The sequence below is a fragment of the Caballeronia catudaia genome, from assembly GCF_001544755.2.
Classification (GTDB): domain Bacteria; phylum Pseudomonadota; class Gammaproteobacteria; order Burkholderiales; family Burkholderiaceae; genus Caballeronia; species Caballeronia catudaia.
In genome coordinates, this window is record NZ_FCOF02000025.1 from 1 (window position 1) to 93,779 (window position 93,779).

Genomic DNA, 93,779 nt, shown 5'->3' on the forward strand with positions numbered 1-93,779 from the left:
GCGCCAGCATGCGCCAGAGGGCTGAAATCGGACATTTCTAATGAGCTCAAATCGGACATTATTAAAAAGCCCTGACACATAAAACTTCGATAATTTATCTTATGTAAAATCAAAAAAATCCAAGAACAGCGACACGCAAACCCTCAACCCATCTCCCCAGCGCGCCTTACCAAAAACTCCCGCTCCCGCGCGTTCTTCGCAAGCGACGCCGCGCGCTCGAACTCCGCACGCGCCTCATCCTTGCGCCCCAGCTTCGCAAGCAGATCCGCGCGCACGCTCGGCAGCCAGTGATAGTTCCTCAGCGAAGCCGCGTCGGCGAGCGCATCGACGATCGGCAGCGCCGCCTCCGCCCCGTACGCCATGCTCACCGCGACCGCGCGATTCAGCTCGACGACCGGCGTCGGCGCAGTCTGCATCAGTGCGTCGTAGAGCGCGACGATCATCGGCCAGTCGGTATCCGCTGCGCGTGCCGCGCGCGCGTGACATGCCGCGAGCGCCGCCTGCAGCGCGTACGTCCCGCGTGCGCCGCCCAGCGCCTCCGAGCGCTTGAGCGCCGCCAGCCCGCGCCGGATCAGCAGCGGGTCCCAGCGACTGCGATCCTGATCCGGCAACAGCACCGGCCGTCCTTCCCGGTCGACGCGCGCCTTCATCCGCGACGCCTGAATTTCCATCAGCGCGACGAGCCCGTGAACCTCGCTTTCATCCGGCGTCAGCTCGGCGAGAATGCGCCCGAGGCGCAGCGCGTCCTCGCACAGCGCCGGACGCATCCAGTCGTCGCCGGCGGTCGCGGAATAGCCTTCGTTGAAAATCAGATAGATCACTTCGAGCACCGAGCCGAGCCGCTCCGTACGGGCATCGGCCTTAGGCACCTCGAACGGCACGCGCGCCGCCGACAGCGTGCGCTTCGCCCGCACGATGCGCTGCGCGATCGTCGGCTCCGGCGCGAGGAACGCGCGCGCGATCTCGTCGGTGGTCAGTCCGCCGATCAGGCGCAGCGTCAGCGCGGCGCGCGCATCGACGGACAGCACCGGATGACACGCCGTGAAGATCAGCCGCAGCAGATCGTCGCCGATATCGTCCTCGCGCGCGGCATCGAGCGCATCGACGAAATCGGGCGTGACATACGCTTCCTGCGCGTCGAGATCGCGACCGTATTCCTCGTGCTTCCTCGCATGCAGCGCGTGCTGCCGCAGCCGGTCGAGCGCCTTGTTCTTCGCTGTCGTCATGAGCCACGCTCCTGGCTTGGTCGGAACGCCCACGCCCGGTTTGCTCCAGTGTTCCAGCGCCGCGACGAACGCGTCCTGCGCCAGTTCCTCGGCGAGCGCGACATCGCGCACGACACGCGCCACGCTCGCGATCACCTTCGCCGACTCGATGCGCCAGACGGCGTCGATGGCCCGCCGCGCGGCATCGTCAGCGTCACGCTGCTTCGATCGCCCGCTCACGCCGCTTCCGGATTCATGTGCACGAGCTCCCAGATATGACCGTCGAGATCTTCGAAACCGTGGCCGTAAATGAAGCCATGATCCTGAGGCTCGCGCGGCGCGCGTCCACCGGCGGCGACGGCCTTCGCGACCAGATCGTCCACTTCCGCCCTGCTCTCGCACGACAGGCACACGAGCGTTTCGGTGCTCGCGTGCGCATCGGCGATCGGCTTTTCCGTGAAGGTCTGGAAGAACCGCTCGACGAGCAGCATCGCGTAGATGTTTTCGCCGACTACGAGGCACGCGGCGTCATCGTTCGTGAACGCGGGGTCGAAGCTCAGGCCGAGTTCCTTGAAGAAAGTCATCGAGCGCTTGAGGTCGCGAACCGGCAGGTTCACGAAAATCTGTTTGTGCATGGCGGTGGTCTCCGATGTTCTCAATACCACGACGAACGACTCACAGAAAAATCGACAATTTCGCGCTCAGGAATAACACGGCCCGACTTTGCGGACTTCGATCGTGCACCACTTCGCCGCCGGGCATTGCGCCGCGATCTCGACCGCTTGCGCACGCGTTTCGCAATCGATGAGAAAAAAGCCGCCGATCATCTCCTTGGCCTCGGCGAAAGGCCCGTCGACGATGCGCGCATCGCCATTGCTGGCCGTGACGCGCGACGCATCCTTCAGCGACGTCAGCGATTCGACCGCGCGCAAGATCCCGCGCGTGTTCAGTCCATCGGCGAATCGCGCCATCTGGTCATACGCCTCGCGCCCCTCTTCCTCCGTGCGCTGGCCACGTTGTTCGACCGGTTCCACGACGAGCAGCAGATAAGCCACGACAAGCCTCCGAACGTTTTTTTCGATGCGTTCAAGTCTATCTCGATATTGACAAACACAGAGGCGCCCATCGATACTGCGACACATGCACGCAGCCATCCTTTTCTCCATCGCCGCGATTAAAAACCGTATGAACGCCATGTGTGGCGGGTCATCGGAAGAGCGTGTGCGCTAGCGAAACAGGCAAACAAATCGATTCCGAAGGCCCCGCCGCAAGACGGGGCCTTCTTGTTTTTGCGTGCCAGGTTTCCGTCTTCGGCTCACATCATGGAGAGCAGAGATGGAAGAGGTATCGCAAGTTTTCGTGCGTCATGGCGTCGGCCACGGCGTCGCATCGGGGCGTCTGAGCACATCGGGCGCGCGCGTCGTGGTCTATGTCGACGTGCATCCGCATCAGATGGTGTCGTGGCGGCTCACGCGCGATGCCGAACTGCGCATCGGCGATGCGTCCGAGGGCTCGCTTTGGCTCACGCGTCATCGCGATTCCTACGACTACTGGATGAAGCCCGGCGATGTCGTGCTTCTCGCGCGCGGCGAACGCGTGTGGCTCACATCGGAAAGCGATGAGGCGATCGAGGTGTCGCTCACTTCTCATCGCGTCGAGCGGCGCGGCGTCATTGCGCGTTGGGTCGCACGGTATTGGCCGCGCATCGCCGACCGGCACGCGAACGCGCTTTAGACATTCAGCGTGTCACGGCTCCACGCAGCGGAAGCTCGCGGCGGCATTGATGCTGCCCTTGCCGACATAGCGCGGATAGTTCGGATAACGGCATATCGGCCGCGTGCGTCCGTTGGTGGCGGGCGCGATGTCGCTGCCGATGAGCGTCTCCGGCGCCATGCCGTTGCTGACCCAGTCGTCGAGCGCGCCGAGCTCGTCCCACGCGGGAATGAACACGCCGTTGCCATGCTGAAAGCCTGGCACCATGTAGAGCCGCATGAACGAATCGACGATGTCCTGCCCGTATCGGTCGATGAGTCCGCGATAGAACGCGATCGTCTGGTTCGGGCTGATGACTTCGTCGGCGAGTCCGTGCATCGCGATGAGCTTGCCGCCGCGCGCGATGAACGCGGAGAAGTCCGGGTTCATCGCGCCGACCGTGTACGCGAGCGTCGTCAGCCGTTGCCTGAAGCGGCCGGGATTGTCGAGATCGAACGTGAGCGCGCTGAAGCCGGGATCGCGCGCAACGAAGTGCCGCATATACGCGTCGCCTTGTGCGAAGAGATAGCCGTTCGCGGCGAAGGTCGGCGGATTCAGGAGCGTCGGCGAGTCGCCGAGACCGAGCGAGCCGGAAAAGTCCACACCCTGGAACACGTTGTAGCCCGGATACGCGTCGACGCCGTAGGCGAGCGCATAGGGCAGGCTCAAGCCGTCGCGCAAGGTCTCGAGCGTGTCGATCTGCGCATCCGACAAACAACTGTCGCGCAAGGAAGGACGCTGGCCGTTCGCACAACGCAACGACGCGATGATCTGCGGCTCCAGCTTCCGGCACGCCTCCACATTGCCGACGATGCCGTCCGCCGCGCCGTCGAGCTTGTCGCACTCGTGCACGACAGTTTCGAACACGCGCCGCTGCTGCGCGATGCCGACGAAGCCGCCCGGCTTCGCATACGACGCCTGCCCGATTTTCACGCCCATCAGCCGGACGCCCGAGAAGTTGATCGCCGGCGCGTTGGCGATCACGCCGTCGTAGTCGTTCGGAAAGCGCTCGATCACCGTGAAGCCTTCGCGCCCCCCCGTCGAGCCGCCCGCGAAATAGGTCTTCTCCGGCGCGCGCCCGTAGCCCATCTGGATCAGCGCGAGCGCGACATCGCGCGTTTTCTTGAGATGCCCGAAGCCGAAGTTGACGATGGCTTCGTCGTTGCCCGCGAAATCCGCGCGCCTCGAATTGCCGACGTGGCCCGAATCCGAGCCGAACGTCGCGTACCCGCGCGCGAGCGGCGTCGAATCGGGCGCGAAAGGCATCGGATCGGTGCCGGAGACGATCGTGCCGTTGTAGCCGCCTCCGCCCATCTGCAGCGCGCGGCCGTTCCAGCGGCTCGGCAGATTCACTTCGAAGCGGATGTCGGGGGTCGAGTCCTGCAGCGCCTTGATGAAGCCGGTGATGCGGCAATACTCGCCGTTTCGGTTGCCGGGCGCAGCCGCTTTCACGACCCACGCGGAGACGATCGTCGCGCCGCGCGTCGGCAGGCCGATGATCGAAGCGGGCACGATCTTGCCTTCGAGGTCGTCGCAGTGCTTCGTCACGTAAGCGGCGGCCTGCGCGTTCGAGCACACCACGAGCGCCATCGCGACGAAAAACGCCGGGAAGCGGAACAGATCGGACGATAGATGGCGGAGGAAACGGAACACGGATTGGAAGTGGCTGCTTCAAACGCCGCACAATATATAAGAACAGTTTTGAGATAGCCATTCCGAACGGCCGGCCGTTGCAGCGGCACAACCGGCTGCCCTGCCCTCGCCCGCGCTCATTCGCCCGTCCATTCCCCGCGCAGGTCGCTATTTTCGAGAAGCTGTAGCAAGGTTTCGGCCGGACGGCTCAGATGTTTCGCGCCGAACGCGATGAACTCGACTTCCGGCAATTCCGGCAAGTCCGCGCGATTCACCGGCGGCGCGAGTCCGCGTGCGGCCAGAAAATGCGAGCGCACCGTCAGCCCGAGCCCGCCGCGCGCCGCGGCGATGCAGCCCGCGTGGCTGCTGCTGGTGCAGACCATTTGCCAGCTTGCGCCCGTCATCGCGAGCGAATCGAGCACGACGGCGCGCGTGACGCTCGGCTCCGACACGAGGATGAGCGGCAGCGGCTCGCCTGTATTTACGACGGTGCCGGGCTTCGCGAGCCATTCGAGCCGGCCGGAAAATAGCCGCGTGCCGCGCGCATCGCCAAGACGCCGTTTGCCGACGGCGAGATCGAGCTCGCCCGCATCGACCATCTGGTAAAGCCTGCCCGTCATGCCGATGGTGATTTCCAGCTCGACGTCCGGATGCGTATCGCGAAACGCGGCGAGCACGCTCGGCAGCGGCCCGAGCGCGATATCGTCCGACGAACCGAGCCGCACGCGCCCGCGCAGACGCGGCGAACTGAACTGCGACTGCGCGTGCGCCATCGCATCGAGAATCACGCGGGCGTGGACGAGCATCGCTTCGCCGTCGGCGGTGAGCGCGAGCGAATGCGTGTCGCGCACGAAAAGCCGCCGCCCGACGCTCTCCTCCAGCCGACGGATATGTTCGGAGACGCTCGACTGCCGCAGCCCGAGCTGCCGACCGGCATCGGTAAAGCTATGCGACGCCGCCACTGTCGCGAAGGTGTTCAGCCAGACTGGATTGAGCATGCGCCATTGTCATCGGAAACTCCGATGACAGTCAATGCGGTTAGCGGTCTTCCCGATGATGCCGCAAGTCATTAACATTTCATGAATCGCGCAATGCGTTTGTTTTCAAACGGCTTTCCTGTCGGCGCGACCACCGGACTCACCGTTTCCACATGACCAAAAGTTCTTCGCACACGGCATTGCTCTGGATCGTCGCCGTGGGCTTTTTCATGCAGGCGCTCGACACGACGATCGTCAACACGGCGCTGCCATCAATTGCGCGCAGCCTGAACGCCGCGCCGCTCGCGATGCAGTCGATCGTCGTCGCGTACACGCTCACGATGGCGCTGTTCACGCCCGCGTCCGGCTGGCTCGCCGACCGCTTCGGCACGCGCCGCGTCTATCTCGTGTCGATCTCGCTCTTCGTGATCGGCTCGCTCGCCTGCGCGGGCGCGCATTCGCTGAACCAGCTGGTGCTCGCACGCGTGCTGCAAGGCATCGGCGGCTCGATGCTGCTGCCGATCGGCCGTCTCGCCGTGCTGCGCGCCGTCTCGGGCGAAGCATACGTCTCCGCGCTCGCGATGATTTCCGTCGCTGGCCAGGTCGGCCCGATTCTCGGCCCCACGCTCGGCGGCTGGTTCGTCGAATCGTTCTCGTGGCACTGGATTTTCCTGATCAACGTGCCGATCGGCGCGGTCGGGCTTTACGCGGTGCAGCGCTTCCTGCCGAACGACACGCTCCACGACGCGCCGCCTTTCGATTTCGTCGGCTGCGGATTGCTGTCGATGTGCATGGTTTCGTTCTCGCTCGCGCTCGATTCGCCGGTCGAGACGCATCGCGGCGCGGTGTCGGCGGCGCTGTTCGCGCTGGCGGCGGTGTCGGCGTTCGCGTATGTCCCGTACGCGCGGCGCAAGCGCAATCCCCTCTTTCATCTCGCACTGTTTAACGAGCCGAACTTCAGTGTCGGGCTCGTCGGCAATCTGCTGTGCCGGATCGGTTCGAGCGCGGTGCCGTTCCTGCTGCCGCTCATGATGCAGCTCGAGCTCGGCTACAGCCCGCTGCATTCGGGGCTGATGATGCTGCCCATCGCCATCGCCGGGACGATCAGCAAGCGCTGGATCGCGCAACTTGTGAAGCGCTACGGCTACGACACGTTCCTGCTCGTGAACACGGCGCTCGTCGGCGCGTCGATCGTCGCGTTCGCGCTGTTTTCGCCGACGCTGCCGCTCGGCATCGAAATCGCGATCCTGGCCGTGTTCGGCGCGAGCAACTCGATGCAGTTCGCCGCGATGAACAGCGTCACGTTGAAAGGCTTGTCGCTCAAGGACGCGGGCAGCGGCAACAGCCTCTTCTCGATGGTGCAGATGCTCGCGATCGGCTTGGGCGTGTCGGTCGGCGGCTCGCTCGTGCAGGTGTTCCAGGGACCGTTTTCGACATCGACGGGCTTCAGGCTGAGCTTCGTCTGCATGGGCGTGGTGACGCTTTTCTCGGGCGCCGTGTTCCGCCGGCTCGATTCCGCACAGGAAAACGCAACGCCTGCCCGCGTCGGCAAGCGCGTCGCTTAACGATTATCCTGTCGGTCCAACCGATTCCTGGAGCGCAACCGTGCAATTCCGCAAATTCGGCAATACCGGTCTCACCGTTTCGCGTCTCACGCTGGGCACGATGACGTTCGGCCTGCAGACCGAGGAATCCGTGTCGCACAGCATCATGGACCGCGCGGCGCATGCGGGCGTGAATTTCATCGATACGGCGAACGTCTACCCGCTCGGCAGCGGGCACGATCTCGCGGGCCGCACGGAAGAAATCGTCGGGCGCTGGCTCAAGGGCCGTCGCGATAACTTCATCCTCGCGACCAAGGCGGCGCATGAAATGGGGCCACTCGCGTGGCACAAGGGCGCATCGCGCAAGCACTTGCTCGACGCGATCGACGCTTCGCTCAAGCGGCTGAACACCGATTACGTCGATCTGTACCAGCTCCACAACGACGACCACGACACCCCGCTCGACGAAACGCTCGAAGCGCTCGACATCATCGTGCGGCACGGCAAGGCGCGTTATATCGGTGTGTCGAATTTTCTGGCGTACCGGCTCGCGCGTGCGCTCGGCCGCGCGGATGTCTTGCGCACCGCGCGCTTCGTCTCGGTGCAGCCGCGCTACAACCTGTTGTTCAGGCAGATCGAGCGTGAACTGCTGCCGCTCGCAACCGAGGAACGGCTAGCGGTCATTCCGTACAACCCGCTCGCGGGCGGGCTTCTGACCGGCAAGCACAAATTCGATGCCGCGCCGGCCGAAGGCCGTTTCACCGGCGCGGTCGGCAAGGCGGGCGCGATGTACACACAACGCTACTGGCACGAGCGCGAGTTTCACACCATCGAGGCGATCAACGGGATCGTCGCGCCGACCGGGCGCTCGCTCGCGAGCACGGCGCTCGCGTGGGTGTTGGCGAATCCGGCGGTGACGTCGGCGATCATCGGCGCGAGCCGGCCCGATCAACTGAACGAGACGCTCGCGGCCGTCGATCAGCCGATCGATCCGGAGATCAAGACGAAGCTCGACGAAGCGACGGTCGAGTATCGCTTCGGCGACGCGTTGCGCTGATCGTCGACATGGCCCGCGCTCAGACGCGGGCCGCCCGCGCCCGGTAGAAACCTTCGAGCGAATAGATGGCGAGCGCCGCCCAGATCGCGCCGTAGCCGATCAGCTGATCGTGGCCGAAGAATTCCTGATAGATGACGACGCCGATCAGCAATTGCAGCGTCGGCGTGATGTACTGGATCAGCCCGAGCATCGAAAGCGGAATACGTCGCGCGCCAGCGGCGAAGAGCAGGAGCGGCACGGCGGTGACGGGTCCGGCTGCCGCGAGCAGCAGCTTCACCCCGACCGACGCGTGCGCGAAGCCACTGCCGCCGTGCGAACTTAGGAAGAAAAGATAAAGCAGCGCGACGGGACAAAGCAGCATGGTTTCGAGCGTGAGCCCTTCGAGCGCGCCGAGCGACGCGGTCTTCCGCAGCAGGCCGTAGCCGCCGAAAGTCAGCGCGAGCGCGAGGCTGATCCACGGCGGCGCGCCGTTCACCCACGTCAGCCAGACGACGCCGAGCGCGGCGATCGTCACCGCGATCCACTGCACGGGCCGCAGCCGTTCGTGCAGGAACGCCATGCCGAACAAGACGTTGACGAGCGGATTGATGAAGTAGCCGAGACTCGCCTGGACGATGCGCCCGTCGTTCACTGCCCAGATGTAAATGCCCCAATTCGCCGACAGCAGCACGGCGCTCGCTGCGAAGCGCGCGAGCAGGCGCCTGTCGCGCAGCACGGGACCGAGCCACTTCCACTGACGGCGCGCGGTCATCACGATCAGCAGGAAGACCATCGACCAGGCCATGCGATGCGCGAGCATCTCGACCGCGCCGATCGAATGCAAGGCCTTGAAGTAAATCGGAAAAAGGCCCCAGATGGCAAAGGCCGAGAATGCGTAGACGACGCCTGGATTCATTGTTCGATGCGTTGAGCGGAAGTGACCGCGCACGAACGATCGACTCGCTCGCCCGCGTTGCCTGGCCGTCCGACGGACAAGCGATCCGCAAGGATTGGAAGCCGGATTTTAGTCGACGTACGGGGTCTGGCTCCAGCGGCGCGCGAACCCTTGGACGAATTCGTGCTCGAACCTGAGCGCGAAAAGCCGTTCGAAGGGCCGTGATAGCATGGCCCGGCCTCGCGCTTGCTATAAGCCCTGTCGCCCGCCCTCTCGTTCGCTCATGAATAACCCCAACGTCCATCAGAATTTCTTCCATATCTTGCTGTTCGTCGTGACGATCGCGCTCGGGTGGGTGTTGCTGCCTTTCTTCGGCGCGATCTTCTGGGGCGCGATTCTCGCGATCCTGTTCCAGCCGATGCAGCGCTATCTCGCCGCGCGCTTCGGCAAGCGCCGCAATCTCGCCGCGCTGACGACGCTGGCCGCCGCGATTCTGATCGTCATCATTCCGCTGGCGGTCGTCGCGGTGACGCTCGTGCAGGAAATCGCCCTCGTCTATTCGCGCATCAAGAGCGGGGAGCTGAATTTCGGGCTGTACTTCCAGCACGTGCTGCATGCGCTGCCCGCGTCGGCGCAGCAACTGCTCGGCCGTTACGGTCTCGACGATATCGTCGGCGTGCAGCGCAAGCTGATGGAAGGCGCCGCGCAGATCAGCCAGTTCGCCGCGACGCAGGCGCTGTCGATCGGGCAGAACACGTTTCAGTTCGTCGTCAGCTTCGGCGTGATGCTCTATCTCGTGTTCTTTTTGCTGCGCGACGGCGGCGAGATCGGCCGGCGCATCCGGCGCGCGATTCCGCTCGATCCGGAGCCGAAACTTCATCTGATCGCGAAGTTCACCACGGTGGTGCGCGCGACGGTCAAGGGGAATATCGCGGTCGCCGCGGTGCAGGGATTGCTCGGCGGGCTGATCTTCTGGATTCTGGGCATCGGCGGGTCGCTCTTGTGGGGCGTGCTGATGGGGTTTCTTTCGCTCTTGCCGGCGGTCGGCGCGGCGATCGTCTGGGTGCCCGCGGCGCTCTACTTCTTCATGACGGGCGCGATCCTCAAGGGCGTGATTCTCGTCGTGTTCTGCGCCGTCGTGATCGGGCTCGTCGATAATGTGCTGCGGCCGATTCTCGTCGGCAAGGACACGAAGATGCCGGACTGGGTGGTGCTCATTTCGACGCTCGGCGGGATGGCGCTATTCGGGATCAACGGATTCGTGATCGGGCCGCTCGTCGCGGCGTTGTTCATGGCTAGCTGGGATCTTTTTTCGCAGGATAGCGAGTGGAATCGACGGGAATGAGCGTTGGCTGGTTTATCAGACAACGCTAATAAAAAACCGGCTCACCAGGAGCCGGCTTTGTGTACCTTCGAAGCAAAACTACCGCGGAGTCGGCGCCGTATACCGGCACTCGAACCGCTTCCTGACCGTCCCATTCTCGTCGACACTCTCGAGATAAACATCGAACTGCCACAAGCGCGCCATGTGCTTGAGCACTTCGTCGCTGTCATTCGAGAGATGGCGGTTATCCGTCATGAAGTGACGCAGCGTCAGACTGCGATCGCCCCGCGTGTTCACCGAATAAACCTGAATGTTCGGCTCGCGATGATGAATATCGTACTGCCGCGACAACGCCTGCCGAACATAGCGATAGCCGCTGTCGTCATGAATCGCCGACACTTCGAGCGCGTCGCGCATGTCGTCGTCGAGAATCGAGAAAAGACGCATATCCCGGATTAGCTGCGGCGACAAATACTGCGCGATGAAACTCTCGTCCTTGAAATTGCGCATCGCGTAATGCAGCGATTCCAGCCAGTCGCTGCCCGCAAGCTCCGGGAACCATTCGCGGTCTTCGTCCGTCGGGTTTTCGCAGATGCGGCGGATATCGCTCATCATCGAAAAACCGAGCGCATACGGATTGATACCGCTGTAATACGGCTTCGTCACCGGCGGCTGATACACGACGTTCGAATGCGAGTGCAGAAATTCCATCATGAAGCCGTCTTCCAGGCGGCCTTCGTTGTAGAGCGTATTGAGCAGCGTGTAATGCCAGAACGTCGCCCAGCCTTCGTTCATGACCTGCGTCTGCCGCTGCGGATAAAAATACTGGCCGATCTTGCGCACGATGCGGATGACTTCCCGCTCCCACGGCTCCAGCAACGGCGCATTCTTCTCCGCGAAATACAGCAGATTTTCCTGCGGTTCCGGCGGATAACGGCTTTCCGTTTCCTCCTGCGAAGGCTCCTTCCCCTTTGGCAGCGTGCGCCACAATTCGTTGACCTGCGATTGCAAATAAGCCTCGCGCTCGCGTCGCATCGCCGCTTCCTTCGCGAGCGACAACTTTTGCGGACGCTTGTACCGGTCGACGCCGTAATTCATCAGCGCGTGGCATGAATCGAGCAATTCCTCGACGCGATCGAGCCCGAAACGCTCCTCGCACTCCGCGATGTAATTCTTCGCGTACACGAGGTAATCAATGATCGCGTGCGCGTCCGTCCACAGACGGAACAGATAGTTGCCCTTGAAGAACGAGTTATGCCCGTACGCCGCATGGGCGATCACGAGCGCCTGCATCGTCATGGTGTTTTCTTCCATGAGATACGCGATGCAGGGATTCGAGTTGATGACGATCTCGTACGCAAGGCCCATCTGCCCGCGCCGATAGCCTTTCTCGGTCGAGAGAAAGTGCTTGCCGAACGACCAGTGCCGATAGTTCACCGGCATGCCGACGGACGCATACGCATCCATCATCTGCTCGGAGCTGATGATTTCGAGTTGAATGGGATAGGTGTCGAGCCCGTAACGGTTCGCGACGCGCGAAATCTCGGCGTCGTATTCCTCGATCAGCTCGACGCTCCAGTCCGACGGGCACGGCAGTGGCCGCTTTCTCTCTGCAACATTCATTCTGCCTTCCTCGTGCGCCTCGGTCGTCTTTACGGACGCATTGCGTTGCTCTGCTTCAGGCCCGAGCTCGGTAGCGACACGATCGGAAACACGATCGTCCGCGCCTTCCAGCTGATACCCGCGCGTCTCGTTGTGCTCATGCCGCGTCGTCATGCGGCCGCCTGTTGCTTTTCGAAAAGTTCGCGGAACACCGGATAGATGTCAGCGGCCGAATCGACTTTTTTCATGGCGAGTTCAGGCGCGCCCATCGCCAGCTGAGCATACTCCAACCAGAGATTTTGCTCCTCTGGCGCAACTTGAATATAGGCAAAATACCGGACCTTCGGCAGGATGTCGTCCGACAGCAGCTTGCGGCACTTCGGCGAATCGTCCGTCCAGTTGTCGCCGTCCGATGCCTGCGCGCCGTAAATGTTCCATTCAGTCGGCGAATAGCGCTCGTCCATGATCTTCTTCATGAGCTCGAGCGCGCTCGACACCACCGTGCCGCCACTTTCGGTCGAATGGAAGAACGTGTCTTCGTCCACTTCCTCGGCGCGCGTATGGTGCCGGATGAACACGACTTCGATCTTCTCGTAGTTCCGCTGCAGGAACAGATACAGGAGGATGAAGAAGCGCTTGGACAAATCCTTGCGCTGCTCGTCCATCGAGCCGGAGACGTCCATCAGGCAGAACATCACGGCCTTGCTCGATGGCGTGGGCTGCTTCACGCGATTGATATAGCGCAGATCGAACGGGTCGATGAACGGAATGCGCGTGATCCGCCCCTGCATGATGACGATATCCGCTTCCAGCCGCGCGATTTCTTCCGCGTCGCCGTTTTCGTCCTTCAGTTGCTCGAGTTGACGTTCCATCTCGCGCAACTGCGACGCGAGCGGCCAGCCGAGCGCGATGCGTCGACCGAGCGCGGAGCGCAGCGATCTCACCACATCGATATTATTCGGCGTGCCTTCCGCCGCCCAGCCCGCACGCACGTTCTTCCATGTCGGCACGGCGAGCAACTGCGTTTTGACGAGGCGCGGCAGTTCGAGATCGTCGAAGAAGTACTGCATGAATTCTTCGCGCGACAGTTCGAAGACAAAATCGTCCTGCCCTTCGCCTTCGTTGCTGGCGCTCTTGCCGCCGCCGCCCGAGCCGCCCGGCGGACGCGGAATCTTGTCGCCGCGAATGTAATCGGCATTGCCCGGATGGACGAACTCGCGCTTGCCGCCCGGCCCGTGGCGGAACGACGGCTCGGAGATGTCCTTCTTCGGAATGGTGATGCTCTGGGTGCTTTGAATGTCTTTGATGCTGCGATCGCGCACCGCGTCGGACACCGCGCGGCGAATGTAACTCTTGACGCGTCGCAGGAAGCGCTCGCGGTTCGCGATGCTCTTGTTCTTGCCGGCTAACCTGCGGTCGATGATTTGGTGCAGCACATCCAGTCTCCCGCGTTATTGGCGAGGAAGCGAGGCGCTGCCTGCGTCGTGCATCTGTCGCAGCGTCCCTCTCTCGCAATTTGCCCACTGTGCCGCTCGAACGCAATCCACGCGCCCGCACGACCAGAGACAGCCACACTCCCGCGCTGCGCGGGGCCGGAACCGCGCGCGCAGCGCCGTTCCGGTCGATCACACCATCACGACGACTTGCGCACGCGCAGATACCAGTCGCACAGGAGCCGCACCTGCTTCGGCGTATAGCCCTTAGCGACCATGCGATTGACGAAGTCCTCGTGCTTGCGTTGCTCTTCCGCCGATCCTTTCGCGTTGAACGAGATTACCGGCAGAAGTTCTTCGGTGTTGGAGAACATCTTCTTCTCGATCACCACGCGCAGCTTTTCATAGCTGATCCACGCCGGATTCTTGCCGCCGTTCGCCGCCCTCGCGCGCAACACGAAGTTCACGATCTCGTTGCGGAAGTCCTTCGGATTACTGATGCCCGCAGGCTTCTCGATCTTTTCCAGCTCGGCGTTGAGCGACGCCCGGTCGAAGCTCTCGCCCGTGTCGTGATCGCGGAACTCCTGATCCTGAATCCAGAAGTCGGCATAGGTCACATAGCGGTCGAAGATGTTTTGTCCATACTCCGAATACGACTCCAGATACGCGGTCTGAATCTCCTTCCCGATGAACTCGGCATAGCGCGAAGCCAGCACGTCCTTGATGAACGACAGGTACTTCTGCTCCGTTTCCGGCGGGAACTGCTCGCGCTCGATCTGCTGTTCGAGCACGTACATGAGATGCACCGGGTTCGCAGCGACCTCGCTCGAATCGAAGTTGAACACGCGCGACAGGATCTTGAACGCAAAGCGCGTGGAGACACCCGTCATGCCTTCGTCGACACCCGCGTAATCGCGATACTCCTGATACGACTTCGCCTTCGGGTCGGTGTCTTTCAGGTTCTCGCCGTCGTAGACCTGCATCTTCGAAAAGAGGCTCGAGTTCTCTGGCTCGTGCAGACGCGTGAGCACCGCCATCTGCGCCATCATCTTGAGCGTACCCGGCGCGCACACCGCTTCCGCGAGCGACGAGTTGCGCAAGAGCTTCTCGTAGATCTTGATCTCTTCGCCGTAGCGCAGGCAGTACGGCACCTTCACGACGAAAATACGATCGAGCAGTGCTTCATTGTTCTTGTTGTTGCGGAACGCCTTCCACTCCGACTCGTTCGAGTGAGCGAGGATGACGCCGTCGAACGGAATCGCGCCGAAGCCTTCCGTGCCCTTGAAATTGCCTTCCTGCGTCGCGGTCAGCAGCGGATGCAGCACCTTGATCGGCGCCTTGAACATTTCGACGAATTCGAGCAAGCCCTGATTGGCGAGGCACAGGCCGCCGGAATAGCTGTACGCGTCGGCGTCGTCCTGCGAATAGGTTTCGAGCTTGCGGATGTCCACCTTGCCGACGAGCGACGAGATGTCCTGATTATTCTCGTCGCCCGGTTCCGTCTTCGCGATACCGATCTGGCGAAGAATGGACGGATACCGGCGCACGACGCGGAACTTGCGGATGTCGCCGTTGTACTCGTGCAGGCGCTTCACGGCCCACGGCGAAAGAATGTTCCTCAGATAGCGGCGCGGAATGCCGTATTGCTCTTCGAGCACCGGACCGTCTTCGTCGTAATCGAAGAGGCCGAGCGGCGATTCGTTGACGGGCGAGCCCTTCAGCGAATAGAACGGAACGCGCTCCATGAGCTGCTTCAGTCGTTCGGCGATTGACGACTTGCCGCCGCCCACCGGACCCAGCAGATACAGGATCTGCTTCTTCTCTTCCAGACCCTGTGCCGCGTGCCGGAAATACGACACGACGTTCTCGATCACTTCCTCCATTCCGTAGAACTCGCGGAATGCGGGATACACCTTGATGACCTTGTTTGCAAACACACGCGAAAGCCGCGGGTCGAGGCGCGTATCGACATGCTCCGGCTCCCCGATGGCCGTCAACATGCGTTCGCCCGCTGTTGCATATGTGGCAGGATCTTCTTTGCAGAGCGCGAGGTACTCTTCGAGCGAGAATTCCTCCTCTCGAGTTTTTTCGAAGCGGGTCGCGAAACTGCTGTAGATATCCATGCTACCTCCTCGCCGAAGTCAGAAAGCTATGCCGTGCGCAACGCGCGTAATCGAAACGACATCGCTTGAAATCATCCTAAACCCTTTCGAATTTTTTTTCACGCACTTGCGTTGTTCATTTGCTTCGCAGAATTCCTAGCTTGGTGCGTTATTTTCGTTCACCTACAATGTGCATCCCGATGTCCTGATGACTGTATCGTCTTGCTCGACCTCGGTCCTGCCTGTTCGTTTCCCCGCGCTCGCCGCTACTTATCCACTGCTCTTGTCCGCCAATGCGGCGTGGCTCACGCTCGCGTGCGTTTCGTGTCCGTTACATTCGATACCGCGATGTCCGTGCAGCGTGATCAATAACCGCTCCCGACGTATGGTGTTTCGTCCTCATACGAGCACCAGTTCGAGCTCACCGATGCGATCGATCGCGCCGTGCAGCATGGCCGGTCCGTCGATGCGAACCGCTCCTGTATAAGAGCCCGTGGTGATCGTCCAGAACGGCTCGACGGTCAAACCCATGCGGGAACAATGGTTGACGAGCCACGGCAGCAACTCGCGCGGATCGCCCGCAGGATTGCCGAGCGCGGCGGGCGCGATCGACTCGCCATCCAAGGTGAATTCGAGGCGCGGCGTGAGGAAGTCGAAGCCCGGCGCGACGACGTCGTAAGGCTCCATGCCCGATACGACGAGCGCGCCGTTGTTCTGCGAATCCGCGAGCTGCGCGAGCGGGTCGAGATTGGGCCATTGCGCGAAACGGCTGTCGACCACTTCGAGCGCGACCGCAATGCCGCCGATCGCGTCGAATACTTCCTCGCGCGTGTAAGGATCGCTGCGCGCGGGCAGCGCATAGGCGAAGCGAAACGCAATCTCCAGTTCCACCAGCACGCGAAAGAAGGACTGAAAAGGCAGGCGCGCGGGCGAAACATAGACGAGCCCGTCGTCGATGGGCGCGCCCGCGGCGAGCGCGTCGGGCGCGCGCGCGCCGATCTTCCACGCGCCGATGCGCCCCTCCGATGCTTTCAGCATCTCGTGCTGGATCGCGTAGGCGGTGGGCGCGTCGGCCGGAATGTCGGCGGGCTCGAGCACTTCGATCAGCTGATGCCGGCGGCGGGCCTCCGCGAGTTTCGCGGCGAGTGTCGATCCGGTCATATCGATATCCTCGTGTGAACGATGACGCACACCTCTCAGTGTACGGGTTACGTGACCGGATCGGCGTGGGCCGCGCGCGCATGATTTCGCGCGCGATCATGCCCCGCTGGCGCTACGCGCCGCCTGTCGTACTCAGAACGTCTCCCAGTCGCCGCCTGCGTCGGCAGTCGCTCTGCTTGCGGGTGCCTTGAGCGCAGCGATCGGAGCGGCGCGTTTCGCCGTCGCGGCAGAAGCCGCTTTCGGTGCGGCACGCATGGCAACCGTTGCACGCGCAGCAATGGTCGTCGCCGTACCGGCCTTGACAGCAGCAAGCGGCGCGCCGTCCGCGACCTGGAACACCGCGACCGCCTGTCGCAGGCGCCCCGCCTGGTCTTCGAGCGACTGCGCCGCCGCCGCCGCTTCCTCGACGAGCGCCGCGTTTTGCTGCGTCACCTCGTCCATCTGCGTGACGGCGCGCGAGACCTGCTCGATGCCGCTCGACTGTTCCTCCGACGCCGCCGCAATCTCGCCCATGATGTCCGTCACGCGCTGCACCGCGCCGATGATGTCGTTCATCGTGCGGCCGGCTTCGTCGACGAGGGTCGTGCCCATCTGCACGCGCGCCACCGAGGTATCGATCAGCTCCTTGATTTCCTTCGCCGCCGCCGACGAGCGCTGCGCCAGGCTGCGCACCTCGCCCGCGACGACCGCGAAGCCGCGCCCCTCTTCGCCCGCACGGGCCGCTTCGACCGCCGCGTTGAGCGCGAGGATATTGGTCTGGAACGCGATGCCCTCGATGATCGTGATAATGTCGGCGATCTTCGACGAACTCTGGTTGATCTCGCCCATCGTCGTCACGACCTGTGTGACGACCGCGCTGCCCTTGCCCGCGATTTCCGACGCGTTGGCCGCGAGCGCGCTCGCCTGCCGCGCGTTGTCGGCGTTCTGCCGGACGGTGCCGGTCAGCTCTTCCATGCTCGACGCGGTTTCCTGCAGCGCCGACGCCTGTTCCTCGGTGCGCGACGACAGATCGGTGTTACCCGCCGCGATCTGCTGCGTCGCCGACGCGATCGATTCGCTGCCCGAGCGCACGGTTCGCACGGTCGTCAGCAGGCTTGCGCGCATGTTGGCGAGACCTTGCAGCAATTGCCCCATTTCGTCGCGCGACGTGACGGCGACTTCGCGGCGCAAGTCGCCCGCGGCGATCGCCTCGAAATGGCCAAGCGCGGCTTCGAGCGGCCGCGCGATTGCGCGCCGGAGCGATCCCCACGCGAACGCGGCCGCCGCCAGCCCGAGCGCGATCGCGCAGAGGCTCAGCGCGCGGAACCACAGGAAGCGGCTTTGCGTCGCCTCGTAGCTCTGCTTCGCCGCTTCGGTCAGGAACTTGCGCAGCGCGTCGTTGGCGTTGGCGAGATCGTTGTACGTGACCTGCATCGCCTTCGCGTTCGCGATGATCGCGTCGTGATCGTTCGCCAGGATCGAAGCGATGCCCTTGTCGACGATGCGCTGCAGCGCGACGCGCTTCTCCTGCGCGGCGTCGGCGAGACGCTTCTCTTCCGGCGATTGCGCCAGCGCCGTGTATTCCTTCCAGTAGCCGTCGGCGCGATCGCGCATCAGGCGCGAACGCTCGACGGTGGCGGCCACTTCCGGCGTGCCGGCGAGCAGCGCCGCGCGGTCGAACACGAGCCGCTCGCGCGCCGCATACATTTCCGCGTTGCCGACCGCGATCGCGGCGGGCATCTGCACCGAATACGTGTTGAGGAACGCGCCGTTCGAGTGGCTCATGCCGGTGAGCCCCAGCGCGCCGATCGCGATGAGCAGCGCACCCAGAAACGCCATCGAGATGCCGAGGCGCGCCTTGATCGTCAAAGCCTTTTTCATGAAGTTTTCCCTGATGCCGCTGTGCAAGCGGGTCTCCCGGCCGGTTGACGGCCAACGCGCCAGGCCGGCGCGCCGATGACGTCCGCGCGGCCGATGCGCGCCGTCCTTTCCGTCGATGCGCGAGCGCGCGATATTTCGCGCGTCCGCTATCGACGTAAACGGCGTGCAAGACTCGACACTTGAGGAAGATATTTCATATGAAGAGAAAACGGCGCGTCGAGACGCGCCGTTTTCAACGAACATTGAAAAGTTATGCGGAAATTTCGCTGCGGTGCGGAATCGACGGCTGCGCGCCTTCCCGTGTCACCGCGATGGCGGCCGCGCGCTGGCCGAATGCGATCGCATCGAGCGCGGCGGCACCGCGCGCCAGTTCAGCCGCAAAACCGCCGATGAACGTGTCGCCGGCGGCGGTCGTATCGACGGCTTCGACTTGCGGCGACGGCACATGCACGCCTTCTTCGTCGGCGCCGTCGAGAAGCGCGAGCACGCCCTGCGCGCCGAGCGTCACGATGACATTGCGCGCGCCCTTCGCCTTCAGCGCCTGCGCGGCGCGGCGCGCGTCGTCGGGCGTCTCGATCGCGACGCCCGACAGCGTCGCGGCTTCGATCTCGTTCGGAATCAGATAGTCGACGAGCGGAAACCAGTCCGGCGGCAGCTTGCGCGCGGCGGGCGCGGGATTCAGGACCGTCGTGCGTTGCAGGCGCCGGCCGGCGGCGAGCGCGGCGCGCACGGTTTCGACCGGCGTTTCGAGCTGGCACACGATGACGTCGGCCTGTTCGAGCAGCGCCTGCTGCTCCTCGATGCGCGCGGGCGTCACTTCGGCGTTGCTGCCCGCGACGATGACGATTGCGTTCTGGCTCGCGTCATCGACGACGATGAGCGCCACGCCGGTCGGCGCGCTCGTGCTCGTTGCGAGTGCGCTGCAGTCGATGCCTTCTGCTTCGAGACTGCCCTTGAGCGTCGCGCCGTTCGAGTCGTTGCCGACGCAGCCGATCATCGCGACCTGCGCGCCCAGGCGCGCCGCGGCGACCGCCTGATTGCCGCCCTTGCCGCCCGGCACCTGCGCGAACGCGTGTCCGGCGAGCGTCTCGCCCGGCCGCGGCAATCGCGGCGCGCGCGCGACCAGATCCATATTGAGGCTGCCGACCACGGTGACGCGGCCGATCGCTGCGTTCTCGTTCATCCTCGTTGGCTTCCTTCTTCGTTGCTTCCTTCTTCTTTAAGCCCGTTCGACGCGACGCGCTTCGTGCACGACCGCGGTCGATTCACGCAGCACGAGGCGCGGCGCGACCACGCGGCGGCGCGTCGTGCCTGTGAGCTTGCCGGTGATGCGGTCGATCAGCGTCTGCGCGGCCATTTCGCCCAGCGCGCGCACCGACTGCCCGACCGTCGACAGCGCCGGATAGGTGTAGCGCGACAGCTCGACATCGTCGAAACCGATGATCGAGCAATCGGTCGGCACGTCGATGTGGCGCTCGGCCGCCGCCCGCAGCGCGCCGATGCCCATCATGTCGTTGCACGCGAAGATCGCGGTCGGTTTCATGTTGTCGAGCAATTGCGAGGCCGCGGCATAACCGCCCGTCGCGGAGAAATCGCTCTGCTGGATCGCGTTCGGCGCAATCTCGACGCCGCGCTCGGCCATCGCGCGGATGAAGCCGTGCAAGCGCATCGCGGAAACCGCCGTGGCGACCGGCCCGGTGATGCAGCCGATCTGCGAATGCCCGAGCTGCAACAGATGCCGCGTCGCGAGATACGCGCCCTTCTCGTGATCGATCTGCACGAGGTCCGATTGCAGCCCCTCGATATTCCGGTCGACGATCATGAGCGGCTCGCGCGCGCCCGCGAGACATTGCGCGAGCACCGAGTCTTCACCCGCCGATGCGATCACGAGCCCGTCGATGCGCTTTTCCTGCAGCACGCGCAGATAGCTGCGCTGCTTCGCGGGATCGTCGTCGGAGTTGCAGAAGAACACGCAATAGCCGTTCTTCGCGCAACCGTCCTCGACGCCGCGCGCGAGCTCCGCGAAATACGGATTCGTCGCGTTCGGCACGAGCAGGCCGATCGTCGCGGTGGAGCGCGCCTTCAGCGAGCGCGCCACCGCCGACGGCACGTAGTCGAGTTCGCGGATCGCCCGCTCGACTTTCGCCCGCACGTCGGCCGATACCGGCCGCGAATTGTTCACTACGTGGGATACCGTCGTAAACGACACCCCGGCAATGGCTGCCACGTCTTTGATCGTCGCCATACATCGTCCTTCGCTATCTTTGGTCCAACTGCTCTTATTGGTCGTAAGGCGTCCGGCGCCCTGCTGCCACGCGCCGTTGTGCTGCTTCCCCGCGCCCTGCTTGCTGCTTTCTCTGCTTCGTTCATCGTCGCCGGACGCGCTTTTGCGCCTTACGACGTCCCTCGATCAGACACGTTTTCTTCTGCTGCGGTATGTATCCAACACCACGGCCACCACGATCACCGCGCCGGTAATGATGCGCTTGGTCGGCTCGTTCGCACCGATCTGCGCCAGTCCCGCCGCCAGCACGGAGATGATCAACACGCCGAAAAACGTGCTGATGACCGAGCCGCGCCCGCCCATCAGGCTTGTGCCGCCGATCACCACGGCCGCGATCACCTGCAGCTCCAGCCCGGCGCCCGCGTTCGGATCGGCCGCTTCCAGACGCGAAATCTGGAACAGCGCGGCAAGCCCGGACAGCGCGCCCATCAGCGCGAAAACGATTACCTTGTAGGGCCGCGGATTCACGCCCGCGAGCCGCACGGCTTCCTCGTTCGTGCCTATTCCTACCAGATATCGGCCGAAAACCGTCCGAGTCAAGACCAGATGCGCAACTATCATCACCGCGACCGCTATCAGGAACGCGGGCGAGATGCCGAACGCGATCGGATTCGACAGGAAATCGAACGCATCGCCGATGTACGCCGTGCGTGACTTCGTCATCTGATACGCGAGCCCGCGCGCGCCTTCCAGCACGCCGAGCGACACGATGAACGACGGAATCCGCCACGCCACCGTCACGAGGCCGGTCACGGTGCCCGTCAGCGCGGCGGCCGCGAGGCCGATCAGCGCGGCGGGAAAAGCCGGCCAGTGCCACTGGAGCGCAGCCACGCTCACCACCGACGCGCCGAGCGCAAGCACCGACCCGACCGACAAATCGATGCTCGCGATGATCAGCACGAACGTCATGCCGACCGACATCACGACGAGATCCGGAATCTGGTTCGCGATCGTGCTGAACGTGTCGTACGTCAGAAAGTGCGAGCTCAAGACGGAAAACAGCGCGATCATCGCGGCGAGCGCGCCCGCGAGACCCAGGTAATTCGAAATGCCGAGGCGCGTGCCGACGCCTTTGGTGCTCTTCGGCGCATCGGCGGGCAGGTTCGCTTCGCTCATTCAATGCTCCACGTTGTCTTCGGGCGTCTCGGTGTCAGGCGCTTTGGCGTCGGGCGCGATCGGCTCGTGCAGGATCGCGTCGCGCTTCGCGTAACCCGAGAACGCCGCCGCGAGCAGCGCATCCTGCGTCCAGCTCGCGCGCTCGAACACGCCGGTCATGCGTCCGGCCGACATCACGCCGATGCGGTCGCAGATCAGCATCAATTCGCGCAGATCGCTCGATACGACGACGAGCGCGCGCCCTTCGCGCGCCAATGCGCCCATCAGCCCGTAAATGTCGAATTTCGCGCCCACGTCGATGCCGCGCGTCGGTTCGTCGAACAGCAGCACGGCGCAGTCGCGCGCGAGCCAGCGGCCGATCACGACCTTTTGCTGATTGCCGCCCGACAGCTCCGACACCGCCTGCGCCGGACCCGACGTGCGGATGCGCATTGCGTCGATCTGGCGTTGCGCGAGCGCGGCTTCGCGGCGCGCGTCGACGACGCCATGCCGCGCCACCGCGTTCAGATTGCCCAGTGAAACGTTCGCGGCGATAGGCAAGCTGAGCAGAAGGCCTTCGCCCTTGCGATCCTCCGTGATGAGCGCGATGCCTTCATCGACGGCATCCGACGGCGATTGCACGTTCACGCGCCGCAGCGCCTCTCCGATACGCGCGACCGACACGCTGCCCGCGTCCGCGCGATCCGCGCCGTAAATGAGCCGCACGAGCTCGGTGCGGCCCGCGCCTATCAGCCCGCTCACGCCGAAAATCTCGCCCGCGCGCACCTCGAACGACACGTCGCGCACGGCGGGCAGCCGCGACATGCCTTCCACCTTCAGCGCGACGCCGCCGATCTTGCGCTCGCCCAGATCGATGCGCTCGCCGATCTCGCGTCCGACCATCAGCGTGACGAGCCGGTCGCTCGTCAGCTCGTCCATCGGGCCGACATGCACGAGGCGTCCGTCGCGCAGCACCGCCGCGCGCTCGGCGATGCGCCGCAACTCCTCGAGCCGGTGCGAGATGTACACGAGCGCGACGCCGCGCGCCTTCAGCCGCTCGACCTGCTCGAACAGCAGGTCGACTTCGCGGGCGGTGAGCATCGCGGTCGGCTCGTCGAGGATCAGCACGCGGCAATCGCCGATCAGATTGCGCGCGATTTCCACCATCTGCTGGTGCCCGATGCCCAGACCGCCGACGAGCGTTTCCGGGTCGATCGCATCCAGGCCGACTTGTGCCATCGCGTGGCGCGCGTCCTGCGCGAGCCGCTTCCGGTCGATCCATCCGAGGCCTTTGCTCGGCAAGCGGTTCAAAAACAGATTCTCCGCCACCGACAAGGTCGGCAGCAGGTTCAACTCCTGCATCACCATGCGCACGCCGAGCGCCTCGGCGTCCGAACGGCTTTTCGGCGCGTAGGGCTGGCCCGCGAGCGTCATCGTTCCCGTGGTCGGGTCCGTGAGCCCGCCGATGATCTTCGACAGCGTGCTCTTGCCCGCGCCGTTCTCGCCGGTCAGCGCGAGCACCTGGCCCGGCGCGAGTTCGAGCGACACGTCCGCCAGCACCGGCTCGACATAGGTCTTGCCGATGCCCGTCACCGTCAGCACGTTCGCTTCGTTCGATCCGGTCATGGGGCGCTTCACGCTTTCGCTGTGCATCCTCGCTCGGTGTCCCCGCAGGTGGTCGCGCATGGCTTCGTCGTGCGGTTTCGAAGCCATCGCGCGAACGTTTTCCCAAGGTCTGTCTTTCGCGCTCGTCAGCATCTTATCGGCACGTCGGAGGCGAACTTGAGGCTTGTCTTTACTTGTCCTGGAGGCGCGAGACGGCTCCGGAAGACGCCGCCCCGCGCCGCGCTTACTTGGTCACGAGATCGACAGGCGTTTCGACCACCTGCGACAGCTCCGACTGCTTCTTGTGGCCCGCGATCGCCTTCAGCGCCACGTCGATGCCGAACACCGCCTGCTTCGCCGCGTACTGGTCGGCGGTTGCGAGCACGCGGCCGTCCTTGAGCATCGGCTTGATCGCGCCGATGTTGTCGAAGCCGACGACCTGCACCTTGCCCTGTTTGCCGGCCGCGCGAATCGCCGACACGGCGCCGATCGCCATGTTGTCGTTGTCGGCGAGGAGCGCCTTCACGTTCGGATTCGCGTTCAGGATCTGCGACGCGACCGCGTTGCCCTTGTCGATTTCCCATTCGCCGGACTGCAGCGCGACGACCTTCATGCCGGCGGCGTCCATCGCTTCCTTGAAGCCCGCGCTGCGCGCCTGCGAGTTCGTGGTGGTCGTCACGCCTTCGATGATCGCGACTTCATCGCCTTTCTTCAGACGCGGCGCGAGATAGTCGCCCACCTTGCGCGCGCCCTTCTTGTTGTCCGGTCCGACGAACGGCACGTTCAGATCCTTGGACTTGAGCACGTCGGTATCGAGCCGGTTGTCGATGTTCACGACGATGATGCCCGCGTCCGCCGCCTTCTTGATCACCGGCACGAGCGCCTTGGAATCCGCCGGCGCGATGATGAGCGCGTCGACCTTCGAGACGATCATCTGCTCGACGATGCGGATCTGCGCGGCCGTATCGGTCTCGTCCTTGATGCCGTTGGTGATCAGGTCGAACTGGCTGGCGTTGTGCGACTGATACTCCTTCGCGCCGTTTTCCATCGTCAGGAAGAACTCGTTGGCAAGCGACTTCATGACGAGCGCGACTTTCGGCTTGGCCGGCGTTTGCGCGAAAGCGGATGACGACGCGAGCGGCAGTGCGGCGCAAGCGGCGAGCGCGACGGCGGCCGAAAGGACGCGTCGGCGAATGGTTCGATTCATGCGGATCTCCGATGCTTTGTTCTGGTTTGTGTGGTCTTGCGAGATGCAGCGAACGCGAGCAACGCGTGTCGATTCGCGCCGGGCGCTCGAGGGAAGCGAAAAGCCCACGCCTGTCACGCCGCACGCCTTCGCCTGGTCACGCGCCATAAGCCTTCGATCGCCCTTTCGGGCGCGATTTGAACGTTTGCCCGCCGTCGATTCTCAATGGAGCGGCGCGCAAGGTCAATCGGGCTAACGTGTACGCCAAATGCCAAATCGCCGCCGGACGGGCATGCGACGGCATCAAGTCATTGGGACGCAGCGCAAAGTGTCTGCCGGAATCAGAGGTCTTCGACCGACTGCCCTTCCACCTTGTTGTCGATGATGTCGCGCGCGTAGTCGATGCCCGCGCGCGTCGCATCGATCGGGCTTTCGAACGGTTCCTGATCGGGCACGCCGAACATGACGGGGCGGCCGCTCTCGCCATGCGCGCTTCTCACGATGGTCACCACGATGTCGAAGTGGCGCGGACCGTCGTCCGGCTCGTCGCGCTCCTTCGCGCGCCGCAATGCCTGCACCCTGATTTCGAAGCCTTTGTAATGGTCGGACAGCGGCGTAGACATGAACCGTCTCCTTTGCGTTGGACCTGCACCGCACGATCATACGTCGGCGGCCTGCATCGTGCGGATCGCCTCGCACGGCGAAATCGCCACGAACACCGGCGATGAAAGCTTGTTGCAAGCAGCATTCCCGCCGCCTCCCGATTTCACCCTACGCCGCACACCGTTCATGTTGGGTTTGCCATAATGCGCGGGCGGCATGCCGCAGCGGACACGCGCCGTCGAAAAAACAACCGCCATTCAAATCAGGGAGCGTCACATGACCATTCGAGCCACCGCCCTCATCGCCGTGCTGAGCCTGTCGCTCGGCGCGAATGCAGCCTTCGCCGCGAACAGCCAGCAAAGCAAGATGACCGACTGCAACAAGCAGGCGGGCGACAAGAAAGGCGACGATCGCAAGGCGTTCATGAAAAGCTGTCTGTCCGCCGCGCCCGCCGCCGCTTCCGCGCCGATGACGCAGCAGCAGAAGATGACCGCGTGCAACCAGCAGGCGACCGACAAGAAAGGCGACGACCGCAAGGCGTTCATGAAGAGCTGTCTCAGCAACAAGGGCTGATTGCTTATCGCACCGGCGCGTTCCAGCCGTCACGCCGCGCCGTCGCGCGCGGCGTTCCTGTCGTAGTGTCCCTGTCGTATTTACGCTGTCTGCCGGTGTTTATTGCACCGCACCCAAGCAATTGATTCGCACCGTCGTCTTTTTCTCATAAGATGGCGCGAAGGCGGCCCCTCATCAATACAAGTCAATTCGCCATCGGCCGCCGTTGTTTCGAGCGAGGCTATACGCCGCGCATGGAGGCAGTGGATGGCATGGAGACATAAAAACCGCTGGTTCAGGCGGTGGCTGATGATCATCACGTTCTGGTTCGTGCCGGTGCTGATCGTTGCAGTGAACGAAGTACGCGAGGAGATGGCATACAACAAGGTCGATCTCCAGAAGTCGCTCTCCACGTGGGACCTGACCGACGGGCAACGCGCGGCCGGCGCCGCCGCGCGCTGCCACGGCGCGCCCGACGAAGCAAGCGCCTCCGGCTGCCCCGCTGATGTCCTCGCGGCCAACGCCACGAAGCATCAGGAAGCGCTCGATGAATACGCCCATCGCAAGGCGACGCTCGCGGATTACCTGTGGCATGCGTTCGTTGGCTACTGGGTCGTGCCCGCCGCATTCCTGCTCGTGCTCGGCATGCTGATCGGCGGCGTCAGGCGCGCGCTGCGGCGCTCGCCGGTCGCGCCGTCCTCCGCGCCGTCCTCCGCGCCGTCGTCTCCTCCCACGAAAGTAAAAACGACGACTCATTCGTGAGCGATGGCCGGGTACGGTCGTTGCTACTTGCAGTTGCGGCTTTTGCGAAACGTTCGACCTCGACGTTACGAAAATTGTGCTTCCCTACCGGTCACGCTTCGGACGAAAACGCCGATTCCGTTCCGGTTTGGCGAAGCTTCGTCTACCCTGATAGGGGAGATGAGGCCTGGGTCGAAAGTTTTGTGTAATTTACCGTCTCACCTCGGGGTGATGGGGCCAGGTTCGGAGTAAGCTAGGACAGACTTTGATCCCACCCGAAATGTTGCAGAGCCTGAAAACTCAAGCGTGACAAGGCTTCGGGCGTCAGGGCGTGGCTCGCGTTTAACGTTGCTGTGCTATAACTTTGCGTGCCTCACCCTCCCGCTCTATGGGGTTTCCTAAATTCCACGATGGAGAACAATGATGCAAAGACGAAACTTCATGCTCAAGTCAACCGCCGTTCTGGCGCTGGGAGGCCTCGCGCTTGCCGGCTGCACGGCAAACAAGAACACCGGCGCCGAAGCAGCCGCCGGCGCGGCCGATGACCGCCGCGCCATCGACGCCGACGTCGACAGCACCATCCAGCGTCTCTACGCCACCGTGGGCGGCTCGCGCGAGCTGGTCGCGAAATCGCGCGGCGTGCTGGTGTTCCCGTCGGTCATCCAGGCAGGTTTCATCGTCGGTGCGCAGTACGGCAAGGGCGCGCTGCGTGTCGGCGGCAGCACCGTCGGCTATTACAGCACCACCTCCGGCTCGTTCGGCCTGCAGGCGGGCGCGCAGTCGAAGTCGCTGATCTTCCTGTTCATGACGCAAGACGCGCTCGACAAATTCCGCAATTCCGACGGCTGGTCGGCAGGCGCCGATGCATCGGTGGCGCTCGTGAAGATGGGCGCGAACGGCGTGATCGACACGACCACGGCGACGAAGCCAGTCGAAGCCATCGTGCTGACCAACGCCGGTCTCATGGCCGACGTCTCGTTGCAAGGCACGAAGGTATCGCGCATCAAGTACTGAGAGCGCGTCCTTCGATTCCGCGGCAACGCGGCGGCAACGCATGACCGCCGTGTGACGCGACCTTCGGGTCGCGTCACACGGCGGTTTTTTTCTGGTTTTTCGCGAGCTCAGGTCGACGTTGCGCGATCGATCACCTTGAAGCGCGCACGCTTTTGCGCGCGCACCACGGCCTGATACGCCTCGAGATACTGGCGCGCCATGCGATGCGACGTGAAGCGCTCCTCGAAGCGCTTCCTCACGCGCTCACGGGGCAGCGTGTGCAGACGATTCACGGCGGCCACCGCGCCGATCTCATCCTCGACGATGAAGCCCGACACGCCCTCATCCACCACTTCCGGCACCGAGCCGCGATTGAATGCGATGACGGGCGTGCCGCACGCCATCGCTTCGATCATCACGAGGCCGAAGGGCTCCGGCCAGTCGATCGGGAAAATGAGCGCATGCGCGCCTGACAGAAACTCGGCCTTCTGGCTGTCGTTGATCTCACCGACATAGTCGACATACGGCAACTCGAGCAACGGCGCGATCTCGCGCTCGAAGTATTCGTGATCGGCGAAATCGACCTTGGCCGCGATCTTGATCGGCAGGCCGCAGCGGCCCGCGATGCGAATCGCCGTATCCACACGTTTTTCCGGCGAGATGCGCCCCAGGAACGCGAGATACTTCGGCTCCACCGGCTGCGGCGTGTAAAGCGTCTCCGGCAGGCCGTGATAGACCGTGCTGACCCACTTCGCCTGCGGCAACGGATGCCGTTGCGAATCCGAAATCGAAACGACGGGCGCGGTGTTGAAGGTATCGAAGACCGGTTGCTGTTCGGGAAGATCGAGGCGTCCGTGCATCGTCGTGATGAACGGCGTGTCCTGGCGCTTGAAGAGCGAGAACGAGTAGTAGTCCATGTGGAAATGCAGGACGTCGAACTCCTCCGCGCGGCGCCGCACGAGCTCCATCAGCAGCATGTGCGGGGCGATGCGGTCGCGGATCGCCGGGTCGAGGCGCAGCGCGCGCGGCCAGACGGCTTCCAGGTTGGCGCTGGTTTGTGAATCGCCGGTCGCGAAGAGCGTGACCTCATGCCCGAGCTCGACGAGCGCTTCGGTGAGGTACGACACGACGCGCTCGGTGCCGCCATAGAGCTTCGGCGGCACCGATTCCGTCAGCGGAGCAATCTGGGCAATTCTCATCGTTCTCGTCTCCTTGCGAATATTGACGTGCGCCGCGGCGCAGCATCCGAGTATGACAGCGGGCCGTAAGGTCGGCCAACGAGGTTTGCCCTTACGCGTTATTCCCTCTCGCGCTCGCCGCCAATGGCTGCCGTGCGCCGCGAAATCGCCGCGAACTCGTCAGCGCGGTGAGCGGATTATCGAGTACCTGCGCAGCCGATCCAGCGGCTTTTTGCACTTCCATCGCTCTGTTACAAAGGCGAAACATTCGTTTCGCGAGACGGTTACGCTTCGGAATCGCCGCGCAGATCGGCGAGAAAGTTGTCGCGCCACACGCCCAGGTCGTGCTTGCGCAGCGCGATCATGTTGGTCTCGTGGCGCTGCTTGCGCTCGGCGAGCGGCATCGCGAGCGCGCGACCGATCGCCTCGCTGGTGCCGACGATATCGTGAGGATTGACCATCACCGCGCCGGTCATTTCGTCGGCGGCGCCCGCGAACTGCGAGAGCACGAGAACACCGGGATCGCCCGGATTCTGCGCGGCGACATATTCCTTCGCGACGAGATTCATGCCGTCGCGCAACGGCGTGACGAGGCCGATCTGCGATTCGCGAAAGAGCGACATCAGCTTCCATCGGTCGTAACGCTGATTGAGATAGCGAATCGGCGTGTAATCCAGCCCCGAGTAGCGCCCGTTGATGCGCCCGGCCTCGTACTCCAGGTTCTGCCGAATCTGCTGATAGGTTTCGACATCCGAACGCGTCGGCGGCGCAATCTGCACGAGCGTGACGTTGCCGCGCCACTCCGGCGACTTCTCCAGAAAATGCTCGAACGCGCGGAAGCGCTCGACGAGCCCCTTCGAATAATCGAGCCGGTCCACGCTCATGATGAGCTTGCGCCCCTCCAGGCTCTGCTTCAGATCCATCACGTCCTGACGCGCTTCGCCGCGCTCGGCCTGCTCGGCGATCTCGTCCGGAAACACGCCGATGCGGTACACGTTGGTCCTGAGCTTTCTGCCGAAGGCTTCGACGTGGCCGTCGGGCGTCGCGGTGCCGTGCGCGTGGCGGATGATGTAATCGTGAAACGCGACGCGGTCGCTTTCCGTCTGAAATCCCACGACGTCGTAGCAGCACAGCGACTTGACCAGTTCCTCGTGCGGCGGAATGTTCAAGAGAATTTGCGGCGACGGAAACGGAATGTGCAGAAAAAACCCGATGCGATTCGTAATGCCCGCGCCACGCAATGCCTCGGCGAACGGAATCATGTGATAGTCGTGCACCCAGATGATGTCGCCGGGTTCGAGCAGCTTGATGAGCTTGTGGGCGAGCCACGCGTTGACGCGCCGGTAGCCGGCGTATTCGTCGCGATCGTAGACGGCGAGATCGTTGCGATAGTGAAAGACCGGCCACAGCATCGCGTTGGAGAAGCCGCGGTAATACTGGTCGTAATCCTTCTTCGGCAGGCCGACGGTCGCGAAGGTCACGGCGCCGTCCTGTTCGAGCTTGGGCCCCTGATTCGCGACGGTCTCGCTGACAACATCCCCGCTCCAGCCGAACCAGACACCGCCGCTGTCCTTCAGCGCGCCGAAGACGCCGACGGCGAGCCCGCCCGCGGAGCCCTTGGTTTCGGTCGGCGTGGCGACCCGGTTGGATACGACGACGAGACGGCTCATGGGGGTTCCTCTTCCTCTTCGAACACTACGCTTTAAGAATAATCCGCAAATTTTCGACCTGAAACCTCCTCGCGGGTTTCACGTTCTTCCGGTCGACGCCGCCGCATGCGCGCGCGGGTCCGGGCCGCCCGGCTCGCCGCGGCTCGCGACGGGATCGGCGGGCGTGTTCGCCGTGCTTCCGGGTTGCGATGTGACCGCGCGTTCGAGCGGCGGCGCGAAATCGACGTGGCTGTCCTTGCCGGTCGACAAATCCGCGCGAGCACGCGGCAGGAAATGCGGATACGCGGCCTGCACGAAATTCACGAGCCCTTCGCGCACACGGCAGCGCAAATCCCAGTTGAGCGCCGAATCGAATGAGCTGACGAGCACTCGAAGCTGCACGGCGCGATCGGTGGCGTCAGTGACTTGCAGCACCTGCACGCGGCCGTCCCATTCAGGCGCGTGCGCGAGAATGCGCTCCAGTTCTTCGCGCAGCGGCGCAACCGGCATGCGGTAATCGACATACAGAAACACCGTGCCGATGATCTGCGAGCTGTTGCGCGTCCAGTTGGTGAACGGATTTTCGATGAACCACTGCAACGGCACGATGAGCCGCCGCTGATCCCAGATGCGGATCGACACATACGTGCCCGTGATTTCCTCGACGCGCCCCCATTCGCCCTGAATGACGACGACATCGTCGAGGCGAATCGGCTGCGACAGCGCGATCTGCAAACCAGCGATCAGATTGCCGAGCACCGGCCGCGCCGCGATACCGGCGACCAGTCCCGCGACGCCCGCCGAAGCCAGCAGGCTCGCGCCGATCTGCCGCACGCTCGGAAATGCCATCAGCGCCCCGCCGAAACCGATGATGACGATCACGACCATCACCGAGCGCGCGAGCACGCGCGCCTGCGTGTGAATGCGGCGCGCGTTGAGATTGTCGTCGGTGTCGAGCGGATGCGACTGAACGATCGCCTCGCCCACCGCGCCCGCCGAGCGCACCGCGAGGAACGTGAGCGCGCCGATCAGCGCGACGGTTTCGACATCGCGCAGCACGCTGATGAACGGGAGCGCATCGGGCGCCTCGAAGATCATGAAGCCGATTCCGAGGATGACGAGCAGGACGAGCGCGGGCGTGTCGATGTACCGCAGCACGACGCTCATCAGCGGATACGGCCGCGCGATGCGCGTCAGGATGCGCGAGCCGATGCGATGCACGCCGAGCGCGACCGCCACCGCGATGATCGCGACGACGAACGCGCCGGGCCAGGTGCCGAGCGGCCGTTCTGCCAGGGCCAGGACATGATCGAGTGAAAGCATGAGCGTCGCGGGATCGGCCTCGTGAAGGAATGCAGCGTCGAGGTGGATACGGCGGTCGCATCGCGCGGATGCGGATGCAGCCAGCGCTGCGGCGATGGCCGTCCGGGCGCGGCAATCGTCATCTTTGTGTCAGCCAGGCGTGACGCCAGGACGCGCGGCGGCGCCCCGAGGCAATGACGCGCTCAGCGCGCGTTCAGCGCTCCGCCTTGCAGGGAAACGCCTTGCCGAGGCCGAGCGAGACCATCGTGGTCGCGTTGAAATCGGCCTTGTCGGGATTATTGGCGATGTACTTGCGCACCGCGTCCGTGAGCTGCTGCGGCTTCACGTCCGCGGGCAGGCAGAAGTACTGGCCGATCTGCGGCCCGGAGGTTCCGCCGATCGCCTCGATCGTATTGTAGATGCCGTCCGCCGCGCCTTCGATATAGGCCGCGCAGGCGGTCCGTGAGTTCGGGTCCGTTTTGGTGCAGAGCTTGTTCAGGTCGTTGCCGGTGAACGCAAACGCGCACAGGGGCGTCGCGAGAGCACAGGCGATGACGAATTCCCGCAGCATGATCTTCCTTTTATGTTGAGCGGCGGCTTAATTTGAGCGCACGCGGGCGGAACGAACAGCGGCCGCGCCTGACCGCCCTCGCCGCGCCTCAAAATCGCGCTGCGCTATTTTGCACCGTTTGAGCCGCTTTGCGGTGCGCTGCCGCCGCTCGGCATCGAATCCAGACGCGCCTGCAGACCTTCGGCGACGTCTCTCGCTTCGTACTTGCGGGCGAAATCCACCGCCGTCATGCCGAGCTGATTCTTCACGCGCAGATCCGCGCCTTCGTCGAGCAGCAGCTTGCAGGTCGAAAGATGGTTGCCGCGCGCGGCCATCATCAGCGGCGTGGTGCCGTTCGGCGAGCCCGCGTCGATGTAGGCCGAATGGTCGACCAGAATCTTCACGATATCGTCATGGCCGTTGGTCGCCGCGTAGTGCAGCGGCGTCCAGCCCTTCTTGTTCACTTCGGCATCCTTCGCGATCAGCAGATTCACGAACGTGGCGTCGCCGTTGAGCGCGGCGAGCATCATCGCGTTTTCGCCGGCGGCATCGGTCTTTTCCAGATCGATCTTCGGATTGTCGGCGAGCAGTTGACCGACCTTGTCGGACTTCTCGCGCGCCGCGATCACGATGATCGGCGTGCCGGTGTTGTCGACGGTATTCGGGTCCGCGCCCTGCGCGAGCTGCTTCTTGACCGCCGATATGTCGTCGAACTTGACGGCCTTGATGAGCGAGTCCACGGACGCCGCCCAGACCGGCTGCGCGATCGCGCACGCCGCGAGCAGCGCGCCGGCGACAAGGCCGCGCACGGCCTTACGTGCAGGACGCGAAGGAAAGACATCGCGCGCATGTGAAACGTTTGGCGCGCTCGCCACGGACAGAGTGGAAACCATCGGGGAATTGTTCATAAGTGACCTTCGGATTGCCTTGAAACAGTTTTCTCGTGAGCGGGCCGACCGCCCGGGACGAACATCACGCCGGCCGCGCGATCTTGAAGAGCCGGAAAAAATTCTCGGTGGTCGCCTCGGCGACAGCTTCTTCCGGCTCTTCGCGCAACTGCGCGATGAAACGTCCGACATAGCTGACGTAAGCAGGTTCATTCGGCTTGCCGCGATACGGCACCGGCGCGAGATAGGGCGAATCGGTTTCGATTAGCAGCCGCTCGATCGGCACGCGGCACGCGACCTCGTGCACATCCTTCGCATTCTTGAACGTGACGATGCCCGACAGCGAGATATGGAAATTCTGAGCGAGCGCCTTCTCCGCGACGTCCCACGGCTCGGTGAAGCAGTGCATCACGCCGCCCGGCACGCCCGCGCGCTCCTCCTCCATGATGCGCAGCGTGTCTTCCGACGACGAGCGCGTGTGGACGATGAGCGGCTTGCCAGCGATATGCGCGGCGCGTATGTGCGTGCGAAAGCGTTCGCGTTGCCATTCCATGTCGGCGATGCTGCGCCCTTCCAGACGATAGTAGTCGAGCCCGGTTTCGCCGATCGCGCACACCTTCGGATGCTTCGCCAGCTCGACGAGTTCCGCGACGCTCGGCTCGCGCATGTCCTCGTGATCCGGATGCACGCCGACTGACGCATACACGTTCTCGTGCTTTTCCGCGATCTGGAGCACCGAGGGCAGCGTTTCCAGGTCGACGGACACGCACAGCGCATGCGTGACCGCGTGCGCGCGCATCTTGTCGAGCACGTCGGGCAAACGGTCGGCGAGCCCTTCGAAGTTGATGTGACAGTGTGAATCGACGAACATCCGGTGCTCCTTAATGCATGTCTTGCGGTACGTCAGGCGGCGCAATAGATCCCGCGGTAGCCGATGAACAGTTCCTCGAACACGAGGCGCGCATTCAGCGGATGGTTTTCCACCGCGCGCTGCCGCGTGACCGCTTTCATGTAGCGCGCGAGCGCCGCGGGGTCCGCGCTCTGCGCGCAACGGGTGAGCGCCTTCGCCGCGCCGGGAAAGTAACGCGGACGGCCCGCCGTGCGCTGCGCGAGCACATCGTAGAGCCAGCGCTGCAGCCAGCCGAGCACGAGCGGCACCGGCAGTTTCTGGAGATTTTCGCCGCACGCGAAGGCGTCGCAGTTCGGCCCGGCGGCGAGTTGCGCGAGCGTGAAATCGCGCAGCGCGCGGTTCTCGTCGTTCGCCAGCGCGAGTGCAGCAAGCGGCGCGCCGCCCGCCTGCGCGAGCAGGCCCGCCGGATCGTCGACACCTTGCGACGCCAGCCACGCGCTCGCGTCTTTCGGCTGCGGCACGCTCATCGGCCATTGACGGCAGCGGCTGATGATCGTCGGCAACAGCCGGTCGACGCGCGCCGACACCAGCAGGAACACGACGCCCGCGGGCGGCTCCTCGAGCGTCTTGAGAAGCGCATTGGCCGCCGCGACGTTGAGCGCCTCCGCCGGATACAGCAGCACGACGCGCATCCCGCCGCGATGCGAGCCGACGCCGCAGAAATCGAGCAGCCCGCGCACCTGCTCGATCTTGATTTCCTTGCTGGGCGCGCGGGTTTTCTTGCCCTCGTCGCCGTCGGCTTTTTCCGAGGATGAGTCGGCGTCAGCGCCAGCGGCGGCGAGGCCGGCGAGCGCTTCGGGCAGCACGGCGCGGTAATCGGGATGATTGCCCTGCGAAAACCACAGGCACGCCGCACAGGCGCCGCACGGCTCGCCATTGGCGGCGGGCGTCTCGCACAGCAGCCCCTGCGCCAGATGCTGCGCGAACTGCAGCTTGCCGATGCCGGCTTCTCCGTGCAGCAACAGCGCATGCGGCCAATGCGCGCGCAATTGCTGGAGACGCTGCCAATCGTCGGTTTGCCAGGAATAGATCATCGATTCGTTTCTATTTGAAATCAGAGGCTTGCGACCAGTTCCGCAAGTTTTTTGCGGATATCGTCGATGGGCCTTGTCGAATCGACGATGAAAAAACGCTGCGGCGATTCCTCGGCGCGGCGCAAATATTCGCTGCGCGTGCGCTCGAAAAACGCTTCCGATTCGCTTTCGAACTTGTCCGGTGCGCGCGCGGCCGAACGGCGTTCGCTCGCGGTGTCGGGCGGCACGTCGAACAGCACGGTGAGATCCGGCTGGAAACCGCCCTGCACCCAGCGCTCCAGCGCTTCCAGCTTATCGCGCGGCAGGCCGCGCCCGCCGCCCTGATACGCGAAAGTCGCGTCCGTGAAACGATCCGACAGCACCCAGTCGCCGCGCGAAAGCGCCGGTTCGATCACCTGCGCCAGATGCTCGCGGCGCGCGGCGAACATCAGCAGCGCTTCGGTTTCGAGATCCATCGGCTGATTCAGCAGGATGCCGCGCAGCGTCTCGCCGAGCGGCGTGCCGCCCGGTTCGCGCGTCGTCACGACATCATGCCCGGCCGGTTCGAGCTTCGCCGCGAGTTGCTGGCGGAACCAGTCCAGATGCGTGGTCTTGCCCGCGCCGTCGATGCCTTCGAACGTGATGAACTTGCCGCGCGCCATTCATTGACCCCGGATGTATTTGTCGACGGCCTTGTTGTGGTCGCCCAGATTGTCGGAAAAGATGCTGCTGCCGTCGCCGCGCGACACGAAATACAGCGCGCTGCTCGCGGCCGGATTGAGCGTGGCGTTCAATGCGGCCACGCCGGGCAGCGCGATCGGCGTCGGCGGCAGGCCCATGCGCGTGTAGGTATTGTACGGAGTGTCCGTCTGCAGGTCCTTTTTCTTCAGGCGCCCGCCATAGGCCGGGCCGAGCCCGTAGATCACGGTCGGGTCGGTCTGAAGCGGCATGCCGATGCGCAGCCGGTTCGCGAACACCGCCGCGACGAGCGGCCGGTCCTGCGGACGCCCCGTCTCCTTCTCGACGATCGACGCCATGATGAGCGCCTCATACGGCGTCTTGTAAGGCAGATTCTGCGCGCGCGTGTTCCACGCTTCGGTGAGCCGCGCCTGCATCAGCCGGTACGCACGCTTGTAGACGGCGAGATCGCTCGTGCCTTTGTCGAAGAGATAGGTGTCGGGAAAAAACAGGCCCTCGGCCGATGCCTTCTCCACTTCCGCCGCGCCGATCGCGCGCATCAGGTCGATGTCGGTCATGCCCACGGTGTCGTGTTTGAGCGCGGGATTGCCGTCGAGCTCGCTGCGCATTTTCTGCAGCGTCCAGCCTTCGATGACGGTCGCGACGTATTCGTTCACGTCGCCGCGCGCGATTTTTTGCAGCACTTCGTAAGGCGTGACGCCGCCCTTGAAAGCATAGTTGCCCGACTTCAACTGGGCGGAGAGGCCGAGCACGCGCGTCATCAGCACGAAAAGCTCCGGCTCGACGGGCACGCCGCCGCGGTTCAACTGGGCGCTCACGCTGCGCAGGCTGCTGTGCGGCTTGATGGTGACGTCGAGTTCGGGCGCCGGCAATTGCATCGGGCGGTTGGCCCACCACCAGACGCCGCCCGCGACGGCCGCCGCGAGCATCGCGGCGAGCACCGCCGCCACGACGCATTTCTTCAGAAAGGACATGCGAAACACGCTTGAGATAAGACCAATATAATAACTTGCCGCCCGCCCCAGAACCGCATTCGCCGGCCCGGGCCCAAACGACAGCATCGACAGCCGGATTGAAACCGGATTGACAACCGCCCACCTCATGAATTCCCAGACTACCGCCCTCGCCGCCTCCGACTTCGAATCCGTCAAGACCGCCGGCGCGTACATGCCGCTCACCCAGTTCGGCGTGATCGACGTGAGGGGCGAGGACGCCGCCGCCTTCCTGCACACGCAAATCACGAACGATGTCCAGCACCTCGACGCGTCGACGGCGCGTCTCGCGGGCTACTGTTCGCCGAAGGGCCGGCTGCTCGGCTCGTTCCTCATGTGGCGCACCGCCGACACCGTGCGTCTTCTGATCGCGCAGGACGTGCAGGCCGCCGTGCAAAAGCGTCTGTCGATGTTCGTGCTGCGCTCGAAGGCGAAGTTGAGCGACGCGACACCCGACGTCGCCGCTGTCGGCTTCGCGGGCGATGTGCGGGCGGCGCTGTCCGGCATTTTCGATGCGCTGCCCGACGGCGTGCACGTGAAAGTCGAAGGCCCGCACGGCGCGCTGATCCGCGTGCCGGATGCGGCGCATCGGCCGCGCTTCCTGTGGGTCGGCCCGAAAGCCGATGTGGAAACGCAGCTCGCGAAGCTCGAAGGCAAGCTCGCGCGTGTACCCGAGGCGATGTGGGACTGGCTCGACATTCACGCCGGCGAGCCGCGCATCACGCATGCAACGGTCGAGCAGTTCGTTCCGCAAATGGTGAACTTCGACGTGCTCGGCGCCGTGAACTTCAAGAAGGGCTGCTACCCGGGTCAGGAGATCGTCGCGCGCAGCCAGTATCGCGGCACGATCAAGCGGCGCACGGCGCTCGCGCATGCCGATTGCGCGACGGCCGGCGCCGAGCTCTTCCATTCCGACGATCCCGGCCAGCCGTGCGGGCTCGTCGTCAACGTGGCGCCGGGCGAAGGCGGCGGGGTGGACTGTCTCGTGGAGGTCAAGCTCGCGGCGCTCGACAACGGCACGGTGCACGTCGGTTCCGCCGAGGGTCCCGCGCTCACCTTCGTGCCGCTGCCCTACGCTTTCCCCGCGGACGCTTGAGGATTTGCGCGCATGTGCCTGATCGTCTTCGACTGGCAGCCCGCGGCTTCGCAAGAGAACGGCCGCGCATTGCTGACCCTTTCGGCCAATCGCGACGAATTCTTTCGCCGCGATGCCGAGCCGATGCACTGGTGGACCGATGCGCCGGGCGTCCTCGCGGGCCGCGATCTGACGGGCGGCGGAACGTGGCTCGGCGTCTCACGCGATGGCCGCTTTGCGGCGCTGACGAACTATCGCGCGCCGAGCGAGATGCGTCCGAATGCGCCGACGCGCGGCACGCTCGTGAGCGCGTTTCTCGCGGGCGAACGCGTTGCGCCGATGGACTACCTGCGAGGCGTGGCGCGCGAAGGTCATCGTTATAACGGGTTCAATCTGCTGTGCGGAGATTTCACGCGGCGCGAGCTCGGCTGGTACGGCAATCGCGCCGATGCGCCGCCCGTTCTGCTCGATGCGGGCGTGCATGGCTTGTCCAACAGCTTGCTGAATACGCCGTGGCCGAAGCTCGTCGCGCAGCGCGAGGCGTTGTGCGATCTGATTCACGCCGATGAGCGGCCGTCGCTCGATGTGCTCATCGAAACGTTGCGCGATCCGCACATCGCGAACGACGAGCATCTTCCTTCGACGGGCATTTCGATCGAGCGGGAACGCGTGCTGTCGGCGGCGTTCATCGAGACGCCCGAATACGGGACGCGCAGCACGACGGCTTTGCGCGTGATGCTGGCAGCGGGCGGCTTGTCGCTCGAGATCAAGGAACGCAGCGACGACGACGGTTCGCATCGCATCGTGCGGCCGGGGGCGTTCGAGCGGGCGTTCGGGTTTGAGATCGGCTGATTCGCTACGCCGTCTCAAACGCCTTCCGCAACGCCCCGACCGCATCGGCGTGCGCCTGCGCCACTTCCGGCACGAACCCGCCCATCTTGAAGAACTCGTGAATCATGCCTTCGTAGCGCATGAGCGTGACTGGCACGCCCGCCTTCTCGAGCACTGAAGCAAACGCGATGTCTTCGTCGAATAGCGGATCGTGGTCCGCCGCCGCGATCCACGCGGGCGCCACGTTCGCGAAGTCGGGCACCCCGCCTGCCGCATCGAGCGGTGCGAAGCGCCAGTCGTCGCGATCGCGGTCGTCGCGCAGATATTGCGCGAAGAACCATTGAATCGTCTCGCCGGAAAGCAGATATCCGTCGGCGAGCCGCGCATGCGATGCGCTCTTCTGCCATGCGCTCGTGCCCGGATAGATCAGCAGTTGCAGCCGCAAGCCGATACCCGCGTCGCGCGCGAGCACCGCGCACACGATCGCGAGCGTGCCGCCCGCGCTGTCGCCGCCGATGGCGAGCCGCGCCGGATCGATGCCTAGCGTCAGCGCTTCGCGCGCGAGCCAGACGAGCGCGTCGAACGCATCGTGGACCGCGACGGGAAACTTGTGCTCCGGCGCCAGCCGATAATCCACCGATACGACCGCGCAGCCCGCATCGTGCGCAAGCTTTCGGCACAGCGCGTCATGCGTCGATACGCTGCCGACCGTGAAGCCGCCGCCGTGAAAATAGAGAAGCCCCGCGGAAGGCTCGGCCCAGCCCGGCTCGACCGGATGGTAGATGCGCACGCCGATCGTTTCACCATCGCGCGTGGGGATGCGCAGGTCTTCGACGCTGAACATCGGCAGCGGCGCGATATCGAGAATCTGCGCGCTCATCGCATACGCGGCGCGCGCCTGTTGCGGCGTGAGCGTGTGATACGGCGGGCGATTGGCGCGCGCGACCATCTCCAGAATTTGCGCGATCTTCGGATTGAGCGGCATCGGCGGGAATAAGCGTCAAAAGGGTCACGATGATGCCACGAACCGCGCCACGTCAGCCCGTCAGCCCTGACGTTTCAGCGACATCGGATCGGTCGGCGTGCGCAGTTGCGCGATGTCGTCGAGCCGCAGTTGAACCGACGGCATGATGTGCGGATGCGTGATGACATAGAAGCGTCCTTCGCGCACCGCGTCGAATGTGGCTCCGGCGATGTCACGCGCCGAGCGCTTGCCGCCTTCCACCGCTCGCGTCAGTTGCCGCGCCGCGAGCTTTTGCGAGGCGGTGTAAGGCGCCGCGTTGGCGAGCGCCTCGGGCCGCGAGCGTTCGGCGTCCGCAATGCCCGTCGGCACGAACGCGGGGCACAGCAGCGACACGCCGATGAGCGACGCGCCCGCGAGCCGCAAGTCGTGATGAAGCGTTTCGGTCATCGCGACGACCGCATGCTTCGACGCGTTGTAGACGCCCATCGCGGGCGCCGCGAGCAGGCCCGCCACCGACGCCGTATTGACGATATGCGCCGGCTCCTTCTGCTCGAGCATGATCGGCACGAATGCGCGCAATCCGTTCGCGACGCCCATCACGTTCACGCCGAACACCCATTGCCAGTCGTTCGCGCTGTTTTCCCAGACGAAGCCGCCCGCGCCTACGCCCGCGTTGTTGAAGAGCAGATGCACGCCGCCGAACGCATCGAGCGTGGCGCGCGCGAGCGCTTCGACCTGCGCGCTATCGGACACGTCCGTCGTGACGCCGATCGCATCGCCGCCCGTCGCGCGCACCGCTTCGACGGTTGCGGCGAGTGCGGCGGTGTCGAGATCGGCGAGCGCGAGCTTCATGCCGAGCGCCGCGCCCTCTTTCGCGAACTCGCGCCCGAACCCGCTACCCGCGCCCGTGATGACGGCGACCTTGCCTTCGAAGCGTTCCACGTTCGGTCCTCGTGATTCAAACGAGCTTCACGAGCTGCTTGCCGAAGTTCTTCCCGCGCAACAGGCCGAGAAACGCTTCGGGCGCATTTTCGAGCCCTTCCGTGATGCTCTCGCGAAAATGCAGCTTCTTCGTCGCGATGCGTTCGCCGAGCTCCTTCAGCGCCTGCGGCCAGATATCGAGATGCTCGTAGACGATGAAGCCCTGCAGCTTGAGGCGCTGCGTCAGGATGAGCCGGGGCGCGTCCATCGGCAGGGGCTTGCCGTTGTAGCCGGAGATCATGCCGCACACCGCGACGCGCCCGAACGCGTTCATGCGCGCGAGCACGGCATTGAGCACTTCGCCGCCGACGTTCTCGAAATAGCCGTCGACGCCATCGGGTGTCGCGGCTTTCAGATCCTCGTAGAGCTTGCCCGCCTTGTAGTCGACGCACGCATCGAAGCCGAGCGTCTCGACGACATAGCGGCACTTTTCCGCGCCGCCCGCGATGCCCACCGCGCGGCAGCCGGCCGCCTTCGCCAGTTGCCCGACGACGCTGCCCACCGCGCCGCTCGCCGCCGACACGACGACCGTCTCGCCTGCCTTCGGCTCGATGATGCCGTTCAGCCCGTACCACGCCGTGACGCCCGGCATGCCGACCGCGCCGAGATACGCGGAAAGCGGCACGCGCGACGTATCGACCTTGTTCAGCCCCTTGCCATCGGAGGTGCCGTATTCCTGCCAGCCGGACATGCCGACGACGTGGTCGCCGGTCTTGAACGCCGCATTGCGCGACTCGCTCACGACGCCCGCGGTGCCGCCGATCATTACCTGATCGAGCGGCTGCGGCGCGGCGTACGATTTCGCGTCGTCCATGCGCCCGCGCATGTACGGATCGAGCGACAGATAGTGATTGCGCACGCGCACTTCGCCGTCCTGAAGCGGCGCGAGCGGCGTTTCGACGAGCTTGAAATTCGACACCGACGCCTCGCCTTGCGGCCGCGAGACGAGCAAAATCTGACGGTTGATCTGTGCGTCTGCCATGCGGATTCTCCTTGGAGACAATGCGAAAATCAGGCGTCGCTCGGTCCGGGCTTCGCCTTCGGATCGGAACGCATCTTCTGTTTGACGATGTCGCGCCCGACCGCGAGCCGCTTCATGTACTTGAACGTGCCGAGCGCCTTCGCGACGAAATGGCCTTCGCTGTCGCGGATCTCGCCTTCGCAGTAGGCCATCGTGGTCGAGCGATGCAGCACGCGGCCGTAACCGCGCAGCTCGCCTCGCCCCGGCTGCATGAAGTTCACTTTCATCTCGACGGTGACGACGCCGATGCCATCGCCCGCGATACTGCGCGCCGCGACCGCGAGCGCGCTGTCGAGCAGCGTCATCGTGACGCCGCCGTGCGCGATGCCCCACGTGTTCATGTGCTCGTCCCGAAGCGGCATGCGCACTTCGCTTTCACCGTCATTCGCCTTGACGATCTCGACGCCGAGCGCGTCGATGAACGGGCTTTCGAGGGACACGCCGCCTGCTGATGATTCGGAAGAGGACATCGCGCTCACACTTCGTAATCGACGCACTGACGTTCTTCGCGGATCGCCGCGACGAAGTCCTTCAGCGCCTGATGTTTCGGATGGACCTGATACGCTTCGAGCGCGGCTTTGTCGTCGAAATCGGAGACGAGCACGACGTCATACGTGCAGTCGAAACCCGGTTGCGCGGTGCCGACTTCGAAATGCCCCTGACCCTTCACGATGCTGCGGCAGGTTTCGAGCTTCGCCTTCAGCTTCTGCGCGTTTTCCGCGCGGCTCGCGCCCCCGGCGTTTTCCTTCAGCTTCCACATGACGATGTGACGTAGCACGGCGACTCCTTCATTTGCGATGAATCCCGAAGGTTAGCAAAAATCATCGAGCAGCAAATGCTCACACGACTTCGAACAACCCCGCCGCGCCCTGCCCGCCGCCGATGCACATCGTCACCACGACGAACTTCGCGCCGCGCCGCTTGCCTTCGATGAGCGCGTGTCCGGTGAGGCGCGCGCCCGACACGCCGTACGGATGCCCGACCGCGATCGCGCCGCCGTTCACGTTCAGGCGCTCGTCGGGAATGCCCAGCTTGTCGCGGCAATAGAGCACCTGCACGGCGAAGGCCTCGTTCAGCTCCCACAGGTCGATATCGTCGACGTTGAGGCCCGCGCGCCGCAACAGCTTTGGCACCGCGAACACCGGACCGATGCCCATTTCATCCGGCTGGCAGCCGGCGACCGCGAAGCCGCGGAAGATGCCGAGCGGCTGCAGGCCTTCCTTCTCGGCGAGCGTCGCGTTCATCACGACGCACGCCGACGCGCCATCGGAGAACTGGCTCGCGTTGCCCGCCGTGACGACGCCGCCCGGCAGCGCAGTGCGAATCTTCGACACGCCTTCGAGCGTCGTGTCGGCGCGGATGCCTTCGTCGGCGGTGAGCGTGACTTCCTGCGTGAACATGCGTCCCGTCGACTTGTCGGCGAGACCGGCCAGCACGGTGATCGGCACGATTTCATCGTCGAACTTGCCCGCGGCCTGCGCTGCCGCCGCACGCTGCTGCGAGCGCACGCCGTAGGCGTCCTGCCGTTCTTTCGTTATCTCGTAGCGCCGCGCGACGTTCTCCGCGGTCTGCAGCATAGACCAGTAGATCGAGGGCTTGTGCTGGTTCAGCCAGCTTTCGGCGAGCATGTGGCGATTCATCTCGTTCTGCACGCACGAGATCGATTCGACGCCGCCCGCGACGAAGACATCGCCCTCGCCCGTCATCACGCGCTGCGCCGCGAGCGCGATCGTCTGCAAACCCGACGAGCAGAAGCGGTTCACCGTCATGCCGGGCACGGAGACGGGCAGGCCGGCGCGCAACGCGATCTGCCGCGCGATGTTCATGCCCGTCGCGCCTTCCGGATTCGCGCAGCCCATGATGACATCCTCGATGCGCGCCGGATCGAGCCCCGCGCGCTCGACGACAGCCTTCGTCACGTGGCCGCCGAGCGTCGCGCCGTGCGTCATGTTCAGCGCGCCGCGCCAGGATTTGGCGAGCGCGGTGCGCGCCGTCGATACGATGACTGCATCGGTCATGTCGTCTCCCTTTCCTTCAATATGTCTTCCGACCTCACGCGCTTCACGCCCGCGGCCTGCATGTCTCGCCACGCCTGATCGAGCGAGCCGTTCAGGTCGATCGCGCGGCACGCGTCTTCGATCACGTTGACCTCGAAACCCGCGGCGCGCGCATCGAGCGCGGACCACGCGACGCAATAGTCGGTCGCGAGTCCCGCGAGCCAGACACGCGTTGCGCCGACATCGCGCAGATACCCTCCGAGGCCGGTCGGCGTCACGCGATCGGCTTCGAGAAACGCCGAATAGCTGTCGACACGCTCGTGATGCCCCTTGCGCACGACGAGCCGCGCATGCGGCACATGCAGCTTGCGATGCAGCGCCGAGCCTTCGGTGTCCTGCACGCAATGCACCGGCCACAGCACCTGTTCGCCGTAAGGCAGCGTCATCGTCTCGAAGGGCTTGCGGCCTGCGTGATTCGCGGCGAACGACACATGCGAGCGCGGATGCCAGTCCTGCGTCAGCACGACATGCGAGAACGCGCGCGCCAGGCGATTGATGACAGGCACGATCTCATTGCCACGCGCGACGGCGAGCGCTCCGCCCGGCATGAAATCGTTCTGCACATCGACGACGAGGAGTACATCTTCGACAGGTTTCATCTCAGCCATTGAAGCGTCCATTCGATTTCGCGAGTTCGGTCACGCGCGCGGATAACTGCCACGCGTCGCCGTTGACCTGCTTCGCGTATTTGCGGATCGCGCGTTCGACGTTGTAGAGGCCGATGGTGTCCGCGTAGAGCATCGGCCCGCCGCGCCAGAGCGGAAAGCCGTAGCCCGTCAGATAGACCATGTCGATATCCGACGCCTTCGCGGCGATGCCTTCCTCGAGGATCTTCGCGCCTTCGTTCACGAGTGACAGCACGAGGCGTCCGACGATCTCGTCATCGTCGATCCTGCGCCGCCCGATGCCGCGTTCCTTCGAATACGCGACGATCATCTCGTCAACGCTTTCTGATGGCAACGCGTCGCGCTTGCCTGGCCGATAGTCGTACCAGCCCGCGCCGGTCTTCTGCCCGAAGCGGCCCGTCTCGCACAGACGATCCGCGATGCGCGAATAGTGCAACTCGGGCTGCTCGCGATAACGGCGCTTGCGAATGGCCCAGCCGATGTCGTTGCCCGCGAGATCGCTCATGCGGAACGGGCCCATCGCGAAGCCGAACTTTTCGATTGCGCGATCGATCTGCGCGGGCAGCGCGCCTTCTTCGAGCATGAAAAGCGCCTGGCGAATGTACTGCTCGATCATTCTGTTGCCGATGAAGCCATCGCACACGCCCGACACCACGGCCGTCTTGCGGATCTTTTTCGCGAGCTGCATGACGGTCGCGAGGACGTCCTTTTCGGTCTTCTCGCCGCGCACGACTTCGAGCAGCTTCATCACGTTGGCGGGGCTGAAGAAGTGCATGCCGATGACGTCGCCGGGACGCGACGTGAACGACGCGATCCTGTTCAGATCGAGCGTCGATGTATTCGATGCGAGAATCGCGCCGGGCTTCGCGATTTCATCGAGACGACGGAACACCTGTTCCTTCACGCTCAAATCCTCGAACACGGCTTCGATGATGAGATCGGCTTGAGCAAGCGCTTCATAAGCGAGCGTAGGCTGAATCAGCGCCATGCGCTCTTCCGCTTTCTCCTGCGTGAGCTTGCCCTTTTTGACCTGCGCTTCGTAGTTGGCGCGCATCGTGGCGAGGCCGCGGTCGAGCGCCTCCTGCTTGGTTTCGAGCAGGGTGACGGGCAGGCCCGCGTTGAGGAAGTTCATCGCGATGCCGCCGCCCATCGTGCCCGCGCCGACGACGCCCACGCGTTCGATCTTTCGGACCGGCGTGCCGGACGGCACATCGGCGATCTTGCCCGCAGCGCGTTCGCCGAAAAACGCATGACGCAGCGCGCGGCTTTCCGGTGTCTGCACGAGCGAGAGAAAGCATTCGCGCTCGAACGCAAGGCCGCGCTCGAAGCCTTCCTTCACGCCCTTTTCGATCGCGTCGATGCATTTGTGCGGCGCCGGAAAATGCATAGCGACTGCCGCAACGCCGTTCCTCGCGAACCGAATGAAACCCTCGGGGTTCGGATGTTCGATGGCGCGATCGCGAACCTTCGGATGCGCACCGCCCCGGTCGGCGGCCTGGCCGGCGAGAGACAGCGCGGCTTCGAGCAGATCGCCTTGCGCGAGTTCGTCGAAAAGCCCGGTATGCGCGAGCTTCTCCGACAACACCGGCGTGCCCGACACGATCATGTTCAGCGCCGCTTCCAGCCCGATCACGCGCGGCAGGCGCTGTGTGCCGCCCGCGCCGGGCAGAAGGCCGAGCTTCACTTCCGGCAGCGCGATCTGTGCACCGGGCGCGGCGATCCGGTAATGCGCGCCGAGCGCGAGCTCGAGACCGCCGCCCATCGCGACAGCGTGGATCGCCGCGACGATCGGTTTCGCGCTGGCTTCCAGCACCTGGATCACCGTGGTGAGCGTCGGTTCCTGCGTGGCCTTCGGCGTATTGAATTCGGTGATGTCCGCGCCGCCCGAGAACGCCTTGCCCGCGCCGATGATGACGATGGCGCGCACGCTCGCATCATCGTTCGCGCGCTCGACGCCTTCGACGATGCCGAGGCGCGTCGAATACCCGAGCCCGTTGACGGGCGGATTGTCGAGCGTGATGACGGCGACGCCGCCGCGGATCGTGTAGTCCACTGCCATGAACGTGTCTCCTGTCGACCGGATAACGGATCGATTGTGGGCGATCGGTCCAGAATACACAAAAGAGAACGATCGTTCAATTAAGATGATTGCGCGGCGAGCAGGGGCGCAAGAGTGCGAAAGCCCCGGCTCCGCGCGCACGGACCGGGGCTTTGCCGAGACGGCAAGACCAGCCTAGACGGGATTCTCAGCCGCGCCCGGCAGCACATACTCCCGATATTGCTCACGCAGCCGCACTTTCTGCAGCTTGCCCGTCGCGGTATGCGGCAACTCGTCGGCGAACACGACATCGTCGGGAATCCACCACTTCGCGACCTTGCCCTCGAAATGCGCGAGCAACTCTTCCCGCGTGAGCGTCGCGCCCGGCTTCAACACCGCGACGATCAACGGCCGCTCCGTCCACTTCGGATGCGCGCACGCGATGCACGCCGCTTCCGCCACTTGCGGATGCGACACCGCGATGTTCTCCAGATCGATCGAGCTGATCCATTCGCCGCCGGACTTGATCACGTCCTTGCTGCGATCGGTGATCTGCATGAAGCCGTCCTGATCGATGGTCGCGACATCGCCCGTCGGGAACCAGCCGTCGACGAGCGGCGAGTCGTCGCGACGGAAATAGCGGCCGATGACCCACGGGCCGCGCACATACAGATCGCCGAATGACTTGCCGTCCCAGGGCAGCTCGCGGCCGTCGTCGCCGACTACCTTCATGTCGACGCCGAAGATCGCGTGACCCTGCTTTTCGAGCGAGTGGCGCTGCGCGTCGAGCGGACGCTGCTTCTGCCTGAAGGAGAGACGCGACAGCGTGCCGAGCGGCGACATCTCCGTCATGCCCCATGCGTGAATCACCTGCACGCCGTAGTCTTCCTCGAAGGTGCGCAGCATCGCGGGCGGGCACGCGGAGCCGCCGATCACCGTGCGCTTCAACGTGGAAAAGCGCGCGTCGTGCTGCTTCATGTGGTTGAGCAGGCCCATCCATACGGTCGGCACGCCGGCCGAATATGTGACGCCTTCGCTTTCCATCAACTCGTAGAGCGACTTGCCGTCGAGGTCCTTGCCCGGAAACACGAGCTTCGCGCCGACGAGCGGCGCCGCGTGCGGAATGCCCCACGCATTGACATGGAACATCGGCACGACGGGCAGGATCGCATCGCTCGATGACGCGCCCATCGCATCGGGCAGCGCCGCGCCATAAGCGTGCAGCACCGTCGAGCGATGCGAGTACAGCGCGCCCTTCGGATTGCCCGTCGTCCCGGATGTGTAGCAGAGAAACGAGGCCTGGCGCTCGTCGAGCATCGGCCAGTCGTAATTGCCGTCGTGCGCAGCGATGAGCGTCTCGTAGCTCATCAGCGGCACGCTCGGGTTCGACAAATGCTCTTCGATGCATGGAGCATCGCCGAGCGCGATCCAGCCTTTCACGTTCGGGCACTGCGGCGCGACGATCTCGACGAGCGGACCGAAGGTCATGTCGAAGAAGACGTAGGCGTCGTCGGCATGATCGATGATGAACGCGATCTGATCGGGAAAGAGCCGCGGGTTGATCGTATGGCACACGGCGCCCATGCCGGAGACGCCGTAATAGCACTCCAGATGCCGGTAGCCGTTCCATGCGAGCGTGCCGATGCGCTCGCCTTGTTCCACGCCGAGCGCGGTCAAAGCCTGCGCGAGTTGCTTCGCGCGTTTCTCGCAATCGCGCCAGGTATACCGGTGGATATCGCCTTCGATGCGACGCGACACGATTTCGTTGTCGCCGAAGTGACGCGAAGCATGGGACAGCAGGGACGACGCGAGCAACGGTACTTCCATCATCTGGCCGTAGAGCGGCGACGTCATAGGCGATGTCCTCGGATGGGTCTGTAGCTTGGCAATCGATGCGAGCCGGCTCCTGCAGGCCCGCGGACGCGGAATTACAATATCGTTTAACTCAGAGGCGCTCAACATGTCGTTTTCCCCAAGCAATGCCGTGCGCGCGGCGCGCGACGAGACGCCCGCCGACGCGCGTTCCGTCGACGAAATCGCCAGCGCGATCCGCGTCGGTCTGCCCGGCTCGTTCGCCGCGCTCGGCACCGCTTTCCTGACCCGTCTGCCCGCCGCGCCCGTCGCCGATCCCTATCTCGTCGGGCTTTCGCCCGAGATGGCCGAATCGCTCGGCTTCGATCCCGAAGTCGCCACCGGCCCCCAAAAGAACGCATTCGCCGCGTACTTCGCCGGCAATCCGACGCGCGACTGGCCGAGCGATGCGCTGCCCTATGCCGCCGTGTACTCGGGGCATCAGTTCGGCGTATGGGCGGGCCAACTGGGCGACGGCCGCGCGCTCACGCTCGGCGAGAGAGAGCACGATGGCGCGCGCCTCGAAGTGCAGTTGAAAGGCGCGGGACGCACGCCCTATTCGCGCATGGGCGACGGCCGCGCGGTGCTGCGTTCTTCGATTCGCGAGTTTCTCTGCTCGGAGGCGATGCACCATCTGGGCATCCCGACCACGCGCGCGCTCGCCGTCATCGGCGCGGATATGCCGGTGCGTCGCGAGACCATCGAAACGGCCGCGATCGTCACGCGCGTCGCGCCGAGCTTTGTGCGCTTCGGGCACTTCGAACATTTCTATTCGAACGATCGCGTCGACGATCTGCGCAAGCTCGCCGATCACGTGATCGACCGCTTTTATCCGCATTGCAAAGAGGCCGACGACCCGTATCTCGCGCTGCTCGACGAAGCCGTGCGCTCGACCGCCGACCTGATGGCGCAATGGCAAGGCGTCGGCTTTTGCCACGGCGTGATGAACACCGACAACATGTCGATTCTCGGTCTTACGATCGACTACGGTCCGTTCGGCTTCATGGACGCGTTCAACGCGCATCACGTCTGCAATCACTCGGATACGCAGGGGCGCTATTCCTACAGCCGCCAGCCGCAGGTCGCGTACTGGAACCTCTTTTGTCTCGCGCAGGCGCTCGTGCCGCTCTTCGGCGGCAACCTGCCGGAAGAAGGCCGCGCCGAACGCGTCGTCGAAGAAGCGCAGAAGGTGCTCGAACGCTATAAGGACCGGTTCGGGCCCGCGCTCGTTGCGACGATGCGAGCGAAGCTCGGCCTCGACATCGAGCGCGAAGGCGACGACAAGCTCGCCAACGGGCTTTTCGAAATCATGCACGCGAATCGCGCGGACTTCACGCTCACGTTCCGGAACCTGTCGAAACTCTCGAAGTCCGACGCGAGCCGCGATGCGCCCGTGCGCGATCTCTTTCTCGACCGCGCCGCATTCGATGCGTGGGCCGTCCAATATCGCGAACGGCTCGCGCACGAACCGCGCGACGACGCCGCGCGCGCCACGGCGATGAATCGCGTGAATCCGAAATACGTGCTGCGCAATCATCTGGCGGAACAGGCGATCCGCCGGGCGAACGAGAAGGATTTCTCGGAAGTGGCGCGTCTTCTGGACGTACTGCGCCGCCCTTATGACGAGCAGCCGGAAAACGAGGCGTATGCCGCCCTGCCGCCCGACTGGGCGGGCGAACTCGAGGTGAGTTGTTCTTCGTAGCATCGCCCTCATATACAAGGCCTTCCCGGCCAGACCCAAGGAACGACAGATGAGCACAGACGACACCCCGAAGAGCTACCCGCTGCAAAAAGACGACGCTTCGTATCGCCGTGAGCTCGACGACATGCAGTATCAGGTCACGCGTCACGCCGTGACCGAGCGCCCGTTCACCGGCAAATACTGGGATCACAAGGACCGCGGCGTCTACGACTGCGTGTGTTGCGGCACGCCGCTTTTCGAATCGGACACCAAATTCGACGCCGGCTGCGGCTGGCCGAGCTATTTCAAGCCGATCAACGGCGAAGTGATTCAGGAAAAAACCGACCGGTCGCACGGCATGCTGCGCATCGAGGTGCTGTGCAACAACTGCGGCGCGCACCTCGGCCACGTTTTCGAGGACGGCCCCGCCCCGACCGGTTTGCGGTATTGCATCAACTCGGCTGCGCTACAATTCGAACCCAAGTAAGCGCGAGCCGTGCATTTCGTCGTACCGGCGCCCGCCGCTTCTCGCGGGCGCTTTTCTTCGCGCGCCTCGCCCTCATCCGATGCCCCTCACGTCCGGACGCCAATGAAATTTCTGTTCGATCTGTTTCCGATCATTCTCTTTTTCGTCGCATTCAAGGTCTGGGGCATTTACACCGCGACGGCCGTCGCGATTGCGGCGACGCTCGTGCAGATCGCCTGGGTCGCGTTCCGGCATCGCAAGGTCGATCCGATGCTGTGGGTGAGTCTCGGCGTGGTCGTCGTGTTCGGCGGCGCGACGCTCGTGCTGCACAACGACACTTTCATCAAATGGAAGCCGACCGCGCTCTACTGGCTCTTCGCATTCGCGCTGATCGTCGCGCATCTCGGCTTCAGAAAAAATCTGATCGAAGCGATGATGGGCAAGCAGATCGTGCTGCCGCATCGCGTGTGGGGACAACTGAACGTTGCGTGGGCCGTGTTCTTCGCGTTGCTCGGCATCGTCAATCTTTTCGTCGCCTATAACTTCACGACGGATCAGTGGGTCAACTTCAAGCTGTTCGGCGCGACGGGCTGTCTCGTCCTGTTCATCGTCGCGCAGAGCTTCTGGCTTGCCAAATACATGAAGGAGGACGGGCAATGAGCGAATCCTTCGATTTCATGAGCGCATCGGCGGCGGACAAGATCGCGCATCTCGAAGCGCGGCTGAACGCGGCGCTGCAACCCCAATCCGTGCATATCGACGACGACAGCGCCGCGCACGCGGGCCATGCGGGCGCGGCGTCGGGCAGCCATTACACGGTGACGATCGTCGCCGATTGCTTTGCCGGCAAGGCGCGCGTGGGGCGGCATCGACTGGTGTATGATGCGCTGGCCGAGGAAATGCGGCGCGGCGTGCACGCGCTCGCGATCCGTGCTTACACGCCGCAGGAGTTCGCAGAACAATTCGAATAAACGCGCGGCTCGTGTTTCAATCCGCGTTTCGTCCCGAGTTTTCGTCCGTTATCTTGCCTCTTGAATCTCGCCTGAGAAGGCGTCAGTTTGCTCAGTTAGGAACCTCCGATGACTTTGAAAAAAACCCGCGTCTGGGTGTTGCTGGCTGCATTCGCGGCTGCTCCCGCGTTTGCGCAAAACATCGCCGTCGTGAACGGCACGCCGATTCCGACGTCGCGCGCCGATGCGCTCGTGAAGCAGCTCGTGGCGCAAGGTCAGCAGGATTCGCCGCAACTTCAGCAAGCGGTGCGCGAGGAACTCATCAACCGCGAAATCCTGATGCAGGAAGCCGCGCGCGAAGGCATCGCGACGCGTCCCGACGTGAAGGCGCAGATCGCGGTGGCGCAGCAGACCGTCGTGCTGCGCGCGCTGATCGAAGACTTCGTGAAGAAGAACACGCCGACCGACGCCGAAATCAAGGCGCGCTATGACCAGCTCGTGAAGCAGAACGGTGGCGGCAAGGAACTGCATCTGCATCACATCCTCGTCGACAACGAAGCGCAGGCGAAGGATCTGATCACGAAGATCAAGGGCGGCGCGAGCTTCGAGGATCTCGCCAAGCAATATTCGAAGGACCCGGGATCGGGCAAGAACGGCGGCGATCTGGACTGGTCGTCGCCTTCGGCTTACGTGCCGGAGTTCGGCGCGGCCGCCGAGAAGCTCAAGAAGGGTGAAGTGACGCCCGAGCCGGTGAAGACGCAGTTCGGCTATCACGTCATCCGCATGGACGATTCGCGCGAGATCGCCCCGCCGCCGTTCGATCAGGTGAAGGCGCAGATCGCGCAGCAGATCCAGCAGGAGAAGCTGCAGACGTTCGAGGAAGGGTTGCGCAGCAAGGCAGTGATCAAGTAACTTTTCGCTGCTGCTGGATTTCAGGCAAAGCCGCCCGAGGGCGGCTTTGCCTTTTATTGCGCGCTCAACTGCCCGCGCCCTCACGCATCACGGCTCCCGCGCGCTTGAGCTTCGCCGACTCGCGGTTCTGCACGACGCTCGTGAACTGCGCCCAATCCTGCGCGAGCGCGGCTTTATCGACCTTATCGGTATCGCCGAGCTTGTAGCGCTCGCCTTCCCGATAAGGCCGCTCCCACGCCGCCCGATGCCACGCGCGTTCCGCGAGCGCCAAAAGACGCGGATACACCATGTATTCGAACTGCTGATCCGTGCGCATGACCTCCGCCCAGGCCTGTCCCTGAATGCCTTCGATACGCGGCGCTGGTCCCGCGCTCGTCACCTCGAACGGCTTGCCGTCGCGATCGGCCATGATCTCCGCGTTCTGCGGCAGGTTGTCCGGTGCGAGCGAGAAGGTCTTGAAGCTGTCCGTGCCATGCGAGCCCCAGTAATAGCCGCGCTCGCGCTGATCGAACGAATACGGAAAGTCGAAGTACAGATAGTCCGGCAGCGCGAGCACCGTCTTGTAGCCCTGGCTGCTCAACGTCTGCACGGTGTCCGACGCGCCCCAGAAGATCGTGTCCCACATCGTCACCATCGTGCTCGACGTCGCGAAATCCTGCGGCCCGCTCGCGTGCTTGATGCCGTCCTGCCACGCGGCCATCGTGCCAATGCCGTTGTTGCGCACGATCTGACTCACCTGGCGCGCGAACATTGACGGCAATTCGTCGACGGAAGCCGCCTTGCCCGATGCGATCAGCGCCGCGCACTGCGGCGAGCGGCCCCACGGCTTGTCCTGCGCCGCGAGGTTGACGTGACCTTTGCCGGGGTCTGTGCCGTCGAGCGGCTGAAATCCCGCGCCGAGCAGGATGTTCTTCGCTTCGTCGCCGCCGAAGTGCCACACGGAGAGCGGTGCGCCGGCCTCGCGATGCATCGCCGCGATCTCGCCGATGACCTTCGACGCAAAGCGCTGCGCGCCGTCCGAGCACGGATTGATGAAGCTGCGGCGATCGTAGAACTGAACCGTGGTCGCGTTCGACGTATCGGCCGGATCGAGCAGACGGTACGCGTTCGCGCCCGCCTTGTCGCCCTGCGCGATCAGCCGTTGATAGCGCGCTTCCATCGATACGACCGCGGCGCGCGCGTGGCCGGGCATGTCGATCTCGGGAACGATCTCGACGAAGCGATCCGCCGCATAGCGCGCCAGCGCGACATACTCGGCGCGGCTCAGATAGCCGCCTCCCGAACGATTGTCCGGGCCCGAGCCGAGTTGCGGCACGAGGCAGCGCGTTTCGGTGAGATCGTGGCAACGCTTCGCGCCGATCTCGGTGAGCTCCGGCAAACCGGGAATTTCGATACGCCAGCCTTCGTCGTCCGAAAGATGCAGATGCAGGCGGTTCAGCTTGTACGCCCCCATCTGGTCGATCAGACGGCGCAACGTCGCGGGCTGGCGGAAGTTGCGCGCGACATCGACGTGCATGCCGCGATGCGTATAGCGCGGCGCGTCTTCGACGGTCATCGCGGGCACGCTGCCGCCGCCTGCGGGCGCGAGCGACAAGAGCGTCTGCACGCCGTAGAAAAGCCCGGCGGCATCGAAGGCGTCGATGTCGACGCCGTCTTGCCCGATCGTCAGCCGATAGCCGCCGGAGCGCGCGATATCCGCCGGCAGCGCTGCGCCTGCGATTCGCCCGTTCACGCGCACGGCCGCCCCACCGAGCCCGAGTGTCGCCGCGCGCGATGCCAGCGCCGCGATCTGCGACGACGTCAATCCCGACAACGACAGATCGATGCCGCCAACCTGCACCGCGCCCTCGCCCGCCGACGAGCGCAGGACGGCCGGCAACGCACGCGCCGCAGTCTGCTGCGCCGACGGCAGTGCAGCCTCCGCGCGGGCGCGCTGCACTTGCGCGGGCGTCGCGGCGAATGCGGCTGCATCGTCCGCGATCGGCGGAATGCGATCGACGTAGCGGGTTTCGTCGTCGGTGTCGTTGTGTTTGAGAATCGCGGGTGTCGCGCTGCCATCGGCGACGACATAGGAACGCGGCAACAGATCGCTGTAGCGCTGATACCAGTACTCGCCGACGAACGGCACCTCGACGCGCTCGCCTGCGTCGAGCGTGAACGCGCCGGCGCGCGGTGTGAGCGCATAAAGGTCGCCCGTGATGTGCTTCCACGCGAACGCGGGATGCTCGACCATCAGGATGCGCCGGATGCTGTGCACATAAAGCGTCCAGCCGCCGGCGGCGAGCGCGCGTGAGCCGGTGTTCTCGAGAATCAATTTGCCGCGCGCGCAACTGGCCCAGTCCGCGCCGAGGTCCGCGCAGTGCGTACCGGATTTCGCGGCATCGTTGGCGTCTATCTGGACGCGCACCATCAGGTTCTCGCCGAGCGCGGCCGCGCGCGCCACTGGCGACAGATTGGCCGAGCCCGAATCCGAACTGTCTCCGCACGCCACGAGAAAACTCGACGTCGCGACAATCATCGCCGATAAAGTTAGCTTGACTAAGTAATTTGACCGCAATTGCTTCATGTCTCCTCCCGGTACTGCCGCGAATCGCGGCGTGCCGTCGACTATACCCGCAACTTACAGCCGCATTATTTTGGGATATTTGCCGCCTGACAACATCGAAATGGCCGCACCAAAAAAGACGCCCCGAAGTTCGCACTTCGGGGCGTTTGCATGGTGCGATCAAACGCGATAAGCACGATCAGCCGAGGAAGCGTCGCGCGTTCTGGAACACGCGCAGCCACGGGCTGCCATCGGTGGTCCAGTCATCGGGCGTCCAGCTCATCTGCACGTTGCGATGCACGCGCTCCATGTGCGGCATCAGCACGGTAAAGCGGCCATCGGGCGTCGTCACCGACGTGATGCCTTGCGGCGAGCCATTCGGATTGAACGGATACTGCTCCGTCGCCTGGCCGCGATGATCGACGTAACGCATCGCCACGAGCGCCTTCGCCTGATCGCCCTGTTGCGAGAAGTCCGCGAAGCCTTCGCCGTGCGCGACCGCGACCGGAATGCGCGAGCCTTCCATGCCGGCGAAGAAGATCGACGGCGAACGCTGCACCTCGACGAGCGAGAAGCGCGCCTCGAACTGCTCGGACTTGTTGCGCGTGAACTTCGGCCAGTTTTCCGCGCCGGGAATGATCGACGCCAGGCTCGACAGCATCTGGCAGCCGTTGCAGATGCCGAGCGCGAAGGTGTCCGGACGTGCGAAGAACGCGGCGAACATATCGGCGAGTTGCGCGTTGAAGCGGATGGTCTTCGCCCAGCCTTCGCCCGCGCCCAGCACGTCGCCGTACGAGAAGCCGCCGCACGCCACCGCGCCCGCGAAATCGGCAAGCGTCGCGCGGCCTTCGAGCAGGTCGCTCATGTGGACGTCGTGCGCGTCGAAGCCGGCGCGGTCGAACGCGTAAGCCGTTTCCAAGTGCGAATTCACGCCCTGCTCGCGCAGGATCGCGACGCGCGGACGCTGGTTCGTCGAGATGAACGGCGCAGCGACGTCTCCGGCGGGATCGAACGTCAGCACGGGCGAAATGCCGGGATCGGCCGCGTCGAGCAGCGCGTCGTATTCGGCGTCCGCGCACGCGGGGTTGTCGCGCAGACGCGCGATGCGCCAGCTCACCTCGCTCCAGGCGCGATGCAGATCGACGCGCGGCGCATCGAAAATCTTCTTCGCGTCGCGATAAATCTCGATCGCGCCGCTCTCGTTCGGCTTGCCGATCACATGCGAGCAGGCCGACAGGCCGTGTTCGCGCAGCGCGCCCAGCACCGCATCGCGATCCGCGGCGCGCACCTGAACCACCGCGCCAAGTTCTTCCGAGAACAGCGCGCGCATCGTGCGGTCCTCGCGGCGGCCGCTCGTCTGCTTCGCCCAGTCCTTCGCGTCGCCGTAATCGGATTCGTGCTCGGCGCCGAGCGCCAGCATGTCGACGTTCAGCGACACGCCCACGTGACCCGCGAACGCCATTTCGCACACTGTCGCCCAGAGGCCGCCATCGGAGCGGTCGTGGTACGCGAGCAGCTTGCCATCGGCGTTGAGCGATTGAATCGCGGCGAAAAAACGCTTTAGGTCTTCGGGATCGTCGACGTCGGGCACCGCATCGCCGACCTGCTGCGTCACTTGCGCGAGGATGCTGCCGCCCATGCGATTGCGTCCGCGTCCGAGATCGATCGCGATCAGCACCGTGTTCGTGTCATGAACGAGCTGCGGCGTCAGATGACGGCGCACGTCCTCGACCGGCGCGAAGGCGCTGATGATGAGCGACACAGGCGATACGACTTCCTTCGCGACGCCGTCTTGCCATTTCGTGCGCATCGACAGCGAATCCTTGCCGACCGGAATACTGATGCCGAGCGCCGGGCACAACTCCATGCCGATCGCCTTCACCGTGTCATACAGCGCGGCGTCCTCGCCCGCGCTGCCGCACGCGGCCATCCAGTTCGCGGATAGCTTCAGCTTGTTCAGCGATTCGATCGGCGCGGACGCGATGTTCGTCACCGCTTCGCCCACCGCCATGCGGCCGGACGCCGGTGCATCGATGACGGCGAGCGGCGTGCGCTCGGCCATCGTCATCGCTTCGCCACGGAATCCGGCGTAGTCCATCGTCGTCACCGCGCAATCCGCGACGGGCACTTGCCACGGTCCGACGAACTGGTCGCGTGCGGTCGTGCCGCCGACCGAGCGGTCGCCGATCGTGATGAGGAAGGACTTGCTCGCGACTGCCGGATGCTTCAGCACATCGACCGCGATTTCGGACAATGCCAGACCGGTTACGTCGACAGCTTCGAAACGCGCTGCTTCGCGCTTCACATCGCGATGCATCTTGGGCGGCTTGCCGAGCAGCACGTCCATCGGCATGTCGACGGGTTCCTGGCCTTCGTTGGCTTCGTCGATCAGCTTCAACTGGCGCTCTTCCGTCGCGACGCCGACCACCGCCACCGGGCAGCGCTCGCGCTCGCAGATCGCCTGGAACGCGGGCAGATCGGCGGGCGAGATCGCCAGCACGTAGCGCTCTTGCGCTTCGTTCGACCAGATTTCGCGCGGCGACAGGCCGCTCTCTTCGAGCGGCACCTTGCGCAGTTCGAAGCGCGCGCCCTTGCCCGCGCCATCGACGAGTTCCGGGAACGCATTCGAGATGCCGCCCGCGCCGACGTCGTGAATGGACAGGATCGGATTGCCCTCGCCCATCTGCCAGCACGCGTTGATGACTTCCTGCGCGCGGCGTTGAATTTCCGGATTGCCGCGCTGGACCGAATCGAAGTCGAGCTCGGCGGTGTTCGCGCCCGTGGCCATCGACGACGCCGCACCGCCGCCCATGCCGATGCGCATGCCCGGCCCGCCGATCTGGATCAGCAGCGTGCCTGCGGGAAGGTCGAGCTTGTGCGTGTGCTGATCCGAAATATTGCCGATGCCGCCCGCGATCATGATCGGCTTGTGATAGCCGCGCACGCGGCCCGCGACGTTCTGCTCGAAGGTGCGGAAATAGCCGCCGAGGTTCGGGCGGCCGAATTCGTTGTTGAAGGCCGCGGCGCCGATCGGACCGTCGATCATGATCTGCAGCGGCGAAGCGATACGCTCCGGACGGCCATACGGCTCGTGATTGTCCGCGGGATTGCGCGATGCGAGCGGCACGGCGCAATCGCGCGCGTTTTCCCATTTCTCGCGCGCATCCGGCAGATCGAGGTTCGACACCGTGAAGCCCACGAGACCGGCCTTCGGACGCGCGCCGCGGCCTGTCGCGCCTTCGTCGCGGATTTCGCCGCCGGAGCCGGTCGCCGCGCCCGCGAACGGCGCAATCGCGGTCGGGTGATTGTGCGTTTCTACCTTCATCAGCGTGTGCGTGAGTTCCACCCGACGCTGATACTGCTCGTCCGTGCCGCGCGGGAACCAGCGCTCGGCCACGCCGCCCTGCATGATCGCCGAGTTGTCCGAATATGCGACGATCGTGCCTGCGTGATTCAGCTTTTCCGTATTGCGGATCATTGCAAACAGCGACATGTCCTGCTTTTCGCCGTCGATGGTCCATTCGCCGTTGAAGATCTTGTGGCGGCAGTGCTCGCTGTTCGCCTGCGCGAACATCATCAATTCGACGTCGGTCGGGTTGCGCTTCAGGCTTTCGAACGCGTTCACCAGATAGTCGATCTCGTCGTCCGCGAGCGCGAGGCCGAGCTCGGTGTTCGCCGCTTCGAGCGCCTTGCGGCCCACGCCGATGATATCGACGGTCTGCAAGGGTTTGGCGGGCAGTTCGTCGAAGAGATGCAGCGCGGCATCGCGCGATGCCGCGACGCTTTCGGTCATGCGGTCGTGCAGGGCTTGCGCGACGGCCGCGCGCGCTTCGTCCGACAGCGCCTTCTTGCCGCCCAGAAAACCGCTTTTCATGGCGACCGAGTACTCGACGCCGCGCTCGATGCGCCGCACTTTGTCGAGCCCGCAGTGATGTGCGATATCGGTCGCCTTGCTCGCCCACGGCGAAATGGTGCCGAAGCGCGGCACGACCATGAAGGTCTCGACATGGCCGCGCTCTTTCGATTCCTCGAACGGCGCGCCGTAGTGCATCAGCGCCTCGATGCGGTTCGTGTCGTCGTCCGTGAGCGGTTCCGTCGCGTTGACGAAATGCAGGAACTGGCCGCGCACGCCGACGATATTCGGGTCGATGCGGGCGAGCTTTTCGAGAATGCGGGTCTGACGGAAATCGGAGAGGGCCGAAGCGCCTGGGAAACACGAGAAGTGGGCCATTGTGACGGTGCGTCGATGACGTCTGTGTGCCGCTCGCGCGACGCTCGGTCGCTTTTGCAAATCCAAAATTCGCAAATTCGGATTCGAGCACGCAATGCGGCGTGAGGCGAAAGGAAGACCGCGATTATAACCCGGATGCGCGTCTCGAAATCGGGCGGACGCTTCGCCCGGGCGCGGTGCGGCGGCAGCCGTGCGTCGCGCGACGCGCCGTCGCGCATCCCGAAATAGCGCCGGGCAAGGCCGGCCGTGCCGACCTGGGCGGGTTGCGGACCGCGCGCGCCGCGCGGCCTGCGGTCCCCCGCAAACGATTTTGGCGCTATCATGGCGCGCTTTCTTCGGGTAAGGCGCCTGGCCGTCAGGCCGGCATGCTCGTCGTTTCATCGTATTGGCGCGCGGCACCGGGCGCTTCCACCCGCGCGTCACGCCGCGCAGCACTGCAATCTCGCGCCTTCGGGCACAAAAAAGTCATGGATGTCATCGTCATCGGCGGAGGAATCGCCGGCATCGCCACCGCCTATCAGCTGCATGCGGCAGGCCACCGCGTTTGCGTGGTCGAGCGCCACGCGACCGTCGCGCAAGGTGCCACCTATGGGCAAGGCGGCGCACTGCTGCCCTCGCCGCTCGATGTCTGGTTCGGTCCGACCTTCATGGCGTCGAGCCGCGCGAAGCAAAGCGGCATGGTGGCGAAGACCGGTTTCGACTCCGCCGCGCGGGATTTCCTCAAGCAACACGCGACGCTGCGCGATCCCGAAGCATTCACTGCGCAGTACGCGCGCCTGCAGCCGCTCGTCGACATGTCGCGGGGCGTGCTCGCCGGGATCGAAAGCCGTCTCGAACTCGATTTCGAGCAGCGCCGCGGCGTGCTGCACGTATTTCGCCAGCCGCGTGAGTTCGATGAAGCGCAACCGGCCATCGGCTTGCTCAAGACCTGCGGCGTGCCGCATCGTGTGCTCACACCCGAGGAATGCGTCGAGATCGAGCCGTCCGTGCCGGACTATCCCGAATTCGCGGGCGCCGTGCTGCTGCCCGAGGAACGCACCGCGAACTGTCCGCTTTTCACCAAGCAACTCAAGCAGACGCTCGAAGACGCCGGTGTGCAGTTCCGCATGCATCGCGCGGTCGCGGCGCTGCGTCTCGACGGCGCGCGCGCGGCGGTCGAGCTCGCCGTCGCGAACGAAGGCAGGAAGCGCAGCGCCGATGTCGAGCTGATCGCCGCCGATGCGATCGTCGTCGCCGCGGGCAGCGGCACGCCGGCGCTCGTCGGCGGGAACAAGCCGGTGGCGTCGCTGCTCCCGTTGCGCGTGCACACGCTCACCGCGCCCGTCGCCTATGAGGAGCGCGCGCCGCATCTCACCGTCGTCGATTCGACCAAGCGCATCACGATGACGCGCGTGGGCCAGCGGCTGCGCGTCGGCGGCGCGGGCGTGTTTCAGAGCGCCGCCAAAGCCGACAAGCCGCTCGACGCCACGCTCGCCCGTCGCGCGCTCGATCTGCTCGGTCAGGGCACGCACGACTGGATTCCCGGCGCGGCGCGCGTCTCGGCCGCGCGCGCCTGGGACGGCGTGAGGCTGATGACCGCCGACGGATTGCCGATCGTCGGCGCGACGCGGCATCCACGGCTTTTCGTGAACGCGGCGCACGGCCCGGCAGGCTGGGGCCTCGCGTGCGGGTCTGCTAAAGTGATCGCGGACCTCGTCTCCGGCGTCACGCCCGATCTTCCCGCCGATACCCTCGCCGCGCTGAGCCCCGAACGCTTCTAGCGGATCGTTGCGACGGGCACGATTGCTGCAAACGCCGGGTTTTCGAACGAATCGCCTTTCGAAACGCCTTCCGCCGCCATGACCGCTGCCCGATCCCCCTACTTCACGCCCAAAGACGATCACCTCGCGCTCCTGACGCTCGCCGAGCTGCGCGCGCTCGAAGCGCGCGCGGCCGCCGCGCTGCCGCCGCACACGTTGATGGCACGCGCGGGGGCGGCGGCCGCGCAGTGTCTCATCGACGCCCTGGAACATGATCCCGATTCGCGCGCGCTGCCGGTCTGGCTCGCCGCGGGCCCCGGCAACAACGGCGGCGATGCGCTCGTGATGGCCGAGCGCCTGCATCGCGCGGGCGTCGCCGTGCGCGTGTGCATGCCGGTCGAAGTCAAGCCCGACGATGCGCGCTGGGCGCTCGAGGCGGCGCGCGCAGCGGGCGTACCGATCGACGGCGAGCCGCCCGCCTCGTTCGATGGTTTCGGCTGGCTCGTCGACGGCATGTTCGGCATCGGCCTCACGCGGCCGCTCGAAGGCGTGTTCGCGGAGATGGCCGCACGCATGACGCGCCGTTCGCAGGCATCGGGCCGCGTGCTCGCGCTCGATGTGCCGAGCGGCCTGAACAGCGACACCGGCGCGCCTGTGAATGGCGGCGAAACGGTGCGCGCAACGGACACCATCACGTTCATCGGTGCGAAACCGGGTCATTTCACGTCGCTCGGCCGAGATCTGACTGGCCGGCTGTTCGTCGCCACGCTCGACGTCGACGGGAGCACGGCGCCGTCGATCGTGCTCAACGTGCCCGCGCTGTTCGGCGCCTGCATGCCGCCGCGCGACAACGCGAGCAACAAGGGCACGTTCGGCTCGATCGCGGTCATCGGCGGCGACACGGGCATGTGCGGCGCGCCGATCCTCGCCGCGCGCATGGCGCTCTTCGGCGGCGCGGGCAAGGTGCATGTGGCGTTCGTCGGTGAAGGTTTTCCGCCTTACGATCCGCCGCATCCCGAATTGATGCTCCATCGTGCCGACGGCTTCGCGCTCGACAAAATGGACGCGCTGTCGATCGGCTGCGGCATGGGCAAGAGCGACCACGCGAAGCAGGTGCTCGCCAGCGTGCTGAAGCTCGATATCCCGAAGCTGCTCGATGCCGACGCGCTCAATCTCATCGCACAGGACGACGCGCTCGCCTCCGAAGTCGCGGCGCGCGGCGCGCAGGGCGATCCGTGCATCCTGACGCCGCATCCGCTCGAAGCGGCGCGTCTGTTGCAAACCGATGCGAAAGCGGTCCAGGTCGAACGCATCGCCGCCGCGCGCCAGTTGGCCGCGCGCTATGCCGCCGTCGCGGTGCTGAAGGGTTCAGGCACGGTGATCGCCTCGCCCGATGGCCGCGTCGCGGTGAATCCGACCGGCAACGCCGGACTCGCGACAGGGGGCACCGGCGACGTGCTCGGCGGATTGATCGGAGCATTGCTCGCGCAGAAGCTGCCGGCTTACGAGGCCGCGCTCGCGGGCGTCTGGCTGCACGGGCTCGCCGCGCAAACCCTCACCGACGACGGCATCGGCCCGGCGGGACTGACCGCGGGCGAGCTCGCGCCCGCGGTGCGCGCGCTCATCAACCGGCGCTTTTATGCCGAGCATGCGCGAAGCTGACACATTCCCCGCGCGCGGCGCGCCGCGAATCCTTCGTGACGCTTTGCAAGCATCCGTTCACGCATCGTCGCTATACTCTTTTTGATTCGGGCAACCGCGGCCGCTCAGATGTTTTTCAGTCGCGTTCACCAGACACGACACGCACGGACAGGCAAGCCGAGCCGCAATCGCACGAACGTATTCCTCTGTCACCTTCAGACTATCGGACCGCTCATGACCCAACACTCGATGCTCAACTCGCTTCCTGCCTGGTCGGCGCTCCAGTCGCATTACGATGCCATCTCCGGCGAGCGCCTGCGCGACTGGTTCGCGCCGGAAAACGACACCGCGCCCACGCGCGCCGAGCGCCTGACGTTCGAAGGCGGCGGCCTCGCAATCGACTTCTCCAAGAACCGCGTCAAGGACGAAACGCTCAAGCTGCTCGTCGAGGTCGCGCGGCAGGCCAAGGTCACGGAGCGCCGCGACGCGATGTTCCGCGGCGACATCGTCAATATCACGGAGCATCGCGCGGTGCTCCATACCGCGCTGCGCGCGCAATCGCCCGATGCGCCGTTCTACGAGCAGGTGCAGAAAGAAAAAGCCAGGATGGCCACTTTCTCCGATAAGGTCCGCGACGGCGCGTGGACCGGCTATACCGGCAAGCGCATCCGTCATGTGGTGAATATCGGGATCGGCGGATCGGATCTCGGGCCGAAGATGGTCGTTCACGCGCTGCATCATCTCGCATCGAAGGAACTCGATACGCACTTCGTATCGAACGTCGACGGCGCGGATCTCTGGAACGTGCTGCAGCAGGTCGACGCCGAAGAGACGCTCGCGATCGTCGTCTCCAAGACTTTCACGACGCTCGAGACGATGACCAACGCACACTCGATGCGCGACTGGTTCCTCGAATCGGGCTGTCCCGAAGACCAGCTCGCGAAGCATTTCGTCGGCGTGTCGGCGAATCCGGCCGAGGTCGTGAAGTTCGGCATCGCGAAAGAAAACGTGTTCGAAATGTGGGATTGGGTCGGTGGCCGCTACTCGCTGTGGTCGGCGGTCGGTCTGTCGATCATGCTTTCGGTCGGCCCGAAGAATTTCGACGCGCTGTTGCAAGGCGCAGCCGCGATGGACGAGCATTTCCGCACCGCGCCGCTCGACAAGAACCTGCCCGTGCTGATGGGCATGATCGGCATCTGGTATCGCAATTTCTTCGGCTCGCAGAGCGATCTGGTCGCGCCATATTCGCAGGCGCTCAGTCTTCTGTCTTCGTATCTCCAGCAACTGGAGATGGAAAGCAACGGCAAGTCCGCGCGCCTCGACGGCAAGATGGTCGACTATCCGACCGCCGCGGTGATCTGGGGCGAGCCGGGCACGAACGGTCAGCACGCGTTCTTCCAGATGCTGCATCAGGGACCGACGATCATTCCGATCGACTTCATCGCCGTGCTGACGCCGGAGCATCCGCTCGTCGATCATCACGCGAAGCTGCTCGCCAACTGCTTCGCGCAGAGCGAGGCGTTGATGCTCGGCCGCACGCTCGAAGAAGCGAAGAAGGTGGCGGGTCCGGGCAAGGAAGAACTCGCGACGCATCTGAGCTTCCCCGGCAACCGTCCGACCACGACGATCATGCTCGACGCGCTCACGCCGCAGACGCTCGGCGCGCTCATCGCGCTCTACGAGCACAAGGTGCTGGTGCAGGGCACGGTGTGGGACATCAACTCGTTCGATCAGTGGGGCGTGGAGCTCGGCAAGATTCTCGGCAAGGTCGTCGAGGCCGATATCACCGCTGAAACCGCCGATCCGAAGAAGCACGATTCGTCGACGTCGACGTTGATCGCGCGTGCGCGCAAGGCGTTGAAGCGCTGACGCGGGTGCGTCGTGCAAGGCTCGCAGCGTGTTGCGCGTTGCGGGCCTTTTTACACGCTCAGGCCGTTGACGAGCCGCCCGGCTTCGATCGTCACCGTGGCGTCGCAACGCTCGGCGAGTTCAGGATCATGCGTGACGAGTACGAGCGTCGCGCCATTGCGGCGGTTCATCTCGAACATCAAGTCGATGATCGCATAGCCCGTGGCGGCATCGAGACTGCCGGTGGGTTCGTCGGCGAAGAGCACGGCCGGATGCGTGACGAAAGCGCGCGCGAGCGCGACGCGTTGCTGCTCGCCGCCGGAAAGCAGCTTCGGATAGTGGCTCGTGCGCTGCGAAAGGCCGACCTGATCGAGCAGCGATCGTGCGCGCGCGGCGATCTCGCCATGCGGCATCTCAGCGCGCAACTCGAGCGGCAGCATCACATTCTCGAGCGCGGTGAGATGCGGCATCAACTGGAACGACTGAAATACGAAGCCGACGGCGCCGCTGCGCAACGCGGCGCGCTCGTCTTCGTTCAGGCTCGACAGATCCTTGCCCAGCAGACGAACCGAGCCCTCGCTCGCGCTGTCCAATCCGGCAAGCAGGCCGAGCAATGTCGACTTGCCCGAGCCCGACGCGCCGACGATCGCCACGCTGCTGCCCTTCGCGATCGACATATCGATCTGATCGAGAATCGTGAGCTCGCCCGTTGCGTCCTTCACCCGCTTGCTTAATCCCCGCACTTCGATGACCGGTTCGATATTGTTTTGCATGGACACTTTGAAAAAGAACTTGCGCGGCTTCGTGCCCGCGATCCCGTTGATGGCGGCGGGCATCACGACCGCACACGCCGCGGAGGCCCAGGCGGCAACCCAAACGAAGCCCGCGATCGTCGTGCTGGGCGATAGCCTCTCGGCCGAATACGGTCTGCCGCGCGATACCGGCTGGGTGAATCTCTTGCGCGAGCGGCTGGCGAAGGAGCGCTTCGATTATAGCGTCGCCAATTCGAGCATCAGCGGCGACACCACGAGCGGCGGGCGCGCGCGCTTGACCGCTGTTCTCTCGCGTATCAAGCCTGCCGTGGTGATCGTCGAGCTCGGCGCGAACGATGCGCTGCGCGGCGTGCCGCTCGCAACGACGGAGACGAATCTGCGCGGCATCGTCGATGCATCGCAGGCCGCGCATGCGAAGGTTTTACTCGTCGGCATGTACGTTCCACCCAATTACGGCCCCGACTATGCGCAAAAGCTCCATGCGGTCTATGAGCGTATCGCGAAGGACAAGAATGTCGCGCTCGTGCCTTTCCTGCTTGCCGGCATTGCTGACAAGCCTGCCATGTTCCAGGCCGATCAGATTCATCCGACGGTGCAGGCCCAGCCTTTGCTGCTGAATAACGTCTGGCCAACCTTGAAACCCTTGCTGGGAGCCGCCGCGCTGCATTGACAGCGACGCCGGCCGCGACAGCTTTCTTATCGACGCGGAGCACGGCCACGATTCAGATATCTGAGACTTTCGCGTAACTCTTATAACCCGCTCGTCTTTGAGCGACTCTACAAGGAGGTCACGTGAAATACTTCCCTCTTCTCGCCCTGACCGTTGCGATTTCGGCCTGCGCCGCGCAGCCGCCCGCCGGCGTGCAGCAAGTCGGCACGAGCCAGAAGGCTCCGAACGAGGTTGCGCAATGTGTCGCACAGAAATGGGCCGATAAATCGCAGCAGCAGGTGGTGTCGCAGGACACGCTTGCGGGCGATAAGGCCGTCGACGTGTACGTGCCCGGCCAGCAGCCGCCCAACGGCGCAGCGGCCGTCGTGCGTCCGGCGTGGTCCGGTCCGGGAACGTGGGTCGGCTTCCGCGCGTCGGGCGCGGCCGGCAGCCAGGCGACCGGCGACATTCAGGCGTGTTTGTAAGCGAAGTTCGCCTGCATTTCAGACAAAAGCCCCGCAACCTTTCGGATGCGGGGCTTTTTCATTGTGTCATTGCGGATCGGATCAGTTCGATGTCGGCGGCGGCGACTGGCTCAGCTTGACCTTCGAACGCGCCTTCAACGAGTCGAGATACGCCTCCATCTCGGCTTGTGCATAGACCTGCGCGACTTGCTGCTGCGCGCCCGCGAGACGATCGGCCGCGACCGGCGCCGCCTTGTCGATTCCATTCACGCGATAGATCGCATAGCCGTCCGCGCCGAGGTCCACGCCGACATACGCCGGAAGCTTCGATGCGTCCGCCTTGAAGACCGCGGATAGCGCCGCGGGCGGCAAGCCTTGCGCATCGTTGCGCGAGACCGTGACGGGCGACGTGAAGCCATCGGTCGACTTCGACTTTTGCAGTTCCGCGAGCTTCGTCTCGCCTTCCTTCTTCGCCATCGCAGCGGCCATTTCGGCGACGACCTTCTTGCGCACGTCATCCTTCACCACGTCGAACGCGGGAACGCTCGACGCTTTGTAATCAATCACGCGTGCAGCGACCAGTGTGCTGTTGCCGACATCGATCGCCTGCGTGTTGTTGCGGTCCTTCGCTGCATCGGGTGCGAAGACGGCTGCGAGGAGCTTCGCGTTGTTGAGCGGGTTGTCCTGCGGCAACTGCGGATTCGGCTTCGGGCCGACCGTCGCGGTCTGGATCGTCAGCTTGTACTTGTCGGCCGCCGGCTGCAGCGACTTCGCCTTCTCATAGACGAGATCAGTGAAGCCTTGCGCGTCGTCGGCGAAACCCTTCGTGCCTTGCTGGGCCGCGTAGTCCTTGGCGATCGAATCCTTCACTTCATCGAATGGCTTCGTGACAGAAGGCTTCACGTCGGTCGCCTCGATGATGTGATAACCGAAGTCCGACTCGACGATATTGCTCACTTCGCCTTTCTTCAGGCCGAACGCGGCGTCGTCGAAGGCCTTGCCGCCCGCGATCTGACCATGAGCGAAGTAACCGAGGTCGCCGCCCTTGCTCGCGGAACCCGGATCGTCCGAGTTCTTCTGCGCGATCTGCGCGAACTGGTCCGGATGCGCCTTGACTTGCGCGAGCAGTTCTTCGGCTTTCTGCTTCGCCTTGCCCTTGTCGGCTGCGCTCGCGTCCTTCGGCGCGTTCACGAGAATATGGCTCGCGCGCACTTCCGCTTCCGTGCGATAGCGCTGGATGTTGTCGTCGTAATACTTCTTCAGATCGGCGTCGCTCGGCTTCGATGCCCCCGCGATCGTCGACGGTGACAGCACGAGATACTGAATCGTCGCGGTCTCGGGCGTCGCGAAGTCGTTGCGATGCGCTTCGTAGTAAGCCGTGAGTTGCGCGTCGGTCGGCTGGACCTTCGCGGCGTAGTCGGCCGTGCGCAGCGACAGGCCCTGCACGGAGCGTTTCTGCTCGGCGAGCTCCGTGAGACTCTGCGCGAGCGATTTCGACGTGAACGACGATCCTTGAATGCTGCCCGGGATCTGCTCGGTCGCGAGCGTGTAGCGCATGCGCTCGTCATATTGCGCGGGCGTCATGCCCTGCATGGCGAGCAGTTGCTTGTAGCGTTCGAGGTCGATGCTGCCGTCGGGCTTTTTCAGCGACGAGATCACCGGGTCGGACATCAGCGCGCGACGAACCGCGTCATCCGATGCGGTCAGATGCAGGCGCTGGGTTTCGTCGGCCATCACGCGCTGTTGCACGAGACTGTCGACCATCGCGGCGCGCGTCTCGGGCGTGTCGAACATCTTGGCGTCGAACTGTGCGCCGAGCATGGAACGCGCGCGGTCCACTTGCTGCCGGAAGGCGCTGTCAAATTCGGCGCGCGTGATCTTGTGACCGTTGACGCTGGCGACGTAGGAACTCTCGTCGAAGTAATTGCTGAAACCCTGAATCCCTACCATGCCCAGGCCGGGCACGATGATGAGGATCAGCAAGGCCATCATCAGGCGCTGGTGATTTCGGAAGAAGTCGAGCATGCGTAGCGCTGCGTTGTCAGAACAAAACGCTCGATATTACAACAGTGGCGGGGGAAAAGGCGAAAGGCAGCCGTTGATCGAGTTCTCCGATCGACTGCACGTGCAGGGCGCGAACCATTGCGAGATGGAGATTGTTTTATTTATCAATCGTTTAACGCACGATCGAATCAATTTGCGCAATCCGCATTTCACGATGCGTATCGACGTTTAGCACTCTTGATCGACCCCGCAGATGTGCGATCCAAAAACAAAAAGTCCCGCAAGCATCACAGCGTGCGGGACTTCTTGTTCGATTCTGGCGGAGCGGACGGGACTCGAACCCGCGACCCCCGGCGTGACAGGCCGGTATTCTAACCAACTGAACTACCGCTCCTGGGTAGCGCGCAATGAACCGAGACCTGGTGGGTGCTGAGAGGCTCGAACTCCCGACCTACGCCTTGTAAGGGCGCCGCTCTACCAACTGAGCTAAGCACCCGGTCCGCAAATTCATCTGGTTTGCGCTGCGCCGAATTTCGCGCCCCGTTCGTAGCGCGCTGCATCCAGCGAGTCCGCTAGTTTAGCGCATCCTTCAGTGCTTTGCCAGGGCGAAATTTCGGGACCTTCGCGGCCTTGATCTTGATCGCGTCGCCTGTGCGCGGATTGCGTCCGGTGCGCGCGGTGCGCTTACCCACGGCGAACGTGCCGAAGCCGACGAGCGTCACCGTGCCGCCCTTCTTCAGCGTCGCACGCACGCCGTCGATGGCCGCGTCGAGCGCACGGCCGGCCGCGGCCTTGGAGATATCGGCTTGCTGCGCGATATGGTCGATCAGTTCCGTCTTGTTCATGTGATCCCCGAATCAGTATTGGCACGTTGTAATCGACTGGTCGAGCATCGACGTCATCATGGATGCCCGCGTCGCTACGACAAGCATCTCGATAAGTCTGGATGCGGCGCTCATTTAACTTAGCCGAAAGAAGCGTGTCAACGAGGGTTGAGCCTGATCGGGCGCGGTTTGCGGGGCTATTAGAAGACCTCTTCGAAATGCCGCGCAGAAATAGAAAAACCCGCGGAGTGAACCCGCGGGTTTTTAGCAACCATCACGCAACACGTCGGCGAACGCAGTGCTGCGCAGAGCGTTTAGTGCTTTACGACTTCGCCCGACGCCGGCGCGTCCTTCTGCGTTTCGGCAGTGACCGGCGTCGCTTTCGCTTCGTCTTCAGGCAGCGACTCCGGCGTGCGCTCCAGCGCCAGTTCCAGCACGCGATCGATCCAGCGAACCGGCACGATCTCGATGGCGTTCTTCACGTTGTCGGGGATCTCGGCCAGATCCTTCGTGTTTTCCTCGGGGATCAGCACGAGCTTGATGCCGCCGCGATGCGCCGCCAGCAGCTTCTCTTTCAACCCGCCGATCGGCAGCACTTCGCCGCGCAGCGTGATTTCGCCCGTCATCGCGACATCCGCGCGAACCGGAATGCCGGTCAGCACCGACACCAGCGCCGTGGTCATCGCGATACCGGCGGACGGACCGTCCTTCGGCGTCGCGCCTTCCGGCACGTGGATGTGGATGTCCTTCTTTTCGAACGACTCATCCGTGATGCCGAGTCGACGCGAACGCGAGCGCACGACCGAGCGAGCCGCTTCGACCGACTCCTTCATCACGTCGCCGAGCGAACCCGTGCGGATCACGCCGCCCTTGCCGGGCATCACCGCCGCTTCGATCGTCAGCAGATCGCCGCCGACTTCCGTCCACGCAAGACCCGTGACCTGACCGATCTGGTTTTCCTTCGCTGCCAGACCGAAGTCGTACTTCCGCACGCCGAGGAAGGTATCGAGGTTGGAACCGTCGACCGTGACGGCGCCCTCGGCCTTCTTCAACAGAAGCATCTTCACGACCTTGCGGCAGATCTTCGAGATTTCACGCTCGAGCGAACGCACACCCGCTTCACGCGTGTAGTAGCGAATGATGTCGCGGATCGCCTGCTCCGTGACTTCGATCTCGCCCTCCTTCAGGCCGTTGTTGCGCTTCTGCTTCGGCAACAAATAACGTTGCGCGATGCTGACTTTCTCGTCTTCCGTGTAACCCGACAGACGGATGACTTCCATCCGGTCGAGCAGCGGCGGCGGAATGTTCAGCGAGTTCGACGTCGCGACGAACATCACGTCCGACAGGTCGAAGTCCACTTCGATATAGTGGTCCGCGAACGTGTGATTCTGTTCCGGATCGAGCACTTCGAGCAGCGCGGAAGCGGGATCGCCGCGGAAATCCATGCCCATCTTGTCGACTTCGTCGAGCAGGAAGAGCGGATTGCGCACAGCGACTTTCGCGAGGCTTTGCAGAATCTTGCCGGGCATCGAACCGATGTACGTGCGACGGTGACCGCGAATTTCGGATTCGTCGTGCACGCCGCCGAGCGCCATGCGCACGAACTTGCGATTCGTCGCGCGCGCGATCGACTGACCGAGCGACGTCTTGCCGACGCCCGGAGGCCCGACGAGGCAGAGAATCGGCGCCTTCACCTTCTCGACACGTTGCTGAACCGCGAGATATTCGAGAATGCGTTCCTTGACCTTTTCGAGGCCGAAGTGGTCTTCATCGAGCACGCGCTCGGCGTTCGTGAGGTCGTTGTTGACCTTGCTCTTCTTGCGCCACGGCAAGCCGATCAGCGTGTCGATGTAATTGCGCACGACCGTCGCTTCCGCGGACATCGGCGACATCAGCTTGAGCTTCTTGAGCTCGGCGTCGGCCTTCTTCTTGGCTTCCTTCGGCATACGCGCGGCGGTGATGCGCTTCTCGAGCTCCTCGAGATCCGCGCCCTCTTCGCCTTCGCCCAATTCCTTCTGGATCGCCTTGACCTGCTCGTTGAGGTAGTACTCGCGCTGGCTCTTTTCCATCTGGCGCTTCACGCGGCCACGAATACGCTTCTCGACCTGAAGGATGTCGATTTCGGCTTCGAGCTGGGCGAGCAGATGTTCGAGACGCTCGATCACAGGGAACATCTCGAGAATGTGCTGTTTCTGATCGAGCTTGAGCGGCAGATGCGCGGCGATGGTGTCGGCAAGTCGACCCGCTTCGTCGATGCCCGACAGCGACGTCAGGATTTCCGGCGGAATCTTCTTGTTGAGCTTCACGTACTGATCGAACTGCGAGACGATCGCGCGGCGCAGCGCTTCCGTTTCAGCGCTGTCGGCGTGATCGGGCTCGAGCGGCATCACGTCGCACGAGAATTGCGTTTCCTGTTCTTCGATCGAGAGCGTTTTCGCGCGCTGCAGGCCTTCGACAAGCACCTTCACCGTGCCGTCGGGCAGCTTCAGCATTTGCAGGATGTTGGCGACACATCCCACTTCGTACATGTCCTTTTCGGTCGGCTCGTCCTTCGCCGCCGTTTTCTGGGCGACGAGCATGATGTGCTTGCCGCCTTCCATCGCGGCTTCGAGGGCCTTGATCGACTTGGGCCGCCCCACGAAGAGCGGAATCACCATATGCGGGAAAACGACTACGTCGCGCAGCGGGAGCAGCGGCAGCGTAATGCGTTCCTGCGGGAGGAGTTGGGTTCCTGACATTTCATTTCCCCATTAATGGAATCAATTCAGACGTAAGTAAGGCCGTTCAGAGCTATTGCAAGCCTTTATCGGAAGGGAAAAGTCGTTAGTCAAAGATCGCGTCAGTCATCCACAAGATAAACCGGAAAAAATAAAAGGCCGTTCACGTCGCCATGAACGGCCTTTCGCCGACACACAGCCTGCTTCAGTTCGAACCCGCTACTTTCGGTGCGTCTTCGTAGATGAGCAGCGGTTTGCCGTCGCCGTCGATGGTGTTGTCGTCGACGATCACCTTCGAAACGCCCTTCATGGTCGGCAGTTCGTACATCACGTCGAGCAACGCTTGTTCCAGAATCGAACGCAGCCCGCGCGCGCCGGTCTTGCGGCGAATAGCCTTCTGCGCGATGGCCTGGAGCGCCGCCGGACGGATTTCCAGTTCGACGCGCTCCATCGCGAAGAGCTTGTGATACTGCTTCACGAGCGCGTTCTTCGGCTCGATCAGAATCTTCACGAGCGCGGCTTCGTCGAGCTTGCCGAGCGTCGCCACGACGGGCAGACGGCCGATCAGCTCGGGAATCAGACCGAACTTGATCAGATCTTCCGGTTCGACTTCACGGAGCACTTCGCCCGCGTCGCGTTCCTGCTTGCTCTTCACGCTCGCGCCGAAACCGATTCCGGTTTTCTCAGTGCGATCGGTGATGACCTTCTCGAGCCCGTCGAACGCACCGCCGCAGACGAACAGGATGTTGGTCGTATCAACCTGGATGAAGTCCTGATTCGGGTGCTTGCGTCCGCCTTGCGGCGGCACAGACGCCATCGTGCCTTCGATCAGCTTGAGCAGCGCCTGCTGGACGCCCTCGCCCGACACGTCGCGCGTGATGGACGGGTTATCCGACTTGCGGCTGATCTTGTCGATTTCGTCGATGTAAACGATTCCGCGCTGCGCCTTGTCGACTTCGTAATTGCAGTTTTGCAGCAGCTTCTGAATGATGTTCTCGACGTCCTCGCCGACATAGCCGGCTTCGGTCAGCGTCGTGGCATCGGCAATCACGAACGGCACATTCAGCATGCGCGCAAGCGTCTGCGCGAGCAACGTCTTGCCCGATCCAGTAGGCCCGATCAAGAGAATGTTGCTCTTCGACAGCTCGATTTCGTCCTTCTTGTCGAGATGCTTGAGCCGCTTGTAGTGGTTGTACACGGCCACCGCGAGAATTTTCTTCGCGCGTTCCTGGCCGATCACGTACTGATTGAGGATATCGCTGATTTCCTGCGGGCTCGGCAGGTCGGACTTGGTCAGCCCGGCCTCCTCTGCTGCGCCGGCCGCCTCGTCGCGAATGATCTCGTTGCACAGATCGATGCATTCATCACAGATGAACACCGACGGCCCAGCGATGAGCTTCTTCACCTCATGCTGGCTTTTTCCGCAGAACGAGCAATACAGCAGCTTTTCGCTGCTGGAACCTTTTTTGTCCGCCATAAATGTGTAAGCCTCCGGACACTCTTGTTACATGATACGCGCTTCGATTTCCATACGCAGAATCACACCTGCGAGGGCGAACGAAGCGCGTCTGGCGTTGCGCCACACGCGCGACTTCCTTACTGTGCCGGCTCGTCTCCGAACGCCGGCGCGGCGCCGCTCCGGACGCCTTCAGGGACGCTTGTGAAGCACCTGGTCGACGAGGCCGTAAGCCTGCGCGTCGTCGCCCGACATGAAGTTGTCGCGATCCGTGTCGCGCGCGATGCGCTCGACCGGCTGACCCGTGTGATGCGACAGCAACTGATTCAGACGCTCCTTCAGGTACAGGATTTCCCGCGCCTGAATCTCGATATCGGACGCCTGGCCGCGCGCGCCGCCGAGCGGCTGGTGAATCATCACGCGTGCGTTCGGCAGCGCGACGCGCTTGCCCTTCGCGCCCGCTGCGAGCAGAAACGCGCCCATGCTCGCGGCGAGGCCCATGCAAAGCGTGGACACGTCCGGCTTCACGAACTGCATGGTGTCGTAGATCGCCATGCCGGCGGAAACCGACCCGCCCGGGCTGTTGATGTACAGGCTGATGTCCTTGTCGGGATTCTCGCTTTCGAGGAACAGCAACTGCGCGACGACCAGATTCGCCGACTGGTCGTTCACTTCACCGACGAGAAACACCACGCGCTCCTTAAGGAGACGCGAGTAGATGTCATAGGCACGCTCGCCGCGGCCGCTCGTTTCCACGACCATCGGAACGAGGCCGAGCGCCTGGGCTTCGAAGTCCCGCGATGCGTGGGACGCCAACGTGTCGAGCAATTCAGCGCGAAAGGTCATGCAATTTCCTTGTTCGGAATAAGGGTACTGAACGACAAAGGAACATCGACTAGAACGGCATGCGAACGCTCAAACTTTAATGCAAAAAAGGCGTGCGGGCCGTCAGTCCGACGACTCCGCACGCCCCCTGCCTAACGCGTCAGGCTTGCGCCGTTGCGCTGGCCAGTTCCTCGAAGCTGACTTCCTTGTCGGTCACCTTGGCCTTGCCCAGGACGAAATCGACGACGTTGCTTTCCACGACGTACGCTTCCATCTCGGCGAGGCGCTGCTGGTTCGAATAATACCAGCGGACGACTTCCTTCGGGTCTTCGTAGCTCTTGGCGAATTCGTCCACTTCAGCGCGAATCTGCTCGGGCTTTGCCTGCAGCTCGTTCGCCTTCACCAGCTCGGCCAGCACGAGGCCCAGCTTCACGCGGCGCTCGGCCTGCTCGGCGAACATTTCGGCCGGGATCGGCGCGTCGGCTGCGTTCGGCACGCCGCGCTGCTGCAGGTCCTGACGCGCCATTTCGACGAGGCGCTGCTGATCCTGCTCGATCAGCGCCTTCGGCACGTCCAGTTCGGAAATCTTGAGCAGCGCGTCCATGACCTGGTTCTTCACGATCTGCTGCGTGCGGCGCTTGGCTTCGCGCTCCAGGTTGTCCTTGATCTCGGTGCGCATCTTCGTGAGATCGCCGTCTTCGATGCCCAGCGACTTCGCGAAATCCGCGTCGATTTCCGGCAGATGCGGCCACTCGATCTTCTTGATGGTGATGGTGAATTGCGCCGTCTTGCCCGCGACATCCTTGCCGTGGTAGTCGTCGGGGAACTTGAGGTCGAATTCGCGCGTTTCGCCGACCTTGAGGCCCGTTGCAGCCTGCTCGAATTCGGGCAGCATGCGGCCTTCGCCCAGCACGAACGCGAAATCTTCGGCGCTGCCGCCTTCGAACGCGACGCCGTCGATCTTGCCAACGAAGTCGAGCGTCACGCGGTCGCCGTCGGCGGCTGCCGTGCTCGGGCCGCCGTCGCCGTGCTCGCCGGCTTCGCCGCGGGCGTGGAAATGCACGCGCTGCTTGCGCAGGATGTCCAGCGTGCGGTCGACTTCGGCTTCGGAGATGGTCGTGACCGTGCGTTCGATTTCAGCGGTCGCCACATCGCCCAGTTGCACTTCGGGATAGACCTCGAAGGTCGCGTCGAACGCGTAGGCGTCGTCAGGGGCGGCTTCCGACTTCGGCGCGAAGCTCGGCTGGCCCGCGACGCGCAGGTTTTCGGCGCGCGTGACGTCGAAGAATTCCTTGCCGACCTTGTCGCTCAGCACTTCGGCTTCGACCTGGCCGGCGTACTGCTGCGTCACCATCTTGAGCGGCACCTTGCCCGGGCGGAAACCCGGCATGCGCACGTTCTTGGCCAACTGGCGGATGCGCGAATCGACTTCCTTCTGCACCGAATCCTTCGGCAGGGAAATGGTCACGCGGCGTTCGAGCTTGCCGAGGTTTTCAACAACGTTAGCCATGGCTGAAATCGTCCTAAAGTAATTCGTAAATTCGGTGTTCGGTTCTTCCGCGGTTCTAAAGGCGCGGGTCCGGATGCGGGCTCTGCGCGAGCCGCGCCGAAATCGACGCCTGGCGCCGGAAGACGCGCGCAATACGCGTCTGCCAGAAGTGCCGGATCGTCGTCCGACACGGTGTCAGTCAACAGAGCCAAGTATTCTAGCAAACAAATCCCGCGTGGCCCGGCCAAGGGAATGCGGCCAAGCCATTTCGGCACGATTTCGCTGAAAAAGTGCCCGTTTTTCTGTCGGATTTCGGCGTAAATCCGCGTTTTACCGGCATGCTTGCGCGCGCACAATTCCCGTTATCGGCACGCCGCTATTTTGCGGTGCGAGCCGCGCTGATAAGCTTGCCGGCGCATGATTCACGCGACGAAGCCGACTGCCGCGCGATGCATTGCCGCAACGCATGAAGCGCATGCAGCGACTGCATAGATAGCGCCTCGGCGCGGCTTTTCAATCGTTCCTTCACATCAGAACATTCGAGACACCATGCCTAACGCCACGCCTGCCACGTCTGCTGCTCCCATTGTTGTCATCGCTCCCGATTCCTTCAAGGGCTCGCTTTCCGCGGAAGGCGTCGCAAACGCCATCGCGGAAGGCATCAGGCGCGCGCGGCCGGACGCCGACATTCGCATCCGCCCGATGGCCGATGGCGGCGAAGGCACGCTCGACGCGATGTTGTCCGCGGGCGGCGAGCGCCGCATGCTCGACGTGCGCGGGGCTGCGGCCGCGCGCCGCGACGCCGCGACGGGCCTGCTCGCCGATGGCGGCGCGATCGTCGAGACGGCGGAAGTCGTCGGCATCACCGATCCGGACGGCATGGCCGTGCCCGTCACCGAGCGCAGCACGCTCGGCATGGGCGAAGCGATCCGCGCGCTGCTCGATTCCGGCGCGCGCACGTTCTACGTCGCGCTCGGCGGCAGCAGCACGAACGACGGCGGCGCGGGCCTGCTCGTCGGCCTCGGGCTCAAGCTGTTCGACGCGAGCGGCAACGAACTGGAGCCGGTGCCCTCGGCGCTTGCGCGGATTGCGCGCATCGATGCATCGGGTCTCGATCCGCGCGTGAAGGATGCGGAGTTCGTCGGCATGTCCGACGTCGACAATCCGCTGACGGGCGATCACGGCGCGACCGCGATCTTCGGCCCGCAAAAAGGCGTGACCCCGGCGCAAGTCGCGACCATCGACGCCGCGCTGACCCATTTCGCCGATCTGCTCGAACCCGCGATGGGCGTCGAAAAGCGCAACGAACCCGGCGCGGGCGCGGCGGGCGGACTCGGCTTTGCGCTCCACATGCTCGGCGCGCGCTTCGAGACGGGCGCCGAAGTCGTCGCGCGTGAAATCGGGCTCGATGCCGCGCTCGAAGGCGCTAACTGGCTCATCACGGGCGAAGGCCGCTCGGATGTGCAGACGCTGCACGGCAAGGCGCCGTTCATCGCCTGCAAGCACGCGCGCGATCAGGGCGTGCCGGCCTCGCTGCTCTCGGGCGCGGTCGATTCGGCCGCTTTGCCGCGTCTCTCCGAGTTCTTTAGCGGCTGCTTCTCACCCGCGCCCGGCCCGATCACGCTCGAGACGGCTATCCGCGACGCCGCGCGGCTGCTCGCGAACGAAGCCGAGCAACTCACGCGGCTGCGCTTCGGCGCTGCCTGATCACGCGAGCGCGCGACGGCCGCCGAATACGAGGCGGTCGACGCACCAGACCGCGAGCATGGTCGCGCCCATCAGCGGGAAAATCATGCCGAGCACGGTCAGGCCGCCGCGCCATGCGCGCATCGGCGCTCGCCTGACCGGCCGCGCCGGCGCGCCGAGCTCGCGCGATGGCCGCCGCTTCATCCACATGATGAAGCCCGTCACCGCGAGCGCCGCGAGCCCGAGCGAGATCGCCGAGCACACGATCTGGTTCGCGAGCCCGAAGTAGCGTCCCATGTGCAGCGACGTGCCGTACGAAATCCATTGCGCGACGCGTCCGTAGCTCGGGTAGCCGATGTCCGACAGCACGCGCCCGCTGTACTGATCGATGTGCAGCGTGCGTTCCGCGCGCGGATCGGCGGGGAAATACGACACGGTGTAGACGCCCGTCGGCTTGGTCGGCAGCGCGATGCCGTAGTCTTCGGTGACGCCGTTTTTCGCGGCGAGCGCGGCCACGTCGTCGATCGATACGCGCGCGGCCTGCGCCGATGTGTGCGCCGATGCCTGCGCGCTGTCGGGCACGTCCGTCGCGCCGACGGCCCACGGCGTCTGATGCAGCGGCAGATCGTCCATCTTCATGTGCATGCCGTGCATCGCGTGTTCTTCGTTCGATGCCGATGCCGATGCCGACGGCGCGGTCGAATGCACATGCGCTTCGCCCCACGCGCCCTGCGGATAACCGAGCGACGCCGATGTCGCCAGTGCCTTGAACTCCTTGCCCCACGATCCCGACCACGGCAGCCCCGAGAGCACGAAGAACAGCGCGCCGATCGCGAGCCAGACGCCGCCGACCGCATGCAGATCGCGCCACCACGCGCGCCCTTGCAGCGACAGCCGCGGCAGCCACACGCCGCCGTTTGCGCCCTTCGCCCCGTTCGCCCGGCTCGGCCACCACAGTGCGATGCCCGTGCCGATCATCACGAGCGTCCAGCAGCCGGCGAGCTCCATCACGAGTTCGCCGGTCTTGCCGAGCATCAGACCGCGATGCAGATTGCGCACCTGCTTCATCACACGATGCTCGACGGAGAGCGTGCCGAGCACCGCGCCATCGTAGGGATTCACATACACGCTTTCGCTTTCGCCCGACGGCAGGCGAAACACGAACTCGGCGCTGCGCGTGCGATCGGCTTCGATCTGCGCGAGCGTCGGGACCGCGCCGCGCGGCTCGCTCGCGACGGCCCTGGCGAGCAGCACATCGCGTGAAAGCTGCGGGCCGTGCGCATCCGCGACGATCATCCTGTCGCGATATAGAAGCGGCTCGATCTGCGGCTGAAAGCAATAGATCGTGCCGGTGATCGCGAGCACGATGAGCAGCGGCATCACGAAGAGCCCCGCATAGAAGTGCCAGCGCCACAGCGTGCGGCGATGCGCGATGTTTTCAGCATCCGGGGTGGCGGCTGCCGTGTTCAGATTGGGTGCGAGCATGACGATTCCCGTTCAAGTGTTGATTCGAAGCGCATCAGATGCCGATACGCCCTTCGAGATAGAACGTGCGCCCCGCATACGGATGGAACACGTAGTAGCGCTTGTCGAACAGGTTGTCGACGCCGACGCCCAGTTCGGTGCGCTTGGTCGGCTTCCAGGTGAACTTGGCGTCGACGACCGCATACGTGCTCGTGCCGCCGTAGGTGTCGGGATTGACGTCCGTGTTCGTCAGCGTGTTGTATTGCCGTCCCGAATAACGTACCGCGAGCGTCGTGGCCGTATTCCCGGGCGTGTGATACGTCGCCGCCACGTTCGCGCGCCACAACGGAATGCGATAGAAGTACTTCCCCACCGACGCCGGATTGTTGGCGTTCGCGATGATCTTCGACTGCGTGTACGCCGCGTTCGCGATGAGATCGAGCCCTCGCAGCATCACGTCCTGTCCTTCATAGGCGAATTCCACGCCGCGCGAACGCACCTTGTCGATGTTCTGGAAGTTCGTGACGTTCGGAATGACGGTCGTGTTGGTCTGGCTCAGGATCGTGTTCTTCACGTCGTCCTGAAAGAGCGTGAAGCGATACACGCCGTTGCCGCGCACCCATTCCGCCGTCAGCTCCTTCGACAGGTCGTCTTCGGGTTGCAGGTTCGGATTGCTGTTGACGATGGAGATGCCGTTGATCTGCCCTTGAAACAACTCGCCGACGGTCGGAAACCGGTACGCGCGCCCGATCGAAGCGCGCAAGGTCAGGTCCTGCGTGACATCGAACGACAGCGACGCTTTCGGCGACCAGTGGCTTTGGCTCGCGTCCGGATAGCCGAGCGCGGTCGCACCGACGGCGCGCGTGCCGTCGTATGCGTTCCAGTTCTCGTAACGCACGCCGTAGACGAACGCCCAGCGCGGCAGGAAGCGCCACGCGTCCTGTGCATAGACCGCCTGCGTGCGCGTGCGTCCGCCGAACGAATTCGCGAAGGACACGCCCGCGCCCTCGCGCCAGGCGGCCGTATTCGACGTCACGTTGTCGAGAAAATAGTTGTCGTAGTGATAGCCGAACGACAGCGCGTGCGCGGTGAGACCCGAGCGCGCGGCCGGCGTCCAGCTCGTGCGCAGATCGAGCGATTTCCAGCCCGCGCCGCTGCCGTCGGTGAGTGTGCCGGGACCATCGCCGGGCACGCCGGAGTTCGCCGTGCGCGCGATGCTCTGCGTGATGTCGAAGTACGACGCGATCGCCTCGGCGTTCCAGCCCGTGTCGTTGTGCGTGCGCAGCGACAGGCCGTAGAGGAAGTTTTCGCTCGATCCCATGCTCGGCGCGAACGTCGCCGCGGGAAGGTTGTACTCGAATCCGCCGATGTTCACGCGGCCGCTATACACGGGATTGCCCGCTGCATCGCGCAGGAAGGTCTGCGTGTCGCTGTTGTACTTCTGATGCCAGTAGCCAAGCGTGAAGCCCGCCTGCAGCGTGCTCGTCAGATCGTAGGCGAGCTTCACGCGTAACTGGTCCTGAAACGTGCGCTCGATGGCCTCACTTGACGTGCCGAGCACCGCGGTGCGCGCGTTGAACTGGTCGTTGTAGAAGGTCGCGCCGGTGACGGGTCTGTCGGCGGCGGTCGCTGGCGTCGTCGATTGCGCGAACGTCGCGAACTGCAGCGGCTGCCCTGTGTTCTCGAGATGATCGACGCCGATCAGAAACGAAAACTTGCCGATCCTGTCGCCGATGGTCGCCGTCGTGTTCGTGCCGTTGAAGTTGCGGTTCACGCCGAACAGATCGAAGTGCTGCGTGAAGCCCTGCACTTTCGCGTCGGCCTCGAACTGCCTCGGCATGCGCGTGGTGATCGCGACCGTCGCGCCGATCGAGTTGCCCGGATAGAGCGCGGAGTACGGGCCGTAGATGACGTCGGTGCGTTCGATGTCGTCGGCGAAGACCATCGACCAGCGCGGCGCGAAGGTGAATGTGTTGCCGAGGAAGTTGCTGAGCAGAAGGCCATCGGCATAGACGAGGCCGCGCGCGGTCTGCGCGTTGCTCGTGCCGCGCACGGCGATGGTCGCGTTCGGATCGCCGATGAAGCGCTTGCGCACCCCCATGTTCGGCGCGTACTTGAGCACGTCTTCGGGCGTCGTCACGTTCCAGTACTGGAACTGATCGGCGGTGACGGTATCGACGCTCGCGGGCAGATTCGGATCGAGCGACGAAGCACGAGGCGCCGCCTGCGCGGTGACGACCACCGGGGCGAGCGCCGCATCGGTCTGATTGGCGGGCGCGTTATTATCGACTTCCGCATTGGCGGCCGCGGACAAAGCCGCATGCGCAATCAGCGACAGCGGCAGCCAGGCGCGGGCACGCGCGACGGCGCGATGGCGCGAACGCCGTCGCGCTCGCGTTGAGAGCGTGAACATCGTGAAATCCTGAAAAGAACTGACGAGCGATCGCGTCCGTTCGCCGCGCTCATGTGCGCAGCGAACGTCGAAGCGATCGGACGGAAGACGATTTCAGGAAAGAGCGGGAGGCGCGCGCGGACTCGCCGCGTTGAAGGACTTCGAAACGACAGTGTCGATATCGGCGAATGTCGACGTGCGCGTGACGCGTTCGATACGCACGACGTCATGCGTGAGCCCGATAGCGAGCGGCAGATTGTGCGCGAGCAGCCCGCAATATGAGCAGGCGTCGGAGTGACTGGCGCCGGCGTGATGACCGGCGTGCGCGGTGTCATCTTGCGCGACGGCGTGATGACCTTCGTGGGCATCTGCGCCCGATGCATCGACGGCGCACAGCACCGCTTGCGGATCGCTCGCGGCAGCACGCGCAGCGAGCGTCTGACTGATGACCGGCGCGACAATGGCGAGCCACATGGCGGCGATGCCGAGCCATGCGACGAAGCGATTGCGCGCGTTGCGAGTCATGAGGGAAGGTTTGCGTGCCGAGGCGGAAGGATTGAACGAGATTGTAGGCAGGCATCGGACAAGCCGCAATCTTGCGATGCGTATGGCCGGCATCGAAAGCCATTCGCGCTGTGCTGCATCCGATTCGCGGCGCGAAGTGTCGCGACGCAATTTCGCAGACATCGACAGACGAATCGGTTAGAATTTCGGGCTTGGCGCAGTGGGCCGGTGCGGGACACGGCGGCTGCGAGGATGGCGAAATTGGTAGACGCACCAGGTTTAGGTCCTGACGCCCGCAAGGGTGTGGGGGTTCGAGTCCCCCTCCTCGCACCACACGAAACACGAAACCCCTTTCATCGGCAAAGGGGTTTTTTTTGTTTGCGTCAGACGTCCATCTCGCCCATTTCGACCATCATCACTTCGCCCTTAAGCTGCGAGCGACCCGCGAAGTCGACACCCGACTGATCCATCACGCGCCTGATTGCCTCGGGCATGCGCTCGCTCGCGCGCGCGGCGGCGACCGGCCGGTCGACGTGCGACAGAAACCGCCGCGCGCACGACGGCTGCCAGTACACGAAGACATTGAGCGGAAACGAGAGCTTCGCGTCGGCGCGGCGATTCGCGGTGATATGAAGCCCGACCGTCGGCGAAACGTGCATCTGACGCGGACACACGCGGAAATCGAAGCCGAAATCCGTCGCCACGCTCCTCACGAGGTACGGCAGGCATTTGTCGCTGAATTGCCTGTTCTCGGATTTGCTCAAGCCCATGCGTGCCTCCCGTCGATTCTGGCAATGTGGCGCACGCGATCATCGGGCGTCGGTGGTTCGGCGCACAATCGCGTGCAGCATTTCCACGACGGTCAGCGAAGCCGCGCCCCGCCGGATAAAATGAGCGGCCGTGCGTCGCCCGGCGCCTTGCGAGACGCGAGGCGAGAACAACCGACACCAGCCGGTCCCGACGCGCATCCTTCGACTTCCCCACAAGCCCCGTTCGTGAATTTCGACGACTATTGCCAGCAAAAGGCCGCGCCTGAAGGCTCCGGCACGTACTACGCGCTGCGCCGCGCGGCGGCGTCGAGCCAGCCGCTGCTGACCGCGCTCTACGCGCTCTATCGCGAGATCGAAGAGACCGTGAAGGAGACCAGCGATCCAACCATCGGTCGCACCAAGCACGCGTGGTGGCAAAACGAACTCGCCCGGCTCGATGGCGGCGAGCCGACGCATCCGGTCACGAAAGCGCTGAAAGCGCATGCAGGCGACGCCGCGCATCCCGTTCTCGACGATGTCGGGCGCGCGTCGCTTGCTGATGTCGTCGACGGCTTCGGCATGGATCTGGATCAGGCGCGCTATCTGGACTGGCCCGGCTTCAGGCGCTATCTCGAGCAGACGGGCGGCGCATTCGCGACCGCCGTTGCACGCGCGAGCGCGCGCGATCCGCAACGCGCCGCGGCCTGGGCCGCGCCGCTCGGCTCCGCGCTGCTGCTCGCCGAGCGCGTTCAGGCGATCGGCGACGATGCCAGGAACGGCCGCATCTACATTCCCATCGACGAGTTGCAACGCTTCAACGTGACCGCAGCGGACATCATCAATCGCAAGTACAGCGATGCGTTTTCGGATCTCATGCGCTTCCAGACCGAGCGCGCCCGGCGCTCGCTCGACGATGCGCTCGCGGCGATTCCCGCTTCGGAGCGCGCGACGCAACGCGTGCTGCGCGCCCAGGCCGCGCTATCGCTTGCATTGTTCGACGAAATCGAGCGGGAGAACTTTCAGGTGCTGCATCAGCGCATCTCGCTCACGCCGATCCGCAAGCTGTGGATCACGTGGAAGACGCGCTAGGCGCGCAGCAACTGTAGCGGTTCGATGCCCGCAGCGCCGTGCGCGTTTGCATAGAGTCTTCTGAAGTCGATGCCGACGGGCACGCCGCCGTCCGCATCGAGCCGAGCGAGTCGCGGCGGCATGCCGAAGAGTCCGCCGCGCACGTTCCCGCCCATCAGGAAATGGGGCGCCGCTGCGCCGTGATCCGTGCCGCCCGCGGCGTTTTCACGCGCGGAGCGTCCGAATTCGGAACGCGTCATCACGAGCGTGCGACGCCACGCGCCAGACGCGATCAACGCCGTGCGCAACCATGCGAGTCCTTCCGCGAACCGTGCAAGGAGCACCGCATGCCGATGCGCCTGATTCTCGTGTGTGTCGAAGCCATGCAGCGTGAGCTGAATCACGTTAAGGCCGTCTTGCGCGCTGTGCGCCGTGATGCAGCGAGCGGCGTCATCGAAAGAAGCGGCGCTCGTACGCGCAAGCCAGTCGTCGAGACGATATTCGTCCGCATGCGACGCCGTGTCCCAGATCTGCCTTGAGCGAAAGTGCGACCGGTTCGGCCCGTCGTAACCGACGCCCTGCACGATCGCCAGCTCGTTCGCGCGCCACGCGCTCATCAACGGCAGCAGCGACGGATGCAAGGCCGTGCGTTCATCGAGCGGAATGACTTGCTCGCGAGACAGCGCAAGGTTCGGGCGCAACGCGCGATAACGCGGATCGGCATAAGGGATGACGGTGTTGAGGCCGTCGTTGCCGCCGTCGAGATCGACGAGCACGAGCGCATCGATGGAATCGGATCGGCTGAAGGCGAACGTCTCGCCGACGCCGCCCGCCCATCCCGCGAACGCGCCGGCAATCGAGAGGAATCGACGTCGGTTCATCGCGGTTCGCGCCGCTTACCGCTTGTAGAGATCGCGCACCGCTTCTTCGATGTGCTGGCGCAAAAGGCGCCGCTCGTCGGCGGTCATCACGGTGTGGCGCGGCGGGCGCGCGGGCGGCGTCTGATCGGCCTGCTGCACGGGCTGCATTGCGGACGTCCTGGGGTCGCGATCGCGGCTGGAAGAAGTGGCGCTCTTGCTCACGCGCTGCTGCGCGCGAATCATCCGGCCATCGAAACGATTCGGCGGGTTCGTGATGCTGCGATCGAAGGCGTTGCCGTCGCGCGTGAAACCGGTGGATTGCGCATAGGCATGAGGGGTGCTCAGTACTGCATAAAGCGCACTGGCGATAAGAGTCTTCCTGAGAATGCGCTCGGTGCGCACGGGTCCGCGCTGCCGCGCTCCCTTCATGTTGTTCCCTTCGTTGCTCGACAACCGGACAGCCTCAGTCTTTTCACGCACGTCTTCAGAAGGGCTTGGTCGGGCCGCAAGACGCGCTGGTCTAATGGAGTATCTACCGAATGGCGGGCTCAGGTAAAGCAGTGTACGCAGCAAACCCTTAGGCCGTGCCACAGCCGCCGTAAATTTTGTAACCAACTGTTACACTTGCTTTTGTTACAAACTCGGCGTTTGATCAAACGCGCTAAGATGCCTCCATGGAAACCAAGAACCCTTCAAAAATTCTCGTAGTCGACGACGATCCGCGCCTGCGCGATCTGCTGCGGCGCTATCTCGGTGAACAGGGCTTCAACGTGTACGTCGCGGAAAACGCACCGTCGATGAACAAGCTCTGGGTGCGCGAGCGTTTCGATCTGCTCGTGCTCGACCTGATGCTGCCCGGCGAAGATGGTCTTTCCATCTGCCGGCGTCTGCGTGGCAGCAACGATCGCACGCCGATCATCATGCTCACCGCGAAGGGCGAGGATGTCGACCGCATCGTCGGTCTCGAAATGGGCGCCGACGACTATCTGCCGAAGCCGTTCAATCCGCGTGAGCTCGTCGCGCGCATTCACGCGGTGCTGCGCCGTCAGACGCCGTCCGAATTGCCAGGCGCGCCGTCCGAAACCACCGAAGTGTTCGAGTTCGGCGAGTTCGCTTTGAATCTCGCGACGCGCACGCTCACGAAGAACGGTCAGGAAATTCCGCTGACGACCGGCGAGTTTTCGGTGCTGAAGGTGTTCGCGCGCCATCCGCGTCAGCCGCTCTCGCGCGAAAAGCTGATGGAGCTGGCACGCGGCCGTGAGTATGAAGTATTCGATCGCAGTCTCGACGTGCAGATTTCGCGTCTGCGCAAGCTGATCGAGCCCGATCCCAGCAGTCCGCGCTTCATCCAGACTGTCTGGGGCCTGGGCTACGTCTTCATCCCCGACGGCGCAGCCTGATTCACTTGAGCGAGTCTCGCCACGCTTTATCCCCTTCACAGAGCTGAGCCCGACAGACCCATGCGCATCGACAGGCGGCTACTGGCGCTCGCGTTCGGCGGCCTGTTCTGGCGAACCTTCGCGCTGATCGCGCTGCTCATCGCCGTCAGTCTGACGGCGTGGTTCCAGAGCTTTCGCGTGATCGAGCGCGAGCCGCGCGCGCAACGCGTGGCGCTGCAGCTCGTCGCCGTGGTCAAGCTCACGCGCACCGCCCTGCTCTATTCCGACCCCGATCTGCGCCGCGCGCTGCTTCAGGATCTGGAGAGCAACGAGGGCGTGCGCGTCTATCCGCGCGAAACCACCGACAAGTACAAGCTGCAGCCCGACGAATCGCTCAACCGGCTGATCGAACGCGACGTGCGCGGGCGGCTCGGCAACGAGACGATCATCGCGCAGTCGGTGAACGATATTCCCGGCGTGTGGATCAGCTTCAAGATCGACGACGACGATTACTGGGTCGCCCTCGACCGCGATCAGCTCGACACCGTCACCGGCCTGCAATGGGCCGGCTGGGGCGTGTTCGCGCTGGCGCTCTCGCTGTTCGGCGCGGCGTTCATCACGAGTCTCGTGAACCGGCCGTTCGCGCGGCTGGCGCTCGCGGCGCGCAAGCTCGGTTCGGGACAATCGCCCGAGCGTCTGCCAGAGCGCGGCATGGGCGTTGCGGCGGAGACCAATCGAAGCTTCAACCAGATGGTGCAGGATCTCGAGCAGCTCGAAGCGGATCGCGCGCTGATGCTCGCGGGCATTTCGCACGATCTGCGCACGCCGCTCGCGCGCCTGCGTCTCGAAACCGAAATGAGCCCGTCGGACGAAGCGACCAAGCTCGCGATGATCGACGACATCGAGCAGATGGACATGATCATCGGACGCTTTCTGGATTACGCTCGGCCGATGCAGCGCATGCCCGAAGCCGTCGATCTTTCGATGATCGCAGGCGAGCTCGCCGTGCGCTTTCAGGCCGACGACGGCGTCGTCATGCGCACCGATCTCGCGCAGGGCGCCGTGATCGAAGGCGATCCGACGGACGCGCGCCGCGTCGTCGGCAACCTGCTCGAAAACGCGCGCAAGTACGGGCGCAGCGAACATGACGACATCGCGCGCATCACGCTGCTGACGCGCGTGGCGCACGGCAAGGTCGAGCTCTCGGTGATGGACGAAGGCCGCGGCATCCCCGACGATCAGGTGGCGCTCATCACGCGCCCGTTCTATCGCGTCGATACGGCGCGCACGCAGGCGAACGGCACGGGCCTCGGCATGGCGATCGTGCAGCGGCTCGTCACGCGGCAACGCGGCACGCTGCGGCTGCGCAATCGCACGCCCCTGCCCGGTTTCGAGGTCACGATCGATTTCCCGCCGATGAAAGGCGGCCCGCGTTTCGAAGGTTAGAGCGCCGTTTGAGGCGATCGCTTAATTGGGTTTAAGATGAATCGCTCTAGCGCGCAGCACGCCTGGCGCGACAGTGTCACGCGAGCGTTACGGCGATCCGGTAGTTTGGTTGGAGTGTGTCCTTTCAACGATTCCAGGGAGTCACTGCATGAAGACTGTTGGCGACAAAGTCGAAGCATTCACCGTTACCGCCGCGAAGCCGGGTTTCAACCATCACGAAGAAAACGGCCAGTCCGCTTTCGAGGAAGTCACCGAGCAATCTTTCCCGGGCAAGTGGAAGATCATTTATTTCTATCCGAAGGACTTCACGTTCGTGTGCCCGACGGAAATCGTCGAGTTCGCGAAGCTGGCGAAGGATTTCGAGGACCGCGACGCGGTTCTGCTCGGGGGCAGCGTCGACAACGAGTTCGTCAAGCTGGCCTGGCGCCGCGAGCACAAGGATCTGAACAAGCTGAACCACTACGCGTTCGGCGACGTGAAAGGTGAACTCATCGACCAGCTCGGCGTGCGCGACAAGGAAGCCGGCGTGGCGCTGCGCGCGACGTTCATCGTCGATCCGGACAACGTGATTCAGCACGTGTCGGTCAATAACCTCAACGTGGGCCGCAGCCCGGAGGAAGTACTGCGTATTCTCGACGGCTTGCAGACGGACGAACTGTGTCCGTGCAACCGCGCTGTCGGCGGCGCGACGCTCTGAGCGTTTCTGAAGCCACAAAGCCCGCCATTCGGCCGAGTCCATTCGGCCGCTGGCGGGCTTTTTAACGCCATCGAATAGGAGAAGAACAATGGAATTCCTGTCCGCGATCAAGGAACTCGTGCCCGACTACGCGAAAGACATTCGACTGAACGTCGACGGCACGATCGCCCGCTCGTCGCTCGAAGGCAATGACGCGGTCGGCGTCGCGCTGGCCGCCGCGTTCGCCGCGAAGGCGACGAAGCTCATCGGCATCATTCGCAATGCGGGCGTGCTCTCGCCGGAAGAGACGAATGCGGCGCTCACCGCAGCCGCCCTGATGGGCATGAACAACGTCTGGTATCCGTATCTGGAGATGGCCGGCAACGCCGATCTCAAGACCCAGCCCGCGGGCCTGCGCATGAACGCGTACGCATCGCACGGCGGCGTCGACAAGCGGCGCTTCGAGATGTACGCGCTGGCGGCGTCGATCATCGGCAAGTGCCATTTCTGCGTGAAATCGCACTACGAGAATCTCGTGGCCGAAGGCATGTCGACGACGCAACTGCGCGACGTCGGCCGCATCGCGGCGGTGATCAACGCGGTCGCGCTGACGATCGAAGCGGAAGGAACGTAGCGCGCGGTCAGTGGTCGATCGACGTGCGGCGCAAGAGCACCGCGGCCTGCGCCTCGATGCCCTCTTTCCGGCCGAGATAACCAAGTTTCTCGTTGGTCTTGGCCTTCACGTTCACCCGATCGATCGAGAGATCGAGATCGGCGGCGATGTTCGCGCGCATCGCGTCGATGTGGGGTGCGAGCTTGGGCGCCTGCGCGATGATCGTGCTGTCCACGTTCGCGATCGCAAAACCCGCTTCCGTCACGCGCTTCATGGCTTCGCGCAGCAACACGCGGCTGTCCGCGCCCGCGAATTCGGTCGCCGTGTCCGGAAAGTGCCGGCCGATGTCGCCGAGCGATGCCGCGCCGAACAGCGCGTCGGTGATTGCGTGCAGCAGCACGTCGGCGTCGGAATGGCCGAGCAGACCGCGTTCATAAGGAATTGTCACGCCGCCGATGATGAGCGGGCGGCCAACAACCAACTGGTGGACGTCGTACCCTTGTCCGATTCTGAAATCCATCGATCGAAACCTTGCAGTAAAAGTAAGCGTTTTAGGGCTTCGCGGAAAGAATCGCGCCCGCGAGCGCGAAATCTTCCGGATAAGTCACCTTGAAATTGCGCAAGCTGCCCTGCACCAGCTTAGGCGAGTGCCCGAGCCATTCGATGGCGCTCGCCTCGTCCGTCAGGTCGTGGCCGTCGTGACGCGCACGCTCGATCGCTTCGCGCAGCATGCCGAGCCGGAACATCTGCGGCGTCTGGGCCTGCCAGAGACCGTCGCGCGATTCCGTCCGGGCGATGCGCGCGTGGCTGTCCGGCGCATCGGGCATGTTCGGTGCGACGCGTTTCAAGGTATCGGCGACCGGCAGCGCCAGAATGCCGCCGATTGCATCATCGCGCAGTTCCGCGACAAGCTTGCGAATCAGCGCCGGCGTGATGCCCGGGCGCGCGGCGTCGTGCACGAGGACCCAGTCGTCGTCGCGCGCGCCGAAGTTCGCGAGCGCGATGAGCCCGTTGTAGACCGACGCCTGTCGCGATGCCCCGCCGCAGCGCTCCACCGCGAAGCGCAACCCGGCAAAGCGGCGGGCGTCGAAATGATGGTCGTCCGGTGCGAGCACGACGAGCGTCTGCGAGAATTCGGAGCACGCGTCGAACGCCGCGAGCGTGTACGCGAGCATCGGGCGGCCCGCGACCGTCTGGTATTGCTTCGGCATCGGCGCGCCGGACCGGCTGCCGGTTCCGGCGCAGGGAATCAGTGAAAACAGGCGGGAGCTCACGGGCAAATGAGGTGACAAGTCAAAGTTGAAGCCCGGATTTTATAATATGTCTTTCGCGACCACGTCCGGCGCGCCCTTTCCGGTGCCGCGCATGGACGGTTCACTGCACACCTTATGTCCTCCAAAGCCGTCAAAGCGCAGTCCAGTTCTCCCATCGCGCTCGTGAAGGCCGGCCAGCGCTTCGCCTTCGACGGCGCGTCGGGCTCCTCCGATGCGCTCGCCATCGCGCGCTATCACGCCGCCTATCGGGAGAGCGTGCCGCTCCTGACGGTCGTCACCGCGAGCGCCGTCGATGCGCAGCGCCTCGCCGCCGAAATCCCCTACTTCGCGCCGGACGCCCGCGTGCGCCTCCTGCCCGACTGGGAGACGCTGCCTTACGACACGTTCTCGCCGCATCAGGATCTCGTGTCCGAACGTCTCGCGACACTGCACGATCTCGGCGAAGGACGATGCGACATTCTCATCGTGCCCGCGACGACGGCGCTGTATCGCATGCCGCCGGCATCGTTTCTCGCGGCCTACACGTTTTCGTTCACGCAGGGCGAGCGCCTCGACGAAGCGAAGCTCAAGGCGCAACTGACGCTCGCGGGCTACGAGCACGTGAGCCAGGTCGTGCGGCCGGGCGAGTATTGCGTGCGCGGCTCGCTGATCGACCTTTATCCGATGGGCTCGGCGCTGCCCTATCGCATCGACTTGTTCGACGATCAGGTCGATTCGATCCGCGCGTTCGATCCCGATACGCAGCGCAGCCTCTATCCGGTGCGCGACGTGCGCCTGCTGCCGGGCCGCGAGTTCCCGTTCGACGAAGCCGCGCGCACGGCCTTTCGCAGCCGCTGGCGCGAAACGTTCGAAGGCGATCCGAGCCGCTCGCAGATTTACAAGGACATGGGCAACGGCGTGCCGTCGGCGGGCATCGAATATTATTTGCCGCTCTTTTTCGATGAAACCGCCACGCTCTTCCACTATCTGCCCGAAGGCTCGCAGCTCGCGTTCATCGGCGACATGGACGCGGCGATCAAGCGCTTCACGCACGACACGAAGCAGCGCTTCGACTTCCTGTCGCACGATCGCGAGCGTCCGTTGCTCGAACCGCGCCGGCTTTTCCTGACCGACGACGATTTCTTCACGTTCGCGAAGCCTTTCGCGCAACTCAAATTCCCGGCGACGCCCGAAGGCGGCTGGGCGCTGCCGCTGCCCGGACTCGCGATCGACCGTCACGCCGACGAGCCGCTGCTCGCGCTGCGCCACTATCTGGAGCAGACGGAGAACCGCGTGATGCTCGTCGCGGAATCCGCGGGACGGCGCGAGACGATTCAGCAATTGCTCGCCGAAAACGGCCTGCGCGGCGAGTCGCACGACACGTTCCACGAATGGCTCACGAGCGACGGCAAGTTCACGCTCGGCATCGCGCCGCTGGCGAACGGCTTCGTGCTGACATCGGAAAAGCTCGCGATCGTCACCGAAACCGAGTTGTACGGGCCGCTCGCGCGCCGCGCCGGGCGACGCCGGCAGGAACAGGCGAGCAACGTCGATTCGATGGTGCGCGACTTGGCCGAGCTGAAAATCGGCGATCCGGTCGTGCATGCGCAGCATGGCATCGGCCGATACATGGGCCTCGTGTCGATGGATCTCGGTGAAGGCGAAACCGAATTCCTGCACCTCGCATATCAGAACGACGCGAAGCTGTACGTGCCGGTCGCGCAGTTGCATGTCATCTCGCGCTATAGCGGCGCGGACCCGGAGAGCGCGCCGTTGCATCAGCTCGGTTCCGGTCAGTGGGAAAAGGCGAAGCGCAAGGCCGCGCAGCAGATTCGCGATACCGCGGCCGAACTGCTGAACCTGTACGCGCGCCGCGCATCGCGCGAGGGTTATGCGTTCAAGCTCGAACCGCGCGATTACACGAAGTTCGCCGAGAGCTTCGGCTTCGAAGAGACGCCCGATCAGGCCGCGGCGATCGCATCGGTCATCGGCGACATGACGAGCGGCAAGCCGATGGACCGCCTCGTGTGCGGCGACGTCGGTTTCGGCAAGACGGAAGTCGCGTTGCGCGCCGCGTTCATCGCGGTGATGGCGGGCAAGCAGGTCGCGATTCTTTCGCCCACGACGCTGCTCGCCGAGCAGCACACGCAGACCTTCACCGACCGTTTCGCCGACTGGCCCGTGCGCATCGCGGAGCTGTCGCGCTTCAAGACCGGCAAGGAAGTGTCGACGGCGATACAGCAGATCAACGAAGGCAGCATCGATATCGTCATCGGCACGCACAAGCTCTTGTCGAGCGATGTGAAGTTCAAGCGGCTGGGGCTCGTGATCATCGACGAGGAACACCGCTTCGGCGTGCGGCAGAAGGAGGCGCTCAAGGCGTTGCGCGCCGAGGTCGACGTGCTCACCCTCACCGCGACGCCGATTCCGCGCACGCTCGGCATGGCGCTCGAAGGCCTGCGCGACTTCTCCGTGATCGCGACCGCGCCGCAGAAGCGCCTTGCGATCAAGACCTTCGTGCGCCGCGAGGAAGACGGCGTGATCCGCGAGGCGATGCTGCGCGAGCTCAAGCGCGGCGGCCAGGTGTACTTCCTGCACAACGAAGTCGAGACGATCGAGAACCGTCGCACGATGCTCGAAGCGCTCGTCCCCGAGGCGCGTATCGCGGTGGCGCACGGACAGATGCACGAGCGCGAGCTCGAACGCGTGATGCGCGATTTCGTCGGGCAGCGCGCGAACGTGCTGCTGTGCACGACGATCATCGAAACCGGCATCGACGTGCCGACCGCGAACACGATCCTCATGCATCGCTCGGACAAGTTCGGGCTTGCGCAGTTGCATCAGTTGCGCGGACGTGTCGGGCGCTCGCATCACCAGGCGTATGCGTATTTGCTCGTGCACGATCCGCAGTCGCTGACGAAGCAGGCGCAGCGCCGGCTGGAGGCGATCCAGCAGATGGAGGAGCTCGGTTCGGGCTTCTATCTCGCGATGCACGACCTCGAAATTCGCGGCACGGGTGAAGTGCTCGGCGACAAGCAGTCGGGCGAGATTCAGGAGATCGGTTTCCAGCTTTACACCGACATGCTGAACGATGCCGTGCGCGCTTTGAAGGAAGGACGAGAGCCCGATCTGAACGCGCCGCTCGCGGCGACGACGGAGATCAACCTGCACGCGCCCGCGATCCTGCCCGCCGATTACTGCGGCGATGTGCAGGAGCGTCTCTCGCTATACAAGCGTCTTGCGAACTGCGAATCGAGCGATGCGATAGATGGCATTCTCGAAGAGCTCGTCGACAGGTTTGGCAAGCTGCCGCCGCAGGCGCATGCGTTGGTCGAAACGCATCGGTTGAGGCTTGCGGCGAAGCCGCTTGGCATTTCCAAGATCGATGCGGGCGAGCAGTCCATCTCGCTGCAGTTCATTCCGAATCCGCCTGTCGATGGGATGAAGATCATCGAGATGGTGCAGAAGCATAAGCACATCAAGCTGGCTGGTCAGGACAAGCTGCGGATCGAAGCGCGGAGTTTGGATCTTGCGGTGAGGATTGCTACTGTTAAAGAGACGCTTAGGGCGCTGGGGGGGCCGGTTAGGCAGGCGGTTGGTGTGCGGTGAGGTGTTCGTCTGCTTTTCGTGAAATCCCGTTTTCGTGTCGGTCTATTAGCATTGCCCCTCCCCGGGGCGGGGGTAACTTTCTTTGCTGCTGCAAAGAAAGTCACCAAAGAAAGCAGCTTTTCCCAGCCTGAGCACTTCACACCGGCCGCGGCACAGAACTACTCTCGTGGTCCGGCACTAGCAAGTGCCCTCACAAAACTCACGCGGCTTGGATCGCGCACGGTCTGACAAACCATTACTTTGAGGGCGCTGGTTCAGCACGAAAGAGTTCCGGCACAGCGCTACGCGCTGCCGCCCGGTCTGCAAGGGAAACCAACGGACTGGCGATAAAGTGAGATAGCGAGGTTAGTAAAGAAGCACGCGCAAACCCGATTGACCGGACGGCCGCGGAGCGGGCTGGAGCTTGCAAGGGCTGCACCAAGTTGTTAAGTGGTGCGATGTGACGGACCGTGCGCGATCCAAGCCCGGTGAGACCTACGAGGGCACTCGCTACCGCTGGACCACGAGAGTAGTTCTGTGCCGCGGCCGGCATGAAGTGCTTAGGCTGGGGATAGCTGTTTCTTTGGTTACTTTCTTTGCAGCAGTGTATAGACCGGAGACATGGGTAACACCTGTTCCAGGACATGGGTAACACTTCGGACGAATGGTTCGTCCGGAGTT

Annotated in this window: 79 protein-coding genes, 3 tRNA genes and 1 pseudogene; 29 read left to right on the forward strand and 54 right to left on the reverse strand. The window is 64.1% G+C overall.

What is annotated here, in order from left to right; all coding sequences use genetic code 11:
- Window positions 1–143 precede the first annotated feature (143 nt).
- The 3 genes from AWB75_RS23380 to AWB75_RS23390 form a co-directional block, all read right to left on the reverse strand.
- Window positions 144–1,445, reverse strand: a complete 1,302-nt coding sequence (locus AWB75_RS23380; protein WP_061126427.1) for an RNA polymerase sigma factor — start codon at window positions 1,443–1,445, stop codon at window positions 144–146.
- Complete coding sequence (locus AWB75_RS23385) at window positions 1,442–1,840, reverse strand: VOC family protein (protein WP_061126428.1); 399 nt, start codon at window positions 1,838–1,840, stop codon at window positions 1,442–1,444. The genes AWB75_RS23380 and AWB75_RS23385 overlap by 4 nt, the downstream gene beginning before the upstream one ends.
- Window positions 1,841–1,906: 66 nt before the next feature.
- Window positions 1,907–2,260, reverse strand: coding sequence for a YciI family protein (locus AWB75_RS23390; protein WP_061126429.1), 354 nt, complete (start codon window positions 2,258–2,260; stop codon window positions 1,907–1,909).
- A 280-nt stretch (window positions 2,261–2,540) separates the two neighbouring features.
- Here AWB75_RS23390 and AWB75_RS23395 point away from each other — a divergent pair, with 280 nt between their 5' ends.
- Window positions 2,541–2,939 carry a DUF2917 domain-containing protein gene (locus tag AWB75_RS23395; protein ID WP_061126430.1) on the forward strand — a complete coding sequence of 133 codons (399 nt, stop codon included), beginning with the start codon at window positions 2,541–2,543 and terminating at the stop codon, window positions 2,937–2,939.
- Window positions 2,940–2,951: 12 nt separating this feature from the next.
- On the opposite strand, the gene AWB75_RS23400 is transcribed toward AWB75_RS23395, so the two are convergent.
- Both AWB75_RS23400 and AWB75_RS23405 read right to left on the reverse strand, forming a co-directional pair.
- On the reverse strand, window positions 2,952–4,610 hold the full coding sequence (locus tag AWB75_RS23400) for a tannase/feruloyl esterase family alpha/beta hydrolase (RefSeq protein WP_061126431.1): 1,659 nt from the start codon (window positions 4,608–4,610) through the stop codon (window positions 2,952–2,954).
- A 116-nt stretch (window positions 4,611–4,726) separates the two neighbouring features.
- The gene (locus AWB75_RS23405; protein WP_061126432.1) at window positions 4,727–5,587 is read right to left on the reverse strand and encodes a LysR family transcriptional regulator; all 861 of its coding nucleotides are present in this window, start codon (window positions 5,585–5,587) and stop codon (window positions 4,727–4,729) included.
- Between the two features lie 116 nt (window positions 5,588–5,703).
- On the opposite strand from AWB75_RS23405, the pseudogene AWB75_RS23410 reads away from it, so the two are divergent.
- Both AWB75_RS23410 and AWB75_RS23415 read left to right on the forward strand, forming a co-directional pair.
- Window positions 5,704–7,131 (forward strand): annotated as a pseudogene (locus tag AWB75_RS23410) (DHA2 family efflux MFS transporter permease subunit); the annotation flags it as partial.
- 40 nt (window positions 7,132–7,171) lie between these two features.
- Window positions 7,172–8,167 carry an aldo/keto reductase gene (locus AWB75_RS23415; RefSeq protein ID WP_061126434.1) on the forward strand — a complete coding sequence of 332 codons (996 nt, stop codon included), beginning with the start codon at window positions 7,172–7,174 and terminating at the stop codon, window positions 8,165–8,167.
- A 19-nt stretch (window positions 8,168–8,186) separates the two neighbouring features.
- Here the strand turns inward: AWB75_RS23415 and rarD are convergent, their stop codons facing one another.
- The gene (rarD, locus tag AWB75_RS23420; protein WP_061126435.1) at window positions 8,187–9,062 is read right to left on the reverse strand and encodes an EamA family transporter RarD; all 876 of its coding nucleotides are present in this window, start codon (window positions 9,060–9,062) and stop codon (window positions 8,187–8,189) included.
- Window positions 9,063–9,324: 262 nt separating this feature from the next.
- Here rarD and AWB75_RS23425 point away from each other — a divergent pair, with 262 nt between their 5' ends.
- Entirely contained in the window at window positions 9,325–10,386 is a 1,062-nt protein-coding gene (locus AWB75_RS23425) for an AI-2E family transporter (protein WP_061126436.1), read from the forward strand.
- 78 nt (window positions 10,387–10,464) lie between these two features.
- Here AWB75_RS23425 and AWB75_RS23430 read toward each other — a convergent pair whose 3' ends face one another.
- The 11 genes from AWB75_RS23430 to AWB75_RS23480 all read right to left on the reverse strand — a co-directional run bounded on the left by AWB75_RS23430 (window position 10,465) and on the right by AWB75_RS23480 (window position 25,316).
- The gene (locus tag AWB75_RS23430; RefSeq protein WP_061126437.1) at window positions 10,465–12,141 is read right to left on the reverse strand and encodes a SpoVR family protein; all 1,677 of its coding nucleotides are present in this window, start codon (window positions 12,139–12,141) and stop codon (window positions 10,465–10,467) included.
- Window positions 12,138–13,403 (reverse strand): YeaH/YhbH family protein, encoded by a 1,266-nt coding sequence (locus AWB75_RS23435; RefSeq protein WP_061126438.1) that lies wholly within the window; start codon window positions 13,401–13,403, stop codon window positions 12,138–12,140. Before AWB75_RS23435 ends, AWB75_RS23430 begins: the two co-directional genes overlap by 4 nt.
- Before the next feature lie 197 nt (window positions 13,404–13,600).
- Complete coding sequence (locus tag AWB75_RS23440) at window positions 13,601–15,523, reverse strand: PrkA family serine protein kinase (RefSeq protein ID WP_014191328.1); 1,923 nt, start codon at window positions 15,521–15,523, stop codon at window positions 13,601–13,603.
- A gap of 378 nt (window positions 15,524–15,901) precedes the next feature.
- Entirely contained in the window at window positions 15,902–16,663 is a 762-nt protein-coding gene (locus AWB75_RS23445; RefSeq protein ID WP_061126439.1) for a hydratase, read from the reverse strand.
- 132 nt (window positions 16,664–16,795) lie between these two features.
- On the reverse strand, window positions 16,796–18,523 hold the full coding sequence (locus AWB75_RS23450) for a methyl-accepting chemotaxis protein (protein ID WP_061126440.1): 1,728 nt from the start codon (window positions 18,521–18,523) through the stop codon (window positions 16,796–16,798).
- Between the two features lie 250 nt (window positions 18,524–18,773).
- A complete protein-coding gene (gene rbsK, locus AWB75_RS23455; RefSeq protein ID WP_061126441.1) occupies window positions 18,774–19,706 on the reverse strand; it encodes a ribokinase in 933 nt (310 codons plus the stop codon).
- A gap of 36 nt (window positions 19,707–19,742) precedes the next feature.
- Complete coding sequence (locus AWB75_RS23460; RefSeq protein ID WP_061126442.1) at window positions 19,743–20,768, reverse strand: LacI family DNA-binding transcriptional regulator; 1,026 nt, start codon at window positions 20,766–20,768, stop codon at window positions 19,743–19,745.
- A 165-nt stretch (window positions 20,769–20,933) separates the two neighbouring features.
- On the reverse strand, window positions 20,934–21,923 hold the full coding sequence (locus tag AWB75_RS23465) for an ABC transporter permease (protein WP_061126443.1): 990 nt from the start codon (window positions 21,921–21,923) through the stop codon (window positions 20,934–20,936).
- Window positions 21,924–23,528 carry a sugar ABC transporter ATP-binding protein gene (locus AWB75_RS23470; RefSeq protein WP_061126496.1) on the reverse strand — a complete coding sequence of 535 codons (1,605 nt, stop codon included), beginning with the start codon at window positions 23,526–23,528 and terminating at the stop codon, window positions 21,924–21,926.
- Window positions 23,529–23,751: 223 nt separating this feature from the next.
- Window positions 23,752–24,714 carry a sugar ABC transporter substrate-binding protein gene (locus AWB75_RS23475; RefSeq protein WP_061126497.1) on the reverse strand — a complete coding sequence of 321 codons (963 nt, stop codon included), beginning with the start codon at window positions 24,712–24,714 and terminating at the stop codon, window positions 23,752–23,754.
- A 320-nt stretch (window positions 24,715–25,034) separates the two neighbouring features.
- Entirely contained in the window at window positions 25,035–25,316 is a 282-nt protein-coding gene (locus tag AWB75_RS23480) for a hypothetical protein (RefSeq protein WP_061126444.1), read from the reverse strand.
- On the opposite strand from AWB75_RS23480, the gene AWB75_RS37170 reads away from it, so the two are divergent.
- The 4 genes from AWB75_RS37170 to AWB75_RS23500 all read left to right on the forward strand — a co-directional run bounded on the left by AWB75_RS37170 (window position 25,315) and on the right by AWB75_RS23500 (window position 27,603).
- Window positions 25,315–25,500 (forward strand): hypothetical protein, encoded by a 186-nt coding sequence (locus AWB75_RS37170; RefSeq protein ID WP_143746479.1) that lies wholly within the window; start codon window positions 25,315–25,317, stop codon window positions 25,498–25,500. The genes AWB75_RS23480 and AWB75_RS37170 overlap by 2 nt on opposite strands.
- A 72-nt stretch (window positions 25,501–25,572) precedes the next feature.
- A complete protein-coding gene (locus tag AWB75_RS23490) occupies window positions 25,573–25,869 on the forward strand; it encodes a PsiF family protein (RefSeq protein ID WP_061126446.1) in 297 nt (98 codons plus the stop codon).
- 246 nt (window positions 25,870–26,115) lie between these two features.
- Entirely contained in the window at window positions 26,116–26,610 is a 495-nt protein-coding gene (locus AWB75_RS23495; protein ID WP_061126447.1) for a hypothetical protein, read from the forward strand.
- Window positions 26,611–27,012: 402 nt separating this feature from the next.
- Window positions 27,013–27,603 carry a BPSL1445 family SYLF domain-containing lipoprotein gene (locus AWB75_RS23500; protein WP_061126498.1) on the forward strand — a complete coding sequence of 197 codons (591 nt, stop codon included), beginning with the start codon at window positions 27,013–27,015 and terminating at the stop codon, window positions 27,601–27,603.
- A 107-nt stretch (window positions 27,604–27,710) separates the two neighbouring features.
- Here the strand turns inward: AWB75_RS23500 and AWB75_RS23505 are convergent, their stop codons facing one another.
- The 9 genes from AWB75_RS23505 to mltG form a co-directional block, all read right to left on the reverse strand.
- Entirely contained in the window at window positions 27,711–28,781 is a 1,071-nt protein-coding gene (locus tag AWB75_RS23505) for a glycosyltransferase family 4 protein (RefSeq protein ID WP_061126448.1), read from the reverse strand.
- A gap of 263 nt (window positions 28,782–29,044) precedes the next feature.
- Window positions 29,045–30,430, reverse strand: coding sequence for an alpha,alpha-trehalose-phosphate synthase (UDP-forming) (gene otsA, locus AWB75_RS23510; RefSeq protein WP_061126449.1), 1,386 nt, complete (start codon window positions 30,428–30,430; stop codon window positions 29,045–29,047).
- 78 nt (window positions 30,431–30,508) lie between these two features.
- The gene (locus AWB75_RS23515; protein ID WP_061126450.1) at window positions 30,509–31,732 is read right to left on the reverse strand and encodes a mechanosensitive ion channel family protein; all 1,224 of its coding nucleotides are present in this window, start codon (window positions 31,730–31,732) and stop codon (window positions 30,509–30,511) included.
- A gap of 193 nt (window positions 31,733–31,925) precedes the next feature.
- A complete protein-coding gene (locus AWB75_RS23520) occupies window positions 31,926–32,282 on the reverse strand; it encodes a Rap1a/Tai family immunity protein (protein ID WP_061126451.1) in 357 nt (118 codons plus the stop codon).
- A gap of 104 nt (window positions 32,283–32,386) precedes the next feature.
- Window positions 32,387–33,154: an ankyrin repeat domain-containing protein gene (locus AWB75_RS23525; protein ID WP_061126452.1), complete on the reverse strand. Its 768-nt coding sequence runs from the start codon at window positions 33,152–33,154 to the stop codon at window positions 32,387–32,389.
- Between the two features lie 79 nt (window positions 33,155–33,233).
- The gene (locus tag AWB75_RS23530) at window positions 33,234–34,019 is read right to left on the reverse strand and encodes a TatD family hydrolase (protein WP_061126453.1); all 786 of its coding nucleotides are present in this window, start codon (window positions 34,017–34,019) and stop codon (window positions 33,234–33,236) included.
- 32 nt (window positions 34,020–34,051) lie between these two features.
- Window positions 34,052–35,092 carry a DNA polymerase III subunit delta' gene (locus tag AWB75_RS23535; protein WP_061126454.1) on the reverse strand — a complete coding sequence of 347 codons (1,041 nt, stop codon included), beginning with the start codon at window positions 35,090–35,092 and terminating at the stop codon, window positions 34,052–34,054.
- 20 nt (window positions 35,093–35,112) lie between these two features.
- Window positions 35,113–35,733 (reverse strand): dTMP kinase, encoded by a 621-nt coding sequence (tmk, locus tag AWB75_RS23540; protein WP_061126455.1) that lies wholly within the window; start codon window positions 35,731–35,733, stop codon window positions 35,113–35,115.
- Complete coding sequence (mltG, locus tag AWB75_RS23545) at window positions 35,734–36,744, reverse strand: endolytic transglycosylase MltG (protein ID WP_061126456.1); 1,011 nt, start codon at window positions 36,742–36,744, stop codon at window positions 35,734–35,736.
- Between the two features lie 127 nt (window positions 36,745–36,871).
- Here mltG and ygfZ point away from each other — a divergent pair, with 127 nt between their 5' ends.
- Both ygfZ and AWB75_RS23555 read left to right on the forward strand, forming a co-directional pair.
- The gene (ygfZ, locus tag AWB75_RS23550; RefSeq protein WP_061126457.1) at window positions 36,872–37,858 is read left to right on the forward strand and encodes a CAF17-like 4Fe-4S cluster assembly/insertion protein YgfZ; all 987 of its coding nucleotides are present in this window, start codon (window positions 36,872–36,874) and stop codon (window positions 37,856–37,858) included.
- A gap of 12 nt (window positions 37,859–37,870) precedes the next feature.
- Window positions 37,871–38,689: an NRDE family protein gene (locus tag AWB75_RS23555; RefSeq protein WP_061126458.1), complete on the forward strand. Its 819-nt coding sequence runs from the start codon at window positions 37,871–37,873 to the stop codon at window positions 38,687–38,689.
- A 4-nt stretch (window positions 38,690–38,693) separates the two neighbouring features.
- On the opposite strand, the gene AWB75_RS23560 is transcribed toward AWB75_RS23555, so the two are convergent.
- From AWB75_RS23560 to AWB75_RS23600, 9 genes are all read right to left on the reverse strand, one after another.
- Window positions 38,694–39,653 (reverse strand): alpha/beta hydrolase, encoded by a 960-nt coding sequence (locus AWB75_RS23560; protein WP_061126459.1) that lies wholly within the window; start codon window positions 39,651–39,653, stop codon window positions 38,694–38,696.
- A 60-nt stretch (window positions 39,654–39,713) separates the two neighbouring features.
- Window positions 39,714–40,574, reverse strand: coding sequence for an SDR family oxidoreductase (locus tag AWB75_RS23565; RefSeq protein ID WP_061126460.1), 861 nt, complete (start codon window positions 40,572–40,574; stop codon window positions 39,714–39,716).
- A gap of 16 nt (window positions 40,575–40,590) precedes the next feature.
- Window positions 40,591–41,595 carry an NADP-dependent oxidoreductase gene (locus AWB75_RS23570; RefSeq protein WP_061126461.1) on the reverse strand — a complete coding sequence of 335 codons (1,005 nt, stop codon included), beginning with the start codon at window positions 41,593–41,595 and terminating at the stop codon, window positions 40,591–40,593.
- A 29-nt stretch (window positions 41,596–41,624) separates the two neighbouring features.
- Window positions 41,625–42,104 (reverse strand): PaaI family thioesterase, encoded by a 480-nt coding sequence (locus AWB75_RS23575; RefSeq protein WP_061126499.1) that lies wholly within the window; start codon window positions 42,102–42,104, stop codon window positions 41,625–41,627.
- 5 nt (window positions 42,105–42,109) lie between these two features.
- Window positions 42,110–42,412, reverse strand: coding sequence for a Dabb family protein (locus AWB75_RS23580; RefSeq protein ID WP_061126462.1), 303 nt, complete (start codon window positions 42,410–42,412; stop codon window positions 42,110–42,112).
- A 61-nt stretch (window positions 42,413–42,473) separates the two neighbouring features.
- A complete protein-coding gene (locus AWB75_RS23585) occupies window positions 42,474–43,652 on the reverse strand; it encodes an acetyl-CoA C-acyltransferase (protein ID WP_061126463.1) in 1,179 nt (392 codons plus the stop codon).
- Window positions 43,649–44,290, reverse strand: a complete 642-nt coding sequence (gene pncA, locus AWB75_RS23590) for a bifunctional nicotinamidase/pyrazinamidase (protein WP_061126464.1) — start codon at window positions 44,288–44,290, stop codon at window positions 43,649–43,651. Before pncA ends, AWB75_RS23585 begins: the two co-directional genes overlap by 4 nt.
- A gap of 1 nt (window position 44,291) precedes the next feature.
- Window positions 44,292–46,376 (reverse strand): 3-hydroxyacyl-CoA dehydrogenase NAD-binding domain-containing protein, encoded by a 2,085-nt coding sequence (locus tag AWB75_RS23595; RefSeq protein ID WP_061126465.1) that lies wholly within the window; start codon window positions 46,374–46,376, stop codon window positions 44,292–44,294.
- Window positions 46,377–46,550: 174 nt separating this feature from the next.
- The gene (locus tag AWB75_RS23600; protein WP_061126466.1) at window positions 46,551–48,209 is read right to left on the reverse strand and encodes a 3-(methylthio)propionyl-CoA ligase; all 1,659 of its coding nucleotides are present in this window, start codon (window positions 48,207–48,209) and stop codon (window positions 46,551–46,553) included.
- A 106-nt stretch (window positions 48,210–48,315) separates the two neighbouring features.
- On the opposite strand from AWB75_RS23600, the gene AWB75_RS23605 reads away from it, so the two are divergent.
- The 5 genes from AWB75_RS23605 (at window position 48,316) to AWB75_RS23625 (ending at window position 52,215) form a co-directional block, all read left to right on the forward strand.
- Complete coding sequence (locus AWB75_RS23605; RefSeq protein WP_061126467.1) at window positions 48,316–49,908, forward strand: protein adenylyltransferase SelO; 1,593 nt, start codon at window positions 48,316–48,318, stop codon at window positions 49,906–49,908.
- Window positions 49,909–49,957: 49 nt separating this feature from the next.
- A complete protein-coding gene (gene msrB / locus AWB75_RS23610) occupies window positions 49,958–50,374 on the forward strand; it encodes a peptide-methionine (R)-S-oxide reductase MsrB (protein WP_061126468.1) in 417 nt (138 codons plus the stop codon).
- Between the two features lie 102 nt (window positions 50,375–50,476).
- A complete protein-coding gene (locus AWB75_RS23615; RefSeq protein ID WP_061126469.1) occupies window positions 50,477–51,013 on the forward strand; it encodes a septation protein A in 537 nt (178 codons plus the stop codon).
- Window positions 51,010–51,324, forward strand: coding sequence for a BolA family protein (locus AWB75_RS23620; RefSeq protein WP_061126470.1), 315 nt, complete (start codon window positions 51,010–51,012; stop codon window positions 51,322–51,324). Before AWB75_RS23615 ends, AWB75_RS23620 begins: the two co-directional genes overlap by 4 nt.
- 108 nt (window positions 51,325–51,432) lie before the next feature.
- Window positions 51,433–52,215: a peptidylprolyl isomerase gene (locus AWB75_RS23625; protein ID WP_061126471.1), complete on the forward strand. Its 783-nt coding sequence runs from the start codon at window positions 51,433–51,435 to the stop codon at window positions 52,213–52,215.
- Window positions 52,216–52,279: 64 nt separating this feature from the next.
- Here AWB75_RS23625 and AWB75_RS23630 read toward each other — a convergent pair whose 3' ends face one another.
- Both AWB75_RS23630 and purL read right to left on the reverse strand, forming a co-directional pair.
- Window positions 52,280–54,733 (reverse strand): family 20 glycosylhydrolase, encoded by a 2,454-nt coding sequence (locus AWB75_RS23630; protein ID WP_087086779.1) that lies wholly within the window; start codon window positions 54,731–54,733, stop codon window positions 52,280–52,282.
- Between the two features lie 226 nt (window positions 54,734–54,959).
- Window positions 54,960–58,991, reverse strand: coding sequence for a phosphoribosylformylglycinamidine synthase (gene purL, locus AWB75_RS23635; protein WP_061126473.1), 4,032 nt, complete (start codon window positions 58,989–58,991; stop codon window positions 54,960–54,962).
- Window positions 58,992–59,458: 467 nt separating this feature from the next.
- Here purL and AWB75_RS23640 point away from each other — a divergent pair, with 467 nt between their 5' ends.
- The 3 genes from AWB75_RS23640 (at window position 59,459) to pgi (ending at window position 64,240) form a co-directional block, all read left to right on the forward strand.
- Window positions 59,459–60,751: an FAD-dependent oxidoreductase gene (locus tag AWB75_RS23640; RefSeq protein ID WP_061126500.1), complete on the forward strand. Its 1,293-nt coding sequence runs from the start codon at window positions 59,459–59,461 to the stop codon at window positions 60,749–60,751.
- Window positions 60,752–60,829: 78 nt separating this feature from the next.
- On the forward strand, window positions 60,830–62,392 hold the full coding sequence (locus tag AWB75_RS23645; RefSeq protein WP_061126474.1) for an NAD(P)H-hydrate dehydratase: 1,563 nt from the start codon (window positions 60,830–60,832) through the stop codon (window positions 62,390–62,392).
- A 213-nt stretch (window positions 62,393–62,605) separates the two neighbouring features.
- Window positions 62,606–64,240 carry a glucose-6-phosphate isomerase gene (gene pgi, locus AWB75_RS23650; RefSeq protein ID WP_061126475.1) on the forward strand — a complete coding sequence of 545 codons (1,635 nt, stop codon included), beginning with the start codon at window positions 62,606–62,608 and terminating at the stop codon, window positions 64,238–64,240.
- A 50-nt stretch (window positions 64,241–64,290) separates the two neighbouring features.
- Here the strand turns inward: pgi and AWB75_RS23655 are convergent, their stop codons facing one another.
- On the reverse strand, window positions 64,291–64,992 hold the full coding sequence (locus tag AWB75_RS23655) for an ABC transporter ATP-binding protein (RefSeq protein ID WP_061126476.1): 702 nt from the start codon (window positions 64,990–64,992) through the stop codon (window positions 64,291–64,293).
- Here AWB75_RS23655 and AWB75_RS23660 point away from each other — a divergent pair.
- Both AWB75_RS23660 and AWB75_RS23665 read left to right on the forward strand, forming a co-directional pair.
- Window positions 64,991–65,662, forward strand: a complete 672-nt coding sequence (locus AWB75_RS23660) for an arylesterase (RefSeq protein ID WP_061126477.1) — start codon at window positions 64,991–64,993, stop codon at window positions 65,660–65,662. The genes AWB75_RS23655 and AWB75_RS23660 overlap by 2 nt on opposite strands.
- A gap of 122 nt (window positions 65,663–65,784) precedes the next feature.
- Entirely contained in the window at window positions 65,785–66,126 is a 342-nt protein-coding gene (locus tag AWB75_RS23665; RefSeq protein ID WP_061126478.1) for a hypothetical protein, read from the forward strand.
- Between the two features lie 81 nt (window positions 66,127–66,207).
- Here AWB75_RS23665 and AWB75_RS23670 read toward each other — a convergent pair whose 3' ends face one another.
- Window positions 66,208–68,130 (reverse strand): SurA N-terminal domain-containing protein, encoded by a 1,923-nt coding sequence (locus tag AWB75_RS23670; RefSeq protein WP_061126479.1) that lies wholly within the window; start codon window positions 68,128–68,130, stop codon window positions 66,208–66,210.
- On the opposite strand from AWB75_RS23670, the gene AWB75_RS37175 reads away from it, so the two are divergent.
- Window positions 68,129–68,341 (forward strand): hypothetical protein, encoded by a 213-nt coding sequence (locus tag AWB75_RS37175; RefSeq protein WP_143746480.1) that lies wholly within the window; start codon window positions 68,129–68,131, stop codon window positions 68,339–68,341. The genes AWB75_RS23670 and AWB75_RS37175 overlap by 2 nt on opposite strands.
- 85 nt (window positions 68,342–68,426) lie before the next feature.
- Here AWB75_RS37175 and AWB75_RS23675 read toward each other — a convergent pair.
- The 7 genes from AWB75_RS23675 to tig form a co-directional block, all read right to left on the reverse strand.
- Window positions 68,427–68,503 (reverse strand) — tRNA-Asp (locus AWB75_RS23675).
- A 26-nt stretch (window positions 68,504–68,529) separates the two neighbouring features.
- Window positions 68,530–68,605 (reverse strand) — tRNA-Val (locus AWB75_RS23680).
- Between the two features lie 76 nt (window positions 68,606–68,681).
- Window positions 68,682–68,954 (reverse strand): HU family DNA-binding protein, encoded by a 273-nt coding sequence (locus AWB75_RS23685; protein WP_061126480.1) that lies wholly within the window; start codon window positions 68,952–68,954, stop codon window positions 68,682–68,684.
- Between the two features lie 293 nt (window positions 68,955–69,247).
- Entirely contained in the window at window positions 69,248–71,671 is a 2,424-nt protein-coding gene (lon, locus tag AWB75_RS23690; protein ID WP_061126481.1) for an endopeptidase La, read from the reverse strand.
- 184 nt (window positions 71,672–71,855) lie between these two features.
- Window positions 71,856–73,127 (reverse strand): ATP-dependent Clp protease ATP-binding subunit ClpX, encoded by a 1,272-nt coding sequence (gene clpX / locus AWB75_RS23695; protein ID WP_061126482.1) that lies wholly within the window; start codon window positions 73,125–73,127, stop codon window positions 71,856–71,858.
- 171 nt (window positions 73,128–73,298) lie between these two features.
- Window positions 73,299–73,952: an ATP-dependent Clp endopeptidase proteolytic subunit ClpP gene (gene clpP / locus AWB75_RS23700; protein ID WP_035498698.1), complete on the reverse strand. Its 654-nt coding sequence runs from the start codon at window positions 73,950–73,952 to the stop codon at window positions 73,299–73,301.
- Between the two features lie 139 nt (window positions 73,953–74,091).
- The gene (gene tig, locus AWB75_RS23705; protein WP_061126483.1) at window positions 74,092–75,441 is read right to left on the reverse strand and encodes a trigger factor; all 1,350 of its coding nucleotides are present in this window, start codon (window positions 75,439–75,441) and stop codon (window positions 74,092–74,094) included.
- Window positions 75,442–75,969: 528 nt separating this feature from the next.
- Between tig and AWB75_RS23715 the strand changes: the two genes are divergently transcribed.
- On the forward strand, window positions 75,970–77,127 hold the full coding sequence (locus AWB75_RS23715; protein WP_061126485.1) for a glycerate kinase: 1,158 nt from the start codon (window positions 75,970–75,972) through the stop codon (window positions 77,125–77,127).
- Here AWB75_RS23715 and AWB75_RS23720 read toward each other — a convergent pair whose 3' ends face one another.
- From AWB75_RS23720 to AWB75_RS23730, 3 genes are all read right to left on the reverse strand, one after another.
- Window positions 77,128–78,591, reverse strand: a complete 1,464-nt coding sequence (locus AWB75_RS23720) for a PepSY-associated TM helix domain-containing protein (RefSeq protein WP_061126486.1) — start codon at window positions 78,589–78,591, stop codon at window positions 77,128–77,130.
- Window positions 78,592–78,625: 34 nt separating this feature from the next.
- Window positions 78,626–80,983 (reverse strand): TonB-dependent receptor, encoded by a 2,358-nt coding sequence (locus tag AWB75_RS23725; RefSeq protein ID WP_087086781.1) that lies wholly within the window; start codon window positions 80,981–80,983, stop codon window positions 78,626–78,628.
- Between the two features lie 93 nt (window positions 80,984–81,076).
- Window positions 81,077–81,487, reverse strand: a complete 411-nt coding sequence (locus tag AWB75_RS23730; RefSeq protein WP_061126487.1) for a DUF2946 domain-containing protein — start codon at window positions 81,485–81,487, stop codon at window positions 81,077–81,079.
- Between the two features lie 225 nt (window positions 81,488–81,712).
- On the opposite strand from AWB75_RS23730, the gene AWB75_RS23735 reads away from it, so the two are divergent.
- Window positions 81,713–81,799 (forward strand) — tRNA-Leu (locus AWB75_RS23735).
- 50 nt (window positions 81,800–81,849) lie between these two features.
- Here the strand turns inward: AWB75_RS23735 and AWB75_RS23740 are convergent.
- Entirely contained in the window at window positions 81,850–82,236 is a 387-nt protein-coding gene (locus tag AWB75_RS23740; RefSeq protein ID WP_061126488.1) for a hypothetical protein, read from the reverse strand.
- 225 nt (window positions 82,237–82,461) lie between these two features.
- Between AWB75_RS23740 and AWB75_RS23745 the strand changes: the two genes are divergently transcribed.
- On the forward strand, window positions 82,462–83,304 hold the full coding sequence (locus AWB75_RS23745) for a squalene/phytoene synthase family protein (RefSeq protein ID WP_061126489.1): 843 nt from the start codon (window positions 82,462–82,464) through the stop codon (window positions 83,302–83,304).
- Here the strand turns inward: AWB75_RS23745 and AWB75_RS23750 are convergent.
- Window positions 83,301–84,164 (reverse strand): DUF1501 domain-containing protein, encoded by an 864-nt coding sequence (locus tag AWB75_RS23750; RefSeq protein ID WP_061126490.1) that lies wholly within the window; start codon window positions 84,162–84,164, stop codon window positions 83,301–83,303. The two genes, AWB75_RS23745 and AWB75_RS23750, sit on opposite strands and share 4 nt — an antisense overlap.
- A gap of 15 nt (window positions 84,165–84,179) precedes the next feature.
- Window positions 84,180–84,572, reverse strand: coding sequence for a hypothetical protein (locus AWB75_RS23755; protein ID WP_087086787.1), 393 nt, complete (start codon window positions 84,570–84,572; stop codon window positions 84,180–84,182).
- A 245-nt stretch (window positions 84,573–84,817) separates the two neighbouring features.
- Between AWB75_RS23755 and ompR the strand changes: the two genes are divergently transcribed.
- From ompR to AWB75_RS23775, 4 genes are all read left to right on the forward strand, one after another.
- On the forward strand, window positions 84,818–85,543 hold the full coding sequence (gene ompR / locus AWB75_RS23760) for an osmolarity response regulator transcription factor OmpR (protein WP_008349770.1): 726 nt from the start codon (window positions 84,818–84,820) through the stop codon (window positions 85,541–85,543).
- A gap of 60 nt (window positions 85,544–85,603) precedes the next feature.
- Window positions 85,604–86,968, forward strand: a complete 1,365-nt coding sequence (locus AWB75_RS23765; protein WP_061126491.1) for an ATP-binding protein — start codon at window positions 85,604–85,606, stop codon at window positions 86,966–86,968.
- Between the two features lie 148 nt (window positions 86,969–87,116).
- Entirely contained in the window at window positions 87,117–87,665 is a 549-nt protein-coding gene (locus AWB75_RS23770; RefSeq protein ID WP_061126492.1) for a peroxiredoxin, read from the forward strand.
- Between the two features lie 88 nt (window positions 87,666–87,753).
- Window positions 87,754–88,278, forward strand: a complete 525-nt coding sequence (locus AWB75_RS23775; protein WP_061126493.1) for a carboxymuconolactone decarboxylase family protein — start codon at window positions 87,754–87,756, stop codon at window positions 88,276–88,278.
- Window positions 88,279–88,285: 7 nt separating this feature from the next.
- On the opposite strand, the gene ispF is transcribed toward AWB75_RS23775, so the two are convergent.
- Complete coding sequence (gene ispF, locus AWB75_RS23780) at window positions 88,286–88,777, reverse strand: 2-C-methyl-D-erythritol 2,4-cyclodiphosphate synthase (RefSeq protein ID WP_061126494.1); 492 nt, start codon at window positions 88,775–88,777, stop codon at window positions 88,286–88,288.
- Window positions 88,778–88,808: 31 nt separating this feature from the next.
- A complete protein-coding gene (gene ispD / locus AWB75_RS23785; protein ID WP_061126503.1) occupies window positions 88,809–89,531 on the reverse strand; it encodes a 2-C-methyl-D-erythritol 4-phosphate cytidylyltransferase in 723 nt (240 codons plus the stop codon).
- A gap of 114 nt (window positions 89,532–89,645) precedes the next feature.
- On the opposite strand from ispD, the gene mfd reads away from it, so the two are divergent.
- On the forward strand, window positions 89,646–93,119 hold the full coding sequence (gene mfd, locus AWB75_RS23790) for a transcription-repair coupling factor (protein ID WP_061126495.1): 3,474 nt from the start codon (window positions 89,646–89,648) through the stop codon (window positions 93,117–93,119).
- Window positions 93,120–93,779: the final 660 nt, after the last annotated feature.

What these genes read in the sequence shown, in the direction of transcription:
- AWB75_RS23625 (WP_061126471.1), top strand. Translation starts at nt 51,433, where the DNA reads ATGACTTTGAAAAAAACCCGCGTCTGGGTGTTGCTGGCTGCATTCGCG.
- AWB75_RS23525 (WP_061126452.1), bottom strand. Translation starts at nt 33,154, where the DNA reads ATGGTTTCCACTCTGTCCGTGGCGAGCGCGCCAAACGTTTCACATGCG.
- ygfZ (WP_061126457.1), top strand. Translation starts at nt 36,872, where the DNA reads ATGAATTCCCAGACTACCGCCCTCGCCGCCTCCGACTTCGAATCCGTC.
- rbsK (WP_061126441.1), bottom strand. Translation starts at nt 19,706, where the DNA reads ATGAACGAGAACGCAGCGATCGGCCGCGTCACCGTGGTCGGCAGCCTC.
- AWB75_RS23405 (WP_061126432.1), bottom strand. Translation starts at nt 5,587, where the DNA reads ATGCTCAATCCAGTCTGGCTGAACACCTTCGCGACAGTGGCGGCGTCG.
- AWB75_RS23495 (WP_061126447.1), top strand. Translation starts at nt 26,116, where the DNA reads ATGGCATGGAGACATAAAAACCGCTGGTTCAGGCGGTGGCTGATGATC.
- AWB75_RS23770 (WP_061126492.1), top strand. Translation starts at nt 87,117, where the DNA reads ATGAAGACTGTTGGCGACAAAGTCGAAGCATTCACCGTTACCGCCGCG.
- AWB75_RS23670 (WP_061126479.1), bottom strand. Translation starts at nt 68,130, where the DNA reads ATGCTCGACTTCTTCCGAAATCACCAGCGCCTGATGATGGCCTTGCTG.
- purL (WP_061126473.1), bottom strand. Translation starts at nt 58,991, where the DNA reads ATGGCCCACTTCTCGTGTTTCCCAGGCGCTTCGGCCCTCTCCGATTTC.
- AWB75_RS23425 (WP_061126436.1), top strand. Translation starts at nt 9,325, where the DNA reads ATGAATAACCCCAACGTCCATCAGAATTTCTTCCATATCTTGCTGTTC.
- AWB75_RS37175 (WP_143746480.1), top strand. Translation starts at nt 68,129, where the DNA reads ATGCGTAGCGCTGCGTTGTCAGAACAAAACGCTCGATATTACAACAGT.
- AWB75_RS23440 (WP_014191328.1), bottom strand. Translation starts at nt 15,523, where the DNA reads ATGGATATCTACAGCAGTTTCGCGACCCGCTTCGAAAAAACTCGAGAG.
- AWB75_RS23605 (WP_061126467.1), top strand. Translation starts at nt 48,316, where the DNA reads ATGTCGTTTTCCCCAAGCAATGCCGTGCGCGCGGCGCGCGACGAGACG.
- AWB75_RS23555 (WP_061126458.1), top strand. Translation starts at nt 37,871, where the DNA reads ATGTGCCTGATCGTCTTCGACTGGCAGCCCGCGGCTTCGCAAGAGAAC.
- AWB75_RS23530 (WP_061126453.1), bottom strand. Translation starts at nt 34,019, where the DNA reads ATGTTCGTCGATTCACACTGTCACATCAACTTCGAAGGGCTCGCCGAC.
- AWB75_RS23460 (WP_061126442.1), bottom strand. Translation starts at nt 20,768, where the DNA reads ATGGCGACGATCAAAGACGTGGCAGCCATTGCCGGGGTGTCGTTTACG.
- AWB75_RS23615 (WP_061126469.1), top strand. Translation starts at nt 50,477, where the DNA reads ATGAAATTTCTGTTCGATCTGTTTCCGATCATTCTCTTTTTCGTCGCA.
- AWB75_RS23395 (WP_061126430.1), top strand. Translation starts at nt 2,541, where the DNA reads ATGGAAGAGGTATCGCAAGTTTTCGTGCGTCATGGCGTCGGCCACGGC.
- AWB75_RS23445 (WP_061126439.1), bottom strand. Translation starts at nt 16,663, where the DNA reads ATGACCGGATCGACACTCGCCGCGAAACTCGCGGAGGCCCGCCGCCGG.
- mltG (WP_061126456.1), bottom strand. Translation starts at nt 36,744, where the DNA reads ATGTCCTTTCTGAAGAAATGCGTCGTGGCGGCGGTGCTCGCCGCGATG.
- AWB75_RS23600 (WP_061126466.1), bottom strand. Translation starts at nt 48,209, where the DNA reads ATGACGTCGCCGCTCTACGGCCAGATGATGGAAGTACCGTTGCTCGCG.
- AWB75_RS23595 (WP_061126465.1), bottom strand. Translation starts at nt 46,376, where the DNA reads ATGGCAGTGGACTACACGATCCGCGGCGGCGTCGCCGTCATCACGCTC.
- msrB (WP_061126468.1), top strand. Translation starts at nt 49,958, where the DNA reads ATGAGCACAGACGACACCCCGAAGAGCTACCCGCTGCAAAAAGACGAC.
- clpX (WP_061126482.1), bottom strand. Translation starts at nt 73,127, where the DNA reads ATGGCGGACAAAAAAGGTTCCAGCAGCGAAAAGCTGCTGTATTGCTCG.
- AWB75_RS23480 (WP_061126444.1), bottom strand. Translation starts at nt 25,316, where the DNA reads ATGTCTACGCCGCTGTCCGACCATTACAAAGGCTTCGAAATCAGGGTG.
- AWB75_RS23585 (WP_061126463.1), bottom strand. Translation starts at nt 43,652, where the DNA reads ATGACCGATGCAGTCATCGTATCGACGGCGCGCACCGCGCTCGCCAAA.
- AWB75_RS23645 (WP_061126474.1), top strand. Translation starts at nt 60,830, where the DNA reads ATGACCGCTGCCCGATCCCCCTACTTCACGCCCAAAGACGATCACCTC.
- AWB75_RS23500 (WP_061126498.1), top strand. Translation starts at nt 27,013, where the DNA reads ATGCAAAGACGAAACTTCATGCTCAAGTCAACCGCCGTTCTGGCGCTG.
- AWB75_RS23515 (WP_061126450.1), bottom strand. Translation starts at nt 31,732, where the DNA reads ATGCTTTCACTCGATCATGTCCTGGCCCTGGCAGAACGGCCGCTCGGC.
- AWB75_RS23490 (WP_061126446.1), top strand. Translation starts at nt 25,573, where the DNA reads ATGACCATTCGAGCCACCGCCCTCATCGCCGTGCTGAGCCTGTCGCTC.
- AWB75_RS23725 (WP_087086781.1), bottom strand. Translation starts at nt 80,983, where the DNA reads ATGTTCACGCTCTCAACGCGAGCGCGACGGCGTTCGCGCCATCGCGCC.
- pncA (WP_061126464.1), bottom strand. Translation starts at nt 44,290, where the DNA reads ATGAAACCTGTCGAAGATGTACTCCTCGTCGTCGATGTGCAGAACGAT.
- pgi (WP_061126475.1), top strand. Translation starts at nt 62,606, where the DNA reads ATGACCCAACACTCGATGCTCAACTCGCTTCCTGCCTGGTCGGCGCTC.
- AWB75_RS23450 (WP_061126440.1), bottom strand. Translation starts at nt 18,523, where the DNA reads ATGAAAAAGGCTTTGACGATCAAGGCGCGCCTCGGCATCTCGATGGCG.
- AWB75_RS23740 (WP_061126488.1), bottom strand. Translation starts at nt 82,236, where the DNA reads ATGGGCTTGAGCAAATCCGAGAACAGGCAATTCAGCGACAAATGCCTG.
- AWB75_RS23560 (WP_061126459.1), bottom strand. Translation starts at nt 39,653, where the DNA reads ATGCCGCTCAATCCGAAGATCGCGCAAATTCTGGAGATGGTCGCGCGC.
- AWB75_RS23655 (WP_061126476.1), bottom strand. Translation starts at nt 64,992, where the DNA reads ATGCAAAACAATATCGAACCGGTCATCGAAGTGCGGGGATTAAGCAAG.
- AWB75_RS23685 (WP_061126480.1), bottom strand. Translation starts at nt 68,954, where the DNA reads ATGAACAAGACGGAACTGATCGACCATATCGCGCAGCAAGCCGATATC.
- ispF (WP_061126494.1), bottom strand. Translation starts at nt 88,777, where the DNA reads ATGGATTTCAGAATCGGACAAGGGTACGACGTCCACCAGTTGGTTGTT.
- AWB75_RS23750 (WP_061126490.1), bottom strand. Translation starts at nt 84,164, where the DNA reads ATGAACCGACGTCGATTCCTCTCGATTGCCGGCGCGTTCGCGGGATGG.
- ompR (WP_008349770.1), top strand. Translation starts at nt 84,818, where the DNA reads ATGGAAACCAAGAACCCTTCAAAAATTCTCGTAGTCGACGACGATCCG.
- AWB75_RS37170 (WP_143746479.1), top strand. Translation starts at nt 25,315, where the DNA reads ATGAACCGTCTCCTTTGCGTTGGACCTGCACCGCACGATCATACGTCG.
- AWB75_RS23755 (WP_087086787.1), bottom strand. Translation starts at nt 84,572, where the DNA reads ATGAAGGGAGCGCGGCAGCGCGGACCCGTGCGCACCGAGCGCATTCTC.
- AWB75_RS23470 (WP_061126496.1), bottom strand. Translation starts at nt 23,528, where the DNA reads ATGACCGGATCGAACGAAGCGAACGTGCTGACGGTGACGGGCATCGGC.
- AWB75_RS23465 (WP_061126443.1), bottom strand. Translation starts at nt 21,923, where the DNA reads ATGAGCGAAGCGAACCTGCCCGCCGATGCGCCGAAGAGCACCAAAGGC.
- AWB75_RS23640 (WP_061126500.1), top strand. Translation starts at nt 59,459, where the DNA reads ATGGATGTCATCGTCATCGGCGGAGGAATCGCCGGCATCGCCACCGCC.
- AWB75_RS23775 (WP_061126493.1), top strand. Translation starts at nt 87,754, where the DNA reads ATGGAATTCCTGTCCGCGATCAAGGAACTCGTGCCCGACTACGCGAAA.
- tmk (WP_061126455.1), bottom strand. Translation starts at nt 35,733, where the DNA reads ATGGCGCGCGGCAAGTTCATCACGTTCGAAGGCATCGACGGCGCGGGC.
- AWB75_RS23575 (WP_061126499.1), bottom strand. Translation starts at nt 42,104, where the DNA reads ATGTCCTCTTCCGAATCATCAGCAGGCGGCGTGTCCCTCGAAAGCCCG.
- otsA (WP_061126449.1), bottom strand. Translation starts at nt 30,430, where the DNA reads ATGAGCCGTCTCGTCGTCGTATCCAACCGGGTCGCCACGCCGACCGAA.
- rarD (WP_061126435.1), bottom strand. Translation starts at nt 9,062, where the DNA reads ATGAATCCAGGCGTCGTCTACGCATTCTCGGCCTTTGCCATCTGGGGC.
- AWB75_RS23570 (WP_061126461.1), bottom strand. Translation starts at nt 41,595, where the DNA reads ATGGCAGACGCACAGATCAACCGTCAGATTTTGCTCGTCTCGCGGCCG.
- AWB75_RS23520 (WP_061126451.1), bottom strand. Translation starts at nt 32,282, where the DNA reads ATGCTGCGGGAATTCGTCATCGCCTGTGCTCTCGCGACGCCCCTGTGC.
- AWB75_RS23715 (WP_061126485.1), top strand. Translation starts at nt 75,970, where the DNA reads ATGCCTAACGCCACGCCTGCCACGTCTGCTGCTCCCATTGTTGTCATC.
- tig (WP_061126483.1), bottom strand. Translation starts at nt 75,441, where the DNA reads ATGGCTAACGTTGTTGAAAACCTCGGCAAGCTCGAACGCCGCGTGACC.
- AWB75_RS23660 (WP_061126477.1), top strand. Translation starts at nt 64,991, where the DNA reads ATGGACACTTTGAAAAAGAACTTGCGCGGCTTCGTGCCCGCGATCCCG.
- clpP (WP_035498698.1), bottom strand. Translation starts at nt 73,952, where the DNA reads ATGACCTTTCGCGCTGAATTGCTCGACACGTTGGCGTCCCACGCATCG.
- AWB75_RS23630 (WP_087086779.1), bottom strand. Translation starts at nt 54,733, where the DNA reads ATGATTGTCGCGACGTCGAGTTTTCTCGTGGCGTGCGGAGACAGTTCG.
- AWB75_RS23475 (WP_061126497.1), bottom strand. Translation starts at nt 24,714, where the DNA reads ATGAATCGAACCATTCGCCGACGCGTCCTTTCGGCCGCCGTCGCGCTC.
- AWB75_RS23765 (WP_061126491.1), top strand. Translation starts at nt 85,604, where the DNA reads ATGCGCATCGACAGGCGGCTACTGGCGCTCGCGTTCGGCGGCCTGTTC.
- AWB75_RS23720 (WP_061126486.1), bottom strand. Translation starts at nt 78,591, where the DNA reads ATGCTCGCACCCAATCTGAACACGGCAGCCGCCACCCCGGATGCTGAA.
- AWB75_RS23430 (WP_061126437.1), bottom strand. Translation starts at nt 12,141, where the DNA reads ATGACGACGCGGCATGAGCACAACGAGACGCGCGGGTATCAGCTGGAA.
- AWB75_RS23505 (WP_061126448.1), bottom strand. Translation starts at nt 28,781, where the DNA reads ATGAGAATTGCCCAGATTGCTCCGCTGACGGAATCGGTGCCGCCGAAG.
- AWB75_RS23535 (WP_061126454.1), bottom strand. Translation starts at nt 35,092, where the DNA reads ATGATCTATTCCTGGCAAACCGACGATTGGCAGCGTCTCCAGCAATTG.
- mfd (WP_061126495.1), top strand. Translation starts at nt 89,646, where the DNA reads ATGTCCTCCAAAGCCGTCAAAGCGCAGTCCAGTTCTCCCATCGCGCTC.
- lon (WP_061126481.1), bottom strand. Translation starts at nt 71,671, where the DNA reads ATGTCAGGAACCCAACTCCTCCCGCAGGAACGCATTACGCTGCCGCTG.
- AWB75_RS23385 (WP_061126428.1), bottom strand. Translation starts at nt 1,840, where the DNA reads ATGCACAAACAGATTTTCGTGAACCTGCCGGTTCGCGACCTCAAGCGC.
- AWB75_RS23620 (WP_061126470.1), top strand. Translation starts at nt 51,010, where the DNA reads ATGAGCGAATCCTTCGATTTCATGAGCGCATCGGCGGCGGACAAGATC.
- AWB75_RS23730 (WP_061126487.1), bottom strand. Translation starts at nt 81,487, where the DNA reads ATGACTCGCAACGCGCGCAATCGCTTCGTCGCATGGCTCGGCATCGCC.